This is a genomic window from Vibrio sp. SALL6 (assembly GCF_002002385.1).
In the GTDB taxonomy this organism is placed as follows: domain Bacteria; phylum Pseudomonadota; class Gammaproteobacteria; order Enterobacterales; family Vibrionaceae; genus Vibrio; species Vibrio parahaemolyticus.
Genome location: NZ_MQVK01000014.1, coordinates 1 through 115,343 on the forward strand (window position 1 = coordinate 1; position 115,343 = coordinate 115,343).

Below are 115,343 nucleotides of genomic sequence, written 5' to 3' on the forward strand. Positions count from 1 at the left end.
CATCAACCACTAATGGCATAGGTCCTACAACTTGAAAATAGTTACCTTTATAATTTTCATTTTTGGTCTGAGAAAAAGCCGAGCCAATTGACATAAATAACATTAAAAACAGAGTTATTGTTTTGAATTTAATCATTTTTAGTATTTGTTTAAAAACGGGGCATGGATGTTAGCTTATTAAGTTTTATAAAGTCAATTGATGGTTGGGTTTTATTTATAGATATTGTGGATAAATACAACGCGCTGAGAATAATTTCTTTCTATTAATGCTAGTCCAACAAGATATTCTTATTGATAGAATTAACCATTTAGATTAAGAAACGTTCAAAAATCTTCTTACTTAAGTATAGAATTTAATCACAACTGGATTGATTGTGGTCTTTGATGGGGTAAGTCATGATTTTAATAGATATGGCATCTAGATATCAGATTTACCGAAATATAATGTTGCCTATATTTTGCCTGATTATTCACCAAAGCTAGCTCTAGGCGTTATTTTCCTGATGTTGTGATGTAGAAATTACGGCCTATTAACCTTCCTTAAGGTTTCTGCTCTTTCCTTTCTTAACTATTGGTTATTCTTTAGTTGTGGCACTGAAAAAAGCACATCTTAGAAATTCTTTTTAAGAGGATTGGCTGGTAATACCAGAGTCGTTGCAAAGCACCTTAAAAACCAAAGCAACGTAAAAATATTGAGAGTTGTTAAGGCCTCTCAAACGTATTACTAGGCACATGGGCTATCTGAAATGATACCTAACTCAACTAATGAATCTGCACTGGTAATCGTCCGCTCCAACAAAAAAGAATCTTGTTCGATGCGTTTGAATATTTCGTAGTCATTTAACCCTTGCTCTGAGTAAAGGTATACTTCTCTGACTTTTTCGTAAAAATCATCGTCCGACAACGTATGAATCGCAAGTCTATTTACCCAGGATTTACTATCAGAAAATTTATATACATAACGCCAAAACTCTCGCACATCATTATTGTTAGCGTCAAGAATTCCAGCGTATGTTAGAGCCCCAATAGAATGCTGTATGTGGTATGACACAAACTCCGGATAGGTTTTAAATGCGGCTTCCAAGGCAAGAATGGCAGCTCGTGTTAAAGGAACATATTCTTCAAAGTCACCGACCTCTCGAATTACCAAATCGACTCTTTCTACAACCCATACTCCAACTTGAAATATTGGATGATAGTCAATTTCAAAATTTATAAACGACCCGGACTCTAAGCTGCTAGTGATATCATTAAAGTAGTTCTCATTCCAAAAATCCTTTTCACTCCAATTCATAGTCATCTCCCTACAATTTTCACATATGGATTTTGCTCAGGCCATTTCAAAAATTATTTACATTATTACTTCTAAAACACGCTCAGCAGCTCTTCTTCAAATCGGAGTCCACGCAAGTCATAGTGGTCACATAAGCGTTTAAAAGATTCAGTGGCATACAGTCTTTGACAACCTTCAAGTCGTGATTTAAATAGATATCGCTTCTTGATATCAGATTCTTCGAAATAAAGTGTTTCGTAACCATCTTCGATGCCATCAAGATATTTCTTCACGCAAACAGATTCGTCTTCTTGGCCAAAGGAGAGGCAGTTAAATACATAAACTTGTTCCTCTCCGACAGTTACCAATAGAAACTCACCTTCATTTTCTAAGGTGGGTTTTAATATTTCGTAAGCACGACGGGACAGTACTAGGTATGTCATAGACCACAGCGACACATCAGGGATGTCAGCGTTAGTTCCTAAAACGTCATCGAATGAGGCGGATACATTTTTCCAAATATCTAGTAATGACGTGTTCTGAGAGCGCTGGCGGTGTATGGTCATTAGATGTTGTTTGCCTATGGCACCGAAGAGTTCCGTTGGACCTAATTGCAAAGCCTTGTAATCATGCGGCATCTCTTTCAATTGGTAGACGTTCATTATTCACCATTCCAGTTCGGGTTTTTGCTAGAAATCATACCTTCGGGGTAAGTAGAAGTTTTCAGTTTAATTTTGATATTACGAAGACGGTTAATGAACACATCTTTTTTAAGAGAGTCACTGCTTAAATTTGTAACTATCCATGTTTCATAGTTATAGCGATGAACTTTTTTATGTGCTTCAGCATCTGGAGAACTCCAATGTCCTTTGTCTTTCACATTTCGAGGTAACCAAACACCATTAGATGGGTCATTGATTCCAAGACCAAACGTATGAAGGTTGAGTCTTGCAAGCATCATTTCCATTTTTCGGAATTGCCCAGCTCCCATAATAATATGGTGAGGATCATGTCGTTTAGTTGGCTTGATTTCACCGATACTGGTTAGGTTTCTTGCCAAAATACGGGTAGGGTGATGAGGTTCATCCATTAAATCGTCTGGCGAAGTAGCTGCGCTTCGCTCTTGATATTCTGTAAGTTGTTTTTGTAATGATACCTGTGCGCTTAAGCTACGTCTCAAGGTTTTGAGGTGTTTCAAATCTTCTTGAGAAGCTTTTAAAGATTTAGGGTCGCTCTCATCCAAACTTTGATTATAAAGTTTAATAGCCGAAACCTCATATCGGTGTACGGCTAGTTCAAGTGCCGTTGGATTTTTGGGACGTAGTGGTACAGAAAGTGGTTTGCCTCTAGGTTGCACAACATAATCTCCATTTACGATTGTGCGCTTACCATATGCACAACTACAGATAGCTTCAACGCGAATTAATTGATATTGAAATTAGCTCTCAAAAATGTCCTTGGTTGTTTATAACTCTATAGATGGCGGCTACCTGTGAGTGCATTAAGTTCTTTGAGAGCACACCTAAAGAAGCGAGAGCACATTACTCATTCAACATAATTGAAAGTTTTGAAAAATTGATTATGTTTTATATGGTCGGATGTGCATACGTCTATGTCTTTAATGGTTGATTTGTCAATAATATTGTGGGGCTTCTATGTCTGGAAAATTTGAACTTTATAAAGATACAGCGGGAGAATATCGCTTTCGTTTAAAAGCAGGAAATGGACAAAATATCTTAGCTAGTGAGGGTTACACAACAAAATCAAGTTGTGAAAATGGCATTGATTCAGTGAAAAAGAATGCGCCTGACGATTCAAAATATGAAAGGAAACAAACTGTAGCTGGGAAATACATGTTCAACCTAAAAGCTGGTAACCATCAAGTGATAGGTACAAGCCAATCTTATGAAAGCGCAGCGTCTCGAGATAACGGTATTGAATCGGTAAAAACCAACGCACCAAACGCACCAATTGAAGACCTTACACAATAGTTCTTTAATTAGTCGGTCGCGATGAGTTCCTTTTAATTATGTGAAAAGGGTATTCGTTACGAATTTTTCAGTCTATTGTGACAGCATGAGACTTCGCGACTCACTGTTGCAACATCTAAATTATTTTATAACCGCCCATTGTGGCGGTTTTTTTATGTCTAAATAGAGTGTTCTTATGTTGAAATTTTTCTCGTCCCAAGCGGTATCGACGCGCATAAATGCAGTTTTGTTTCGGGGTGAAATGACAAAGGAGCAGTCATTGGGTTGTGAGCGCTATATGCTTGCTTACTTTTTACTGCGCTCTAAACGAATGCGTATTCCACTGAGTTACTTAGCCTACTCACTAGCTACTGTGTATCACGAAACCGCATACAACATGCAGCCTGTCGAGGAGTATGCTAAAGGCGTTGGCCATGAGTATGGGATACCAGATCCAATAACAGGGCAAACCTATTACGGGCGAGGTGATGTTCAGGTCACATGGAAATACAACTACGAACGTTTAAGCCGATTGCTATTTAATATTTATACGTTAGAGCAGGGTGTCGACTTGGTGAATAACCCTAACTTACTTCTTACTCCAATCTACTCTGCACAAGCCACTTTAATTGGCATGGCCACCGGCTTGTTTACCGGCTCAAAGTATTCAGATTATTTAGACCAAGAAACTCCCGATTATGTAAACGCTCGTCGAATCATCAACGGAACTGACAGAGCTGAAACTATTGCCGGATACGCACACGATTTTGAGCGTGCCCTAAAACTCGCTTTTGGATTTTCACTGGATAGAACAACGGTAAGAAATGGTTCTCGCGGCGTGGATGTGCGAGAGCTACAACTAAACCTTGGCTTAAATGCTGACGGCATTTTCGGTAATGGTACCGAAGCAAGCGTTAAAGCGTTTCAAGACAAGTACGGCCTTTCCAATGATGGAATTGTCGGAAAAAACACATGGAAGAAAATTGAAGCAGTATTTTATTGGGGCGAAGCATGAAAACTTTAGCAGTGGTTGTGTTTGTACTACTCATCAATGGTTGCACATCGGTAGCCTATGTCGAGAACGGGGCAGTAAGTGGCTCGCAGTGCAAGAACACGGTAAAAATTGACGATAGTGGTTTGCGAGCTGTCAGTATGTGCTCGGGAGACAGTGAAGAGAAATGAGAGCGTTATTAATGTTAAGTGTTTTGTTAGCTGGTGGGTGTACTAGTTACCACGTAGAACAAAACAGTCGTAATGGAATGGCTTCATGTGGAGAGAAAGGGTCATCTGGAAACATCATTCTAAAGAAAGAGTGCAAAATTGAAGTTGATCCAAAAGCAGGGAAATAGCGGTTTTTGAGGAGTACTTGTGCGTACTCAATAACTCCCCAAAAGCTTATAGAAAGTAGTATCTAATTGTTTATTTCTATGCGCTTTTAGTTCAAAACGAATATCAAGCCCAAACGAAAAGCATCAAAAGTGCACTTTTCGGAAATCACGATTTTAGAAAAGCCGTTTTGCTACTCCCACATCATGGGAGCGGCAGCGGTTTTTTTAATTTCTAATTCGGGCATTTCAGACACGACAGACTTACAGGCTTTACCAAAACGGGAGGTATAAATGTCTCGCAAGACAAAAAGAACGCGAGCGCGAGACAATAAGTTTTTTGAAACTTTAGAAAATGGCGGTCTTATTATGACCGTATCAAACGCGGCTAAAATAGCCGGATATTCTCGTTCTAGCGTTTATGACTACAAAAACTCAGATCCAGTATTTGCTAAGCGTTTTAACGAAATCATGGAAGAACGTTATGACGAGTTAGAGGCCACCGCTTATGACATGGCCGTAAATGGAGATATTGATTACAAGATTATTGTTGATAAAAACGGGAAAAAGAAAACTGTTCCTATAAGAAAGCGACATGCAGGAATCGTTACTTTTTTAATGTCAGCAAATCGACCTGAAAAGTATCGTTCTAACTACAAGCCTCCAGTCATTGATGAAGACCTGCCTGAAGGTGAGATAGAAAGCAGACTAGAAGAAAAACTCGCAGCACTTCTTGAGGTGGATTTAAATGAAACCGATGACCAAGAGTGACAAGCTGTTAGATGTAGTCCTGAATCTCACTCCTGAAGATATTCAGAAGATACTTTCAAAATTAAATACTGAGGAAGAAAAACGAGAATTTGATTTTCTCATTAGTCAGTATGCGAAAAACACACTTCGTAAAATAAAGCAAAAATTTAGTATCCCGAAAATCTACCGCGACATTTTTGGCGATGAGGCTGCTAAGTACATAGTCTTAAAGGGCGGTCGTGGTTCAGGTAAAACCTTTGCGATTATCTGTTACATGCTTGAACAATCGTTTGAGGAAAAATACCGCGATTCGCTTTTTTTGGTTTTACGTGAAATCCAGACTTCAATTGAAGATTCCGTTCACTCAGTCGTTAGTGACTTAATCAAACAGGCTGGTCTTGAACAATATTTCAAAATTACCCATAGCAAAATCATCAACAAACTAACGAATGTTGAATTTGCATTTACTGGCTTGCGCTCCACAGCCGGCAAAACAGCATTTAGCCAAGTAAACAAAATTAAGGGTAAGCATAAAGTGCGCATGGTCTTCATGGACGAAGCGCAGGATGCTTCACAAGACTCTCTTGATGTGCTTTTCCCTACAGTAAACCGTTCAGGCAATGTTTCGTTTACGTCTGAATATGAGCGCCTGTTGAGGTTGGCATTTGGTGCGGAAGAGGTTGACTTAACAGAAGCTCGTTTCTTCTTCGCAATGAACCCTAACTTTGCAGAAGATCCGGTAATCACGAAAGTGCGAGCATTTGGTGACCAAGCTGTCATTAAGCATATCAACATTTTCGATTTACCTAATCGCTATCAAGACACCCAATTACTTGAACAAGCAAAAAGGGAGAGAGGCGAGGTTACTTGGCCACACGTTTGGCTTGGTGAGCCTTCACCGAAAATTTCCGGCTACCCATTTGCAGAAACGCCGGTGGTTACAGCTGAAGAAAACGAAGAGCTGTTGCCGTGTGTTGCCTTTTTGGACCCTTCCTACAAAGGCGGCGACTTTACGGCTTTATCCTTCGTTTCCCAGACTCGCGGATACGTATTCGCGTGGGGATATTGCTTTCCTCATTCTTGGAACTCAGCGATTGACCAAATTGCCGAAAAAATCAATTTGTTTCCGGTTGTTGAGTTTTATTACGAGGACAACGGAGTCGGGACAGCTCCTCAGGATTATTTCTCCGTTCGTGGCATTGATGCCATACCACGTACAACGCTAGGTAATAAGCACGACAGGATATTTCGTGTCGGAGCGTTTTTGAACTTAATGCGTTTGCGACTTGTTGAAAACTGGTCAAATCAAGAATGGCTCACCCAACACAAGAAATTTAATAAAGACGCTGAGCACGATGATGCACCGGACGCTACAACAAACTGCGCCGTAAGAAGCGGTATTGTTTCAGACAAGATCAAAATAAGAGGTAGACACTAATGGGCATATTTGACGAGCCAGAAGATAAAGCTGGTGGTTCCGAGTCGCCTCCTGACAAAAAACAGGATTTTGAAAAATATTACCAGTTCCTTCGCGCCAAAGACCCACGATTGCTTCCGGTTATTACTGAATTTGACCCGTTCTCATTGGCAAGAGAGCGATATATTGAAATCGCTATTCGAGAGCTCTATTCGCGCATTATGTATGTGACGCTAGAAATTGTCGCAATACCAGATGAGATAGGAAGCTCGGATTTTTCAAAAACGATTTACGATTCTCACTCTCCAAAACTACAGCGTGGTTTGATGTATTACGTCATTGAGGCCTTGTCGGAGGAGAGTAAGATTGTGCTTCGTAAGCGGCCAATCCACGGTCGTGAGCACGCTTTCTATTTCGAAGAGCGCACGTATACCGTTTTCGCTAAAAAAGTAAATAAGCTCGATTTTGTTGAGTTGGATTTTGAAGAATTCCATCGGACAGAATTGTTAGAGGCCTATTTCGGAATGGTGTTTGATGCCATCGTTGGCGCAGCAAAGCTAATACGTGTTGGCGGGGCTGTACTTCTGAAGATTAGTGATTTAAGTGAGCTCATTTCAGACAAAGAGGTGCTAACGGCTGTCGAAACGCAAATCAATAAAATCAACGATGCGCTCAAGAAAAGCAGTGTGGCGTACATTGATGCTCAATCGGCTTTAGAAATGCCAAAGGTCGATGTTAAGCCCGTCAAGGAGCAGCTTGAGTACGCTTACTCTCTAATCTGTAACGCAACAGGCCGTCCAATGTCATTTATTAACGGTCAGTTGGTCGGTTCCCTTAATTCAACGGGTGACGGTGACCGCAAGCAAAACCGCTTGGCTTCAGTACGTGATTTTAACGAGGTACTAAGGGGCGTATTTGAATCGGTCTTTGGCGCCGACTTTATGATTAAGCCCGACATTGAACAGTTGCCAGAAATATCCAACTTCTTAAATTCAATCGAAATGAGCTCGCTTTTCACTGACGACGAAAAGCGAAAAATGGTTGAAACCGTTCTACCCATTGCCGAGCTAGGAATTAGCAAAAATTAGTAAGGGGGCAGCATGTATCTGTATCCCTACACAATGGCTGAAAACCTACTTGATTGGTTTGGGATCAATTTTGAGCGTATTTACAACGAGCATGGAGGAATGCAGCGTGAACAGCTAAAACTCATCAATAAATATTCAATTCTCATGGACGCCAAGTCCAACGCCTACATGACGATCAAAAGGCTGGAAAAATCCAAAAACAAATCAAACTTGGATTTCGCAGCAAACATCAAAAACACAATGACTGGCACGCTCAGCAGCGAGATTGTTCAAACCCTCTCAAGCTCAGAACACGCCGACGAAATCATCATTGAGTGGCAACCATCTTCAGCAGAAGAGGAACGCGCCACGCACGCTCTGCACTACGGTAAACGCATGACCATTAAACAGGCTGAAAAATTAGGGCTTGGGGCTGAGTACAACTGTCAGTGCGGAATGAAGATTACATCTGGGCAATCTCACGCTCAGCAAATTGTTAATAAAATCAATCGAGGTAAAGCAGCATGAATTTACATCAATTACTTGCACTACTATTGGCTGGCGGTAATCAAAACCAATTTAGCAACGAACAACAAAACCCACTAATCGCGCTTTTGAGTGGTAATCAACAACAGGATCCAACGCAGCAATTAATTGCGTTATTAAGTGGTGCTACTGGTCAGCAGCAAAATGCGATTAATCCGAAACTGTTACAGCTCTTGAGCGGTGGTCAGCAACCAAATGACGCGAATGCGCAATTATTGCAGTTATTGGCTGGTGGTAAGTCACAACAGCCTAAAGATGATGCATCAGAGTTGCTTTTGCAATTATTGACCGGAGGTCAACAGCAGCAGCCTAATGCTACGCCTGATGTCAATAAACTGCTTGAACTGTTAGGTGGCAAGCCAACGGCTGGGAACGAAGATGATGACATTCTTGCAAAACTTCAGCAACGCCTAGAAAAGCAGAATGAAGAAGAGAACACAGAGGCGGACTTAACTGACGCTATCAAGTTCAACCTTGAATTCGACAAGTTCATGGAGGACAACTCTGAAATGTTTCCTGATTGGTTTGATATTAAGGAAGTCAAAGAAGACGTTGAAAAATGGGCTAAGACACCGGCTGAACGCGCTCAGGGTCTTGCGGCTGCCACGGTTCGCGCCTTTTTCAAAAATGAAAAAATGCTCGATTTATTAGAAGAGCGTGACCGCAATACGGTTAAAGAAAAAATCATCAAAGACGGCATTAAGTCTCACGAAATTGATCGCAAGCTTGCATGGCCTTTGATTGAACGATCAATGTTTAATAAAGGCAAGCTGGAAGAAGGTGGTCGTGAAGTCTCTGTCACAAAAGATAGTGAAGCCATGAAGGACTACGGCTCCATTTTCGAAATGGGCCAACAGGCAAACAACGCTGAATCTGCGTAAACGAAAACTCAATTCGTACATTTAAAGCAAAATAATCAATTCTAGAAATAAGGAGAGCATCATGGCTCGTGAAATTCCGTTAGGTGCAACTCGTTACGCTGGTAATAGTGACGTCGTTTCCCCTTGTGCGTTTGAAGGTGATTTGGTTGCTGGCGTTGCGGTTTCCTCTGTAGCCGTTAGTGGTGAACAACCTAAAGTAGCTCTGTTTAATGGATCTGCGTTTGCTGGGTTCGCAGTCCACGACCTTTGTAACATCCGTAAGGTAACGGGTGTTGTTGAACAAGGTAAGGGCATTCCTGTTCGTGTAAAAGATGGTGTAACGCTAGCGGCTGGTAATGGCTTTGCCGTTGATAATGCCACAGGCGAAGTGGTACCGATCGGCACCGCTGACTCGACAGCCATCATGGGCAAAATTGACGAACTAGACATTAACGGTTTGGATGAAAATTGCGAAATCGTTGAGGGCTGCGTTTTAGTGACACTTTATGGTGGCTCTGCTCCTGCGGGTTCTGATGGCGCAGCTGGCGTAACGAGTGTAAATGGCAAAACGGGTGACGTAACACTAGTTCCTGCTGATATTGGTGGTGTGGAAGAAGCACCTGCGGATGGCACGCCTTACGACCGCCAAGACGCGGGCTGGGTTGCGGCTTCGGCTCCAGCCGGTGCGCCAACGCCAGAAAGTGCGGATTCTAAAACAGCCTCTCGCTCTACAGCGAAAAAATAACTGATGCCAAACTCACACTATGCAGAGTAAGGCCAACATTAATTTGATACCAAAAGGGCTTAGCCAGGATGACCGGCAAGCCCTTTTTTGATACCAGAAGGAAATCAAGATATGGCAACTAACGTTGTATGTAAATCAAAGGTCGAGCGTCGCTACAATGCAAAAATCATGGGTAGCAACAAGCGCACATACGTACCTTACACCGCCAATCTCGCAGGCACTGATGAAGATTACTCAGACGGTAAATTACAACAGGCAACAGTAATTCATATTAACTATGATGTGACTGGTAAGTTCCCAGACGATAAGTTTGCTGAGGCGTTAACGCCATCAACCACTGAGCTGGCTCAAGCGCATGCAAAAGAGGTTGAGTTCTCTTACCATCGTCAACCTACTCACATTGAATTTCGCTTGTCTAGCATGCAGAACGTCAATGACGTAAACATCAATGCGGGTCTTTTAAACCGCCTATTGATGCAATATGACTATGAGCACTTCCATGGCAAACACGGTAACAGTGGCATGATGCAAAATAAAAATGCCATTGAGTATGATGAAACAGTGGTAACCGTATCGGATATTTCTGGCGTACTAACGGTGATTAACGCCATTTACGAAGAGCAAGCCAAAGCTCTTGGCCTAGGCGAAGCCGATCACGTGAACATGACTTTAAGTTACACATCAGATATTGCAGCAATTATGCGCAAGCCGATCACGTCGTCTGGTGGTGACGTGGTGACGGGCAAGTCTGCGGTGCAACGAGCTTATGAGAACGTGAAAATGTTAGAGGTTCCATCCATTCTAGGGACTAGCTCTCATATTTCATTGACTTACCGACCTGCGGTAAATAACCACCATGGTTCAGTACCCGGTATTTACTCAAAAGAATCGGGCGATCACGGTTTGGTTCAAAAAAGCTTATTTACTTATGAAAGTGCAGCTAACGAGCTTGAGGCCAAAGGTTCTTACGTTTACCAACTCACTGAAACTGCAGCGTCTCGCGCTTTGAAAGAGCGTGCGAAAGAAGCAAATAAATAACCGGTCAAAGTAGGGGCTCATTGTTGAGTCCCTTTTCTTTTGGAGAGAATGATGATTTCCGAAGATTCACAAATTCTCATCGACACAATACTTCGAAACTGCGGATCAGAAGCAATGCTTCAGGATGAGATTGATTTTGCCAACGCTGTCAATGCAAATCCAGAAAGTGAATGTGAGTGCTATCAGTTTTCACAAAAGGTGCTAATTGAACGAGTTTCTCAAGATAGCAATAAACGTTTCACTCTGGTTCGCTTAAAGGCGCTGGCAGAGGCTAACGGGTGCTCTCTTTCTGATAAACAGCCTGTTGTGAAACCTGCCCGAATTCCAATCATTGGCGGAGGCTTTTAATGTTCACGTTGGACATTGAACTGGATTTCACCAATTTAGAAAAAGAGGTGAAAGACTTTAATTCCCACCATATTCGAATTGGCGTTTTAGACAAAAGCAAAACGGCAAGAATGGCTGACCACGAAAAACCACTTAAATCGTTTCAAGGAAAGCAAGCGTCTCGGGTTAAGACTGGTACCCAAGGTAAGACCAACCTAAAAATGACCAAACTTGCCGAATACATGGACACCCGATACGGGGTTTTCTCAAAAGCGGAAAGTCATTTTCAAAACCAAGATGTTATCCGAGTCACCAACGAACTGATAAGGCTATTCAATGCTGGCTCAGTAAGCCCTGAAATGATTCGTCGTATTGAGAGCGCAGCCCGCGCTTTAGTGCGCAACCCGATCATGCGAAAAGACTATGGCAGCAACGCTCGAACAACGATTAAGGGCGGGACCGGTTACAACGGATACAACGTTCAAGGTAAAGGTTTTGACTGGCCTATGGTCGATACTGGCTCATTCTTTAACTCGATAAAGGCTCAGTATGTTTAGAAAAGCTCTACATGATGAGATCCGCAATATTTTCGGTCTGAAGGCGGTTGATTGGGCTGGGGCGTTACATGACGGTGCTGACATTGTTTATGTCGAATACCTAAGTGTGCGTGAGCAGTACTTCTCTGAATCACACATTCGCTTTTTTGGGATCATTCGATTGTCGCTCGCTGATATGGGGCGAGATAAGCCTGTTTTTGGCGTCCTAGGTAGCAAGTTTGATCGCTATAAAAAGCGCAGTGGCAGTAAAACCTCACTGGCTTCAGTAAATATGGAAGCCTCATCCGATTGGCTCTCTGTTGGCGTCCTTTCAGTGGCTAAAGAATTTCACTTTGCGTGCGAAATCGAGTTCGACAAAACACGCGAAAAAATCAAACATTTTAAGTGGATAGACTATGAGTAATACACTTGTTTTCGATTATGCGGTGAGCATCAGTGAAGCTCAATCCGCTACAGAGGCCGACTACAGTTTTTTGTATAAATGCCTAGTTATGGTTACTGGTAGTTACACGCCACCAGCGGAAGAGGGCGAGGAAGCCCCAGTAAAAACCAGTAAAAAATCAGCCAAGGCAACACGCGATATTATTGACCCTGCGTTGTACAAAGTAGTGCCAATTTATGATCCGACGCTTATTGCCAATTACACGGAAAATACAGAAGTTCAATACTTGATGACTGGTGGCTTGGAGAAATTCTATTTGCTAATTCTTGCAGATGAAGTTGATCCAGAAAGCACAGATGCAATCGACTTTGATCCGACCGATTACTTTACGCTTTGCTTTTCTAAAGAGATTGATATTGCAACGGCGCAAACTATCGACTTTACGGATTTTGACGGCGTGAGAGCTTACGCTACCAGCGACGAAGCATTGGCTGAACAAATCGCGATGAAAGATACCGTCTTTCTTGATGATTCGGGTTCATACACTGGATGCTATGAAGCGTTTGGTCGATTACTGTCACAAGCTTACTGGCGAAATTGCCAATACTACGTGCTTGATTCATCCAATCCTGCGTCAGTAGTGTTTACTGTAGGCAAAGCCGACGATTTGTTTAACAAGCGTATTTCTTTCTTCTTGAATGGCTCTGATGGGCCGACTTTAGGCTTCTTTGGTAATGGTGGTTCCGCAATTACTAAAGCTTACATCGACCGTCAAGCACAGCTAAAAACACAAGAGGCGATCACCTCTTACATTCAAACCAACGAACCGAACAATACAGCCGTTCAGCGAGTAAACATTGAAGAGGCCGCGTCCGAAGTTATCGAGACTTACGAAGGCTTCCCATATTTCTACTTAGATCCTGATGCAAATAACTACATTTCCATCGTCAAATCTGATGAGCAATATGTGGTTGGCGGTAAAGCAGAAGTGAAAGACGCTGAACCTATTTGGCGTGCAAGAATTGAAGTAACGGAGGCTCAATAATGGCTGGCAGCAATTTTCGAATTGGGGAAATGGAAACTACCGTTGTTTATGACGGTGAGGAATACAGCTATATCTCGGTGATTGAGCTTGGACGAAACAACCAAAAGGTAGTGCAGATGTTTTGCGATCCTAATGGTTATGGTGACGGTGAAATTGTCGGTACCGGATTAACTCAGCCTATCGAGCTATCAGTAAAGCTTCGAAACGTATCTCAACAGCATTTGGAGCTTTACGTAAAATTGTTCTTAGGCGAAGAGCGTTTTCAGTTCACATCGTACAACAAGAAAAACGGACGAACTCTTGTTTCCAAGCAATGTATTTTGAAAAACGATCCTCGCAATGGCACTGCGAATGAATCCGAATCTACGTTAGACGTTGAATTGACTATTCAAGTCGCGCCTAAAAACTTCAAAGATGAATTTAAAGCGGTGGCGTAATGATAGCTAAATTTAAAGGGTCAAAAGCATGGAATGCTTATATGGCTTATTTAGGGTTCATTCTTCACCTTCCACGCGCTAGAACCATGCGCATTCAAGGGCTTGTCGATCACGACCAAGCAAAACAGTATTTCACTTCGCTGGATGCGGAAAACAAGAAAACGGTCATCATGGATTTAATGGAATTTCAGCGAATTGACTATTACGACATGATGGCGCTGGTGGCTGTCCATGAAAATAAACATGGTATGTCAATCGACGCTTCTAGCATTGACAACTACGAGTTGCCAGAACTTGCAGAAATGGTGTTGGAAACTTTGGTTAAGTGCTCGACGCTAAAAGACGCAGGGCTTTTTTTCTAAGCCCTACCGAACTTGAGGAACTTGCTAAGTTCCGAGTCGCTGGTGATGGGTTTGCCGCTGACATTATTGAGAATAGTCCCGATATCGACGGCGGCGATCTTATTGGCCTGATTTTGCGAAGAGCTTATCGACAGTTAAAACAACAGGAGGAGATGGCTAATGGCGGCTAGTTCAGAATTTATCCTCGCTCCTAGGCTCGATGAACGCAAAATGAAAGAAGAGTCGAAGAAAATGGAAGTGCAGCTTCGACGCGCTTCAAAACAGGCAGCAGATGACTTTGAGTTTTGGTTCGGTAAAGGCTTCGAGAAGGGAGCTGAAAAGGGCAGTCAAAAAGTAAAATCTAAACTTGGTAAGTTACAAGGCTTCATGATCCTTACTGGTGCCAATCTTGCCAGTGAAGCGATTGCAACGGCGGCTGGTGTGGCAAAGGATATTGCCACTAAAGCTTTTCAAGACGCAGAGGAATACACCCAAATAGCCAGAGAGCGCTTAAATGAAATGTCGGACATTAGCGATACGGCTGATGCTTTAGGCATCAACAGAGGGCGCTACGCTGCTCTTAGTGCGGTTGGCATATCTGCTCGTCTAGATCAATCTGACATTCGAGGTATTTTGTCTGGTTTTGTTGGTGCCCTAGAGCGTCCAGAAATGGCATCGTACAAAGAGGCAGCAAACCAAAACGGTATTGAGAATGCGTTTCTGGATTTTGCCGGAACAATGGCAAAGCTTAAACCGGAAGTTGCAGCCCAATACATGAATGATGTTTTCGGTGATGAAGATGCATTGCTGGCCTCAAGATTCATGAAACCTTTCAAAGCATTACTCGCTGAAAATAAAGACCTCACCTTTCAGAACATCATGGACACAATGCTTGGCTCAAAAGTAAGGACAGAGGAACTAGACAAAGCGCTAAATCGCTCTGACAAATCATCAAACATTTTGGCAATCGGTGACGCCAAGGCTTTTGAAAAGAAAATCATAGACGGTGTGACGCAAGGCCAAGCCCAAGCGGTGGTTTCTTCCGACGCTTCCGAGGCTAAACGCATTCAAGCAAACTTGGATGTTTTGGATCTCAAAGTAAAAGGCAAGATCATTGCCGACGAAGCAGAAATAGCCGCTGTTAAAGTAGAAAACTCTTTTGTCAAAAGCACCATATCTTACGCTAGCGAGTTAGCCAAGCGAGGCAGCGATCTAATCAAAGCTGGACAGCAGCCAATCAATAGCATGGAAACTTGGGAGGCGTTTTTCGACAAACTCATTCAGTTTGGTACCTATACGCCAATTGAGGCTGCAACAGGTAAAACCCCAATGCAAATGTTTGGTGATTACGTTGAAAAACGTGGGGGCGAGATTAACCAAATGATGGTTGATATTGCTGAGAAAGAGTCACGTAACAACAAAACCAGAACAGACGTAGGACCGTTGAAATGATTTCAGAGAAAGCACCTCCGCTGTTCCTCATTTATCTCGATGATACGTTGTCGAGCGAAGAGCAAAAGGAACTACTTGAACTAGACGCCAAGGCTGATTTAACGAAAGACGATCAGGCGCGCATTAAGGTTCTGACCGAAGAATATCAAGACTTGCGAAAAACTACGCCAATTCCCATTCCAATAATTGGAGATTTAATCGGCATGATACCGGACGGATACAAACAGTCCGTCGTTAAAAGTATCGACGTTGCTGGTGGTACGCCAGTGTTAAAGGGGAACATCAACACTTCGACTATAACGCTCCGAAGCAGTAGTAGTGACTTTATAAACGCCATGATTGGTTTAGCTAGTTGGCTTTTCCAAAAGCAAGATTCGTTACCGCGAGTTTCCTTTTTCAGTCCAGAAATGGTGATTATTGGTGGCACGCTATTAAACATGACGTTGGCGACCAAATCGGATACGACAGAAAAAGTCTTAACTTTCGAAATGCAAAAAGGTGACACATCAATTATTGGTAGTTCGTCATCGCAAAACCAAGTAACCAATATTCCCAAAACAGTTGAGGTTTTAACATGAGCAAAAATCTCGTCCTAATGGGGATTGCAGTTGATGATTTCACTTGGTACGAAGTGGGAAAGGTAGAGTCATTTATTGCTCGAAGTCTTCCTCAAATCGTTAACGAGCTGGCGGTCGACGGTGAGCCACTAACGGTCGTCACGGTAAACCAAACAGAGGTGACAGGATACGAAGAAATGCAAGTTGCCTTGATATTCGAAAACCTGTTTTTGCCTGTTTATGAAAATGGCGATTTCTACATCAAACCTAATGGTAAATATGCCACCAGAAAACGCGGTGACGGGTACGCGCTGCTAGGGATTAGAAATGAGAGTTAGAGCTACGTTAAACAGTGACTATCTCCTCTCGATGGAATATTGGGAGAGAAACCACTTTTACGCTTCCTCTTTGCCTGAACTCGTACCCACAACGCTAGGCTACACGTTCGCCAAATATGACGAAGTGCCCAAACAGATGATCCAAGGCGCAGAGTTTCTAGAAGAGCCCCAACCAAGGTCGAGGGCAATTAGCTGCGCAACAGATTTTCTCGAAGAGCTTGGTTTTACACTGGATGTTAACGCTGGTGATTTTGTGAAAACGGAAAACATCCTAGAAAGAGCAAATCGAACAATTGTCACTGACGCTTATCGTTTTGTCTGCAACCACATTCCCCAACTCAACTATCCATACAACGGCAAACGTATCGTTGCCATCGACGGCGACTACGATCTAGCTACCCAAACTTTCAAGGGATCGCTTTCGTTTCAATAGCCTCAACTGAGGTTTTAAAAAGGAAGCAATACCCAAACAAGCTGCGCTGGTTACTGCAGTGATGTCAGTTTGATACCAAATTGGCGTATTCGCGCAATCTGGCCAAGCGCTTAAATACCAAAGGTGAATTATGACGACTTTAGCTAACCAAGCATCGGTGTTTGGTGAATGGACCGATGCTGGCGTTCCTGATGGCTCAGCTGTACTTGTGCAAAACCAAAGTTCCGATGGCATTGGTATTTACATTTATACCGGGACTGATGCGCCAGCTGAGTTTGAAGGGATTTTAGTGAGAGACTGGATTTCTTTTACGATGAAAGCTGGCGAAAAGCTTTTCCACACACCAGCACAAAAACCACACGAAGCATTTAACCAAACATCAATTAGAGTCGATGCATCATGAGCTATTTCGTGCACATCCCATTTCAACGCGGAATGGTGGCACCACCTACGGGAAGTGGATCCAGCGTGATCTCACCCGTAAGTGTGACTATTAACGAAACCATTAGTTCGCTTAACGTAGGGGATTCTGGGTTGTTAACGGCTACCGTGTATTACAGTGACAGCTCACAGGTAAATTCTTCAGATGCACCAAATGTTGTCAACTGGTCTTCATCTGATGCGACGGTAATGTCGATAGATACAACCGGAAATTACGAGGCTGTTTCGCCTGGTACCGCAAGTATCATCGTTCAAGTTTCAAGCGACAGTTCAATACAAACATCGACTTCGATTGAGGTAAGTTCAGCAAAGTTGGTTGAGCTGTACAATTTTGGCATTTTTGATGAGCCAGAATCGGACGGCGGTAACTTAGTTTATGACACTGGATATTCCAATAAGCAGCCTTGGCTAACCGTCGAAGAATACGAAAACAACATGTCAGACTTGGGCAACAAGCTTATTGCTCAGGCTGGCGACGTTGTGTATGGCGGTGTGATGATTTTTAGCTCAGAGCTAGAAAGGGCAATCGTCTCTCTCTACAAGCGAGTCGAAGGTGGTTATGAGCTTGTGCTTGATAGTGGCGAATTATCCGGTGTGGTTGGTATTAACGAATTTCACTTAGTCGAGTTCTCGGTGCCAGAAACAGTGCTAGAAGAAGGCGAACAATACTTTTTAGGCGTAATGAATACGTCATCGTCAGAGGAAGGGGCCGCTGTGGTTTCATCACGCAACGAGCTATCAAATAAATATCCACCAGCAATAGCCGATGAATCTCCTGCGCTGTTACTCGACTCCGAAGTCGATTCTACGTCGCTATGGTCAAGAGCCGCGATATTCAAAATCTCTCGAGATGTTACTGACTGGCACAGCATGACTGCCGCGAGAATTGTTGATGGTGAAGTCAATGGTTTTAACTCCTCCCATGGCAGCATTGTGCCTAGCGATGTAAATGGTGGCACTATCATTGCTCTGGAAGCGTCGACAACCAGTAATTGGATTCGAGTAACTGTAGATACCGCCGCTTTAGGTAAACCATTCGCTGCGATTTACCTTGAGTACAAGGGTAAGCAGTACGTGGCACCATTCACTACTGGGTTCCGATATGAACTGCACGATACAGCGAAAACGTCGGATCTATTTAACGCCCTTGAACAAAACATAGGCGTAGAAAGCAAAATGCAGATTATTGGCCTAGCTTCCGAGTCTTACGACTTTTCGCTTGGGATCGGCACACACAGCACTGCGTCAACGGAAAATTCTGGCTTTAAGTCTTCTTGGGCTATGGGTAGCTGCAATGGCGAGTTCCCTGTTACAAAAACTCAAGTTGATATGCTCTATGCCTCAAGTGGTCTTGATGCTGATAGTAATCCGCAGTTTAAGATTTTCTTTGGAACGGCAAATTCCGAAAAGTGGTTTAGCGCAAACGCAGTAATTCTCAAGATTACTTTTGAGGATTCAACAGAAATTACCACGCCAAGCCTTCCTTGGGTTTCAAGTAAATATCAGATTATTGATGCGTCGGCTCAGGCGGTTTTTGATGCCCTCACAGCAAAAGATGGTCAATCGGTGGTTGTGCATGTTGAAGCTGACCTAAGCCTACGAACGAAGGATTTCTGATGAAACTACTAAAAGCAATAATTTCAGATGGAAAGCTTGAGGTCGAAATTGACGGTAAAACCTACCAGCCAAACGATGTAATCAACGTATCCGCAGGGGAAGCTGACAGTGAAGGTTTTCTCATTATGGGCGAAGAGTTTTCAATCTACATTACAAATACTCAGTTAGACGCTCAGGCAATCATAGACAAGGCGATTGGTATTGCTGAACAGGCTATCTCAATTGCAGGTCAAAACGTTGTGGTGTCCGTTACGGGCGGCTCTGGTTCACCAGCAGTTGGAGAGGTAAGAGTGCTTGATGAAGGTGCCAAGAGCCAACTTGAACAACTCAAATCAGATCTCGAAGATTTAAAACTGAGGTAATTATGGCATCGCTAAGTGGATATTTAGGGAAAGGGAGAAACGTTGCTCGCTTCGAGAACAACTTTCAAACCAATCAAGGCAGTTTGTACTACGCGCCTAGTATTGGTTTTGATTTTGATTACTGGTACATGCCAGAGGTTAACTTTAACGCAGCAGCTTTTAACACATGGATTATTAACGAATCAGTGAAACGTTCGATTATGGTTCTTAACAGTAAAGTCGAGGTTGAAGGCTTTACGTTAAAAATGAGTTACACGTTAGCTGGCACCGCAGACACTCAATATGTTACAGGTTCATACACATGATATGGGATTCATCTACGGGTCTAACTCCTGATGACTTTGACACGATAATTGAAGCGTACTTTGAGGCGTTTAAAGAGTCAGATGATAAATTCTCTGGCTTGGCGTTTAACACCTTTGTCGCTAGTGATGAATACAAAGTGTTTTATGCTAGTGCGCAAATCGATATGACCATCGAAACCATCATTGCATCTCTCTTCGTGAAAATGTCCGAGTTTATCCAAAACTCAAACTTAAAAATAAACAATCCAACAACAACCCCAAATGCCCTCATTGCCGGGCTTGAAGAAAACTTTGGGTTCAAGTCTTCCATTATGCAAATGACGGAAGAGAATTCAGGGAAAATGCACGTTGCCATTGATTACACTCCTTCGGCTAACATCAACTACCAAATCGCGTCGTATATGGAAAAAACGGCTGTGGTTGCGAGTACCTACATGGTCGGTGATATCGAGCAAAACATTGTTCTAACCAAGGGTGGCGTTGAGACTTACCGATGGACCGCAAAAGAAGAAAAGCCGATTTTGTGGAAGCTCACTCTCACTAAATCAAGAAACACAAATGCAGTGGTCGATAACCAAGATGACATTGTGAGTAAGTTTCTTGCCAACTTTGATGCGTTTTTTTGGATCGGAATGGATATCGAACCAGAAAAGTATTTTGAAATAAACCGTGATGCTTTGTATGCGTCAAACATCAAAGCCGAGTATTCGTTAGATGATGGTACCAGTTGGTCGGAAGGCATTTATAAAACACCCTATAACGTAAAATTCATTCCGAACTTGCCAGTAGAGAATGTGATTATTACTGATGCTTAATTGGAGAGGAAATGACGCAGTTATTTCGAAACGATGAAGCGTGCGAGTTTTTCTACAATATAACCCTCACAGCTAAGCAGCGAGTGATCATTGATGAGTTAGTTCAGATGAACTCTGAAATGGTTGGTTCAAAACCATTTGGTTACTTGCTTTACGATAACAACACATTTCCGGTGCTTACCGGACTTAACCGCGATTTCTTTGCCGAAAACTACATGGCCATTTTGCAAGCAATGCAAACGGCAGGCACTTACGATTCATATACATTGGTCATTGAGCAAGTCGTAGGTAATGGAGTAGGGATACAGTATTCATCACCAAGGCCAAGACATTTAGTTATCAATATCTACAATGTCGAGTCGTACCAATCGAGACTGATCACTCCATCGAATCTATGGCTGGTTACGCCTTCTAATTTTGGATTGCTGGTACCGCAACCAGTATCGGAGTTTAAGTTGGCCCAACTTACCAAAATATTAGAAGTTCTCGCTAACCCATCTGGTACCTACTTAGAAATCACGTTTATTGAACCTATATTGCCAAACGCAGTGACAATATCTGGCGTTCCAGCTTCGGTATTTCGAGGTGATACTGGTACGTTGTCAGCGACAGTGATTTATAGCGACGGCAACTCATCAACTACAGCGGAAGATTCTGGAACAGTCACATGGTCATCTAGCGATGAGTCAATACTTACAATCGATAGCTTAGGCAATTTTAATGCCTTAGACGCTGGCTCGGTAACGGTAACGGCTTTAGCTACATCCACCGATCCTGCTTATGGCAATAATATAAGTGGCGATGCAACGTTTGACATTTCACCAGTCGTACCTTCATCAGTTATCGTGTCTTCATTTCCAGATACGGTTTTTTCTGGCGATACTGGAACACTTACCGCGACAGTAACGTATGTAGACGAGCACGTCATAAGTACGTCAGATAACCCTAGCGTTGTGCAGTGGACGTCAAGTAATGAGTCAATATTAACGATTGATTCTAATGGCGCCTATACAGCTATAGCTGGTGGTGACGTTACAGTTACTGCCTTAGCTGTATCGGAAGATGAAACTTACGACGACAGCGTTTTTCAAACCATCACAAAAACTATCACTGCGGTTGTTCCTACCGCTGTTTCTATTACAACGCCAGTTCCCGAGCTTGCAGTTGGCGACACTGGCAGAACTACAGCTAGTGTGACGTACAACAACGGGATTGCAGTCAGTTCTACAGATAACCCATCGGTTGTGAATTGGAGCTCAAGTGATAGTACGAAAGCGTCCATAGATGCCAACGGATATTACTCGGCCTTAGCGAAATCTGATGAAGTGACATTCACTGCTACATCATCCGAGGACGCCACTTTAAGCAATGGCGCAACTTTCAAAATTACGGATTTTGACTACACAAAAACAAAACTGGTAACACCAGCAAACCTATGGTTAATCACCCCAGCCAATGAGGGCATTGCCGTACCACTGGAGACTAAATAATGAGCGACGTTGAGAAGTTACAATCAGAATTAGAAGCTATGGCAAAGCGAGTTGTAATGCTTGAGCAATTTATAAATTCAGCAACAAGAAGTGAGCCGGCAGGAACAACGACGGTAGGTTCGCTAACTAATATTTCAGACACTCAGCTTGCAGATAACCCACTGTTTTATGTTGAGCATGCTGATGGTGGATTGAATGTTTATTTGAGTCAGATTGTGGCTCAAGCACAAAAAGATATAGATGCTGGATCTATTACCTCTGGTACGTTAAACACTGGTCGATTGCCAGTTATTCCAATAGCGAAAGTACCAGCAGCAAACAACTCTTCAGCGGCGGGATCTGGTTTCGGTGGTTTTCGTTATACCGTTTCTGGAAGCATGTTAAACCTGTATACGAGTTAATTTATGGCTATCTATTTTAATGGTGTAGAAATCGGAACGTTAAAGTTAAATGACGTTAATATTGATGAAGTTTACCTTGATGGTGAAAAGGTCGCGCGCAAACCGATGATAACCACTCAACCAGTGGGTGGTACAATTACGGACTCTCAAAACTTAACGCTGTCCGTTGTCGCTGATGGTCTAGGATCCACGTTGTCTTATCAGTGGTACAACGGAAGCACTCCAATCTCTGGCGCCACTGGATCTAGCTACGTGTTTACTCCGTCATCAACTGGCAACCATACGTTCTTTTGTCGTATATTTGGCTTTGGTGGATATACGGATACAAGCACGGTTACGATTGTTGTTGAACCGTCAATTGTGGCACCCACAATCACAACAAACCCATCGAGCGGAACAATTACAGAGGCACAAGACTACACTGCTTCAATTACCGTTGATTGGGGCGGGGAAACGGGAACAATCGTTTGGTTCTTGGATAATGTCGCACAACCTAGCAGCAACTCAACAACTTACACATTTGTTGAGCCAAGCTTGGGGACTCACACAATCAGAGCTGAAGCAACCAACTCAAAAGGTAATGCTGTTTCAAGCGATGCAACACTCACAGTTGATCAAGTTATTTCTGTGATGACTGTTACTGATAAAGGAGTTACCAAGCCAACAATGAGAGGCTATCAGCTCAACGTATTTGGCTCTTTGACTAATCCAGAATATACAATACGGCCACCAGTAGGAAAACTATACGACATCATTGCTAGGGATGGTTTGATTGATGGCGCATCAGGTGCGCATATCATGGATATTAAATTCTCAGCAGATACGACGACATATACAACCTTTGTTGTAAAAATGGGCGGTCTTAGCGTAACTTTTACTTACAACACAGATAATTGGTTTATTAATACAGAAGTTGATGCGGATGGTAATTACACATATACGGCATTGCTTTTAGATGATCTTGTGGTTGGTGATGTAAGAACACTTTGGGATCTTATCTGGAATGGAGTTGGAAACGATTATCCATTTGAAATCGATATTTCATAAATAAAAAACGCCGCTCGGTTTGAGCGGCTTTTTTTGTTTAAAATTTATATCCAACGCTTAGATTTAATCTAACGTCTCGATCATCAAAATAATCAACATCTGTTACACCAATACCATAAGCAAGGGAATTACTTATCATCATAAAATCAATGCCATATGAGATGCCGTAATTGTCTTTTCTGTCCGTATTGATGAAATCCTGACAACCTAACAAAACTGAACAATTTGTGTCTGCAAATTTGTTTTTGTATTTGCTATATGTAAAGCCAATTTTTGGCATAACATAAAATTCATCTATAACACCATAAGTTAAACCGCCCATGATGTTATAATGTTGAAATGATTCCGATTCTTTGCCTACGTTTTCTACAAAATTACCATCTTTATCAAAATTTTGTGCATCAGCAGAAAGAGTAAAGCCAACATTTCCAGCACCGCGAATATGAGAGAATCCAATGCCAAATAATGCTTGGTTTTCCCCAGCAAATTTAGTATCCGAATATCGCAATGATATTATCTCATTTCCATCTGGTTCAATTGTCGATGCATTAGCAAAGAATGGTATAAGTAAAGCGAATAAGACTTTTTTCATAACTTCTCCAATATCAATAAATTAAAGGTGTTTAGACTTAATGTAATAGGGCATTTCAGGCTCGTTAAGTTAGCGGGTTGTCAGTAGTTTTCTTTTTGAGTTCCCTAGTCACGTTTTTGAGTGCACGAAAGAAAAAGAGTGGGGGATTAGATTGGTTGAGAGGGTGAGTTTATGGTCGGTGTCTGCAAATAAAAAAGCCCTTGCAAAATAGAAAGGGCTTTTTTATTTATAATGTCTAACCGAGTTACCAAGCGAAACCAAATCGGAACCATAAAATGCTATGGGTATGCATCACTTTTAGGGAAGTTGTTAGTACCGTCCCATTCCATGGGAAATGCCACCAAAATCGCTTCTGGACAAAAACGATTTAGGGGATTGCCCTAATTCGTTTCTGTCAGATTAGAAAAAGTATTTTGAAACCTTGAACGTTTGTTATGAGCCACTTTCTACTAAAAGCAAATCTAATTCGTTGTGTGTTATTGCTTTTAGGTTTTTAGTTATTTTCTCTGCACTCCAATTCCACCATGCAACTTCTAACAACTTATCTATGACATTTTGCTCAAAACGATACTTCAAAATCTTAGCGGGATTCCCACCAACAATACTATAAGCAGGTATATCTTGTGTCACAACAGACTTACTCGCGACGATAGCACCATCACCGATCGTTATTCCGGGCATAATGGTTGAGTCATACCCTAACCAAACATCATTACCAATTACTGTATCACCCTTATAAGGAAGTTCACCAGATTCTGGGGTTGAGATTTCCCAACCATTACCAAAAATAAAAAAAGGATAAGTTGAAAAGCCTGACATATTGTGGTTTGCACCATTCATAATAAACTTAACGTCTTTAGCAATAGCACAAAATTTTCCAATTTTTAACTTATCACCAATAAAAGGAAAGTGATAAAGTACATTTCGTTCGAAGTTTTCAGCCCCATCAGGATCGTCATAGTACGTATAATCTCCAACTTCAATATTTGAAGACTTAATATAGTTTTTCAGATAACCAACTTGAGGAAAACCTTTCATTGGCTCTTTATCATTTGGGTTTGGACCGTACAAATTCATTTCTCCATATTCGCTCATGTAGCCGCGTTAAGAAGTGAGCAGCGCTACCATCTAATCTAACCTAAACCATAAACCCGATTAGGACTAAAACCGCCACGCGTTGCGAACCTACCTGAAAATGCTTGTTAAACATGACGTTGAACTTTGAAGCTCTAATAGCCCACGATACATGATTGCATTAAGATTAACTGTAATCCTTCAGGTGAACAATTCCACCATTCCAGTCGTAATAATTCACTGAAACTGATTAATCAAAACGTTGTTTAATGTAGATGGCGGTATTACTGCCTCAAACACTATAAGCCGCGACACCTTTGGTCATTTTCGAACTCAAGTCGAGTCCTGATTCGCTAGATCTCTTCTAGTTTGAATAGCCTTTTGATGCTTATTCAATGTACATATAACAAAACCTACAGATGTCACACCTAGAGCTAGTAGTTCACTGATTGTGATTGTTTGTTCGAACAAAACAATTGCGAGCGAGATTGATACTAAAGGTATTAGTGCAGGAAGAGTTGACGCGAGAGTTGCCCCTAAATACTTAACTGCATTAGCGAAAGTAAAAACTACGACAATTGAAGCGACCACACTCTGAACTACAATCTGCGTAACCCAATGCTCAATGGGCAGGCTAGACAGTCCAGAATGGGCATTGGTAATGTAAACTGGAAAATAGATTACACCCGACACAATGTTCATCATTAAAATTGTGGAAACAAGCTCAATCTTCCACCTCTTCAACAAAATTGTGAAGGAAGACCAAGCCAACCCTGCAAGTAAAAACGCTGCTACCCCTATATTGCTTTGATGCTCGCTACTCGAAGGGCTGTTAATCAAGGAATATAAACCGAATACAATGACTAGAGTACCAATCACCTGAGCCTTGCTAACTTTCTCCCCCATCCTAGATAGCAACAGCATGGTAATTACCATCGTAAATGTAGGAACCATAACACTTGCATAAGACAAAGGAGTGAGTTGCATTCCCTTATTTACTAACCAGCCATATAACGGTCCAGCTAACAGTGCGAATACTGTCGATCTCAGCCAAAATGATGATTTCGCAATTTTTCGATAGTTAATTATTACAAAAGGCAGACATATCATACCCGCGACACAATAACGAAGCATCGTTAGGTCATTGGGCAAAAAGCCATTTTGTAGTGCATTGTGCGTACTAACATTCAATGCTCCCCAGCAACTTACCGTCACGAGGCCATATCCAAGTCCTTTGACTAAATTCCCTTTTCCAGTCTTTTTCGAGTTATTAGTGTTCATTAATTCTTCTAGATTGTGTTTTTACGAAGAGTACGCCATGCACTTGATAAAAAATATTGATATATTCTTATGTATTGATGCCGAATAGTTAACAAAGTGGTCATGATGGAGCTTAGACAAATTAAGTATTTTCTCGCTGTTGCTAACTCTGGGGGGGTGAGAAAAGCATCGCAATTGTTAAGTGTCACCCAGCCAGCAATCTCACGCCAAATCAGTGATCTAGAAGAGGAACTCGGGGTTCTATTGTTTGACAGGGTATCAAGAAGACTCTCACTTACGTTGGCAGGCGAATACTATAGAGAGCAAATGATTGAAATTGTTGACAGTATCGAAAATGCAACCCAAACAGTCAAAAGAGTAGCTTCTGGTTCAATAGGGAATCTAAAGTTAGGCTCAGTGGAGTCTGTGTTGTGGGAAGGCATGGTTCCAAACTATCTAAGCAAGTTCAGAGAAGAAAACCCAGATATTGCGATGGAAATGGTGACAGACAACACTGTAAAACTACTAAAGCATATTGAGAAAGGGGCTTTGGACTGTGCGTTCGTGTACTTATTTCAAGATTTGGATGACTCATACGACTTTATTGAACTACGCAAAGATAAAATGACGCTCGCTTACCCTGCGTCATGGAGTGAACGTATTGGTGAGAGCGTTACAGTAGAACAGCTCAATTCATTGCCTTTCATTCGTTTTCCCAGAGTCTCGTATCCAGCCTTTTATGACTGGCAGGAACAGAAGTTCAAGTCTATTGGCCTATTTCCAAGTGTGTTGCACTGGGCGCATCATGAAAGCTCTATGCTCGCATTGGTTGCCGCAGGGCAAGGTGTCGCTATTGTAAATAGCAGACATGTTGCAAGGGCTTCTCCACTTATTCGGTTTATACCATTAAGCGAGGTAGAACTACATTTACCTCTTTGCTTTGTTTGGAAAAACGAAAAAATAAAACCCGTTGTAAAAAGGTTATCTAATCAATTGGTAGATAGTTTAAGCCTTCTAGACATTACGTAACCTAATCCAAGAGAGAAATTGGTCTTTAATCAAGCCTACTAGCACTAACAAGGAATGGGGCATAAGTGTGCCAGCAGTGATAGTTCTGGCACGTCTCTGGACAGAAATGCGTTAGCGCTTTTACTAGATTAGTAAAATTTAAATTAACTCAGGTATGGAAAGTTCCGATAGATAAAAGGCAATTATCTGATAATTCTCTGCTCTTTGAGCTAGACACAGTTCTGGACAACATAACCATGTTAGTATGCCTTTAATCCCATATTAACCTTGCACAAATAAGCGCAACTAACTGAAAAAATTAGAAATGCTAGAAAGAATAATAAAAATTGAAAACATCAAGCAATGGCAACACAAGCGAGCATTAACTCAAGGGTTTGATAAGCTAAACCTGATCTACGGCCGAAATGGCTCTGGTAAGTCTACGCTAAGTAAGATCTTCAATTTTATAAATGAAAGCGACAAAGCAGCGATAGAAGCGTTAAAGCCGCTAGAGTCTGATGGTGTACCAGCTCTCAATCTTCGAGTTGGCGGTAAAAACGTAACGCTAAATTCGCTTCAAACACCGTTTAGTTTCCAAGTATTCAATCAAGAGTTCATTGATACTAACCTTTATATTCCTAATGCTAAAGATCGTAGTCAACTCACTAACTATTATGAGTTTTCATTAGGTAAAGTATCAGTATTAAAGGAACAAGAGATTGATACACTTAAAGCAGAAATTGACGCTATCAACGTTCAGCTAAGCCCAATTGATACACGACTCACTACGAAATTTCCAGGAAAAACAGTTGCTAAAATCCGTGGTATAAAAGCTACTCCTAACGCTGATGCTGAGATTGCAAGTCTTGAAGCTCAAATCCAAGATTTGAAGAGTGTAGAACACTACAAAAACCGTAAAAAGCTTTCTCCCTTGGCTCTGACTAAGCCAGATTTAGATACAAGCGTCTTCACACTCAGCATCGAGAGTCTGTCAAAAGAAGCACAAGAAAAAGTTGAGCTGCACATAGCTAAGAATCTTAAAGAGCGGGATGTCATGTGGCTTGAAACTGGCACTCAACTGGTAAACGAATTAGATAATTGCCCTTTTTGCGCTCAACCTCTTGCAAACTCCAGTATCTTTAGGCTGTATCAGGATTTCATTAATGATTCATACACCAAAGCTAGTGATAAGTTCGAGCTTGATAGTGACCAGTTCGAATTAGATGTAAGAGACATTGGTTGTAAAATTGAAGACTTAGAAGCTTTAGTGAAATCCAATAGTGAGATTATCAAAACTTGGTCAGATCGCATCCAAGGCTTCAATCCTCAATATGATTTTAAAGACCTTGATTCTTTATCAACATCAATCGTATTTGAGTGTGTCAACCTGATCAAAGAGAAGAAAAAAGACTTATTGTTAGAAACTAATTTCACTAAGTTCAATCAACTATTTGACAGTATTTTCAATGGGTTTGACTTCTCGGCATACAACCGTGAAGTGCAAGAATTTAACGAGCAAGTTACTAAGTTTTTGAATCAACTAGCAACTGGTTCAACTCAAGCTCTCCAAGCCAAGATCGACGACATTGAAGAAACCAAGAAGCGTTTCGAAGCAGAAGTAGCTGACGATTTGGTTTATCACAAGTCTCTGTCTGATGATAAAAGAGACAAGACTAATAAAATCAAGGAGTTAAAAAATGAAATTGATAAAGATCAGGAAGATAGCATTAAAGAGCATAAAGATTCTATTAACCAGCTATTGAAAAACTTTCACTCAATGATACGAATCAAAGAGCTTGATAAGGACAATAAAGGTAAAGGTGGTTCAACTCGTCTTAAGTATGTAATAACCTTTATCGACAAAGAACTTTCAGTTGAAAATGTGGACGATAACAAACACATTTTTGAGCACGTTCTGAGTCTAGGTGATAGATCTGCTCTCGCTCTAGCATTCTTCTTATCTAAGTTTGCCAAGGCTAATAGTGACAACTCCATCATTGTTTTAGATGACCCTATGTCATCCTTAGATAACTACCGCAAAGACGCAACCATCGTTGAGATCGAAAAGCTGATTAACAACGGCTATCAAACCATCGTATTTAGTCACGATCCATTCTTTTTATCTGAGATTCAGAAATACTCGATATTATCCCAACATACCAAGTGCTTTGAGATTGATGTGTCATATAAAAAATCAGATCCTCTTAAGGCTGACAGTTCTCAATACATATCTAGTCAAATGGTAGAAAGAAGCGACTATGACGCTCACGTTCTTCACTCCTACCACAAAGAATATAATAAGCTCTATGATTTTGTTGCTGACGCCAAAGATGAATCAAAAGTTGAAGTAGCTCGTTCTATTCGCCCTATTTTAGAAGCACACCTACGCTTCTTATACCCTCGAGAGTTTAACGAAGGCGTTTGGTTAGGTAATATGATTACGAAAATTCGAGATGAGACAGATCCTAGTAGTCACTTCTTCGACACACACAATCAGATAAGCCAAATCACTAAAATTAATGAATTTTCTAAGGCGTTTCATCATGCAGATGGTTTTGATACTAAGATTCAAAGCTTAGATCTACAAACAGTTCAATCATACGCTCAAGAAACGCTACAATTCGTTACTGGTATTTAAAAAGACACCTCAAGAAGCTCTGCCTTATAGGTAGAGCTTTTCTGTATTAGGTTTTCACGTAGTACAGTACAGCGGCCGTAACAAGGTTTGGGGCAAAAGTGAGCTAGAGTAATAGGTCAGATCACGTCCTGACTAATCCACATAAAAACAACCATCGATACAAAAGGTATTTTTTATATCGACAACAGTGACCTCTTGTTTGTCATTTTCAGCGGACATATCACTTACCCTGTCGTTGATGATAAGTAGTTGGTTTAGTCTAGTAGGTTGCATGCCTCTTTGAGAGGAAGATTGTTTTTGAAGGCTCATACTCTAAGCAAGGCACACACTGATTCGAAGGAAAACAATATACACAACGCACGATAGGATAACACGCGTTGCGAATCACTCGCTGTTTGAATAGCGGTTTTACAACAACTCTACTCGTTCATCTAAACATTCATTAGAGCCCATTTCGAATTCGCGGCAAATCCAAGGTCCATTTTCATAAATAGTACACATTAACGTGTCTCTGTCTAAAGCTGAGCACCAACCATCATTTAGCCGCATCATGGTTTCGCTTCCGTGCTGGTCACGTGCAATAAATTCTTCAGGTACGCCAGTATCTGAAATAATCATAACCTCGAGACGGCAACAACAAGCCTTACAGTTGGAGCAAGATACATTTGAGGGAAGGGGAGAGGAAATTCTAGTTGGTATAATCATGAATAACTCAATTGGGTCAATTGTGCATGATACCGTAAATTCAGCGCGAACTATGTTTATTTCTGAAATGACTCATTTATGAACAGAAATCCATTCTTTAAGTTTTGCTGTGTCTTGCCATTCAGTTCGAAGGACTGCCAAATTACTGTATCCCACCACTGGCCTTTGAAAAAGCGATGCTCTCTAAAATGAGCTTCTTGACGCATACCTAAAGACTTACAGAGTTTAATTGCTGGTAGATTCCTACTAATGGTCTTCGCATAGATACGGTGAATTCCCAATTCCGAAAAACCAAAATCTGCGAGAGCTAAGGCGGCTTCATAGCTCAACTTATCACCCTGAGATGCTCTAGAGAACGCACACCCAATTGAAGCTTGCTGATTGCCCTCTAAACGTAAACAAATAGTCCCAACGAACTTTCCTGACACCTTACACTCAACAGCTAATTGATATGATTTTCTTGGATTTTCAGAGGCCTGAACAATGAATAAGTCTGTTAGTTCTCTGTATTTACTAGGGTCACAATCACTCTAATCATAAAAACGTTGATATTTAGCATCCTGAGACATAGCAACAAAAGCGCTTTTATCTTTTAGGCTCATGTCCCTAACAATCAATCGCTTAGTCTCAATCTTAAACATAATCAGTTCCTTTTTCTTTGCGAATCACTCTTGAATGCCTGTTAGTTTTGTGCAATGGATTGCACAAAAAAAGGGGTGTGCTATTCTGTTCTGCGTGTCTATTCGAGGGTTTACAATGTTAGTTTATGTTAACGATTTTGAGCTAAGTGGCAACAATGCTACAGAACGTGCACTTCAATCGGTATGTGGCTGGATTAAATTCAAAACAAAGGAAGAGTTTGATGTTGAAACGCTAAAAAGCGGTTGCAACTACAAATTTGATAATATAACCGTGCGTACATTCTGTGCAGTCGCACTAGAACCTAAAATGTACTCTGTACTTCTTACTCACCCAGATCATGAAATTAAAGGTCGTCACTGGGAAACTGAAATCGGAATTAAAGAAGAGGACGGAATGACCAAGTTCTCGATTCAGTTGAAAGTAAACGATATTAGTACTCAGGTGCGAGGAACAGTCGTTACTACGCGACCTTTAATTGTTAAATACCTTTCTGATAGTCGACTGCTTAAACGTGATACCGTCGGACTAAAAGTAAACTTCTTAAATACTGAAGACGATATTCGCGCGCTAAAATGGGAAATTTTTCGGCCTGAGAGAGACTACCCACTAGTGCTTGTTAGTAAGAACAAATACATCCATAACATCGGACTACAGCAACAATTACTTGGTCTTGCGCAAGTGGTGGTTTTTCCAGAAGATACAGATGATGGCTTTATGGAAAGCGTATTGACTAAACGCTATTCAGCTTGGGATGGAGCCGTTAATATTGTTCAACCACTTTTTGGTGGAGATGTTCCGCGCAATTCATTAGTTCTTAGCGATCAAATCGAATCGTGGAAGCAAGAAAATATACACGTGTTACATGAGTTGCTGTCTCTCGTAACACACACAACAAACGGGAGATATCGTAAAGAGCACTTTTCACCGACAGATGTTCGAGCTAAGCGGCAAAAAGATCAGCGAATTGCTTTAACTAGAAAAGTTTCTTCATTAACAGAAGACTCAGATTACAAGCAGTTGCTAGAAGAAGCGATGGAAGAGCTTGATCGCCAACAAGAAACGTCTAATGCAGAGATTGAAAAGCTAACCACTAACCTTACAGATACAGAAAGTATGTATTATGATTCCGAATCAGATAAGGAAGAGCTGGAAAACAATTTGTTGATCCTAAGAGCTAAAATTGAACACCTTGAAACGCGTTTTGAAGGACAACACTTTGGTGTGCCTGCATTGAATATGGGTAAAGAGCGTGAGCTTTATGAAGGTGAGATCCTAAACATTTTAGTCGATAGTCTCAAACTGGCCTATGAGTCAGCAAAACAATATTCACGCCGTAAGGATGTCCTTCTAGATATCATCCAGAACAATGAGACATCCGAATTGAAAACGAAGTTTTTTGAAGAACTTAAGAAAGAACTGAGGGATTATCGCTCTTTGACACCAAAGCTTCGAGAAATTTTTGCCATGGCGAATATAGAAGTTATAACTGAAGGTAGCCACAACAAAGCCAAGTTTATTGGTGATGAGCGATATGGTGTTACATTTGCTAAAACGGCTAGCGATTCGCATGCTGGCAAAAACAATGTAGCCATTATTCGAGACAACTTATTCTAAGCCTTCATTTAATTCCCGTATTCTATTAGAGCACGGGAAAACTTACGCCTTGTTAAGGTGTGAGGCACGCAATACCGAAGCTTCTGCATACCACCTTAACCACTAAAAACAATGCATAATGAAAATGCCACGCGTTGCGAATCCCTCTTGAACAGTTTGTTATATGCCCGAACTCATTGTGTATTCGGAATGTCCAGTGAATGTCCAGTGTGCTCATCCAATTGCTCACTCACGACTTTGAAGCCTTGAGACAAATAGAATTGATAACTAGCCTGATTTTCCTTGTATACAGAAAGACTCAATACCGCCCTCTGAGTTTTAGCATGACTCAATAGTTGCTTACCAATGCCTTTACCTTGAAGTTCAGGAGAGACAAATATAGCAGCTAGGCTATTTTCATACAGTGCGTAAAAGCCGACTACTTTCGACTCAGCTTCGTAAACGTAAGTTTCTGAAGCTGGAATGTAGATGCTACGCATGTTTTCTACTTGAGATTCCCAGAACTCAGCCGAAATGAAATCGTGAGCTTTAACTGACGCTTTAAGCCAAATTTCAAGAACTGAATCCATGTCATTTTCGTTGTACTTTCTTATCATTTTAAAGCTCTAAATAGCCGAATTTATCGGGGCAATATAACGCCTTGCTAAGGTGTGAGTAACGCAATACAAAAGCTACCGCACAGCGCCTTAATCACCATAAGCCACCGCAAAGTAAAAATGCCACGCGTTACGAATCACTCTTAAGCAATTTGTTAGTACATGCGCTACTTCTATTTATGTGCTCCAAGATATTGAAAATTCAGATGATATGAAAGGCTTTGAACACTGAAGTGAGACGGGCAGCTACAAAACTTTACCGCCACTGAGAGACAAAAGTGAGCTAGAAGAAAAACACACTGAGCTGCCCTACTTTCACCGGCTTCAAATTTGAAAAGGATTCAATCCTCGCACTCCGACGGCAGCGCCAATAGCAACAAAGATTCACTCAGAAGCCGCCACAAAAATGAAGAAGCGCCAAAGAAATAGGCTAAGAGTTAGAAACCGTAAACGGTGAAATCAAAGCGAACACTCAGCATATAGTGCCACCGGAAAGAACGTGAAAGGTACAAACTGAAAGGTGTAAAGACGAGCGCCGAAACAGATAAACACCAAAACTTATGACCTTTGATGTCAAACCCGTACTAACGCTTGTTAAACAGCTACAAGCCGTCTTTGATTTTTAATCATGCAGTTTTTTACATGTACCTTCAAAGATAAATTAGAAAGTTAGTGATTGTGGTGGTTAATTAGATTGCAAAAAGCAGCTTGATACATTGCTTAAACTTTGTGCCATCTCGTTGGCAAGGTTAGGGCTCGTTAGGGTGGTAAAATACAGTAGTTTCATTTCAGTAAGTGGTTGATTTTTAAGTGTGCACATTTTGCAAACTAGCGCTTTTTTGAGTGATAAAATACGTGGAGAATTATGCGTAACCTTATGAAAATAAAATGAAAAAGTATAATTTCTATCCTATCTTGACATGGTAGGGGTCGGCGATTCGAGTTCGCCCGGACCCACCAAATTTTAGAAGAAGCCCACCTTTCTGGTGGGCTTTTTTGTGTCTGTAATTCATTGATATTCAAGTAAAATTCCTTCTTTGTCCTTTTTTCTCCCCTTGTTATTACTCTGCGTTAGTACTGAGTAAAGTTCGAGGGGGTGGTAAAAGGGTGGCAAAATACAGTAGTTTGTACAGCGCTTGAGATGGGCTATATTGCGACGCTTATGGCTGGTACTTCATGCCATTCTACGTCGTGACTATCAGTGTAAATCTGAGTGGTTTTATCACTGGCATGTGCCATGCGTTGGCGAGGATTTACACCCATTTCATCAATGAGATTTGTTGACTGATGTGAATGAGCTAACGTCAGTAACCGATGTCTAGAATCAAAAATAATGTAAGCAAAAAAGGAGACCAGTACCACATACTCGCATGCCATTGACGGACAATGAACACTTGATAGAGCAAAGCTGCAAACAAAACCAATTCAAAAAATAATTGAAAAGGAAATATCAGCAGCGCATAAACTATTCCATACCCAGGAGCTTGACCTGCTGTGCTCGCATTATTCATTACACCTTCGATAAAATTCTCAAAATACAAGTAAATAAAATGGTTCAGCGTCAATGCGACTAAAACAACCCTCACGATACTTATGCTCCAAATATTCCGTTTGAAGCAGTATTTGGATTAGGTCTGCTACTGTCGAGCATCAAATATTAATAAAATCGACGCTAATCTCAGTTTGGTTTATTTAACGCCGTATTAGGTTGTGAGTAACGCTACCGACAAATTGTGCCATAAATACGAAGCTCAACTTTGGAACTAAAATGCAAAGTGTTAGGAATCCATCTTGAATGTTGTGTTATGCGCCGCAATCGTTATTTAGTTCTGTCTTCTATTTCGTCGAATGCTTCAACCGAAACACGTTTTGCAATTTTACGCATCTGTTGCATCTTTTCTGGGTTACGATTTCCCCAAAATAACTCCCAGTCTTCACGTGTGTTCCACTTAGCAATGGTCAGAACTTTTTCAGGTGTATCATAGGAGCGCAACATAAAGCTACCGAGCGCACCTTCAACTGAATGATGAATTGATTCTGTCGCCGAGCGCCAGACATTTTGAAACTCATCCATTTTCTCAACCGGCACATGCCATTCATAGACAACTCTAAACATAAAACTCCCTTTATTTTTGGTCTGAAAATGTATCTAATTTTCAGGTTAGTGCTTTTTGACCAATTTGAATTTTTGGCTCTATACCGGCTTTACGGTACAAACCCAAAGCGGATTTATTAAAGGAATATACCTCTAACCACAACTCTTCTCCGCCGTCATAAATGGCATTTGCCTCGAACGCCTTTATTAGCGCTAATCCAACCCCTTGATTTCTATAGCATGAGTCCACTACAATCTGTTCAACGCTTGCGATTTTTCGCTGTTTTAACGTCCAAGACTTACGCACCCATAGCTCACCAAAAACAAAACCAATTACCTTCCCTTCGCTTTCAGCAACGAGAAAAATTGAGCTATCACTTTCGATAATTTTGTGTAAATCGATTTTATGTTCAATTTCTTCCGGTGTTAGGAAGTCATCTGGAAGATTAGCTTGATGGTATTCATTAAGTTGAAACTGCAGCCTCTTCAGAGTCGTTATATCTTCTATACAAGCTTGACGAATATTTAGCATATAAATCCTTTTAACTTACCGTTGCTGCCTGGCCGCCTATCCAACAGTTGTCAGCAATGGTTATTGGCTTCGCAAATTCTAAACCGCAATTCCTTTCCTGCAGGTTTAGCAGATGTGCTGCGGTATAAATTCCAACTTGAGCAGTTATGACCAAATTTGATTTTCGCATCCAAAATCACACAGCCGAAGTTAGCGATCACTGATAGCGACTTTACCTGCTAGCCCAATAAGCAAAACGCCCGATACACCTTCTAGCGCACGCGAATAGCGTTGAGAATTTGAACGACTAAATACCCAACTCCCGACTGAAGCATACAAGACGTTACACATTGTCGCTAATGCACTGAATAGCAAGCCAAGGACTAATAGTTGTGTTGATGCGGAGCCTGTCGAAGTGTCGATAAATTGAGGTAGGAAAGAAAGGAAGAATAGCGCTACTTTCGGATTCAAAACACTAACAATGACACCTTGTGCAAATACGTTTTTGTTGCTTCCAATGCTTTCGTTGACCACGAGTTTGCTCTCACCACGCCACATGGAAAGTAGCGCTTGGACACCTAAATAGACCAAGTAGGCTGCTCCTAGCCATTTTACTGCTGTAAAAGCTACCGCAGAGCTGAGAATTATTGCGGATAAACCCAAACACGCTGCTAATGTATGAATAAAGTAACCAATGCCGAGCCCAATCGCTGCCTTCATTCCACTGGCCAGTTTACCTTTCATTGTGTTTGAAACAATGTAGATTACATCTGGTCCGGGTATCATATTGATGGCTAGGCAAGCGATGACAAACAACACTAGTGAATTTAAATCCATTTGTTTTCCTCCATATTGAATACACTATTATGAGATTTTCAAAGGCTTAGCTAGTAAGCCATAGATTGCGGAATCCGACACAACGCCATTAACTTCCCATTGTTGTCTCAGAAAACCTTCTTTTACAAACCCTAATCTCTCCAAAGCCTTGCCTGAAGCGATGTTGTCTGGATCTATTTCAGCTTCGATACGGCGCAATTTTAGAGTATGAAATGCGTGCTCAATTAGTGCTGAACCAGCCTCAAGAACAATACCTTTTCCCCAGAAATCGCAGCTGACGCCAAAACCGATTTCCGCACGTCTAGACTCTTTGGCAAAGCTAAATAGCATTATCTTACCTAGAAGTTGCCCTGTGCTTTTTAAGTAGATACCTAGAATCACTTCTGTATTGCTATCCATAGATCGAGCACTATCAGTTATAAATGTTTTTGCCTCATCAACAGACACCCAAGGTTCAGTATTCCAATATTTCATGACTTCATTGTCTGAGAATATACTAAACAAGTCTCCCGCATCTTCTGCGACTAAAGCTCGTAATATTAATCGTTCTGTTTCAATTTTTGTGGTTAACATCGAAAGGTCTACTTCTTCATTTACTATTGACGAATAACGCCTTGCTGAGGGGAGAGGGGGTAAGCAATACTATTGCTATTACATGCCTCTTCAATCACCAGAGCCATTTGTTAAAAATCCCAAGCCTGGGAAGTTACTCTTAAACGCTTTGTTGTATGCGTACTAAAGGTACACCACGGATTCCACATTATTACCCTCGGGATCAATCAAAAACGCTGCGTAGTAATTTGGAGCGTAGTGACTTCGTAAACCAGGTTTCCCGTTACATTTGCCTCCAGCAGACAAACCCGCTTCGTGAAATGCTGTAACTTGTCGTTTGTCTAATGCAGAAAAAGCGATGTGGCATGTTGAATTGCTGACACCTTTTTCAATGAGAAATCTTACATTTGGCTCGCGCGAAAGCCCGAAACCAGCAGCATTTTCATCTGACCATTTGAGTTCAATGCCCAATGGCTCAAGCACATTCATGTAAAACGCACGACATTCTTCGAATGCCGCTACCTTAATTTCAAAATGATCTATCACTCTTTGTCCTTTAGAGTCAGTTACAATTTCCCTTGAAGTGCACAACTCCAATGATGGGGTGAGGCATGTCATATCGGTGCTTTTATACAATTTAGCTATTTAACCAGCGCATAGCTCACGTAAGATCTGCTTCTGTAAAGTTAGTTTTAAATGTGAAAGCAAAGGGCGTATCTCCGTTATCGCGCAAATGTTGAAGGCGGAATAAAGCTTCTTGTGGTGTTGGTATATGGCCATCTTCAACCCACCATAGAACATAGCTATCTTCTGTTAATCGATGAAACCATTCGCTTTTTCGGCGTATGAAATCTCTATGGTCAGTACGGAACATAAAGTTTTTGAGTGCGTCAGTACTTTCCCAGACAGACATGTTTACAATCATGTTTGGGTCTTCAAACAATTTAATGCTGGTGGCATCACCGGAGTCGTCTTTTAAACGCCAAACAAAGCCTTCACTCTCTTCAGCAATACCATTAACTAAGTCTAAATTGTCTACAAATTCTTTAATTTCAGGCGCATCCAAAGGATATTTGGCAAGCGCAATATTTAACTGTGCTAATTTCATTTCAGACCCTCCTTGGTCGGTAATTTAGTGCTATAGCGGTAAGCGGTTTCTTATAATGCAATGTATTGCTTATCCCTTCAAAGATAAATTAGAAAGTTAGTGATTTTGACTGCCAATTACGTTGTAAAAATCGGTTTGGTACATTGGTCTTGTTGAATTCAAGACGGTACTGATAACGAGAGATTTCTTAGAGACAAACCATCCCATTTGTGCGAGAGTATTTTTAGTCGATTTGACTATCTATTTGATTTTTAATTTATATTTCGAGTTGCTATGAATTAATTGCGCAAGTATCACTCGGCGTGTTCAGTTCAAGACGAGCAATACTTAAAGGAGTCGCTATGTATTTTTGGGATGTACAAAGTCTGAAGAACGATATTCGAGCCAACAAACTGTCGGAAAAAGATAAGTTCTTGTATATGTTTTTAAGCATAGCGTTTGTGACTATTGGTATTGAGCTTATTTCCATCTCGCCACTCGAACCACAAAATGTATGGGATGCTGTCGAATCTGTGTCTTATATTCTGATTGTCTTGTTTGGTACGTACTGGGCGTATAAGGCCAATGGTTCCGAACATGGTACGGATTTCCTTGGGCGATACTTTAGTATCAGCTTTGTTGTGTCAGTGCGGTTTTGTACGTTATTGATTCCGATATCTGTATTTTTGCTTGCCTACTACATGACGGTGATGCCTGAGGATGGCATTGTGGTGAGCTCGTCCGTCGATGTTCTGCCATTCATCGTTTGGTATGCCTTACTTTATGCCAGTATCATCAAGCATATTAAAGCGGTGCAGGTTTAGTTGAGGTTCTGTCTATTTCCGCTTTGGATGTTTCGCCAAACTAAAAAGCCCTGCTCATTGGTGAGCAGGGCTTTTGCTTTTAGGGCTAATCTTAACCGATGATGAAGAAGAAAATCGCGGTTGCAACAATACCAATCAGCGCATAAGGGAACTGTGTCGTCGCGTGTTGCATGGACGTACAACCAGAGCCTTGTGCAGACAACACGGTAGAGTCACTAAAGAAACAAGAGTGGCTACCGGCCGCTGATGCCGAAAGTAGAGCCGCAACGGTTAAGTGTAGTGGCACGCCAAGCTGTTCACCCAAAGGCAGAACGATTGGCATCGCTACCGCGAATGTTCCCCAAGAAGATGCAGTAGCAAAGACCAACGCACCAGTAATCATAAAGATAATCGCAGGGAAGTAAGACGCCGATAAGTACGGGCTTACGGTCTCAATCACGTATTGAGTGACACCTAGCGAGTCATTGACGGATTTCAGCATGAAGCCGCCAATTACGGTTGCAAGCGGCAGTAGCATGACTTTAATGCCATCATAAACAGCTTCGAACATATCGTTCATCGAAATCAGTTTTTGTGCACCGTAGAAGCTAATGGTGAAGATCAGCGCGACGAAAACCCCCGCCAGTAGGTCGATACCAAAGTACCAGCTGGCAGCAACGAGGACGAGCATCGGTAAAAGGAAGTTGATCAGACCCATTGTCGGATTGGTGTGCGCGGAAACTTCAGAACCAAAGTCCACATCGGTTGCGCCGTCTGGACGAACTTGACCATTCTTCGCACGCTCTTCTGCTTTTTTCATTGCGCCGAGGTCAGGGATTTTTTCCATCGCAACGAGTAAAACAATGACCAAGGTTACCCAGCCGTAAGCCATGTAAGGAATTGCTTGCATGTACGTCTGAATACCTTGGCCTGCTTCAGCGACGCCGTTTGCTTCTAGCAGTGAGCTAAAGAAGATGGCCCAAGTTGAAATTGGCACCAGAATACAGATAGGTGCTGCGGTTGAATCCACTAGATAAGAGAGCTTTTCACGAGAGATCTTGTAGCCGTCAGTGACTTTTTTCATTGATGATGAAATCGCAATTGCGTTTAAGTAGTCATCAATAAAGATCAGGATACCCAGAGCAAATGTCATCAACATCGATTGCTTGCGGCTTTTGACCTTGGTGACAAGCATATCGGAGAAGCTCAAAATACTGCCGCCTTTCTCCAACACGGCAATTAGACCGCCCATCAAACCACATACGAGGATGATCCATGCGATGGTTTCATCCATCATCACACTCATCGAAATATCGACAATTTGCTCGACCGCTTCGGTTGGATTGAGCAAAAGTACCCCAGCAATTGCGCCACTAAAAAGGGCTTCCACAGTTCGGTGTGTCGTGAGGGCAAAGACCAAAACCAACGCGGTTGGCAGAAGACTCATCCATCCGTAGGCTTCGCCTTCCTCATGATTTAATCCGATAGTGGTAAAAAAGATAAACGTCGCAACTGAGATTAAAGAAACAATAATATGTTGAGTATTGATTTTAAGCGGCGCATCCAGCGCCTTGGTTTGCGTTGTCATAAAGTGCATTTCCTTTGTTTATGCCGAGTGCAACATCCAGTCGATTTCCAATGGAGTAATCGCTCGCTCAAATTCTGCGAGTTCACTCCGCTTGCAAGCTAGATACAAGTCAATAAAGTCTTGTGAGATGTATTGAGCCAACTCGCTGTGCTCCAGTCGCTCTAGCGCTTCTGACATACGCAGCGGCAGTTCAACAGCATCGTCACTTAAGGTTGGCGGACATTGGTCTTTGGTGTAGTTATCACTCGCTAATACTGCGGAAAGTACTACTGCAGCGAGAATGTAAGGGTTAACGTCAGCACCAGCGATACGATGCTCAATACGACGGTTTTTACTGTCGCTAATCGGCACACGCAGCGCCACGCCTCGGTGGTTTTCTCCCCAGTCAGCTTTTGTTGGCACATACGCACCCGGTAAAAAGCGGCGGAAGGAGTTAACGTTCGGACAAATCAAACCCATGGCATCGGAGGTTTGTGACAACATGGCTGCCATGGTTTGATAGAAGAAGGGGCTAGCTTGACCATCGGTTTGACTAAAGTGGTTGTTACCATCTTTATCAACCAAGCTGAGGTGAATGTGCATGCCATTACCCGCTTGTTCACCAAAAGGTTTCGCCATAAATGTCGCATCAAACCCGTGCTGGTGAGCCACTTGGCGAATCAAACGTTTTGCAATGATGATTTCATCACACGCTCGCAGTACGTCTTTGGAATGGTTGAAGTTGATTTCGAACTGTCCCGGTGCAGACTCAGAAAGAGCGCCGGACGTATTCAACCCTTGCTCTAATGCGATTCGATTAAGATCGGTCAAGAAATCCGCGTAGTCATCTAATCCATCAAGGTCGTAAACCTCGGTGTCTTTTTCTCGTGTTTTCTTCGTTGGATTAATTGCCGTTAATGGTTCGCCATTTTCCCCGCGAGTTTTGTCGATTAAATAGAACTCTAACTCTAGCGCGACACATGGGTACTGATCTTTGGCATGCAGCGTTTGCAACATAGACGCGAGAATGTTGCGGATGAACAGTGGGTTAGGGTGTTGCCCGGTTTCATCCATCATACTAAGCAGTAGTTGGCCAACTTGTTCCTTTGCCGTTGGCATCAAGGTACCGCTGATTGGGTAACAGAGGTGATCTGGCTCTCCGAGATCTTCGCCCAAGCCTGCAGTTTCAACGACGTTACCTTTAGTATCGAGGGTGATGGTCGAGAGGGGGAGTGCTACCCCTTTATCAAGCTTCTCTAGTGCGTCTATCGGGATGCGCTTTCCTCTTGGAGTGGCATTGATATCGGTAAAGATAAGGTCGATAAACTCTATATCGGGCCATTTTTGTTTAAAATTTTGTACTTCCTGTAGATACGATTCCATTTTCTTCTCCAAATAGCCTGACGAGTAGAAATTAGAAATAACCAAATTAACAAATAAATTACAGCGTTTTAATTAAATCGTTTGTTTTTCAGGTTATTTTTAATTTAAACATGCACTTATACTGTGCTTTTGGTGTTTAACGGCTGGTTTTTATGTCTTCCTGTTAACTATTTTGTAACAGTTGGTTTTGTTTTGTTCAATATAATGAGCATAAATATTCAATTTAGTGGCCTAAATAGTGCGTTAGATCACGTTGTGACGATAATAACGAATATCCGTGTTGATAATTTTGTACATGGTTTGTAGGGTAAATGTTAAATAAATCGAACACGGAAATGTCATGTCAGGAACACGCAAACCCATCATTGGTGTGGTTAGCTGCACTAAAGAGTTAGGTGGCTATCAGATACAAGCGGTCAACGACTTTTACTTACGCGCCGTTAAGGATTTTGGAGGGCTACCGATTATGTTAGCTCCAGAAATGTCGGGAGACGACGTAGCCACCATATTAGACATGTGTGATGGCTTCCTATTTCCTGGTAGTCATTCGAATGTTGCTCCGCATCGATACAATGCAACACATGAAGAAAGCCATAAAGATGAAGCGCGTGATGAACTATCACTGACGTTAATTCGTCACGCGGTAGACCAAAACATTCCGTGCCTTGGTATCTGTCGCGGTTTCCAAGAGATGAATGTTGCACTAGGCGGCTCATTAAACCCAGCCGTTCACGACTCAGGCTTTAATGATCATCGCGAAGCGACTGTTGAAGATTTCGAACAAAAATACGCGCCCGCTCATGCGGTATTAGTGCAAAAGCAGAGTTTGTTTGAACAATGGTTGGTACAAAATCACTGGGAAAATACCACCTTTTTTGAAGTGAACACGCTGCACAATCAAGGCGTCGATCAGCTTGCTCCTCAACTGCAAGTTGAAGCTAAAGCCCCGGATGGCCTAGTAGAAGCATTTAGTCTTCCGCAACAAAAATTTTTCGTTGGCGTGCAGTGGCACCCAGAATGGAAAGCAAAAAACAATCATTTCTCTCAAATTTTATTCAATGAATTTATGATGGCAGCCTCTCGTTAAACGTTTGGAGCTGCATGAATGGACAATCATGAGATTGGTAAAAATATTGTTCAGTTACGTAAAAAACATGGATTGTCACAAAGGGAATTAGCCGAACGCGCTGGTATTACCCACAGTGCAATCTCGTCCATTGAAAATGGCAAAGTGAGCCCGTCGGTCAGCTCACTACAAAAAATCGTCAACGTATTTTCTTTATCACTGTCGGAGTTTTTCATTTTTGAACAATCTTCGAATGATGAAGTGAAAGTGGTCTTCAAACCGTCAGATCTCGTGGAAATTGGGAGCGAGACGGTATCCATGAAACTAGTGACGAATGGCGACAAAGATCAAGTTATTGGATTCTTGATCGAAGAATACGCACCACATGGAACAACAGGTGCGGCGGAAATCAGACACGAAGGCGAAGAGGTCGGCACGATTTTAGAGGGAGAAATCACTCTAGAGTACAAAGGCCAATCCTACGTCCTTACAGCCGGCGAGTCGTACATTATTGATACGACGAAGCCACATCGATTTACGAATCACACAGACAAGGCTTGTCGATTGATAAGTGCGCATACGCCAACCACATTTTAGTGGGGGCTTGCCTTGTGTGATCACAAGGAGAGCGTATGAAAACCCAAGAGCAATGGATTGAGCTAAAAAACAATCTAAACATCGAAAACAGGGCGTACATTAACGGTGAATACAGTGCCGCTTTAACAGGGCAAACCATCCCGGTAGTTAACCCAGCAACAGACGAGATATTCACCGAAATCGCCCGTTGCCAAAGTGAAGATGTCGACCTCGCGGTATCATACGCTCGCCAAGCATTTCAATCTGGTATCTGGAGTGAAAGCAGCCCAGCTCATCGCAAAGCAGTGCTTAAACAGTTTGCTGACCTGATTGATCAACACCAAGAAGAGTTAGCACTATTAGAAACTCTCGATACTGGTAAACCTATCTCTCACAGCTTCTCTACCGACATTCCTGGCGCGGCGAGTTCTTTGCGCTGGTACGCCGAAGCGATCGACAAAGTGTACGGTGAAGTTGCCCCAACAGAAAAAGACGTACACGCTTTTATTTCTCATCAGCCAATTGGCGTGGTTGCCGCGGTTGTGCCGTGGAACTTCCCACTTTGGCTCGCGTGTTGGAAGCTTGGCCCTGCTTTAGCAGCTGGTAACAGCGTGATCTTAAAACCTTCAGAGAAGTCATCACTGACCGCGATATTCTTAGGCCAGCTTGCATCTCAAGCGGGCTTGCCAACAGGCGTTTTCCAAGTCGTGACGGGTTTTGGTCATGAAGCTGGCGACGCGCTGGCGAAACACCAAGATGTAGACTGCATCGCCTTCACTGGCTCAACGCGCATTGCAGGTCAACTGATGGTCAGCTCGGGTGAGAGCAACCTAAAGCGTGTGTTTGCAGAAGCGGGCGGCAAGAACGCGAATATCGTGTTTGAAGATTGTGATGATTTAGACCGCGCAGCAGCAGAAACCGCTGCAGGGTGTTTCTACAATCAAGGTGAGGTGTGCGTCGCGGCAACCCGCTTGCTTGTTCACGAAAGCATCAAAGATCAGTTCATAGAAAAAGTTATTCAAGCGTCGAAAGCGTTCACGCCAAAAGACCCAATGGACCCAAGTTCATCCATGGGCGCGCTTATCGACCAAGATCATAAATCAAAAGTGTTGGAATACATCTCGTTAGGTGAATCAGAAGGTGCAAACGTACGTTGTGGCGGCGATGTCGATGGGCAGGGCGCATTTGTCTCCCCAACCATTTTAGACAACGTCGACAACAAGATGCGTGTCGCCCAAGAGGAAATTTTTGGTCCGGTGCTGTGTGTCATTCCATTCAAAGATGAAGCGCAAGCAATTGAGATCGCTAACGATTCGAAGTACGGCCTAGGTGCCGCACTTTGGAGTAGCAATATCAACCGCGTTCATCGTGTAGCAAAACGACTGCAAGCCGGCTCGGTTTGGGTCAACAACTACAACGAAGGTGACATGACGGTCCCATTTGGTGGATTCAAAATGAGCGGAAATGGTCGAGATAAGTCTCTCCACGCGATTGAAAAATTCACCGAAACCAAAACCACTTGGATTCGCCTACATCCTTAAGCCTGCTGACGATTACGATAAATAAAGGAATAGTTCTATGAACAAGCATACGGATTCGTTTTACGCGCACTCTGTGCCAAACATGCCGGAATACCCACAACTGCAAGACAACATCGAGTGCGATGTGTGTGTAGTCGGTGCGGGATTCTCTGGTCTTTCTTCTGCGCTGCACCTTGCAGAAAAAGGTTTTAAAGTCGTTGTGTTAGAGAGCGCAAAAGTGGGCTTTGGAGCAACTGGTCGTAACGGTGGCCAAATCGTTAACAGCTACAGCCGAGATGTTGACGTGATTGAAAGCCGTTACGACCAAAACCAAGCTAAAGCTCTGTGCGATATGATTTTTGAAGGCGGCGATATCATCCGTGGCCTGATTGACAAATACGACATCAACTGCGATTACAAGCAAGGCGGCTTGTTCACGGCACTGAACAGTAAACAACTCAAAGGGCTAGAAGAACATAAGAAGAACTGGGAGCGTTACGGCAACGACCAACTGACTCTGCTTGATGCAGGAGAAGTAGAACAAGCTGTAGGCACGAAAGTATACTCTGGCGGTTTGCTGGATATGCGCGGTGGTCATATTCACCCGCTTAAACTGGCATTAGGTGAAGCCGCTGCGTTCATTTCTCTAGGTGGTCAAATCTTTGAGCAGTCGGCGGTCGTGTCGATTGATAAAGGGATTAACCCAGTAGTGAAAACAGCGCAAGGCAGCGTGAAGAGCAAGTACGTGGTACTGGCAGGTAACGCCTACCTTGGTGGTTTGGCACCAAACATCAGCAACAAAGCGATTCCGTGTGGCACGCAAGTGGTAGCGACTCAGCCTTTGAGTGATGAGCAGTTAAAACAAGTGCTAACCAGTGACTACTGCGTTGAAGACTGTAACTACTTGCTTGACTACTTCCGCTTAACCGCCGACAAGCGTTTGTTATTCGGAGGTGGCGTGGTTTACGGCGCACGTGACCCAGAAAACATTGAAGCACTGATCCGTCCGAAGATGGAGAAAGTCTTCCCACAATTGAAAGGCATCAAGATTGATTACACCTGGACGGGTAACTTCTTGCTGACTTACTCACGCATGCCGCAATTTGGCTCGTTTGCAGACAACATTTACTACCTACAAGGCTACAGCGGTCACGGTGTAACGTGTACTCACCTAGCAGGCAAGTTGCTGGCTGAAACCTTGACTGGACACGCAGAACGCTTTGACGCGTTTGCCGCTCTGAAACATTACTCCTTCCCGGGTGGCCGCCACTTCCAAATTCCGTTTACGGCAATGGGCGCGGCTTACTACAACCTACGTGACAAACTGGCGATTTAAGAGATAAGGAATATCCAATGAGCAAAGTAGTGAAATTTGCAGCCCTTCAACTGACGAAAAGCTGGGATCTGGAAGATAACTTAGCCAAAGCAAAAAATGCGATTCGTGAAGCAGCACAAAACGGTGCGAATGTGATTCTTCCTCAAGAGCTGTTCGCTGCTCCTTACTTCTGCAAAAAACAAGAAGCGAAGTATTTCGAGCTCGCAGAAGAGACGGCAAATAGCCACCTTATTCAGGAAATGAGCGCACTGGCGAAAGAACTCGGCGTGGTTATTCCTGTCAGCTACTTTGAAAAAGCGGGCAACACGTTTTTTAACTCGCTAGTGATGATAGATGCCGATGGCACGGTACTAGATAACTACCGCAAGTCACACATTCCTGACGGTCCGGGCTACAGTGAAAAGTACTACTTTAGCCCTGGCGATACCGGTTTCAAAGTGTGGCAAACCAAGTTCGGTAAGTTCGGTGCTGGCATTTGCTGGGACCAATGGTTTCCAGAGCTTGCTCGCAGTTTGGCTCTACACGGCGCGGAAGCGATTTTCTATCCAACTGCAATCGGTTCTGAGCCTCAAGATCCAACACTGGACTCGCGTGATCACTGGCAACGTACAATGCAAGGTCACTCGGCAGCAAACCTCGTTCCAGTGATTGCGTCAAACCGAGTCGGCACTGAAGTCGATGATGGTATCGAGACCACGTTCTACGGCTCATCTTTTATCACTGACCACACCGGTGCAAAAATTGCCGAAGCACCACGTGAAGGTGAAACCATCATTTACGCAGAAATCGATCTCGCTGCGACAGCGAAAGCGCGTCACGCATGGGGCTTGTTCCGCGACCGTCGTCCAGACCTTTACACCAGCGTTGGTAAACTAGCTGTTTAAAGAGGCGTTAATATGAAGTTATCGACAACACCAGCGCAAGATGGCTTCTATTTTCCGGCTGAGTTTCAGCCGGTTAGTGAAGTTTGGCTAGCGTGGCCAGAAAGGAAAGACAACTGGCGTGATGACGCATTACCCGCGCAAGAAACCTTTGCCAGAATCGCGAACTTAATCGCGGAAGTGACCAAGGTGTGCGTGGCGGTATGCTCGCACAACTTTGACCGAGCGCGTCAAATGCTCCATTCAGACGTACGTTTGGTGGAAATCCCATTTAACGATGCGTGGATGCGCGATATTGGACCGACCGTGCTCGTGAATCAGGCGGGCGAGCGCCGTGGGATTAGTTGGCAATTTAACGCGTGGGGCGGCGAATACAACGGGCTTTACGATAACTGGCAGCAGGACGATCTTGTCGCTGGCTCGGTGTGCGACATCATCGGTATAGATTATTACCGCGCTCCGTTTGTACTTGAAGGTGGGGCGATTCACACCGATGGTGAAGGCACCCTTTACACCACAGAAGAGTGCTTACTTAGTCCGGGGCGAAATCCGCAATTGAGCAAAGCGCAAATCGAAGAGCAGTTAAAGGCGTATCTCGGCATCGAAAAAATCATTTGGTTGCCAAATGGTTTATTCAATGACGAAACAGACGGCCATGTTGACAACCTGATGCACGTCATCGCACCGGGTAAGGTGGTACTGAGTTGGACCGATGACCCAAGCGATCCGCAATACGCGTTGTCTCGTCAAGCGGAACAAGTACTGAAATCTCAGCACGATGCGAAAGGGCGCGAGATTGAAATTGTCCGTTTGCCATTACCGGGTCCGTTGCATTATAGCGAGCGCGAAGCCAATGGCATTGACGCCAGTTCAGGAATGAGTCGACAAGCTGGCGAACGCCTAAGTGCCTCTTATGCGAACTTTCTTATCGTCAACGGCCATGTGTTCTTACCGATGTTGGATGAAGACACCGACGCCATTGCGATCGATATTTTGCAAAACGCGATGCCGGAATACCAAATCATCGCGATACCGTCGAGAGAGGTTCTACTGGGCGGAGGGAACATTCACTGCATTACGCAGCAGATCCCTGCTTAAACATATGCTCGCCGCTGACTTTGCGGCGATGATGAGTTGTCAAAAGGAATGACCATGCAACAGATACAAAACCAAAGCCTTGTTTCGTTTATGGTAGCGAACCCACAACAGGGCATTGCAGTGACTAATCCAGCGACCGGAGAGCTTCTCGGGTACGCACCTGTCTCAACCGAGAATGACATTTTAAATGGCATTGAACGTGCCAGTGTCGCGCAGAAAGAATGGGCGGCACTGCCAGCAAAAACGCGCGCTGGTATGCTCAATCGTTGGTTCCAACTCCTGTTAGAAAACAAAGCCGACCTTGGCCGTTTGATGACGTTGGAGCAAGGTAAGCCGCTAGCGGAAGCTCAAGGTGAAGTGCTTTACGGCGCGAGTTTTATCGAATGGTTTGCTGAAGAAGCGAAACGTACCTACGGTGAGACGATTCCTGCGCCGAGTGCAGACAAGCGTTTGGTGACCATCAAACAGCCAATTGGTGTTGCCTGTGCGATTACACCTTGGAACTTCCCAATTGCGATGATCACGCGCAAAGCAGCGCCAGCTTTAGCGGCAGGCTGTAGCTTTGTCGTAAAGCCATCTGAATCTACGCCGCTGTCTGCGTTTGCGGTTGCAGAGCTCGCCTACCAAGCAGGCGTCCCGCGCGATGTACTGCAAGTGGTTCTGGGTGAAAATTCCCGTCAGGTAGGTGCTATCTTCACTTCGCATCCGTTGATTCGTAAGTTGTCTTTCACTGGCTCTACTCAAGTCGGTAGCGTGCTGATGCAGCAAAGCGCGGCTGACATCAAACGTACCTCAATGGAGTTAGGTGGCAACGCGCCATTTATCGTATTCGATGATGCGGATATTGATGCAGCTGTGGCGGGCGCGATGGCGTCGAAATTCCGTAACGCAGGTCAAACGTGTGTGTGTGCGAACCGTTTCTACGTACACAGCAAAGTGTATGACGAGTTCATTGCTAAGTTCGACGCAGCGGTTCAGCAGCTCAACGTCGGTAACGGCTTAGAAGAGGGCGTAAACATCGGCCCTGTGATCAGCGAGTCAGCGAAGCAAGGCATTCAAGCGCTTATCGACGGCGCTATTGAGCAAGGCGCGAAGCCGGTTTCAGCACTCAAAAAGCTCGATGGTCTATTTATGCAGCCAGTGGTTCTCAAAGACGTTACTCACGACATGAAGATTGTCTCTGAGGAAATCTTTGGCCCTGTCGCGCCAGTGATTCGCTTTGACAGTGACGCACAGCTGATCGAAATGGCGAACGACACCATTTACGGTCTTGCGTCGTACTTCTACAGCCAAAACATCCACCGTGTTTGGAAAATCGCAGAAGCGCTCGAATACGGCATGGTCGGCATTAACGAAGGCATGATTTCTACTGAAGTCGCTCCTTTCGGTGGTGTTAAGCAGTCCGGCATCGGACGTGAAGGAGCAAAACAAGGTATCGATGAATACATGGACGTGAAATATCTCTGCTTTGGCGGCAACTAATTAAGGACAAAACAATGACAAACCAACAACTACACGACAGAAGAAGCCAAGTTATCGCTCAAGGCATGGGCGCACTGTACCCACTTTACGTCGAGAAAGCAGAAAACGCTTACGTATGGGATATCGAAGGCAACAAATACATCGACTTTGCAGCGGGCATCGCGGTAACTAACACCGGGCATTCTCACAAACGTATCAGTGAAGCGGTAAAAGCTCAGCTGGACAACTTTTCGCACACGTGTGCGATGGTTACGCCGTATGCGTCATTCGTTGAGCTGGCAGAAAAGCTGACAGAACTTGTACCAGGTGAGACTAAGAAGAAAGCGATTTTTCTAACCACTGGCGCCGAGGCGGTCGAAAACGCTGTGAAAGTAGCGCGCGCTCATACTGGTCGTAGCGGCGTGATAGCGTTCAAAGGCGGCTTTCACGGTCGCACAAATATGACGATGGGGTTAACCGGTAAAGTTGCCCCATATAAAGCAGGCTTTGGTCCTTTCCCGAATGAAATCTACCACGCGCCATACCCAAATGCGTTCCACGGCATCAGTGTGGAGCAAAGCTTACAAGCGATCGACGATCTATTTGCTTGCGATATCGAACCGTCACGCGTTGCGGCGATCATCTTCGAGCCAGTGCAAGGCGAGGGCGGCTTCTACAAAGCACCTGAAGCGTTTGCACAAGGCTTGCGTCAGCTGTGTGATAAGCACGGTATCATGCTGATTGCCGATGAAATCCAAACAGGGTTTGCTCGTACCGGTAAAATGTTTGCCACAGAATACCTAGGCATTGAACCAGACCTAATGACAATGGCGAAAGGCATTGCTGGTGGCTTCCCAATCTCAGCGGTAGTTGGGAAAGCGGATGTGATGGACTCTGCACTGCCTGGTGGTTTAGGTGGTACTTATGCAGGCTCGCCACTTGGTTGTGTTGCTGGTCTTGAAGTGCTGAAAATCATCGAAGAAGAAGATTTGTGTGCTAAAGCGATGGGCATCGGTGAAGTGGTCAATGCTCGCATGACGAAACTGCAACAGTCAGTACCTGCTATCGGTGAAATCCGCACTACTGGTGCAATGATGGCGATTGAGTTTACTGATCCAGAATCAGGCAAACCACTGCAAGAGATGACCAAAGCGGTGATTTCTAAAGCGCAAGAAAACGGCCTTATCCTGCTTTCTTGTGGAGTAAAAGCGAACGTGATTCGCTTGTTGCCGCCGCTAACCATTGAGCCTGAAGTGCTTAGTGAAGGCTTAGATAAGTTGGAAAAAGTGATTCTTGAAGTGGCGTAATTCACGCGCTTTTAAATAGCAATAACAAGTAAAGGAAACGGTTGGCACCAATCGTTTCCTTTTTGTTTTTGGAAAATCGCCTTTCGCTTGTCTAAATGTCCTGTTTAAGTTGTAAGCGGATTCGATAAAAAAGTGTGTATCGACTCGAAAAACGTTTGCGATTCCAAGAATATCGGGTGAATTGGCAACTCGAAAAAATTACATTTGAATCAATGGTCTATGCAGTACCAATAGTAACTTACCACTCACCACTAAGGACTCAAATGAAACGTTCACTACTTGGATTAACCATGATTGCCTCTTTCAGCTGTTTGGCTGAGGGCGCTTTGGATCTCACCACGCTTTCAAACAATAATACCGACAACCTCGTATGGGTTGGACATTTGAGCCCAGACACCGATAGTGCCGTTTCCGTTATCCTTGCGTCACACATCTACGGCGGTGAAGCAGCGTTAACTGGCGAAGCGAACCCAGAAAGTAAGTTTGTGTTTGAATTTTGTGGCATGGACGCGCCAAAAGTGAAGGCGGATTTCTCTTCTCACCACATTGGTTTGGTGGATTTCAACCAATCGACTCAACTTGCAAAATCGGTTGATCCAACTTCCATCGTGGCAATCATCGACCACCACGCGATGGGCAGTTCGCCAATCAGCATGCCGCAAATCGTAACGATGGACATTCGTGCTTGGGGTTCTGCAGCAACAATTCTTACGGCAAATGCCGAGAAGTTAAACGTTAAACTGCCTAAGAATATTGCGTGTGCAGGTTTAGGGGCTATTTTGTCGGACACGGTTGTGTTCCAATCTTCGACTACCACTGAATATGACAAACAGTACGCGCAAAAGCTGGCGGACATTGCAGGCATCAAAGACATCAAAGGTTTTGGTGAACAAATGTTGTTGGCGAAATCGGATCTGAGCCATTTCTCAGCAGAGACGATTTTGACGATGGACTACAAGAACTTTGAATTCGCAGGTAAAAAGGTAGGCATCGGCGTAGCTGAAACGCTCAACGCGCAGCAGTTGATTGACCGAAAACAGGACTTCAACGAAGCCATTCAAGCGTATAAGAAAGCTCAGAATCTTGATTACTTGTTCTTCTCGATCACAGATACCAAGCACAAACGTGCAAACATGCTTTGGGCGGATGATGCAGATAAGAAAGTGCTATCAAAAGCCTTTGATGTGAAAATCGACAATGACATGTTGGTATTGGATGGCGTGACGTCTCGCAAGCGTCAAATTGGTCCTGCAATTCAACAAGCGATTGAATCACTCTAGTGACTAAGCCACACTGAAAATAATGAAAAAACCACCGTTAAAGGTGGTTTTTTCGTTTTTGGCAAGACAGAGTCGGAAATTTAGATTCAACGCAAAAGAGCAGAAGAAAACAGTCTCCCGCTTGCGATAAGCCATTGCGTATATAATAAAGGTCAATTGTTATCATTATTAGCTCATAATCTCATGCGAGAGAGTTGTAAAAGCCAATGTGCAGCAGTAGTCTCAGCAAATAATTGCCGCTCAATCACTTATTCTTTGCGATTGAGAGTCCATCCCCACTTTTCCACTTATTAAAGTGAGATAGTGAACCTGCTTACTGAAAATTGTTCGTGGCAGAACATTAGGAGGAGTTTTGGCTAATAAGACAATAAGAAATGCCATCTTAATAGGGCTAGTCCCCATCATTATTTTTGCTGTCGCTTTTAATGCCTTGTCAAATTTATATGTTGGGCATATCAAAGAGGCGAAAATCGAAACGTTGGTTAAATACTTAAATCAAAGATCCACGTTTTTAGAGAGTGCCATTACCAAACAGATCGCCCAGCTCGACTTCAACTGTCAATCTGATGATATGAAAGTGCTGCGTGACCCTCGTTACTACAACCGCTACATTCGGTTTATTGGCATGACCACGGAAGATGGCGACTCGTGTTCAAGCATAGGGATGCCTGTCTCCAAAATTACGTCATCCAAACGGGTTCCAGTAGATACCAACTTCTATGTTTCCTTGATCTTGCCGGAATACAAAGACCAAGCAGAATGGATGGTAATTTATGACAATCAGCACGTTGAGGTGTTTTGGGTTCTCGATAACAGTTGGGTAAAACAGCTTATTGCTGAGCCGTGTGAAGAATGCTTATTCGTAAAATTTGAATATCACGAGCCTATGTTTGGTGACCTTTCAATCAGTCGCGGCATGCCAAGCATTATTGATGAAGACAATGCGCTGTCGAGCGAGTTTTTCTTCTCTGACGAATCTCAGGCCAACATGCTCATCAAGATTTACAGTGGTGAAGCCTTGGCTGCATACGCGAATCAGCGTCTTTTCGTTTGGGGTGTGCCTGCTACTTTGATTCTTGGGATTGTGTTTGCGCTGTTTTATATCTCAAGTAAAAGCCTAAGAAAGTCTATCAAAGGGCTGATTCAAAACGGCATCAACAACGGCGAATTTATCCCTTACTATCAAGCTATTGTGGATAGCAGAGATGGCCAAACTGTAGGTTATGAAGCGTTGGTGCGTTGGTCAAGACGCGATGGTTTGGTGCCACCTAATATGTTTATTGGCGCCGCAGAAGAGAGCGGATTGATTGTTCCGATGACGAACCAGATGATTCGCAAAATCATCCAAGATCTTGAGTCACTGCCTGAGTCGATTTGGGTGAGTGTCAATATTGTCTCTTCTCATTTAGAAACCGGTTCGTTGACCAAACTGTTGGCAGATTTGAATTGGCCGTGTGCAAACCGAATTCATTTTGAGCTAACAGAAAGAATTCCGGTTAAAGACGTAGAAGCCGCGAAAAAAGAGATTCTCTACCTCACCAACAAAGGTTACAAGTTCAAAATTGATGACTTTGGAACTGGGTATGGTGGCTTTTCTTATTTGCAGGACTTGGGTATTCGCTGCTTGAAAGTGGACAAAATGTTCGTTGATCCAATTGGCTCAGACGACCAAAAACTCAAAGTGTTGGATTCTATTGTGTCTGCGGCGATGAAAGCGGAATGTGAAATGATTGCTGAAGGTGTAGAAAACAGAAAACAGATTGAGTATTTGGCTACGCACAATATCTATTTGATTCAAGGCTATGTGTACGCAAAACCAGAGCCAATCGAGAATATTGCTGAACCAAATCTGGAGGCGTAACTTCTGTTCGTTGATTTTAAAGGTGTCCAATGTGGCACCTTTTTTCTTGCCTATTGTTTACCAGAATATAGGGAAGTCATTAGAGTTGACTCCCAACTCTAAACCGAAAACTTGAGCTGATTTTTATATCACGATGAGACGATCTTGATATTCGGCATATTGTCGAACTGAGCACTTCCCATTACATTTTTTTGCCATCTCATAGATGGTCGTCGAAGTAAATAAACAGAATGTAATTTCTAAATTTATGTATTGTGAGAATCACGATGAGTGAACATGAGTTCGTGTGCTCGTTTGACGAGCAATTAGCGATGGCCAAAAGTGAATTAATTTCAGCGATTACCCGTTATCGAGAAAACATATTGATGAGAGATACTAAAAACAGAGCTGAGTTGGAGGTTGAATTAGAGAAAAAGTTTCATACATACGAAGCGCTAACCAGTCAGCGGTATTGCTGAGTTGTTTGTATTCATAATTTGAATTTTTAATGTTGTCTAATAATAAAAGTTTGAATGTTTGACTCTATGATAAGCAAAAATACTTTTAATAAGATCGCAATGCTATTACTCGTCACGAGTTTGTTTGGTTGTAATAGCGACAGTGGAAGCAGCACTAGCCAACCACCAATGAGCTTGCCAGAAGAAGTATTACCTGACGAGCCAGAAATTGAAGCGCCAATACCGGAGCTGCCAGTGCCTGAGTTTCCTGATATTTCCAAACCGGAAGTTCCTGAAACGCCAGAGGTGACGCCGCCGGAGCCTTCTGAACCCGTTATTCCAGAGCTGCCAGTACCAGACAAAGTGGTGTCTCGTATTGCACTAAACCAAAGCCGTGTGTCGCTTGCAGAGGGTGAGCTGGCGCAGGTGAAAGTCATCGGCTTTTATAACGATGGCACTCAAGACGACCTTACATCACAAGTTGTTTGGAACGTTGAAAATGCTGACATTGTTAACATCGACGAACGCGGTGTGATTACAGCGCTTAAAACAGGTGTTTCGGTCATTCGCGCAGACCTAGATGAGTTCAGTAGCGAAATGACCGTACAGGTTGTGGACGCGAAGTTGACCAACATTTACTTCGATCTGCCACATAAGGCGATTGCCAAAGGGCTAAGCTTTCAAGCGAAAGCTTACGGTGAATATACTGACAAACAAACCCGTGATATTAGCCATCTCGTAGAGTGGGACTCCACAGATTGTAGCGTTGTCATGCCAGGCACAAATGGCATTTTCACCGCACAAGATGAGGGTGACGCGGATATCTATGCCGAGCTTGATGGCTTAACCAGTACGCATGGTTCTATTACTGTCACGCCTGCGGTATTAGTGAGTATGGACATTTCGTCAACCGCACTGGAAATGCCGTTGGGCACACATAAGCCTTTGGTGGTCATGGGAACGTTGAGCGATGGTGAACAAGTCGACCTCACCCGAGGCATCACTTGGCACGCCGATAACGATGTGGTTGAGATTGTCGACAACGTTGTGAAAGCCAAACATAAAGGAACAGCGTTGGTGACGGCTGCGTTAGATGGTGTGCAAAGCGAGCCAATACAAGTGCAGGTGACCGATGCAATCCTAACAAATATTGAAGTGACAACGAATGCGTCGAGCGTGGCAAAAGGCAACTCGACCCAGCTGTCTGCACAAGGAGTTTATAGCGATGAAAGCCGCGTTGAGTTGACCGAACAGGTTGCTTGGTGGGTTGATAATCAAGATGTTCTACAACTAGAAGGCGCTCGCGTTAAAGGTCTTGCGGTAGGGCAGGCAATGGTTTACGCCACCAAAGATGCGATCACCAGTGCACCATTGCAAATTCAAGTAACGAATGCGGTATTAGAAAAAATCCATGTTCATCCTAGTGAAATCACTCTAGAGGAAAAGAACGTCCAGCGATTTTATGCCTACGGTGAATATAGCGATGAAACCACTCAGGATGTAACGCATCGAGTGACATGGCGAAGCAGTAATAAAGCGGTTTTAGATTTGATTGCTGGTGGGCTCTCAAATAGTGCTCAGCTTGGTTCGGTCACCATTTCAGCTTCCCTCGGGGAGTTAAAAGGCATCTCTGAGGTCAAGGTTGTTGAGGCGGAAGAAAAAGAGTCTGCCATCTCTATTTGCCCACAGCCTCGTTCAGGAGAAGGAAGCGCGGAAGCGTGTTTGATGGTAGCGAGTGATGAAGATGGTCGCCTATTTACCGCACCACCATCAGTGAAGCTCATGAACAAACTAGGCTATGAGCTTGTTAAACCTTTGAGCTACGACGCGACAAAACCAAAAACTTACGTTGGCATCAAAACAGAAGACGGTACACGCGGCCCTGTGGGTGACTTTGCGATGTTCAACCAATACGGACGTGATCGCGCAGGCTTAACCAGCCAATACGCAAACTGGTGTCATGATTTGTCTGCAAGAAACTTTGCTGGTCGTGACAACTGGCGTCGTGCCACTCGCAATGAGTTGTTTAGCTTGTATCGTGCATCACGAGGCAGTGTTTGGGACGGGACTGAAAGCATCTATGAAGAAGACAAAGATGGCGGAGGTTTTGGTTGGCCAGCAAACTCGGAATATTGGTCTACTTCGCTAATGGATTTACCGCATCATGAGGGCGTCGTGTATGACATCATTAACCTGCATCGAGGTCGAGCGCAGTTGGTGATGGATGCTCGAGACCCGGCTTATGCTTCCTGCGTGTCTGACGCGCCTGGCGTTCCTCTTAAGTAATTGAAAGTTAGTGAAAGTAAGTGAATAGGCTCCTTCGGGAGCTTATTTTTTATCTCATCAGCATCGCTTGACTTCACTTATTAGCCGCGTAGCATCGATGTACGTCAATATTATGTGCAAAGGAAGGCCATATGACCGTCAAGGTATTTTGGAAAAACCCTTACCAAACAGAACTCACCTCCACGGTAACTCGAATTTCGGACAAAGAAGTCGAGTTATCCCACACTATTTTTTATGCTGAATCCGGCGGACAAGAGAGCGATGCAGGTACGATCGACGGGATTCCTGTCGTCGGTGCAATTAAGTCTGGCTCACGCATTGTTTACACTCTAGAACGTCAACCCACGTTTCGAGTTGGCGACCAAGTGATCACTCAAATTGACTGGCAAAGGCGTTATGCGTTGATGAAGCTCCACTTTGCGGCGGAAGTTATACTTGAACTGTTCACGCAAAAATTTGCAAACATTCAGAAGGTTGGCGCACATATCTCCGCAGATAAAAGCCGAATTGATTTTGAATGGCCTGAAAGCATCACGCCACTGCTGGCGGAGTTTCAACAACGAGCTCAGGCAGTCATTGATTCGGACGCTGAGATTGAGAGCGCATTCTCTGACGAAGGCCAAGAAAGGCGCTATTGGAAAGTGGAAGGCTTCGCTCAAGTGCCTTGCGGTGGTACACATCTTAAACGCACCTCTGAAGTCGGCCGCATTGCCTTAAAACGTAAAAACGTTGGTAAAGGAAAAGAAAGAGTCGAAATTACTCTGGTTAGCTAACCGATTTCAGCGTTCAGTATTTCTGAACGCTGATTAAAAAATATCAAATTGACTCTCTGACCGCGAGAACTAACATTCACGCACTTTGTTCATATCGTTTCAAGATAGCGTTGACACTCATTTTGGAAATGTAAATGAAGGCTTTGATTGAGGTTCTTGACGGGCAGGTGCAACACTGTCCGATAAATCAAAAGTTTGATATTAGCTCGACGGATTTTTACATTGTCTTAAACCATAACTGTGCTTTGGAGTTATGTGATTCTAAAGGCATTAAACAGCTTATCGACCCACCTTGTTTGGTCGCTATTGGCGCGGATTTCAAAGGGCAAATCGCCATCAATTCGTTCGTAGAAAATGCCAATATTTCGGGTTTCAGACTGGCTGCGTGTTTCATCGAGAAACTCAATCAACAGTTGAACTTCCGCGATCTTTGCGATGGCGTGTTCTCGGGGAATGTGGCGGTGAGTTTCACTTTACGTCCGGGAATCGTGGATATCTACTCGGCATTAAAAGCAATGGTGAAAAAGGGCTGTGGTAACCGTTCAAACGATGAATTGCTCGATATCAACAGCATGCTTTTGTATTTGTTGATGCACTTTGAGCAGAGCGCCAGTCAGGCAGAAACTCGTTCATATTCTTCGTTGTCTTCACGTATTCGCGCGCTGATTTCTAAAGATCTAACGAAGCCGTGGACGCTCAAAGAAATTGCGAAACTGGTTTACATGAGTGAGTCGACGGTAAAAAGAAAGTTGAACAAGGAAGGGACGACGTTTACTGACGTGCTGCAGGCTGCACGACTAGATACAGCACAAAAAATGGTGTGCGATAGCGACGCGAGTGTCAGTGCAATAGCTGAGCTATGTGGTTTTAAGCATGCCTCTTATTTTGGTGCCTGTTTCAGAAAAGAATATGGTGCCACACCGCTTGCTTATCGAAAACAAGCCCAGCTCAGAGCGAGTTGATCGTATTGAATAACAAAACGCCCGATACAAAATCGGGCGTTCTCTTGAATATGATGGGGATGATTACTTAAACCGTTATTACTTCTTTTCTTGCGCGCAACGACGTTAGAATTTGAGGCAGTAAAGACATCACAATCATGCCCACCATCAAGCTGTATTGGAGTGGGGTAAAGGTTTCACCCAACAGCAATAACCCAGAGACGATCCCTGCAATCGGGTTGGCAATGCCACCAAACGTAAAGTCGACCACAGACATGCGTTGCAACAACCACACATACATGCCGTAGCCTAGCGCGGTGTTGAGCACAATGACCCACAGCAGCCCTAGTGTGTTGGTCATATCGATATTCTGTACGGCATGCACATAAGGCTGCGGATTGATGGTAGCTAACACAGCCGCGGCGATAGACAGCAATACACCACCCAAAATCAACTGCCACGTGAGTACCGTCCACCAATGCATTTTTGTGCCGAGTGATTTGGTTACGCTACTGCCAATCACGATACACATGATGGCCGCCAGCATCGCCCCTAAGCCGATAGGGTTGAGCGAGATTGAGCTTGGATCGAACAAGAACCACGCTAACGCAATCAACACTGCGCCGCTAATACCTTGTATTGCGCTAGGCTGACGTTTGTAAACCGCCCAACCAAACAGCATGGCAAAGACGGGGACAGAAATCATGCCGACACCGGAAATTGCAGAAGGTAGGGTCAACGCCATCACAAAAATGAGGCCAAAGAAGAAGGCGATGTTAATCGTGCCCAATACCAATAACACTTTCCATTCGTGCTTTTTAGGCAGCGAAGGTTTGATTGCCAGTAGCAGTAGTCCGGCTGGCAGTGCCCGCAGTGCTCCCAGCAACACAGGCGGCCAGTCTGGAAGAGTGAACTGCGTAACGGCATAAGTAGTGCCCCAGAAAAATGCGGGGATCATTGCGAGTAATATGTTCATGTAAAATATCTTCACATTGAGATAATTAATTGTAAAGGTACGCGCTAGATTGCTTTTTGTAAAGTATCTTTATGTTAAAGTAAATCGTCAGACCGAATTCGTATTGGAGAAAGAAAACTCGTGGACGCAATTGATAGAGTAGTAACGCAGTGGGCGAAGGAAAAACCAGATCTTGATACCGAACCAATGGCTATTATGGGTAGGCTAATGCGCATTGCTAAACATATGGAGTGTCGAGTCGCTGATCTGCACAAACAATATGACCTGAAAATGGGCGAATTTGATGTGTTAGCCACGCTGCGCCGTGCCGGAGCGCCTTACCGTCTCACCCCATCAGAGTTGATTGCGTCGATGATGCTCACGTCCGGAGCGATGACCAACCGCTTAGACAAGCTAGAAAAGAAAGGCTTTATTGCCAGAGAGCACAGTAAAGAAGACCGACGCAGTGTTACTGTTGAGCTAACGACTGAAGGCTTGGCATTGATTGAGTCGTTGATCCAAGAGCATGTGGATGTACAACATAGTTTGATTAGTGGATTGTCGGCGGATGAAAAGTCACAAGTGAATCAGGCGTTAAAGTTACTACTGCCTCAATTTGAATAGCGAATCTCGTTGCAAAAAAAACAAGGAATGAGCATGAATATCAAAGAATTGGAATCCTTTTTAGAGACATTTATGTGCGCCGAAAGTGACTTCCCCTTTGGCCCTGACGCACTTGTGTTCAAAGTAAAAGGCAAAATGTTCGCGATAATCGCGGAGCGTGGTGGTCGAGAATACGTCAGTGTTAAAGTGAAACCGGAAGATGGAGAAGTGCTAACGTCCCAGTTTACCGACATCACACCGGGCTACCACCTTAACAAACGCCATTGGGTCACAGTGTATTTCAATGGTGATGCCGAAGATGGTCTCATTCAAGATTTGTGCGAGCGCTCCTACGATTTGGTTGTAGCGAAACTGCCCAAAGCGCAACGTACATTGCTTGGACACTGAAGCCAAATAGCATTTCAGGAAAGCGTTTAGGCAATAACGAAAACCATCAATTGCTCGCTGAAAAACTCGCACCTTTTTTGAGCTCGGACTATATAAAAAGAAGTTGCGTAAAAAGGGAAGTGATATGCGAGCACTATCTGACTGGTTAGAAGCCTATGGTGAAAGCCATCAAAACCCAATCAATCAAAAAATTCACAAAATTGCCGTTCCGGGTATTTATCTTTCTGTGGTTGGGCTTATTTGGTCCATTCCTCAACTTTCAATCTTAGGTTTTCAGCTCAACTGGGTTTGGTTCGCTGTCATTCCGGTTTGGGTCTTTTACTTCCGTTTATCTCTCAGTGTGTTCATGATGATGCTCGGTTACACGTTAGCGTGTATTGGTTTGATTTGGTCGTTGGAGATTCTACAGCTACCCGTCTTACACATTTCTATGCTGTTGTTTGGCGCTTTGTGGATTCTTCAGTTCATTGGGCACAAAATCGAGGGCAAAAAGCCATCCTTTTTTGAGGACCTACAGTTCTTATTAATCGGCCCAATCTGGGTGTTTCGAAAGCACTAAATGCGCAAGCTGAGTGTATTGCCACAACACGATTAAGATTTTGAGTGTAGTATTCGGCTCCTTTCGAAGTTTATGTTGTAGAGGCGAGTGGTGAGTGACGTGCATTTCCAAGGGCAGTTTGAAGTCGAGTTAAAGTATCGAGTAAAAAATCATGATGCATTTTTAAACATGCTCAAACAGATTGAGCATGAAGTCATGTTCGAAAACAACCAAGAGTCAGATTGGTTTTACGATACCCCACAACGCACGCTTACTCAGCAGGGCAAGAGTTTAGTGCTCAGAGAAATTCAGCCTGCCGGCATCAAACTGTGGATTGTAAAAGGGCCAGAAGCTGACCGTTGTGAAGCAACAAATATCACTAAGTTAGATTCTGCTCAAAGTATGCTCGAAAATATGGGTTACGAAGTGATTCAGCACAGCAAGAAAATCAGAAGTATCTTCTTTGTCGGCGAGTTCCATATCACCTTAGATTTTCTCGATGGTTTTGGTCACTTTGCGGAGTTCGCTATTATGACCGACGACGAAACTGCTTTGGCTCGCTATCGCGAGCAGTTAGTCGCACTTGCGCAGCAGTTTCATCTGAGCGAAGCGGATAGAGAGCATCGCTCATACAAAGAGATTTTATCAGCTTAGTCGCTATTTCTTTCCTTTCTAAAACGCGAAGCGAATTCTTCCCAAAACACAATGTCATTTTTGTGTTCTTCTCATTGGTTTGACAGGCAACTCCTAGTAAACAGCACTATGATTACCATAGTGCTGATGCACTGAACCCACACTATCATTTAATGAGTGACGCCGTCACTTTGTGGAGGAGTAATGTATAACCGAGAACATAAGTATGTTTATTGGCGAGAGGAGAGAAAGAAAGGAAAATGGCACTACATCATGAAATCGTTTTTTATGATTTGTTGTGCGTTGTTGGTGGGTAAAATTATCGGTTTGTTCATCTTTGGAGAGCTTCACACTTTTCAGGACGTGACGGAGCAGTTTCCGGCAGATTTTTTCATCATGATGTTAGTTGGTTTCCCGATTAGTGTTGTGGGCTGGTATCACGAAGAGTCCAAGTTCTTCCGTGCTCTAAAACGTAAAGATAAGCAGCTAAAGATGAAGCGAGAAAAAGCAAAGCAAAACAATTCATCAGTGAGTTAATTTCATTTTGTGCGATGGCGCAACTTCCTGTTTTTTCGTGCAGTAATCCGCAAGGTTTCCATGATTTTTTGCAAATTTTGTTCGTGCAAGGTCTGCTAGTTTCTACAAGACATACTCCGGTCTGTCACTGTGATTGGTTATTGTAAGACCGAAGGTAATAGAACGTTAAATGAGATGGATACATGGACCGACAATCAATGCTGCATAGTCAGAAGATTTATTTTTGTACTGACGAAGAACTCGCAAAACAGCAAACGCAATGCCTAGAGATTCTCTATGACTACAACCAAACGCGACCTTCAGAGGGCGAAAAACGTGGTGAAATTCTTCAGCGTTTACTTGGGGCTGTGGGCGATAACTGTTATTTAGAGCCACCGCTTCGAGCAAACTGGGGGCGTCACACTTATCTGGGTGATAATGTGTACGCCAACTTCAATCTTACACTTGTCGATGACACCTATATTTATATCGGCAATTCCGTGATGATTGGCCCGAATGTGACGATTGCGACAGCAGGACATCCTATAGAGCCAGGTTTACGTCGGGAAGTTGCTCAGTTCAATATTCCTGTTCACATCGAAGACAATGTTTGGATTGGCGCAAATTCCGTGGTGTTACCGGGTGTGACGATTGGTGAAAACTCGGTTATTGGTGCAGGGAGCGTTGTGACCAAAGATATTCCAAGTAATGTCGTTGCGGTGGGAAACCCTTGTCGTGTGCTACGTGAAATCGGCGAGCATGACCGAGAGTTTTACTTCAAGGAGCGTAAAGTCGAGGGCAATGTCTATAGCGACCAAGAAGAGGCTTAACGCTGGGCACATGAAGCGATAGAAACAAGAAAAGGCAGATGGACCATCCAATCTGCCTTTGTTCGTATTGAGTAGCTAAAAGACGAAATTCAACATCACCGTGTAGAGGTTGGCATTGGTATCGACTGGTGGGAGAGAAAACGCGCCGGAGTCGTTGTTGAAAGCTTTAAAGTGTTGCCATTCGGCATTCACTGACACGTTGTAATCCACGTCAAACCTTAACCCTGTCAGGAGGCTGTCACCGGTCTTCTTTTCGTTGTCGTCAAACTGCTGGCCATAAACCACGTAAGGGGTGAACTTGTTTAGGTTGTAGCTGGTAGCGGCGTACCACGAGGTCGAGATATCGCTGGTTTGTCCTTCGGCTGTGACGGTTATACGGTCAAACTCATATTTTGCACCCAGTGAAAACAGCTGGATGTGTTGGTCTTCATCTTTCAGCCGTATTGTTCCCGCCGCGCTGCCTTGGCCAGGTATGGGCTGCATGGCGTTAGAAAGTACGGTGGTTTGATCGTACTCGGCATTCAAATACGCAAAGTTCCAACGATAGTTATCACCGCTTAACGTCAAGTTAAGCCCTGCTGAGTAGTTGGTGTCTATACTAATGTCCGTATCTTCACTGATGGTAACGTCGCTGCTGTAACCGTAGCCCACAAACGGCATTGCAGTGATCATCACATTCTCATTAAGGTCGTAATTCCATCTAACGGATAGGCCATCATACGCCGTAATCCCGAGAATGCTGTCATACACTTCGTTCGGCGGTCTGGCGGTGGTAAACGCTTGTCCCACATAGTTGTATTCAGAAATAAGGAATACAGGCAAACGCAATCGACCACCACGAATTTCGACGTTGTTATAGGTGTAAGCGAGGTAAGCCCATTCTACTTTGGGTTCACTCCAATGATCTTGCGGTCGCTTGACGACTTGAACAGAAGCACGAAAAGCTTGATAGAAGTAATCAAGTTGGAGGCCGAATGTGGTGTCGCAATCGAAACAGCTATCATCATCAATAAATCGGTTCACGAGCAATGAGGTTTCGTTGTCGGACTGCGCCCAGGCAATGGAGCCAAACCCGCTAAGCGATAAGTTATCGGTCAGTTCTACTGTTGCTAAGCTCGGAAAAGCGACACTGCTAATAAGTACTGCGAGGAGCGATCTCTTCATTTCATTTCTCCGAACTGACGACATAAAGAACATGAGCATCCGACGGCAACGAGTCGACGGGGGCATAGCCAATGCGATTAGGTTGTTCTCGCATCCACGCTAACAAGATTTCAATACTGGGTTGATCAATTACTTTGGGTGGACGCGCCTTGCCTGAAAACGAAAGGCTGGCCCAATGCGCATTCATTTGAGCCAAGTTTTTATTAAGCAGGTAGCGATAGAACTCCGTTCGTTCAACGGACGTCTCTGGCCAATCAGAGAGTTCAATTCGTTGGCCTTGTAATAGTCTGGTTTTGCCTCGGTAGAGCTTCCTCGCTTTATTAATGGTCAACGCGTCAAACTGAGCGTTAAGTGAAAAAATGGCGTAACTTTCTGCGGCAAATGCCTGATGGCTCCAAGGCAACAAAAATATAAGCAGCAAACAAGCGGAGACCAGTAGTCGCAGCGCTCGTTGATTATGAGGGGGGAGAATCATGCTCATGTGTGGCTCGCCTACATTACGTTTTCGATTTGATGCAACAGTTTCTCCTTTCTCACTGGTTTAGGCACATAAGCGTCCATCCCGGAGTCAAAACAGCGTTGAATATCGTCGTCGACCACACTGGCTGTTAGCGCGATGATCGGCGTTTTTTCGAGTCCTAAGCTAGCTTCATAAGCGCGGATCTGTTTCGTTGCTTCGAACCCATCCATCACCGGCATCATGCAATCCATTAAAATGATGTCGAAGCCACCATCGCGCTGGAACATCTCCACTGCGATCTGGCCATTTTCCGCGACTTCAAACTGATAGCCAGCCTTGCTTAACAGTAAAGAAGCAACTTTTTGATTCACTCGGTTATCTTCCACCAATAAAATCCGTTCACGTCTCATTGGCGCAGCACTTAACGTCTCACCAACGCGTTGTTTAAATTCGGGTTCTTCAAAAGCGGGCAAGCTTGATTGGTTGAGCTTTGTCGATGCAGTTACGGGAAGTCGCAACCCAACGGCTTTATCAAGTTTCTCTTTGAGTAAATCCGCCTTAAACGGTTTTGGTACGTAGTCGTCCATGCCGACGTCAAAACACTTTTGAATATCGTCATCAACAACGCTTGCTGTTAACGCGATGATAGGAATGCGGAACGTTCGATTTTCTTTCAGCTCTATTTGTCGGATTTGTTTAGTTGCCTCAAACCCATCCATCACCGGCATCATGCAGTCCATCAAAATCAGACAGTATTGGGATGTTCTGAACATGTCGATCGCTTCCTCACCATTAGCAGCGAGATCAAAACTAAAACCTGCTTTGGTGACATGCAACCCTGCAATTTTTTGGTTCACAGTATTGTCGTCTACAACGAGCACTTTGGGTAATTTTTCAAGTCGGGTTGCAGGCTGAACGACGGAAATAGATTGAGTAAATCGTTCAGCACAGCTTTCAAGCGCTTTGAGTAGACGTTGTCCTAGCAAAGGTTGAGTAATGATCGCTGCGACACGGTGACCGAAATCAAGCTGTTGGCTGTGTAGATGTTTGATTAGGCAAACTTGCACATGTTGATGTTCCAAATTTCGCATCAAATCTGTGTTCTTCACTGCGGCATCTGGCGTCGTTTCAACATAAAGAATGATGATGCGTTCTTTGTCGTTAATCCATGTCGGAAGAGCACTAAGATCATGAACAGATTGATGCACTTGAATTTGATAGAAGCTCAACTCATTGCGCAGTTTTGTTTCTAGGTCACTGTCGTCACAGACGAGCCAGATTTGGTTATTCACGGTATGTCGAGCACGAAAATGGGCTTGAGAAATCGGCGCGGTGAGTTGGAAGTAGAAACGGCTTCCGCGGCCTTTTTCAGATTCAAGTTGTATGCTTCCGCCCATGAGTTCGACAAGTTGCGTACTGATGGCAAGACCTAAACCTGTTCCTCCAAATTGGCGGGTGGTGGAATCGTCCTCCTGAGCGAATGGTGCGAAGATTCGTTTCTGTTGCTGCTCATCGATGCCGATACCTGAGTCTTGCACGGAAAACTCGATGACGGCTTCCGATTCATTACTTTCAAGCGTGGTAATCGAAAGCTCTACACTGCCTCGTTCCGTAAATTTAACGGCATTGGACATGAAGTTCATGATCACCTGACGCAAGCGGTGATCGTCAATGACGATGTGGTAAGGCGTGTTCGGGCTAATGCTGACGGTTAATTCGATGCCTTTCTCTTTTGCTTTTGGGGACACGATTGAGGCGATGTCATAAATTGATTCTCGCACGCAGGTTGAATGAGGACTTATCAGCAACATGCCGGACTCAATTTTGGAAAAATCCAACACGTCGTTAATCAGGCTGAGCAGCAATTGGGAAGACGTCTCTATTGTGTCGACGTAATCTCGCTGTGTAGCCGTCAACGGGGTGTCTGCCAGCACTTCAGAAATACCTATCACACCGTTGAGCGGAGTACGAATCTCGTGCGACATGTTCGCTAGGAAGCTACTTTTCGCTTTGCTGGCTTCAATCGCGTCGTCTTTGGCGCGCTCGGCATCTTCTTTGGCTTTGGTGAGTTTCTGCTTTGCTTGTTCTCTCTCATGACTGAGTTTTTCCACTTCTTGAGCAAACTTGCTTAACTCATCTTTGCCTTTGATGAGCTCAGAAAGTGGTGAGTCTTCGCTGTAATTTTCGCGGCTTAAAAATTCAAGAACAAGATGCAGGTTGTTGGTCACTTTACGCACCAAGCGAATGGTTAAACTGATAACAAGAATCGTCACCAACGACATGATAACAATGAATACCAACCGCTGTTGCGTGGTTGCTTTAATGGTTTGTGCGAGCTTCGTTTGCAGCTCATGTTCCATCGTGTCGTCGATGTCATGAAGTAGCGCCAGTCGCGTGTTCAGCGCAGCAAGTCCAGCTCCCGTTTTAAGAGGAGATAACGCTTGTAGTTCCTCTTGGTTAAGTAACTGATCACGAAATTCTTGGCTAGTTTGAAATACCTTGTTGCTAAAGGTATCTATCAGCAATTGGACTTGGTTCTGGTTAGCATTGAGCGCGACGAAGCGCTCTACAAGCAGCTGTTGGTTTTGAATCAGAGACTGAATCTCATCACGAACAGCGTCGTCGTAATGAAGACGCTTATTGGCTGAATAAATGAGATATTCACTCAATCGACGCTCTTCCGTCGACCAAAACATTAACCATTCCAATTGCATTAAGGAGGAAAGATGGCGATCGGTTTCGTAACTGACGTTACTAAAATAGACCTTGTCGAGATTAAGTAGGATTTGCTCAAAAGTATCTGCTCGCCATTCTGCAATATCCAGTTTTTCTTCGATATCGATTGCTGTAAACATCGAGAGGCTGGCTTCTTCAAAACTCGCAAGGAGAGGCAAAACCTCAGAATTGTCGCCAAAAACGCGGGGGGTCGTTTCTTTTAGTTCTTGAATGAGCAGCGCTGTTTTGTCAGCTTTATTCGGGATGGATGGGTTATTGGGTAAATTAAACAGGTAAGAGACTTTGTCGATGTAAACAGAGAATAATTGAGCTTTTTGTAAATCTTGAGCTTGAGTCGAAAGATTATGAACGTGTTGTCCCGCCAGAAAAAACAACAAAATGATTGGCAGTAAGACAAGGCCAAACAGTTTGTGTTTAACTGATAGGTTATTCCACGAAAAAATTCCGACCACAGCGCATTTCCATATCCAAAGGGTTGATATGAAAAGTGTAGTTTATCTATTTAGGTTGTTAGCGCTATGAGTGCAATCGGGTTTAAAAGGGGATAAAAATGTGACGTGTTTTGCAGAAAGCTTCTCATAACGCCAAGCGAGAAGCAGAGCGTTATGAGCTTTTCATGCCAGTTTTTAACTTACGATGGAAGAGGCATTGTGCTTCATTGCTTGGCAGGTGTTTTCCAGTTCTAGGAGCTGCGCCGCTGGAACAGGCTTGCCTAAGAAAAAGCCTTGTGCCACATCGCAATTTAGACGCTCGATCAGCGCCAGTTGTTTTTGGGTTTCTATACCTTCTGCCACAACTTTCATTCCGAGGTTGTGAGCCATTGAAATGATGGCGCGTACCAGAGAGTCATCTTTGTTGTCTTGCTGGGTTTGTGCGATAAACGAGCGATCGATTTTAAGCCCATCAAAGTTAACTTGTTGAAGATAGGACAGGGCAGAATAGCCAGTACCAAAATCATCTAACCAGACTTCAATACCAGTGGCTTGCAGTTTGCGCAAAACGAAGTGGGCTTTTTCTATGTCGTCCATCAAAAGTGACTCCGTCACTTCTACGTGAATGTCTTTGGCGGATACATTGTATTGCGATAAAAAGTGCTCAAATATGAGGCTAAGATCCTGACGGTAGATTTGTCGTGGGGACAAGTTCAACGCGATATGAAAATCATGGTCAAATGCTTCTGCCCATTCCGATCTTTGCTTGATCGCGGTTTCGATCAAATGCTCACCAAGATCGAGAATCAAGTCGTTTTGTTCTGCAATCGGAATAAACTGTTCAGGGCCAATGTAACCTTTCTCGGGATGATTCCATCGCACTAATGCTTCAACCCCAACCAACTGGTAGGTCTTAAGGTCAAATTTAGGTTGATACCAAAGCTCAAACTGAGATAAGTCGTGGATGGAGCGACTCAGTTCTCTTTCGATATAGAGTCGTTGTTTCACCGTCGCATCGAATGCGGGATCGTAAACGGACATAATGTCTTTGCCGCGACGTTTTGATTCTTGTGCGGCAAGGGATGAAAGTTGCAGCAGCGAATCTGCGTTACAACCAAACTCTGGATATACCGCGACACCAAGGCTGGTGGTTAAGCGGATATTGTGACTGTCGAGCCTCAATGGCGATAGCACTTGTCTATGAATTTGGTTGGCAATCTCGCGCGCTTCTAAGCTGTTGTTGCAAGGGAATACAACGACAAACTCATCCGCCCCAACGCGGCTTGCGAGTATCCATGGTCGATAATCTGGTTCGATATAAATTGGCAGTTCATTCCTTAATAACGCGGAAAGGTGCACCAGTAATTTGTCTCCAATATTGTGGCCGTAGTTATCGTTGATGTGCTTAAAATCATCCAAATCGACAAACAGGACGGCAAGCGCTGGCGCTCTCTTGGTGCTGATTTGTTCTTGAAGATCAATCAGCAACTTTTCACGATTAGAAAGCGAAGTCAGAATGTCGTGATAGGCCATGAACTCAACACGGGTTGTGTAGGTGTTTACCTTGTTAGACATCTTGTTATAGGCAGTAATCAGCTCACCAATTTCATCTTTGCGTTGAATATCGGTAACTGGAAGTGCTTGGGTATCAAATTCCGAAAACTGTTCACTCAACTGTTTGATTGGTTTCACCAACGATCGACCTACGGCAAACGCGAATAAGCTACCCATGAAGATAGAAATAATGCTGATTGCCAGCAACAAAATAAACATGTTGTGTTTATCTTTAGACGTTATCGCTGCAACTTGTGCAATGTTTTGCTCTTTTTCTTCTAATAAATGGGCAAGGTTAAGCTCCAAATATACGGCTCCAAGCGTCACATCTGATTGGTGAATAGGCGCGGCAATTTCCAGTTGTTCTCTAGATAGAGCGACTTGGACACGTTCTTGTTCAATTGCCTTAAGAATAAAGTCTGAGCGGTAGTGGGGCTGAGCAAACATGGCAAGCTGAGGTGTACCGTCGTGGAATACAAGTCCATCGTTATCTACAACATGGATTTTTGATACGTCCGGTTGGCTTAAGGTTGCCGTAATCTGTCCATAGACTTGGCTGATGTTATCGTTGTAAAGCGGATCAAACAGCTGCTTAGACAACAACTCCGCGTACACTAATCCTTTTTGTTTGACGTAGGATTCCGTCTTATCTTGAGAATTTTGCGTAATCTGCTGCGCGAGATTGTTTGAGTATGTGTCGTAGCCATGCATGTAAAGTACAAGGTTGACCACAACCACCAAAACAACGACGGAGATGGTCGCGAAAATGTATTTGGTTTCTAGCGAAAGTTTGTTCAGCATCAGTTTGCCTTTGGTAGCAAGTTAACAGACTTTCGAACCGTGTCGAGAGACGTTGCCATATCTGGCGTGAGTGCTGATATGCGCTTGGTATTTTGGAATACATCCAAGGCATGCAAACCTTCTGGTGAGGCATCCATTTTCAATAAAATCGATGTAATTTCATTTTTGGTCGATTGGCTCAAAGTTGGTGACGCTAAAACCAAATCACGCGGGATCTCAACCGAGTTATGGAAAATGGTCAGTTTTTCCTTCATGTTTTCTGGCAAATCTTTTGGGTTGTTCCAGTTGAAATTACTGAACGCCCCGGCGGCAACGCGCTGTTTATACACCCAAACGGATAGGTTGATTTCGTTGGATTGTTCCAAATGTTCATCCAAAAACAAATAGCCGATACGGCCTTTCGTTGGGTGATCATCTATAGAACGAAGGTATTCTAATTTTTCGCCTTGGTTGAGCAATGTAATGGCAGGTAAGTAAAAGCTGCTGGTGGAGTTGCGACTCTCGAAAATGAGCGTTTTGCCGCGCAGATCGGCCAAGGAATGAATGCCACTGTCTTGATGGGTGAAAAATACAGAGTGGTATTTTTCGAGTCCCTTTTTCCACCTTACGGCGAGCACTTGGCTGTTAGATTCTCGTTCTAGGGTTACGGCGTTAAACGGTGTAGCTGTTGCAATTTGAACGCTGCCATTTTTGAGAGCAACTGCAAGTTGTCCATAGTTGTTGAAGACTTGTACCGACCCAGAGGTATAACCGAGGTGATTCAGCCTTCCGGACACATATTGAGCAAAGGGTGTTGCTTTTTTGATTTTACTTTTTGCTTTGTCGGAAACGATACCTACGGTAAATACGAGGTCATTGACGGGTTGAGCGCTAGCAAGAAAGGGGGAGCTTAAAGAAGCAAGCAGTAAGAGTGTGCAGGCAGGTTTCATCCGGCGTCAACATCCTTGGGTATATGTTCTTGAACGACAAGATTCAAAATAAAAGCAAATTGCACTTCAACGAAGCGCACAATCATTCAGTAATTATTGAGTTAGAACTCAAAAAGTGACTCGGTCACGTATCTTTCAAATAGTACCGATTTTGAATGTTAAGTACAGGAGTAATGTCGCTCTTTCAGTGACTGAAACACAAGTGAAACAGGGGATTTGTCGGCGTTCTGAGAAACAAGGCTCACTTAACTTGAACGGTGTAAGTGAGCCTGAAAATAAAATGAGAGGTTAAGCAAAGACTTATGCTGTTTGGGTTATTAGTGTGGCTCGTTAAGACATGTGTTCTAACTGTTTTACGTATTTTTGCTCTAGCGCTTCATTACCTGCCGCACGTTCTAACTCGATCATAAGTTGCAGTGACGGTTTTTTCACACCGTACATTTGATTAAATCGCATCAGTCGAATTCTTGCATCGGTAAAGTTGCCACTTTCTATTTCGAGTTTAGCCAGTTGGAGAATCGATTTTGGGCGGTGTGGGTCGTGATCGATAGCTCGCGTAAAGTAGTATTTTGCTTTGTCTTTATCTTGTGATTTTAATGCGCAGAAAGCGGCGTTTTCGTAGCTTGCAGGGATGAGGTAGTAATAAGGTTGTTCAATTGCGCGGTTAAACATTTGGTCGGCTTGTTGGAAATCACCTCGTTTACATAGAAATGTTCCGTAGTTATTGAGCACGTTGCCGTTTTTGGTGTGTTGGCGTAAAGAGCGTTTGTACATGTCTTCTGCTTTCGCATCTTCACCAACGGTTTCGTAGTAGTGTGCCATAGAAAGCTGTGCGCGATAGTACTGTGGGGCGTGGCTCAAGGCTTGTTGCAAATTGTCGTGCGCTCGGATCATATTGCCACCTTCGAGATAACCAAGCCCAAGAGCGATGCGAGATTCTGCCATAGCAACAGGATCGGCCTTCACGATAGGAGCGCCGTTTTCTTTTACGGTAACACAGCCTACGAGTGCAAACTGCGTCATCAACATTAGTGCACTGAGCGTTACGGTTTTCATTCTTCTTCCCCACATCCCTGAATCTGACAGCATGATATGAATTACGTAGCAAAAGCCCATTGAGGAAAAAGCACTATGCGATCAGGTTTGCAAACTGATATGAAAAAGCCGCCAGATGGCGGCTCGGTTCACAAACTTAATTCGTTGATTTAATCGTCTTTAGTGAAAGCATCTTCGCTGAAGTGATCCAGATCGTAAGGCGTTTGTTGGTATACGCAGTAGTTGAGCCAGTTCAAGAACAGCAAGTGTCCGTGGCTTCGCCAACTCGCAATGGGAGAGTTGTCAGGGTTGTTGTTCGGGTAGTAATTGACCGGAATTGCTGGCTCCATCCCTTCACCCAAATCCCGAATGTACTCATTGTGAAGAGTGTGTGAGTCATATTCTGGATGGCCGGTAACAAACACGTTTCGCTTGTCTTTGGTCGTTGCCAGATATACGCCCGCCACATCGGATGTGGCGAGAATATCTAAGTCAGTATGTTCTTCTAAAAAGTGTGGCGAAAAATCGGCATAACGCGAATGGGGCGCTAAAAACGTATCATCAAACCCGCGCAAAATAGGGTGGAATGGATTATGAATTTGGTGATGATATACACCGGAAAGCTTTTCTTTACGCGTTTTTTTCGGCAAGTCATACAACAACTTTAAGCCAGCTTGCGCCGCCCAACACACATACAACGTCGAGGTAACATGGTCTTTTGCCCATTCCATGATGGTTTTTAAATGATCCCAATAGATCACATCTTCAAATTGCACCAGACCAAGTGGCGCACCAGTGATGATAAGACCGTCGAAATTCTTCCCTTTTACCATCTCAAACTGACGGTAAAACGTATCTAAATGCTCGGTTGGTGTGTTTTTGCTTGGTCGATTATCGATGCGCAGTAGCTCGACGTTTACTTGCAATGGACTGTTTGAAAGGAGGCGAAGAAACTGCGTTTCTGTTTCGATTTTCTTGGGCATCAAATTCAGAATCAGTACTCGCAAAGGACGTATTTCTTGACTCGCGGCACGAGTTTCGCTCATTACAAAGATGTTCTCTGTCCTTAGTACATCTGAAGCAGGTAGTTGATCTGGAATTCTAATTGGCACGACTTTCTCTCCCTAAGCTTAGTCAATCTAGACGTCTATACTTCTAAAGCTAACTTAAATTAAAATGGATGTCGATACGAAATGTGACTTTAGCCAAGGTTATTTCAAAACGCTGATAGCAGAAGATGGCGACACCTATTAGATAGTATGGGAAAGGCACAGCAAAGCAGCCAGCAATTGTGATTAAAACAGGGTTTCTGATGAGACGAGGTTGAAACGAGGTGACTATTATTTGATGCGCATTATGCGATCAAGTTAGTATACAAACGTGACTTGAATGTAACTTAGTCTCTAAATCGTGAGCCATACTAAAAACTATTCGCTCGCTCAACCCACGTTGTGTGCGGTATTTGGAGACATCGTCAGTGGAGGACATTATGTTCGGTATTTTTAAGAAAAAAACGAAAATTCAGAGCATTGCTCAAGAGGTTCCAAGCGTGTTGTTGCGTTCGTTTGGCGATAAAAACACTTACGTTCCCGATGAAATTGATCAGGCACTTCAAGAGCTTGGCTATGACAAACAAAAAGATCTAAATCATCATTATTACGCGTATGGCATGTTCGCAAGCGAATCATGTTACGAGCAACTAGGCCTAACCGATGAGCTTGGGAACTACGGCCATTTTCAGCGCGAAGTCGGCAAAATGCTTTTGAATACACCTGAGCCAATAGACATGCATATCTACTTCGAAATTTCTCAGCAATACCAAAGAGAAGGCAAACGAAATACTCACTAGAGCGCGTGGGATTGCAAGCATGCTTTGCATGATTTTTAGACAAAATATGTAAAAACAAAAAGCCGCGACAGGTAACTGCCGCGGCTTTATTCTATTGCGTATTTCGGAAAAATTAGCTTGCTAATGCTTCGATTAGTTGAGCTTGAGAGCGAACTTTTCGATTGCGATACATCACCGCCGCGATAGCTGGCAAACTGAATGCGATGAACCCCAATACGAGTGCATACGCGCCCGTTTCTGCGCTGATACCTGCTGGTACGTCGAACGACACCACGATAGTGATCATACAGCTAATTAATCCTAAACCTGCCACTAAGCTCATTCCCACTTTGCCGCCAGGGACTCTAAATGGTCGTTCGATGTTTGCGTGTTTGCGTCGTGACACCAAAAAACTAATAAAGATACACACGTACATCACCATGTATAGCTGAGTCATTAAGATGTTCAGCAGCCACATACCTTGGTTAACGTTTGGAACCAAAATAAACACTAAGGACAACACGCTAACGATAGCCCCTTGCAATAAGAGTAGGGCGACAGGTGCTTGGTTTTGATTTTCTTTCGACAGTGCGAGTGGCATAAACTGGTCTTTCGCCGCCACATGCAAACTCTTCGTAGGTGCAATAATCCAGTTATTCAAGCTTGCTAGCGTGCCAAACACAATCGCCAAAGCTATCACAGGCAGCATGAACGAGAGGTTCAAATCATCAAAGAAGGTTTTGAACGCCAAGATCACACCTTCGCTTAAGCTGGCGTGATCGCTTGATACCACCGATGAAATTGACAGCGAGCAAGCTGTTAAAGAAACCAAAATCAGCGCCGTAGAAGCTAAGAGTGCTTTTGGATACGCCTTTTGTGGATTTTCTACTTCACTTGCATATGAGGTGGTAATTTCTAAACCAGTCAATGAAAGCACGACTGCGGTGAAACCTGCCCCAATTCCATCTTGAGAGAAATCGGGTAGCCAGTCAGAGACATGACTAAGGGAGATATGAGACTCACCCGGATTGGTATATGCCCAGTAACCACCCAAGCCAATGATCAGCAAAATTGGGAAAATGAGCCCTAGAGTGCCAAACACGTTTGTGATCATCGATGACAAACGTAAGCCGAATATATTTACCAATGTTAGCGCCCAAAAAATCACGTTAATCATGATTAACATGAAAATATTATTCTGCGCTAGTTCAGGAAAAAATGGGTAGGCACCTGTAGCGACAATGAAAGAGATCAGCGGCGGGTAATAAACGATATTTTCCGCATATTGATACCAAACGGTCGCAAAGCCGAAGTTAGGTCCAATCGTTTCTTTTCCCCAAAGATAGACGCCACCCTGTTGAGGGTAAGTCGTGCTTAGCTCGGCACACACTAAAGCTGTGGGAATGAAAAAGCATAAACCAGCAAGTAAAAAGAAAGAGATGGCATGACTACCAAATAAGGCGGCACCCGGTATGTTTCTGATGCTATCAACGGATGTAACCGTAATCATGATCACAGAGAAAACACTGAGTTTAACAGCGGACTTAGCGATATTGCTCATTCGATACCTTTAATAAACGAGCCACGAATTCATGGTTGGAAAACCCGCGTGCTACAAGTAAGACGCGCGTATTGTAGGGTTGTTATAAACGGCGGGTATATAGCGAAAAATGGTATGTATTTACCCAAAAATGAACCGAAAACTCAGTGATTTATTTGTAAGCAATATAAACGTTTGCGTTGGTGTATTGGCGCGAAAAAAGTAAAAGAGACACACAACAAACTGCCTCAGGTTGACCTTCACCCAAGGGTAAGCGTTAAGTTAAAGGGAACGAAAATCGTTAAGGAGAAGTCAAATGGGATGTTGTAATCAAGCGCCAAAAGGTGGAACAGGCAAGCTATCATACTTAATGTTAGTTATCGCTGGATTGTTTGCGGCTATTTTTTTGATCGCCGTTCTTTGGGGGTAATACGCAATCCAAGGTATTGTAAATACACGGTTATGTTTATCCAAACTTTATGAAAGGCGGGTGGAATCATTTCACCAGTAGATGTTAATGTCCGAGCGCGTCTTTGGTGTTTTTGCACGCCCAACATATTCTTGTAAAGTTCTTATTGTGTAGTGTGTCGAAGAACCATAGAATCCGCGCGCTTTAATTTATGTTATTAGCGTTATCAATGATAAAAGTGCTTTTTATTATCATTGTTTCTCCCACTTATAGATGCTCGCATCTGACATTTCATACATGAATAAATACAAAAAGCCTGAATTTAAGGCTAAATTTCTTTTACCTCGTTATTGGGGTACGTTAATTCTCATCGGCGTGATGTACTCATTGAGCCTTCTTCCTTTTAATATTCAATTAGCGCTAGGACGCGGTATTGGCCGTTTAGCCATGCGAATAATGAAAAAGCGTCAAGTGACGATACGGCGCAATCTTGAGCTTTGTTTTCCTCACATGGGCGAATCTCAACGCGAGGCAATTTTAAAAGATAATATCGACAACTCCGGTATTGCACTCTTTGAAACAGCGATGGCATGGTTTTGGTCAGATAAAAGAGTCAGTAAGCACGTTACGATTAAAGGAATGGAGCATTTAGAAGCGTTAGAAAAGTCCGGTAAAGGTGCCTTAATGTTGGCCGTCCATTCAATGAACTTGGAATTAGGTGCTCGCGCATTTGGCATTCAAAAATCTGGGACGGGTGTCTATCGACCAAACAACAATCCGTGTTTCGACTATTTCCAATACAAAGGTCGTTCTCGTTCTAACCGTACGTTGATCGATCGTAAAAATGTCAAAGCCATGCTTGAAGCACTCAACTCTGGCGAGCGTGTTTGGTATGCGCCGGATCATGATTACGGAAACAGACGTTCGACGTTTGCTCCGTTGTTCGCGGTTAAAAATGCCTGTACAACAACGGGCACTAGCTTGCTAGTCGATAATACAAATTGCGCAATTGTCCCATTTACGATGGTCAGAGGCGAAGATGGGCATTATACCTTGACGATTGATGCGCCAGTGGATGGTTTTCCAAAAGACGATCCCGATAGTGCTGCGGCTTTCGTTAATAAAATCGTTGAAACATCTATCATGGCAAGCCCAAGCCAATACATGTGGCTCCACCGACGTTTTAAAACCAGGCCAGAAGGTGAAGACTGCTTGTATAAACCAAGACTTGTCCCTGCAATGGATATCAGTATTTAAAAAGAAAAATGCCCAAGGAGCTACGTTCCTTGGGCATTGACTTTCTAGAGTCTAAGCTCAGCAGTTATAGGTAACGACTTTTTAAGTGGGCTTGGAAGTGTTGAGCATTAAGTGTTTCACCTGTTGCTTGTTTTACGAGCTCATCGGTTGTTAACAAGCTACCTTTGCTCCAGATATTGTCTGATAACCAAGTAAAGATAGGTGAAAGGTCACCACTTTGAATTACACCATCAACGTCGATCGTCTTCTTCATCGCTGCCATAAATTGTGCCGCGTACATGGCTCCTAGTGTGTACGATGGGAAATAACCAAAAGAGCCGTCTGTCCAATGGATGTCTTGCATACAACCATTTTTGAAGTTGCCCTCTGTAGATAGACCCAGATACGCTTTCATTTTCTCGTTCCACAATTCAGGGACGTCAGTGTGTTTAATCACACCGTTCATGAGATCTCGTTCAATTTCGTAGCGAAGGATAACGTGCGCAGGGTAGGTCAGTTCATCTGCATCAACTCGGATGAAGCCTTTTTCTACTCGCGTGTATATCTTCGCTAGATTGTCCTTCGCGAACTCGTTACCAGAGAAATGATTTGAAGCCAAGCGAGCAAGATGATCGATAAAGGCGTTGTTGCGGCCAATTTGCATCTCGAAGAATAGAGATTGTGATTCATGAATGCCCATCGATCGCGCTTCACCCGCTGGTGTGCCAGCCAATTCCTTAGGTAAGCCTTGTTCATAACGAGCGTGGCCAGTTTCGTGCACGATTCCCATTAATGATTGCATAAACTCACTCTCGTCGTAACGAGTCGTGATACGCACATCGGTAGGAACGCCGCCACAGAACGGATGGACACTCTCATCGAGTCGACCATGCTCGAAATCGAACTGAAGCAGCTTCATCACTTGCAAGCCCAGTGCTTTTTGTTTTTCAGCAGGGTAATGGCCGTTAGGAAGCAGAATGTTATTTGATTTTTGCTTTTCTATTGCTTCGTCAATTAAAGAAGGCAACCATGTTTTGACGTCAGAAAACAGTGTATCTAAAGAAGCCGACGTCGTGCCTGGCTCGTAAACATTTAGCATCGCATCGTATGGCGTTGTGCCATTTGCGTCTGCACGAATTTGAGCCTCTTCTTGGGATAGCTTTACAACTTCTGCCCAGTTCTTCTCAAAACCGGCCCAGTCATTATTAGCACGCTGTGTGCGCCAAGCGTGCTCACACTTCGAACCGGCAAGAGAACTTGCTTGAACTAATGATTCTGGAAGAAGGTTTGCAAGCTGCCATTCGCGTTTCATTTCACGTAACATGGCTCGCTCTTGCGTGGCGAGGGTTTCTTCTTCTGCTTGTGCAAATAGATCCTCAAGATGCGGCTGAGTCATGAGCGAGTGGATGTGTACTTCAAGTTCAGCCATTGCGTTGGAGCGTGCTTCAGCACCGCCTGATGGCATCACAGCAGCTTGATCCCAGCCTACAATTTCTAACAAATGGCCAAAGTTGGCGACTTTTTTTGAATGTTCGACGAGTTTTGTAAATGCATTCATTGTGACTACTCTTATTTTTGTTCTTTCCCTAAACACCCGAAAAGGGTCCTTCATATCAAGTCGCGCTAAGCAACTGAAGTTAATTTACTAATAATTAACATTTAATGACGTCTCATTGTCCACAAATTCATCCGGTTGTATAGCGCTCTTAAAAAAGAAGCTTGCGAATCGAGTTGATTGGCGGTATTGATGACGCATTACCCATTAATTCTCACAACAATATGGACATACTAAATTTTGAAGCGTTTCTTATCGCTATCACGATTTTAACGCTGACGCCGGGGCTGGATACCGCATTAGTTCTTCGTAATACAAGTCGTTCGGGCTTAAAAGATGGGTGTACAACAAGTTTAGGCATTTGTTTTGGCTTGTTTGTACATGCGTTTTTCTCTGCCGTGGGCATTTCTGCCATCCTTGCACAATCCGCTGAGCTATTCCAAATCGTTAAAATGATTGGAGCCGCGTACCTCATTTGGCTTGGTATCAGCAGTTTGAAAGCGCTAATGGCTTCAGACGGAGGCATTACTGTCGCTGAACAAATTCAGCAGGTATACAGTGGAAAACGTTCGTTTAGAGAGGGCTTTCTCTCAAATGTACTAAACCCAAAAACGGCAGTGTTTTACTTGGCATTTTTACCGCAATTCGTTAACCCGGAAGGCTCACCATTGTTGCAATCTATGACGATGGCCGCTATCCATTTTGTTATCGCAATGGTTTGGCAATGTGGCTTGGCGGGGGCTTTAAACTCAGCAAAGAACTTGCTCAAAAATGCCAGCTTTATGAAATGGATGGAAGGAGTAACAGGTGCTGTGCTTGTTGCGCTAGGAATTAAGTTACTGATTGAAGAACCACTTTAAATGCGCAATTTATACCGACTTGCTTTAATGCTGACGCTGTTTTTGTTGGGGTTTGCGAGTGCTGTTGCTTGGATGACATTACCACAAATCAAGTTTTCACCTCGGGGGATGGAGTGGGGGTGGCACTGGGCGCACTTTGAGCCGTTTTCTAATGGTATCCAAAAGGCGCGAACGCACGACACCAAACAGCTCTTGTTAAGACGAGTTTACCTTGACGATGCGATCGTCGTTTTTGTATCTACGACGTTAGACAACAAGTTTGAAATCGATGTTGTGCAGGAGAAAACTTGCAAACCGAACGCCACAACTTGGGCATCCGTATCAGTGAATCGCCAGCGAATGGCGCATGTGCCAATGGTGTGTGATAGCGTCGGACAGAGTTATTTTTACCGTTACATAGGTAAGCATTTGGATTCGCTAGAATTTGGCGTTGATGAGTCTTTCATTACGGAAGATTTTGCCCATTGGCCAATCGCGGATATTAAAGTTGATCAGTTCAAACAGCAAAATGCTAAGTTTTTTGAACAGCGTGGGGAGAAGGTTGAACATCAGTGGTTACGTGATTAACGCTGTCATCTGAATCTAGATAAAAATAAAGCCCGCTAAAAATGAGCGGGCTTTGTGTTTTAAGGTTTCTAACTCGTTTAAGTGCAGGCTTAACGGTTCTTTGTAGAGCTATGCTTTTACCGCATCAAGATCATCAGATTGAACTGAAGGGTTAAAGAACAATTTAGTTTCTGCCAGTACAACATGACGAAGCGCAATCAAACCAATAAGGTTAGGGATCGCCATCAAACCGTTTACGATATCTGCCAGAATCCAAATCATGTCTAGATGCAGGAACGCGCCTGAAGCCACTAGAGCAAGGAAGATAATCTTGTAAGGCAGAACCGCTTTTGTGCCCATTAGGAACACCACACAACGCTCACCGTAGTAGTTCCAACCAAGGATCGTTGTAAACGCAAAGAACATCAGACCGATAGACACCAGCATTGGGCCAAATGTTTCTGCGTTGAGACCAACAGCAAAGGCATGTGTTGTCATCGCGGCACCTGACAAGTCACTTTGCCAAGCGCCAGTTAGGATCAGGGCTAGACCTGTCATGGTACAAATGATGATGGTATCGAAGAAGGTACCTGTCATCGAAATCAAACCTTGTTTAACACAAGAGTCTGTTTTCGCTGCTGCTGCGGCCATTGGCGCGCTACCCAAACCCGATTCGTTTGAGAATACACCACGCGCAATACCAGATTGGATTGCCAACATGATGCTAGCACCTAGGAAACCGCCCGTTGCTGCGGTAGACGTGAAAGCAGATACCAACACAAGTTCAACAGCATTTAGTAGTTGATCTGCGTTCATGATGATCACGCTAAGACACGCCAACACATAAAACAGCGCCATTGCTGGAACCACTTTACCTGCGACACTTGCGATAGATTTGATGCCACCTAGAGTTACAAATGCAACCAAAAGCGTCAGGATGAAAGCTGCAAGCTCACGGTTTACACCTAGAGAGATTTCACTTGCATCAAGAATCGCATTTACTTGCGGGAACGTACCGATACCAAAACAAGCAACCCCAAGTGAGAATACCGCAAACATGATGGCTAGTGCTTTAGAGCCAACACCATATTGTAGGTAGTACATTGGGCCACCAATCATTTGGCCATTGTCGTCAACGCGTCGGTATTTAACAGCAAGCAGACACTCAGCGTATTTCGTCGCCATTCCGAATAGGGCAGCAAGCCACATCCAGAATAGGGCGCCAGGGCCACCAAGTTTGATTGCGGTTGCAACGCCGACAATGTTACCAGTACCGATAGTTGCAGAAAGTGCAGTACAAAGTGCTGCGAAGCTAGAAACGTCACCCTGTTTATCAGATGACTTATCTTTACTGAATACCATCGCTAACGCGGTTGGTAGGTGTTTAAACTGGATCAAGCCTAAGCTAAAAGTGAAGTAAACACCGGTTCCCACAAGCAAAATAAGCAGTGGTGGACCCCAGACAAAGTTATCAATGGTTTGTAGTAAAGATTGTAGGTCGTTCATGATTTCCCCTTAATAAAACAACTAATAAGGAGAAGAGGGAAAGGACGAGATCAAGGATCTCTAATAGAACTAAGCTATTTAAAGAAGGCGGGAACGCCAAATAGTTAGGTTGTAACTTTCCACTCCTCTGTCCTTTTGCCTGAGAGTTTCACCCCGCACACATGTGCAGGACTTGCTCCTTCGGCGACCGATTTAACGGTTCTCTCCAGAGGTTCCTCCAACTACAGTCCCCGCTACCAAGGTAGCACCTGAAATAGTTAATTCTTCGGCGAGTTAATCTAACCAAATGTTAAGGTTTGGTTAATAACCACTCTCCTGCAGTCTTCATCGGAACATTTACTCAATCAAATGAGTAAAGGTTAGTTAATGATGCTGGTCACCATTAACGTGTGAACTCTATCATGTTTCTTGACCATTTCAACACCCTTGGACGATTTATTTTCAACACATTTTTGAACAAAAGGTATTTTTATGACGTACTGGATAGAGGTTTGTTGAGTAGAGTAGGGAATCGATACTATTTCTATTGGTAATATTCTCACTTACCAACATAATCTTTGGTAATGCATCGCCAGTGGGCCTTAGGTAAGTTATTCAATTAAGAGCACAAAATTGATCCAATCTAGCGCACGCGGATGAAAATCTACGCTAAGTTGACCTTGCGTAACGTAGAAATGAGTTACAATAAACTTTTGTGAAACTGTCTCAGGAGTTAGTCAGTTTTACGCGATTGGACAAGGAGGCTGTATGACCAGATTGTTAGCCATTGCGGTATTGATAGTTGTAGCGTTTGTGCTATTCCGTTATCGAACCAATGAAAAAGTCCAAAAAGCGACTGTCATAACATTGATCGGCGCATTCCTGATTTATACCGCATCCATTGTGATTGCGGAACTGATTCGCTAGCAAGATAGAAGAGTCCTTGGAGTAATATACGGTGACTTCTCAAAAAAATATTGAAGAACAAGATGAAGTGGTTGTCATTGAGGAACGTGACAAACGCACACACATATATATCGCAATTGCAGCGGTACTAGGCCTGGCATTTGGGGGCTTGGTTGGCTCCGTTTTGACGGCTAATAAATGGGAATCTACTTACCAAGTTTTAGAAGATAAATATCAAGCGCTTGCGCAAGATAAAACCGCGTTAGTTTCTCAAGTTAAAACTCGTGAAGAGTCGCTAGACAAAGAAATCCAAGAGAAAGTGGATGCACTGCTCGCAGAAAAGGACGCTGCACATCAGAAAGCGCTGAAAAAACTACAAACTCAGCTTACCGAGGTCGAGAAGGTTAACTTGTCGTTGGAATCTCAAGTGAAGCAACAGAATGACAAGTTGAGCTCGAGCAAGACAGAGAATGAAAAGCTAACTCGCCAAGCGGATATGCAAGCAACCATGTTTGAACGCTCTCGTGAAGTGTTCCAGAAAGAACTCAAAATCTCGCAAGATCTAGAAGCGTTAGAGAAAGAGCGCGAGAAGCTACTGCCGAAAATCGACAAGCTGAAGAAAGAATGTGATGTGTTCTTAGAAGGGAAGTCGTGGGATGTAAAATCCGATGCTTGCGATAAGCACGATGAAGCAAATTCTCGACTTAGCCAAATCGATCAACTAATTGAAGTCTACAAAATGGATCTCAAACAGATCAAAGAAATTACATCGGATATGGGTTTATAAGCTCAACAATACACTCGATTGTTCATATAAAAAGGAGCTCACTGAGCTCCTTTCCTTTTACCTATGTTAAGCTAAAACTCGTTAGATACGAGAGGCATCATAACCTGATGCAAGCAAAAGTTCTCGTTCATACCTAATGAGTTGAGCACGATCTTCAATTAATTCGTTCAAAGCTTGAGATGGCTTTCCTGCGAGAGTTTTGAAAGCAGCAAACGTTTCTGCACTGTCGATCTCATCAATCATACTGCTAATGACATTGCGCGCTTCACACGGATTGTTATCTGTAGTGAAGTATTCTACTTGTTTAGCTGCAGCTTTCATTTCTGTTAATAGCTCAAGCGGGCTTGTGTCTCTTGCTACCGCCATGTAGTTGTCTAACACGCGCTTAGCATAAAGCAGTTCTTTTAGTGGGATATCACGTCCACTTTCAATTAGGGATTCGCTAAGGATCATACTTGAGCTCATGGGCATTCCTTTAGTTATATACAACGCAGCTTATAAGTGTCCCATGAGTCTAATTTATTGAAGTCTAGTTGGGAATGGTAAAAAGCATTTTTAACGCATTTTTATTCACTGATGAACACACGAATGCGGTGCTTATCAGGATCGGTAGCTACAAAATTTAACCCATACACCGAGGTTATTGGTGGCTGAATAAAGTCTACGCCCATCTCTTTCCACTTGTTGTAAACCAGTTCCAGTTGATGGCCGTCTGCTACAGACAGCGATAACTCGGTTCCTCCACCTTTCACCATGCTGACTGGAGTGAGCGCGTTACTTTGTTTGAGCGTAAGTTTGACGCCATGGGAAACTGGCATAGAAGCAAATGTAGGAGATAAAAGCGTGACCTCACAATCAAACAGTCTCGAGTAAAATGTTTGGCTTACGTGGATGTTTTCTACATAGAGAACGAATGAATTGATAGTCAGCATGGATTATTCCTCAACTTTGTTAAATAGATGAGGCTGAATTTACCGAAAGAGCATGACAGGTGTTGTCAGTAGTGAATTTTCACGTTAAAAATCTAGTCGCTCTAAAACAAAGAAAAGGAGCCATTTGGCTCCTTTTTTCCTAACTGAATCAGCGGATATTAGTTGGTACGTTTCGAAGAGTACCAGTTGTTTTGATACGCTTTAGATGCAAACAGCGCGTTTGCTTTTGCTCGGTCAATAACGGATTCATCGACCTCTAGCGGTTTCATCGTTTGGCTTTCAAAGTCGTATTCCATGGTCGACACTTTTTCGCCAGGAGAAAGTACAACCAAGTTATCTCGGGTTAAGTAACCGAAGTTTTTGTCGTACTGCATCATTGCGCGTTCATCTTCGCGAGCCAGTGGCTTAGTTAAGTCACGGCCAATCATCGGTGTTTTTGCGTCCACACCAATAAGAGACAGCAGCGTTGGCGGCATATCAATGTTGTTGGCGATGCGGTCATCTTTACGTGGTTGAATGTCTTTACCAATGATCAAAGCAGGGATGTGGAAGTGCTTAACAGGAACAAGGTTTGCACCAAATACACGAGCATCGTGGTCCGCAATTACGATGAAAATCGTGTCATCCCAGTATGATGATTTTTTCGCTTTGTCGAAGAACGTTCCCAAAGCGTAATCTGAGTATTTCACCGCGTTGTTTCGCGTCATGTGCTCAGAATCGTATTGTTCGATTTTACCTTCTGGGTACTCATAAGGACTGTGGTTGCTTGATGTGAACACAAGGCTGAAGAAAGGTTTGTCGCCTTTTGAAAGACGCTCAAACTCTTCATCTGCTTTATTGTAAAGATCTTCGTCACTCACTCCCCAAGAGCCAACAAAGCCTGGGTTCGTATAGTTTTTCTCTTCAACAATTTGGTCGAAGCCATTGCCGAAGAAGAAGGTCTTCATGTTATCGAAGTTTGCTTCACCGCCGTAAATGAACTGTGTGTGGTAGCCTTGTTCTTTCAGCAAATCAGCAATAGTAAAGAAACCCGTTTGGCTCTTACTCAGTTTAACAACCGCGCGAGAAGGCGATGGCGGGAAGCCTGTTGTTACCGCTTCGATACCACGAACTGAACGAGTGCCCGTTGCGTACATTTGTGTGAACTGCCAGCCTTCTTGCATTAGTTCATCAAGGTTTGGTGTAAGAGGCAGACCACCCAAAGAGCCCACAAACTGTGCGCCCAAGCTCTCTTGTAACAAGATAACCAAGTTTTTACGCTTGCCTTGGTACGTCGCTGGGTTGCTGTTCATGGTTGGTAGCAATGTAGGATCAAAGTCGACCTTCGTTGATGAAGCGCGAACGAGATCCAACATTTTTTGATTGTCCATCTTGCCGTAGAACTGCTCTGCGCTCTTTTCTGACTTCATATTGTTGACAGCAAATAGCAATGAGTAAGACGAATTCAGTGCTAAGTCGTTAAGCAGTGGATCGTTCGAAAACGCCACCATAGCAGGGTTGAGCGGACGGTGACCCAAAGACGAACGAGCGCCTGCAACACAAAGAAGCACAACGAAAATCGCCAAAAGAGGGCGCCATTTCCAATTGATTTGTTGCGCGCTATCGGTCAGTTTTTTGCTCCATTTCCAGCCTAAAACTAGCGTCAAAGCGGTGCCGATTGCACCAATAAACAGTTCTAGTTTGTAGCCAGTCCAAAGCATGCTCATCACTTCTTTCGGGTAGATGAGGTATTCAACAAACAGGCGGTTTGGACGCAGGTCATATTCTTGAATGAATGGCGCCGTTGCCAATTCCATGTACACAAGAATCCATAGCCCAGCGACCATCCACAAGCGCAATACCCATTTCCAGCATTCTCCGACCTTGCCTTTTAGTGGCATGAAAGAAGAAAGCAGAGCAGGGAGGATGAACAACCAGCATAACGTTGCGATATCAACACGCACGCCTTGGCCTAGGATGTAAAGGAAGTCGTTGAAGGATTCAATACGATCAAACTGCCAAAAGGCGAGTAAAATGCGTGATATGGACAAAAATGCAAGTGAAAACAAAGAAAAAACAGCGAGAGGCTGCAATGGCCCAAACATGGGGCTCTTAGACGAACTTTTCATATTTATTTTGTGATGGACTTAGTCGTGATGTTGTGTCGTTTCTAGCAAAGCGAGCGTGAAATAAACGTGAATTATAATGAAAATCTATGGACTGAATTGTAAGTATTCGTATGTCTATGTAAGAGTGGGAGGCGTCTCATGCTTGGTGCGAAACAAGGCGATAGAAGTGTGCTCCATATCGCCTTTTTAGTCGTCTTTTTTTTGCTAGTGCTTTGGGAATGCGACGACAAACGTGTTCTTGCCATTTTCTCTCGTAATCAGCTCTATCGTTGCGCTGTGTAGCGTGGCGATATCTTTGCAAATAGACATGCCCAACCCCGCACCATCGCCTTTTTCTGAGTGACCTCGGTAGAATTGTTCAAAGATCCTTTCTCGCGTTTCTTGTGGAATCTCCGGGCCAGTGTCGGAAACCAAGATTTTGATGGCATTTCTATTTTCTTGCACACTAACTTGGATTTCGTTGTGTGCGCCTGAATAGCGAATGGCGTTGTCTACAAGGTTACGGAACAACACTTCTAACAACATTTTGTCGCCAGAAAGCGCGACTTCCGCTGGTGAGAGGCTGATGTCTTGATCTTGTCTTAAAGCAAGTGGCGCTAAATCGGCGACGACGGTTTGCAGCAATGGGGTTAGTTCGACGTTGTCAAAGACACGTTCAGATAAACTGTCTACTTTAGCAAGTGTAAGCAGTTGGTGGATGAGACGGTCAGTTCTTTCAATGCCTTGAAGGATGTTGTGTAAGTCTCCGCGTAACTGCTCTGGGTCATTACTTTCAAGAGCGTTTTCTACGTTTAGGCGCAGGATTGTCAGCGGCGTTTTGAGCTCGTGTGCGGCGGCTCGCGTAAAGCGCTTCTCTCTCTGCCACGCTTGTTCAAGTTCAGAAAGCAATGAATTGAGTGCTTCCACCAACGGAGCAAGCTCGGTTGTATTGTCGGTAACATGAATGCGGTCTAAGCGGTGCACGTTTCGTTGCGTGATAGCCGTGCGTAGATCGTTAATCGGTCTGAAATACCTGTCTATCAGCCAGAACAGCAACAGCAGCAAAGTCGGCAATAGTAGTAACTGTTCGATGGACGTCGACAGAGCGATTTCGTGGATGATCTCTTTCCGTATCTTTTGCTTTTCAGCAACGACCACGTATTCGTTCTCATGCTCAGTTTGTGGTAATGAGAGTTGGAAAGTGCGCCACTGCACGCCGTCTTTGGTAATGTCGTCGTAGCCGTTGTTGTCAAAAGAAGAAGAAAGAGAGCGCAGATTCGGAGTGGAACTCCAGATCAACTTGTTGTCACGGTAGAATTGAAAAACGAGATTCTGTTCGTAGGGGTGACCAAATTTGGTGGCTTTGTCTTCGTCGCTTTTTGCCAAAGAATCGATGTTCTTCATCCACTGGTCGAATAGCTCTCTGTGGTTGGCGAGAGTGTCCGTTTCGGTTGAAATGGACAGCGTCAGCAGCATCAGCTTAGCGGATTGCCCAAGCCTAGCGTCATAAACTTCTTCGACTTCGTGTTTGGCTGACTGAAAGCTGAAGTACAAAGAAATAAGCAAAAGCGCGCTGACTAACAAGCCAACCGAGAGCGTCAGTTGGCGTTTAATGGAGTAAGGTTTTTTATTTTTCAAGAATGTACCCCACACCACGAATGTTTTTGATGGCGACGTTGGGGGCTTTTTTACGTAGGTTATGAATGTGAACTTCTATCGCGTTGTCGCTTGAACCTTCATCCCAGCCGTGTAGCGATTGTTGCAATTGCTCCTTACTTTGTACGCGTCCGGCGTTCGTCATCAAGCTGGTGAGGATTTTAAATTCGTTGCGCGTGAGTTTAAGCGGCGCGTCATCGTAGCGAATGCTTTGTTCCGATAAGGATAAAGACAACTGCCCAACCTGAATGATTTCTTCTGCACTGCCAGATTGACGGCGAATCAACACACGCAAGCGAGCGAGCAACTCTTCGAGTGCAAACGGTTTTCCGAGGTAATCATCTGCGCCGCCATCAAGGCCTTGAACGCGATCGCGAATGTCGTCTCGTGCGGTAAGTATCATCACTGGGAGCTTAAATCCGCCTTTGCGAATATTACGCAGAACTTCCAATCCATCGATATCGGGTAGAGTGAGATCCAAAATTACGGCAGTGAACGCTTCTGTTTTGAGTGCGCTAGTCACGCCAGACCCTTTTTCCACCCAATCCACGGTGTATCCATGGCGACTTAATGAAGTCACCATGGATTGACCGAGTAGTTTGTCATCTTCTACGAGTAATAAGCGCATAGATTATTTCAATCTCCCAAGAGTCACTTCAATTTCCAGTTTTCGGCCTTTATCCGCCAAAGGTCGGTCAGGGCGAGGTGATGCTTGCATTGCGCGAGTCAAATACACTTTCGCTTCTTTGTCTCGACCTTCTTCTGCAAGGAAGTCTCCATAAAAATAGTTCGGATCGATGCCTTTTGGATTGATCTCTAACGCTTTTTTCAACATTTCTTCGGCTTTATCGTCATCACCAAAGCCAATTGGCCACCCCGGGACTTTGTAATACAAAGAACCTAAACTGGTGTATGCAGAGCCATCAAGCGTTTGCGGTGACGTTGCAATTACCCCTTCGAGTAAAGATTTGGCTTCTTTGGCGAGTGATAGTGCACCTAAGCCACCTTGAGCACCAGCCAGCGATGCTTTATTGATTGCCAGCCAAACAGTGAGTTCGGGATTACCGGGTTCTCTGTCGAGATAAATACTGGTTTTGGCAATCGCACGATGGAAGCATTGTTCCTTTTCGTCACCATCGGGCGTGCTGTACTGACATTCCGCCCATTTCTTTTGAACCTGTTGCAGTGGAGCATTACCTGCCAACGCAGCGGTCGAAGCTAACGTTGAACAAACCGTTAAAGCGCAAAGTAGTTGTTTGGTATTCATCGTCCATGTCCTCTTCAATGACTGACTCGGTTTACGTATTGGTGAATGGTTTCTTGTTGCTTACGAATCGCAGAAGAAACCACGTTTGGAAGCAGTTGATTGATGCGTGCAAAAAGTTTTTCTGGCCAACCAATCCATTTCGCGGAAATTTCTTTTTCCAACATGGTGACAACGTGATCGGCTACAACTTGCGGCGAGTCCGTTTTGTTACCCAGTTGTCGATTCATTTCATTGACGGCATCGCTATTGAGTGAGGTTTCTGTCGCTCTTGGTGCTAAATACAGCGCACGGATTCCGGTTGCGAACAGCTCTCTGTCGAGCGATTCGGTAAACCGGTGCAATCCCGCTTTTGCCGCGCAATAGGAGGTATAGCCAGGGTAGCCAATTGAGCCGAATGTTGAACCAATATTGAGAATCACCCCAGGCTGTTTTAACCATGTCAATGCCGACTGGCACAGCAGCATCGGCGCGACGAGATTGAGTTGGATTTCGTCTGCAATCTGCGTTGGTCGTTTGTGGCTTAACAATGAGAAATCGTTGCTGCCCGCATTGTTAATCAGTGCGTCCACTTTTTGATGTTGACGCGCTCGATCTTTAATCGCTGTTAATCCTTCTGATGAGGTGATGTCTGCAACGACTACATCATGACGTTCTGGATTTGACAGTTCACGCTGTAGTGTTTGCAAGCTCTCTTCGTTTCGCCCAACAAGAATGAGGCTAGCACCGCGTTTTGCTAACTCTTGCGCGATGGCTCGCCCAATTCCGCCCGTTGCGCCTGTCAGGAGAATGGTGCTGTTGTTAATGTTCATGCCTCACCTCACGCCGCTTGTTGGGTTGAGAAGGAAGGCAAAGAGCGCAGCATTTGTCCGTACAGTGCAAACACCATTTTTGCGGAGTCGATGATGACTTGTTGATCTTCCACTTTGGTGATTTTGTTCATCAGTGATTCAAAAAATTGCAGATGATCTTGGTCTAACACGCTGTGTGAAATTAGGTAAGTCATTGCTGAAGGCGGTAGGCTTAGCGTTGACTGGATTTTTTCTGCCATTTGGCCACCAATGCCGACGCTGGTGCCTTCTAATACCCACACCATGCCAAACAGCGCGAGTGGGTTGTGGCGGTCAATGTTGTGGTAAAGGTAGGAAACCATTAATTCAATCGGCGCACCGACTTGACCTACATCTTTGTTATTGCGCACTGCTTCGGCATCGCCGCCGCACGCTTTGATGTCATTTAAAATCCATTCTTGATGGCCTTTCTCTTCCTCGATGTATTCGGCAATGGCGTCTCGTACCCATTCGTATTCGCCAGATAGTCGGCCCCCACACGCCATCAGCAAGGGAACGGTGTGCTTAACGTGATGGTAAGCTTGGGTGAGAAAGGCGATATACATATCTTTGGAAATGTTACCTTGTTGAACGTCTGCGATGACTGGCGCAGTTAACATTGCTTGTTGAGCAGCGGCAGTGCTTTGTTTGAGTTGTTCGAAAAATAAAGTCATAACCTTCTCCTTAAGAAGCCGTTAACTAAGATGCAGTTTGGAAAGACGTAATGTGTTGCTGAAAGGGCAAATCGATGCGTTGGATCTTTTGCGCTTGCAGCGTTAATTCAGGCGTTGTGCACGCTAATAACTGAGCCACATCATGTTCAATTTGATTTCGTTTGAGCTTGCCGTTATCCGTGTACCAACCACAGATGGCTCGTGGGTTGTCCAGCATCAATAAGGTTCGGATTTGAGCGTAATCGGGTAGGGTTCGGTTTAATGCATGAACCTTTGCTTCGACGTCTTCGCTATTGATAATGACAGCGCATAATGTTTGTTGGCTATCGCCTGTAACGATCAGCGGCGTCATCGGCAAAAACGCCAACGCTTCTGATTCAATCCATTCCGGTGAGACATTTCTGCCATACGCGGTGACGATAAGGTTTTTCTTGCGTCCTGAGAGAGTGACAAAACCTTGCGCGTCAATTTGGGCTAAGTCGCCAGTCGCTAACCATTCTTGAGTAAACGGCTCATTCAAATAACCAAGAGCAACGTTGCCTTTGACGAGCAGTTCACCATCTTCCGCGATACGAATCTGAGTGTGCGGAAGTGGTTTGCCACACGTTCCTGCTTTAAATGTGGCTGGTGTATTCAAACAAACGACGGAGCCACATTCAGACAAGCCATAACCTTCAAACGCAGGGATGTTCAGCGCATGCGCGGTGTTAATCAGTTGCGACGACACTCTTGCGCCGCCAACGGCGACAAATTTTAGAGAATCCACAAGAGAGGGCTGCTGTTTCGCGATGTGAATGAGCGCAAGCAATAAAGCCGGTGTTAGCACTAAGCTTTCTGGTTTGATGGTCGCTAATGCTTGTGCAAACAAACCCGGCTCGAATTGGCTTGAACCGAGTAGGCCGGTTTGCGCTCCGGGTAAAATATATGACGTCACGCCCAACATGAGTGGAACATAAACGCCGGTTATGTTCTCGAGAAGTGTCGATAACGGAAGCAGCACTAAGTGTGAGTGTGCCGCGCTATTTACTGCGTCGGCGAGCGATTTTGCCACCAAACACAAATGATCATTGCTTAAACAAACGCCTTTAGGCTGACCAGTCGAGCCCGACGTAAATGTGATTTTTCCGGTTTCTGGTAGATAAGCTACCTGTGTATCTTCATCTCCAAACTGGTTACGACGCAGCAAAGGCAAATTTGCAATGGAAAACGAATGGTCTTGCTGGTTAAAGCTTTGCTTAGGATGAGAAGCCAACCATGCTTGCCAATCGCCAACTAAAGCATCGACGCCTGATTGCTCTATTGTGTGTTCAACTTGTGCATCAGAGAAAAAAGTCGGAATAGGTACAACGACTATGTCTGCCGCCATCGCCGCCAAATCAACAATGGCCCAATCGATGCTGTTTTCTGCGCGTAGCGCGAGTGCTTTGATGTTCTGTGCAATAAGCTCGGCGGCAACGAGTTCGATCTTGTTTAACAATTCAGAGTAAGTCAGTTCAACCGTTTGATTCTCTTCGTAGCCGACAAGTGCTACTCGATCTGGTGTCGTTTTTGCCCATTTTGTAATGGCATCGAGGAGAATATTCATACATCACCTATATTCTGCGTTGTGTTTAACCAAGTTGTTGTGGTTGTGTTTGCGTTTTTAACGACGTTTACTTTTCTATCTAGGCTTGTTTGCGTTTTCTTTCTTGGACTAATCGCAGACGCTCTAGTCCTTTTTGCAAATTGCCAGCTAACACACGCGGTTGATGTTCGTAGTACGACCCCCAAGTGGACTCGGCATCGGGGACTTTGTTTTGATCGGCCTGCGCGATGATATGAGGCTCCAATCCTAAGCGCGCCATCATGGCGTGAAGTGGGTCTGTCGCGGTGAAGATGCACCATTCAAAACCGAGGTTGACCAGCATTTCTGCGATGAGGTAGAAGTGAAGAGATGACATGCCCTTAGCGAAAGATGCCAAGTGACCGAATTCCACTAAGTTCGAACGTTTTACGTCGCAGTTAAATACGTTAGAAACCAGCTTTTGGGCGTCGTCTTCTAAATACTGTTCAAGGAACAAGGGCTCATCTTCGGCGATGCGAAAGCCGCATACGGAAATAATTTGGCCGCCTTCAATGAGGGTTAAATACGCCGGCATAAATTGTTTTAGCTCGGCAAAGAATGCTTCTTGATAACGCTGAGAAACATGCTCGATAACTTGGCTCCAAAGCGGATGCATTGGATAAACGATGTCTAAAGTAAAGCCATCTGCAGAAGTTTGTGCATGGTGTTTCATGAGCGCTTCCTTTGTTTGAGTAGTTATCAACAAAATAAAACGCGAAACTTAAGAAATTCTTAAGGAATGAAATTTTGATAAATTATTTAACGACAGGAAGGCTTAAATGGCAGTGCCTTTTGGGGTTTTGTGCTGGTATGTAATTGATATTAATACGATGTTTTTTGAGTGATCTAAATAAAAAAGCCAGTCTAAATAATCGACTGGCTTTTCATTTTCTCACTGAGGAACTAAAGATACGCTAAAGCTTTAGCGGTTTCTTAAGGTTTTTGGGCGTTACATTGCCGCTTTCTTCGCTTCTTCAATCCAACCATCAAAGGTTGTTTGGTTGGCTTTAATCCAGCCATTTACGTGCGCTTCGATGTCTGCCGCGCTATTTTTACCTTGGCTCATCATCATGTTTTGAGCGCTGACATCATTGATATTCAGTTTGATGATTTCGAACAGTTTCGCTGCCGATGGGTTCTTCTCTGTGAACTCTTTGTTCGCGACGATGCGCATAGAGTTCATTTCAAAACCGTAGTTTTTGCCGTTTTTCAGTGTGGTGTCGATGTCTTTACGTTCACCAGGAAGAGACGAGAATGGCACCTCTAGCCAAACGACGTCTTTACCCGGAACAAGTACGCCACTTACCCAATACGGCGTCCATGTGTAGTAAAGAATTGGGTCACCTTTTTTGTAGCGGGAGATTGTATCAGCAATGATTGCGGCGTAATTACCTTGGTTGTGAGTGACGGTGTCACGAAGTTTGAACGCGTCCAACTGATGCTCAACCACCATTTCACAACCCCAACCTGGGTTACAGCCGGTAAGATCGGCTTTGCCATCGCCATTTGCGTCGAATAGTTTCGCCAATTTTGGATCTTTTAACTGACCAATGTTCGTAATGCCGTATTTCTCGGCGGTTTTCTTATCGATGAGGTAGCCTTGCGCTGCGCCACTGACGTATTGGCCTTCTCGGAAAAACTTATCATCACCACCTGACATGGTGTATTTGTCTGCATGGAGCGGAAACCAGCCAACCGCTAAGAACGTCGCGTCACCTTTTGCTATCGAGGTGTACCCGACGTTGTAATCCACTTCTTTGGTTGGTTGGACATCGTAACCCAAAGCTTCCAGAGCACGGTTTACAATCAACGTTTGGAACGTCTCTTCAGCGACAGTGGACTGTACAGGTTGAACCGTGACACCTTCACCCGGTAACTCTCCGGCAAAGCCGTAAGTCGAAAATGCGATTGTGTTTAGCGCGCCGACAGACAGCGCTTTCTTCCATGAATTATTCATTCGTATTTCTCCTAAGTTTTAGGTCGTTTTGGTTCTTGTTGCTTTTAAATTTGAGCAGATAAGAGATAGGGCCGGTATGGTACCAGCGAAGTTTGGTATTGCCGGCGTTGATGCCAAGCTCTTGTGTAATGCGATCCAACAAAATAGCGAGGATCACAATGCCTAAACCGCCGACAGCGGCCAGACCCATGTCCAGTCGTCCGATGCCTCGTAACACCATCTGACCCAAACCGCCCACGGCGATCATCGAGGCGATAACCACCATCGATAGAGAAAGCATCAAGGTTTGGTTGACGCCCGCCATGATCGTTGGCAGCGCAAGTGGCAATTGAATGCGATACAGCATTTGCTTTTTGTTTGCGCCAAAAGAGTGACCCGCTTCGATAAGCTCTTCCGGTACTTGTTGAATTCCAAGAATGGTCAATCGAACCACTGGCGGTAGCGCGAAAATGATCGTCACGACGACGCCCGGTACGTTACCAATACCAAACAGCATCACGATCGGAACAAGGTAGACGAACGCCGGGGTGGTCTGCATCGCATCCAATATTGGTCTTACAAACTTGGCGGCGGTTTGGCTTCTGGCTAGCCAGATCCCCATCGGTAAGCCAATCAACAAGCAGAAAAACACCGAAGTGAGCACCAAGGCGAGCGTGGTCATGGCTTGAGACCAAGCGCCGATCAAGCCAATGAACACTAACGATACTAGCGTTGATAAACCAAGTTTGAAGTTAGAAAACTGCCACGCGAGTAAAAATAGGATCAGCACCATAATCGGTGACGGCGTAGAGACTAACGCGGTTTCGAATGAGGACAAGATAAAATCGATCGGAACTCGTATGGCTTGAAAAACAGGGCGACCATGTTCAACGAGCCAATTCAACCCAGATTCTACCCAATTATCGAGTGGGAGAACGGCATCTTGAAATGGGTTCATGATATCGAAAGGTGTCTCTTGCACGGCTTCGCTGTTCAACCAATCGTTGTTAGTTGCGGCCTCACTACCTTGTGACCACGGGTCTTCTTGTGTTGGTGCGGTTTGCGACCAAGGATCGTTATTTGTTTGCTCTGTAGACATCGTTTAATCCTTATCGAGTGTTTGCAGAAGACGCGACTTCGTCACGACACCAAAATAGGTTCCTTGCTCATCGACTACTGGCACAGCATAAGGAACGCTCGCCACGATGCCGAGAATGTCATTCACAGACTGGTCGGGCTGAAGGGTCACGTCATCTTCTAATTGTGCGCTGGCCAAGGAGCGATTTTCCTTGTGGGCTAAGCGTAAGGAGTCGAGAGAAACGATGCCGGAATATCGGCTAGATTTATCTACGACGATGCCGTAATCACGGTCGTGATCCATCAAGATTTGCATGGCAGAGCCTGGGCCGTCGTGTTCCGATTTCTTGAATACCGCAGCGGGCTTCTTGCGCGCAATATCTTTGACGGTTAGCACGCTGGCGACATTAACGCCGCGGAAAAACGCCTCGACATAATCATTGGCGGGGTTATGAAGAATTTCATCTGGTGTGCCGACTTGCACAACTTCGCCGTTTTGCATGATGGCAATTCGGTCACCGATGCGCATGGCTTCGTCCAAGTCGTGCGAAATGAACACGATGGTGCGTTTATCATCATTTTGCAGACGAATCAATTCATCCTGCATTTCAGAACGAATCAAAGGATCGAGCGCGGAGAACGCTTCATCCATCAGCAAAATATCGGGGTCGCAAGCTAGGGCGCGGGCAAGACCGACACGCTGCTTCATACCACCTGATAGTTCATCAGGAAACGATTCAGCGTAGGTGTCTAATCCAACTCTCTGCAACGCTGATAATGCACTTTCGTGGCGAGCAGTCACATCGACGCCTGCGAGTTCTAGGCCAAAAGCGGCATTTTCTATCACCGACATGTGGGGCATGAGCGCAAAATTTTGAAAAACCATTGAAATGTTGTTACGACGAACTTCGCGCAGTTCTTCTTCGGAGATATGAGCGATGTCTTTCCCTTTGAGGTAAACACTGCCTTTGGTGGGTTCAATGAGTCGATTGAGAAGTCGAACGAGAGTGGATTTTCCTGAGCCAGAGAGACCCATAATGACAAAAATCTCGCCTTCATTGATGGTCAGAGATACATCGTTGACGCCAACGGTTAAGCCAGTTTGTTCAAAAATATCGTCTTTATCAACGCCTTTTTCGATGAGTGAGAATGCTCGCTCCGGAGCTTCTCCAAACACTTTATAAAGTCCCTTAACTTCCAGTATGGGATCCATGTTAATTGTCCTTTGTTATGTGTTTATCACGAGTTAATGTTTTGTACTCTAATTAAATTGATGGCAATTTTCAAACAATTGACTTGGGTTATTGGTATTCTATGGTCATATTTTTCGTGGAAATGAACTTTCATTGTTTTATTGATAAGTCATTTTAAAACATTTAGTTATGAATCTTTTTGTTTGTGCTTTTAGGCGATAAATACGACGTTGAATTTATTTTTAAGTTTTTAATACATATCGGCACAGTAGGGCTGCATATTTGTTGTTCAGTATTTAGAGGAGGGAAGAATAGTAAAATGGTTAGAGTTCAAACTTATTTTTGGAAGAAACAAACATAACATGATGAGGTAAGCAGAAGTCTTAGCGTTATCTGTTGCTTATGCTAAATCGAGATGATATTGATCTGGTTACTTTAGGCAACGCATGGAATAAAGAATGGAAGCCGAGCAGTTAGAAGTACTCAATTTCATTAGCCAACATCCTCCTTTCGATGAACTGCCAGAAGAGCAGTTAAAAAAAATCGCCATTCATGCAGAAGTGGCGTATTTCCGTCAAGGTACCGACATCCTCAAATTTGGCGATACGATTCGCGATTTGTATATGGTGCGCAGTGGTGCAGTAGAGATTTATCGACGCAAAGGTGAACTTTATAACCGTATTGATGCTGGTGGCCTGTTCGGGCAAATGGGGTTGCTCATGAACAACCGCGTTCGTATGCCAGCAAAAGCGATTGAAGACACCTTGGTGTATTGCATTCCTGAGAACATCTTCAACGAGCTTTGCGACGAGTTTGAAAACTTCGCGGATTTTATGGAGCTCGAAGATAGCGCTCGGCTTCGCAATGCGATCTCTAGTCGCTCCGATGGCAATGATTTAACAACCGCAAAAGCGCGTAAAATCCTGACTCGTGACCCTGTGACACTCGAAGCGACCGCTTCTATTCAAGAAGCTGCAAGCCTAATGGCAGAAGAGAACGTCACCGCTTTGCTCATCGTCCGCCCAACCGAAGAACTGACCGAAGAGGATGATGACCAACTGCTTGGCATTCTTACTGATCGCGATTTATGTATACGGGTTTTGGCGCAGGGGATTGATACCAATATCTCGGTGAGCGAGGTCATGAGTTACGACGTGGTATCGCTTGATTACAACGCGTATGTGTTTGAAGCGATGCTGACCATGCTTCGCTACAACGTGCATCATCTGCCGATTCTCAAAGACAAAAAGCCAATAGGCATCATCGGTATGACGGACATTGTCCGTTACGAATCTCAAAACAGCTTGTTGCTGGTGAGCTCGATTTTCCAACAGACCAGTGTGGAGGATCTCAAACAAGTTTCCCTGCAAGTGAAAGATTGTTTTGTTCGCATGGTCAATGAAGACGCCAACGCACACATGATTGGACGAGCGATGTCGGTGATTGGCAGCAGCTTTAAGCAACGATTAGCGGAACTCGCCGAGCAAGAGCTTGGTCCTGCTCCAATTCCATACTGTCTGGTTGCGATGGGATCGATGGCGCGAGATGAGCAGCTCATTGTCACTGACCAAGATAACGCGCTGATTCTTGATGACAGTTACGATCCTGACAAGCACGGCGAATATTTCGCGCAGTTTGCGAAATTTGTATGTGATGGATTGGCGGCATGCGGCTATACCTATTGTACGGGCGACATTATGGCTACCAATCCTGAATGGCGAAAAACCAAATCGCAATGGGAAGAGTGCTTTGGCGATTGGATCGATCATCCGACCCCAGAGAGGTTGCTCAACAGCAATATTTTCTTCGATTTGCTAGGGATTCATGGCCGGGTGAAATGGGCTGAGCAACTGAGTAGTTTTATCGTCAGACGAGCCAAAAAGAACAATCGATTTTTGGCTTGTATGGCTTACAACGCCATTCGAAGAACGCCGCCGTTAGGATTTTTTAAAGATTTCGTGATGGAGAAAGATGGGCGTCATCGCAACTCTATCAACCTTAAACGACGCGGTACCGCGCCGCTGGCAGATTTGATTCGAGTGCATGCCTTGGCGATTGGTTCGCGCTCGCAAAACTCGTTTGATCGATTAGACGACATTAATGACGCAGGGATTCTGCCAAAAGGGCGAGGAATGGACTTGCGAGATGCGATGGAACTTATCTATATGGTTCGAATCCGTCACCAAGCCTTGGATATTGAAAATGGCGACGAGCCGGATAACAACATCGAGCCAGAAAACATGTCCGATTTCGAACGTCGTAATCTGAAAGCGGCATTCCAAATTCTAAGCAATGCGCAGAACTTCATTAAGTTCCGCTACCAAAGAAGCAGTAAATGATGTGGTTGGCAAAAAGTAAGGCGAGTACACCGCTGCTCGATACTTCGCAAACGCCGGAGTGGTCAGTATTGTTTGAGCAGTTGGCAGAGCAAGCGCAAGATCAACGGTTGAAGCGATACTATTCGACTCCTATGGTGAATGGGGATACGCCATTAAAAGAGGTGCCGTTTGTCTCGGTAGATTTTGAAACGACGGGCTTAAATGCAGAAGACGATGCCATTCTTACCATTGGTCTTGTGCCGTTTACGATTGACCGAGTGCAGTGCCGTGGTTCAGCGCATTGGATTGTAAATCCGAACCGAGAGCTTAATGAGGAGTCTGTCGTTATTCATGGCATTACGGATTCTGAAGTGAAAAACGCGCCCCAATTAACGCAAATACTAGGTGAGATTTTGGATGCACTCGCTGGCAAGGTGGTGCTGGTGCACTACAAGAATATCGAGCGGCAGTTTTTTTATAATGCGCTTTTAAACACCATTGGCGAAGGGATTCAGTTTCCCGTCGTCGATACATTGGATATCGAGTACGCACTTCAACGCCGAGAATGTTCAGGCATTTGGAATAAGTTAAAAGGTAAGAAGCCAGGGTCGGTGAGGTTGGGGCATGCTCGGGAACGATATGGTCTGCCTGCTTATCAACCGCATCACGCTTTAACGGATGCATTGGCGACGGCAGAGTTGTTTCAAGCTCAGTTGCAATATCACTTTAACCGAGACATGCCAATTTCTGCTATTTGGCAATAAAGGTTATTTACCTTAAACACAAAAACATCAAATGATCGATGGAGGTGTTTCCTTTTAAGATGCTAATGAGAGCAACTACTTTAAGAAAATACATATACTTAAACTTGTGCTTGGTGATGTGAACTAATCATCACTCAAACTCCTACAAAGTATTTAAATTTGGTCACGTATTGTTAAGGAGATTATTCGTGAGCACCGACAATAATGGTGGGATTAAACGTCCCGATGGAAAGGTAAACGCGATAGATACTGACTATCAGATTGGTCAGGATAACGTTGCGTTAAAAGTCGGCCCATTCGGCTTAGACATTCACAACCGAGTTTTCGCAATTTCTGGGATGGCTATCGTCCTCTTTGTTGTGGCAACGCTAACTTTTCGCCAACAAGTTGAACCCTTTTTCGCTGGCTTACGTGCTTGGCTAGTATCCAATCTTGACTGGTTCTTTCTTGCTTCTGGCAACGTATTTGTCATTGTCTGCTTGGTCTTGATTGTGACACCGCTTGGCCGAGTTCGAATTGGTGGTACTGAAGCGACACCAGATTACTCTTATGCAGGCTGGCTAGCGATGTTGTTCGCAGCCGGTATGGGCATCGGATTAGTGTTTTTTGGTGTGTCTGAGCCAATGTCGCACTTCAGCTCTGCACTTGGCGGCGTGAACATTGAAAATGGTGTGCGCACCGACTGGGCACCACTTGGTGGTGCGGTTGGTGATACAGATGCTGCATCTGCACTTGGTATGGCTGCGACCATTTACCACTGGGCACTTCACCCTTGGTCTATTTATGCGTTGTTGGCCCTTGGCTTAGCGATTTTTTCGTTCAACAAAGGGTTGCCACTGACCATGCGTTCCATCTTCTACCCGCTGTTTGGCGAACGAGTTTGGGGCTGGGTAGGGCACATTATCGACATTCTTGCGGTTGTTGCGACGGTATTTGGTCTGGCGACATCGCTCGGCTATGGCGCTTCACAAGCAGCAACAGGTTTGAACTTTTTGTTTGGTGTGCCAATGACCGACACAACTCAAGTCGTGTTGATTGTTGTGATCACGGCATTGGCGCTGATCTCGGTGGTTGCAGGCCTTGATAGTGGGGTAAAACGTCTGTCTGAAATCAACATGATTCTGGCGGCGATGTTGCTGTTCTTTGTGATCATCGTTGGCCCAACAATGGCGATTCTGACTGGCTTTTTCGACAACATTGCGTCGTACATCACTAACATTCCCGCATTGTCTATGCCGTTTGAACGTGAAGACGTGAACTATTCGCAAGGTTGGACGGCGTTCTACTGGGCTTGGTGGATTTCTTGGTCACCATTCGTGGGCATGTTTATCGCTCGTGTTTCACGTGGACGTTCGGTTCGTGAATTTATCATCTGCGTTATTTTGATTCCTTCGACGGTTTGTGTGCTTTGGATGACCGCTTTTGGTGGCACAGCGATCAGCCAGTACGTGAATGACGGTTACGAAGCTGTATTCAATGCTGAGCTTCCGCTTAAACTGTTCGCCATGTTAGACGTAATGCCGTTTGCAGAAATCACATCGGTAGTAGGTATCGTTCTGGTGGTTGTGTTCTTTATCACGTCGTCGGATTCAGGCTCTCTTGTGATCGATACGATCGCAGCTGGTGGTAAAGTCGATGCGCCAACACCACAACGTGTTTTCTGGTGTACGTTTGAAGGCTTGGTCGCCATCGCACTGATGCTCGGTGGCGGGCTGGCAGCGGCTCAAGCGATGGCAGTAACTACAGGCTTACCATTTACCATCGTATTGCTTGTTGCGACAGTTTCTTTGATTAAAGGTCTAATGGATGAGCCTCGTCCAAGTACCAAGGCAGTCAAAAAAGATAAATAGCCACGACGACAAAACTAACCTTAAAACGGCATGCGAAAGTGTGCCGTTTTTTTATGTAAAAAACCTTAAGTCCTCTCTTTGAAACCCCGCAGCATTCTGACTCATGTTGAGTTGTTTCGTATTAAATGATGCTTTAATAAATTAGAGTTCAAACTATTTTAATTTTAGGTTAAATGTTGCATTGGTGTGATTTGAGTCACATTAATCTAGATTAAAACGCTGATTATTTGATTTTTAACCGTAAAGAATGTCCATAATAAATGCGAAATTTAATTAGACGTCAAAGGATATGTATTTCAAAATGATCACATCAGCACCTTGGGTTCTTTATCCTGAAATTGGAGAAGACCCAAGCAAAAAATGGATTTTTCGTGAACCTAAAATCTCTGATGGTGACGGCATTTACAGCTTAATTGCAGATTGTCCTCCGTTGGACATGAACTCTTCTTACTGCAATTTTCTACAGTCAACGCATTTCAGCAAAACCAGCATTTTGGTTGAGCACAAAGGCGACATCGCTGGCTTCATCTCGGGTTATCAGAAGCCTGACGAACAAGACGTATTATTCATTTGGCAAGTTGCTGTTTCACCTCGATTCAGAGGTAACGGTTTAGCATTTCGTATGCTCAAGGAGCTTCTCGAAAGGGAAGCGCTGAGCGAGGTTAAATCGGTAGAAACGACCATCACGGAAGATAACCAAGCCTCTTGGGCGTTGTTCAAAAAGTTAGATGCGATGAACGGCAATCATGGCCAAGTCAGCACCTTTTTGGATGAAAAAGCCCATTTTAAAGGCAAGCACGATACAGAGTTTTTGTATCGCATTCCTCTCAAATAATCCTCAAACAATAGGAATCAAAAACGGTCTCATCATGGATATTTTCAAAAAGCAGGAATCCAACGTACGCTCATATTCAAACAATTTTCCAGTGGTATTTCGCAAAGCGAAAGGTTGTTGGCTAGAAACAGAACAAGGTGAACGCTACTTAGACTTCCTCGCTGGAGCGGGATCCCTAAATTATGGCCATAACAACCCTGTATTGAAGCAAGCACTGCTTGAATACATTGAAATGGATGGCATCACTCACGGTTTGGATATGCATTCAGAAGCGAAAGCGGGCTTTCTCGCCGCACTGGATAACTACATCTTAAAACCAAGAAAACTGGACTATAAAGTTCAATTCACCGGTCCAACTGGTACGAATGCGGTGGAAGCAGCACTTAAGTTGGCGAAAAAAGTGAAAGGCAGAAGCAGCGTTGTTGCATTCACTAACGGTTTCCACGGTTGTACCGCAGGTGCGTTGGCGGCTACAGGTAATCAGCATCATCGACAAGGTAACGGCTCAAGCCTTACAAACGTAACGCGCATTCCGTTCGAAGGCTACGCTGGCGTTGATGGTTTGGCGCTGTTCGAAACTATGCTGAATGACAACTCTGCAGGTATGGACAAACCAGCAGCCGTATTGCTGGAAACAGTACAAGGCGAGGGTGGTTTAAACGCCGCCTCTAATGAGTGGCTACAGCGCTTGAGTAAAATATGTAAAGCAAACGACATTCTATTGATTGTCGATGACATTCAAGCTGGTTGTGGCCGAACTGGGACATTCTTCAGTTTTGAGCCATCAGGTATTGAACCCGATATTGTGACGCTATCGAAATCGATCGGTGGTTACGGTCTGCCAATGGCGGTTGTACTGCTGAAACCAGAACTTGACCAATGGAAACCAGGCGAGCACAACGGCACGTTCCGTGGTAACAACCACGCATTTATCACTGCGGCAAAAGCACTAGAAATCTACTGGTCAAATGACGATTTCGAAACGCACATTAAGCAATGTTCGCAAAATGTGAGTGAGGTAATTGATCGCTGCGTACGTCGTTTCCCGCAAATGTTCGTTCAGAAAAAGGGACGCGGCATGATGATTGGCATCGAGTGTATTCACGGTGACTTGGCAGCAGAAATCGCCAAAGCATGTTTTGACGACGGCATGGTGATTGAAACCGCAGGCCCAGACGATGAGGTGGTGAAGTTCTTCTGTCCATTGACCATCAGTGAATCTGAGCTGAACCAAGGATTAAGCATCTTTGAACGTGCAGTAGAAACGATTGCTGCAAAACACTTCAAACAAGCATCTTAATAAGGATTATTAATTATGATCGTAAGAACACTTGACGAGTGTCGAAATAGTGAGCGTCGCGTAGTCGCGGATAACTGGGAAAGCGTACGTATGTTGTTGAAAGATGACAACATGGGATTTTCTTTCCACATCACCACGATTTATGAAGGAACGGAAACGCACATCCATTACCAAAATCACCTAGAGTCCGTTTTCTGCATGAGCGGTGAAGGTGAAATCGAAGTGGTGGGGGGCGAAACTTACCCAATCAAACCGGGCACATTGTACATTCTGGACAAGCACGACGAGCATTACCTAAGAGCATACAAAAACAAAGAAATGGTCATGGCGTGCGTTTTCAATCCCCCAATTACAGGTGCCGAAGTGCACGATGAAAACGGCGTTTACCCGCTCGTTGACTAAAAGCTAAGTGTGAGGCGCACGTCGCCTCACACCTCTAAGCGCTTTCTCTTTCTCTGTTTCACTTAACGTTACCAATCAAAAAGGCTTATCATGACTTTTACCGTAGAAAAAATCGGCGGTACTTCAATGACAGCATTTGATGCTGTTCTCGACAACATTATTCTTCGTCCCAAAACGCCATATAACCGCATTTTTGTTGTGTCGGCATACGGTGGCATGACCGATGCGTTATTAGAATGTAAAAAAACCAGCAAAGCAGGCGTCTATCAGTTAATTGCGAAACGTGACGATCAATGGCAAGACGCCCTAGCGTATGTGGAAAGCCGCATGCTACTTACTAACGAAAACATCTTTGCGGATCCAATGAATCGCATTCGAGCGGATAAGTTCATTCGTTCACGCATTGCAGAGGCGAAAAATTGTATCGCTAATATTCTAGAAACCTGTCAATACGGACAGTTTTCTCTGCGTCACTATCTGCCACAAATTCGCGAGTTTCTATCGTCGATTGGTGAAGCGCACAGTGCGTACAATACAGCGCTTAAGCTGAAAAACATGGGCATCAATGCGAGGTTTGTGGATCTCTCTGGTTGGGATAACCAGGAACCAAGAAGTCTCGATGATTCCATTCGCGACGCGTTTGCTGATATCGATGTGACCAAAGAACTGCCTATTGTCACGGGTTATGCATACTGCAAAGAAGGTTTGATGCACACTTATGACCGGGGCTACAGTGAAATGACGTTCAGTCGTATTGCAGCTATCACCAAAGCAGACTTAGCCATCATCCATAAAGAATACCATTTAAGTTCCGCGGACCCACGCGTGGTCGGCCCAGAGAAAGTGTTGCCAATTGGAAGCACGAATTACGATGTAGCGGATCAACTCGCTAATTTAGGCATGGAGGCGATTCATCCTAATGCTGCCGCTGGTTTGCGCGAAAGTGGGATTGAGCTGCAAATCAAAAACACGTTTGAGCCAGAACATAAAGGTACGTTGATATCTTCAGGGTATCGCCCAGAAGAAGACAAAGTGGAAATCATCGCCGGTAAAGAAAAGGTCTTCGCACTGCACTTGTTCGATCAAGCGATAGTCGGCAAGGTTGACAACGTGAGCTACGAATTGATGGAAATCATCTCTGATGCACGCGTCAGCTTGATCGGTAAAGAGATGAACGCTAACTCGATTACGTATTACCTTGGCGGTAGCTCGGACAGCTTAAACAAAGTGTTATACAAGGCCGAAAAACGTTACCCGAATGCTTCCATTAAAGGGCGAATGGTTGCGCTAATTTCAGCCATCGGTTCTCACATCGACACTAACAAAACGTTAGCGAAAGGCGTACTTTCTCTCATGAACAGTGGTGTCACACCGGTGGCGTTGCACTCTTCGTTGCGTAATGTAAACGTGCAATTTGTCGTCAGTGACAAAGAATATCAACGCGCCATTTGTGCATTACACGATGAGTTTTTTGCGCCTGTCGAAGGCTCGAACGCAATGGAGCATGTGGCTTAATTGATTCATCGATTTAGACGTTACAAAAGGAGCCCTTCGGCTCCTTTGTTCTGTTTAGTGCCAACTAAATTTTAAATATTTGGCCTTGCGGTTTCATGAGTTGATGGTGGTAAGTGAGGCAAGGTGACTTGTGGTTGCTCACCTGTCAGAGAACGTAAGAATTCAGTGATTTTGGTGGACTCTTCTTTTGTTAGCTTTTGACCAAGTTGCAGATCGGCCATCATTTCTACCGCTTCTTGAAGATCCCAAACAGACCCGTCATGGAAGTACGGGTAGGTCAATTCTACGTTACGTAGGGTTGGGACTTTGAAGACGAACTTATCGAAATCACTTCCGGTAATGGCTTTGCGGCCAACATCTGGGTTGTCTGTCGCAAATGGCTTCACTAACCCCATTTTTTGATACATTTGTCCGCCCGCTAATGGCCCGCTGTGACAAGCAGTACAGCCTTTGTCTTTAAACAGTTGATAGCCTTCCACTTGTGCAGTAGTGAGTGCGTCGTCGTTACCTTTCAACCATAAATCGAATGGAGAGTTTGGCGTACGCAGCGTTTGTTCAAATGTTGCGATAGCATCGGTCACGTTATCAATGGTGATGTTGTCGCTGCCATAAGCTTGTTGAAACCACTCGCGGTATTGAGGGATAGATTGAAGAGTGTCGACCGCGAGTTGGTGGGTAAATGCCATTTCCAATGGGTTTTCTATAGGGCCTGCGGCTTGCTCTTGCAGATCTTTCGCTCGCCCATTCCAAAATTGAACGAAATTCAAATCTGAATTAAACACCGTAGGTGAGTTGATTGGGCCAATTGACCATTTGTGACCAATTGAGCTTGGTAAGTTATCAACGCCACCTTTAGCGATGTTATGGCAAGAGTTGCAAGAAATGGTGTTCGACGCCGACAGTCTCGGTTCAAACCACAGCGTTTTACCCAATTCAATCTTTTTACTGTCGAGCCCAGAAATGGGTTCGATGACCTTGATGGGTTCGTTGGATTGACGTTCAGCATGGGCACCGAAAGACAATATAGATAAAACACTCACTGCGATAAGAGTTTTCATAATAACTTCCTTTTGACGTGATTTTCGACTCTCACTAGAGCGGCGCACTTCTTGTGAAACCGCTGATAAAACAGTCGTTGGTGCGCTCGAAAATTACGGTATAGGAAAGGTGTTATTCGATAAAATGCAAAAATTCGATGGTTTTTATGGCAAAAAACGATGTTAAAAGTGATGGATTTTTGTACGTCAAGCTGGAGCAGGCCATTGTGAGTGTTGGTTACAAATTTGTCACAAATGTTTAAAGTTATTTATCGGACGAATCCTTGATTAAAGTCAATTTCAATCTGAGGTTGTGAGGCGTTCAAATACAACAAAGGGGGCGATAGTTCGCCCCCTTTGTTGTTCATCTGGTCATGGAATTGTGATTTCTGTCAACTTATCTCTTTGAGCTGCAGAGAAAAATTAACTTAGGCTTTCGGTAACAACGGGTTTGTTGTTACGTTTTGCTATCCAATACGCCACGCCACCCCATAGCGCAACAAGCAACCACAATGCTGTCCAATGTTTGGCAACTTGCTGCCATGTCGCGCCCATTTGGTTGAGCGCCAAGAAGCCTTTTATTGCCCAAGTACTCGGGCTCAAATCGGCTATCCAAAGCAGTGGTTCAGGTATTGATTCAACTGGCCAAATGAAGCCCGCTAAAAAGATGAGAGGCATTGAACTGACTAGAACCACTAAGGTGACCAGTTCTCTTCTTGGTAGTAGATAGCCAAGCCAAAAGCCTAACCCACAACAACCCAGCAAGAACGGGAAAAGCATGGTTAAGAGCTCACCTGCTTTGGCAATGTGATTCACACTCAGACGTTCGAAGCTAAAACCAAAGTAATACGCGCTCAGTAAGTAATAAATGGCAATAAACACCAACGTTCTTACCAATAACAATGACCCGGTTGATACCTGAGACCAGTAGCCTCGACCATGACGCTGTGAACCGGTTTGCAAGCCAACTGCCATAATAAGTGTCTGCTGCAAAATCAGCACAAAGACAGCAGGAACCACGTATTCGATATAGCCCATCGTTGGGTTGAAGGTCGGTTTCATGTTCAGCTTGATAGCAGAGTAATTGTGGCTCGCCAAACTAAGGGGTACGCCTTCAATCACCATTTTACTGACTTTAACTTGTGCGCCTAATGTACCGCCTGCTTGAGCTAAACCTTCAACGACCGTGCCGTAAACTAAGAAGTAAGAGGCATCTGCGGCGTACGCAAGAGTCGGGCTTTTACCTAACATTACGTCTTTGTAGAAGTGCTCAGGGATCACTAAGAAACCCGTAACTTCGCGATTTAAAAACGCTTGTTTTGCATCCTCAACTGTATGTAAACGCGAGACGATTTTGACTTGAGGTGTCGTATCGACCATACGCTCTAGCTTTAGGCTGGTTTGGCTTCCGTCTAGGTTTACGACCGCAATTGGCTGCTCTCTAGGGGTTTGTTGTGCGTATGGCAGCGGATACAAAAACGAATAAAAAACCACGCCACCAAAAACAGTTAATGTGACGACGGGGTTGGTCAGCACAGAGCGAATCTCTGCTTTAATCAGTTGCCAGAGTGTCATGCTGCCTCCCTTTGCTGAGTCGACAGTGCTGCCGCTCGGTATTTATGAATGAATGCGGCTGTCAGTAAGAGTGGCACCACATACCAGATCATTGGCCACAAAGCACTAAACGATTGAGCGGCTGAGGCTCCGTAGCTTGCCTGACCAACCTGAACTTCGATGTAATGGGTGATAGGTAATAGTGAGCGCCAAGCATGAGCGAGCGTGTTCATGTCGGAAACTGGAAACGTAATCCCCATAAAAGCAAAACTTGGCGCAGTAAACGCACCAGCAAAACTCATTGCGCGGGCAGGGTCCATCGATAAAAAGAAAAACAGTGCGCCCATAATGATACAGGCAACAACGGTGACAAATTGAGCCAGTAACATGACTACGAGACTGCCTTCCATCGGCCATTCCAATAACACATAAAACCAGTAGAGGAACAAGGCACCTTGCAACATAAACACTGGGATGTATTGGCTCAAAATTGCGCTGAGTTTTGTGTATGGTTTATTACCCAAAAACTCAAAGCCATTTTTGCCCCCATAAATGCGAAAGTGCGCCGCAAGGATCAAAATCGTACTCACGACGATACAAATTTGCCAAATCGCAGGCACGATAGCGGTGACCAAAAAATGCGCGTAGTTAGTGTTGCGATTAAACAGCGCGGTGATTTGGGTCGACACTGGCACAGCTTGGCCGAGCGCGGACAACGTCGTTGTATTGCCTTTGGCGAGATTGCCCATCACTTGCACCTGAGCATCAAAGTACCCTTGAGCTTGTGCCACGGCTGAATTAATTAACTTTGCCACCAAAATATATTGGCTGTTAAAAAAAACTGAAAGCTGTGGTTGGCGATGCAGCAAAATGTCTTGGTCAAACTTAGATGGAATGACGGCAAAAGCGTAAATATCGCCTTCAATCATGGCATTCTTGGCTTCATTCGCACTGGTGTAGTGATAATCCACAGAAAGCGTTGAAGAGGCGTCTAACGTTTGGATCAACTTACGAGAGAGTTGCGAATGTTGTAAATCGACCACGCCAATCGGCAGGTCTCTCGCGATTCCCGCAGAAAACACGCCCCAAATGGTAAGCGAAAGCAAAATAGGCACCCAAGTTAAGCACGACAGTAGCCACTTGTCGCGCCGTAACACATGCCGTTGTGAAATCTTAATCGTCATAGATTTTTTACCTTGAGCGATTACAGCTCAACCACAACGCTCATACCAATGCGCAGTTCTGGTTCTGGTTGAGTAGGGCGAGCTTCTACTTCAAAGGTACGCAGATCGAAACCTTGTGCTGCATCGGTCGCTCGCCAAGTTGCGAAATCGCCCATTACTGCAACGTGCGTGACTTTAAACTCGACACTTTTATCTAATGCTGGCAGGTATGCGTTAAATGTGGTGTCTTTAGTGAAGTGTTTAAGCAGATCCTCGCGCACGTTCAGTGTTGCCCACGCATCTTCAGTGTCGATGACGGTCACGACTGGGAAGCCCTGCGGTGCAAGCTCGCCGCTTTGTAAAAGTACTTGAGATACTTCACCGTCAAACCAACTGTAGATTTGAGTGTCTTTCGCATAGGCTTCCACTTCAGCAACTGCGCCAGACGCCATGCGAGCTTTCTCAGCCGCGGCCACTTTGGTTTCGCTACGAGCCCCTTCTTTCGCCATCTCATACATCTGGAAAGCGGCACTTTCGGTGTATTTAGAGGCTTGCCATTGGGTTAGCGCTTCATCACGTTTTTGTTCGGCAACCACACCATCTTTATACAGGTTGTTCACACGGTTATAGGTTTTTTCCATCAAATCCGCTGCGGCTTTCGCTTTTAGCCATTGGTCTTTCGCGGCTTGAATTTGTTGCTCACGTACACCTTTCTCTGCTTCTTGCGCTAGTGCATCTGCCGCTTTTTCACCAGCTTTTGCTTGTTCCAGTTTCGCTTCGATTTCTGGGCTGTGAAGCGTAAAAATTAACTGGCCTTTTTCAACATTATCGCCTTTGCGAACCATCACTTCGTCAATGCGACCTGAGACTTTTGATGAAATGCTGTATTGCTGAGCTTCAATCAAACCTTGCAAGCGAACTGGTTCTGGCTGATAAACTTGGTAAAACTGATAGCCAACCCAAGAAGCTACACCCAAGGCGCAAAGTGAAAGTAGAACGGGTTTTAAAGATTTTGCTGCCATGACTTATTTAACCTCTTTGGATATTTTCGCTGGGGCGCAAGCGGTATTTTGATATTGTTCGAAGCTGTTCATTTCACTGCTTAATGCTAATAGTTTGGTTAGTGAAATCAGATAGCGGAAGCGCGCCGCCGAACGTTGAGTTTCGATACTGGCGACATAAAGCTGAGCGTCAACCACATCAAGAGAAGAAGAAAGACCTTGAGTGAATGCCTTCTCTCGCAGAAGCAGGTTTTCATTGGCTAGTGCGATGCTGGATTCTAAGCCTTGCACTTCATCAATCGCTTGCTGCGCTTCTAGATACGTTTTCTGCACAAGTAAAGACAAGTCTTGTTTGGCTTGAGATTTAAGAGCATCAACTTGAGATACAACGCTTTGTGCAGCTTTGACTTTTTCGCTTCGACCTGTGGATTCAATCAATGGAATGTTAACGCCAACCCCTACGAGCCAATCCGGTTTCATTTGGCTCGCCAACGAATCGTCTTCGTACAGGCTGTAATCGCCATATAAGTAAACTTCTGGGTAGTATTTTCCTTTCTCAGCTTTAATTAAGCTCGATGCCTGTTTGTGCTTGGCATCCAAAATGTCGAGCCCAGGGTAGGTGAGCAAGGTCTGATCGATAAATGCGCTCAGTGGTGGCAGGTTATCGTTAATGAACAAGGTTTCTGCTGGTTCAACAGAATCCTCTTGCGCGAGAAGTTTTCCAAGAGCAGCTTGTGCAATACTCAAGTCACTGGCGGCTTTGCGTGTTTCTACTTTGGCTTTGTCTAATGAGGCTTCAGCTTGTAGGCGTTCAACGCGAGCGATCTGTCCTTGCTCTTCCAGCTTGATGGCAAAATCTCGGTGCTTTTTCAAACCTTGTTCTACAGCTTGGCGCGTAGCGAGCACTTCTTTGGCAAGTACAACTGAGAAGTAGTATTTAGAAAGGTCTTCAAAGCGAGCCTGTTGCTCCATGGCTAACTGACTTTTCGCTTCATCGGTTTTACCCGCCGCGGCAGATTGCGCAGCTGAGATTCGGCCACCAGTAAAAATAGGCCAAATCGCACGGATAGAAGAAGAGAAAATATCGCGCTCAGTAATGGTTGAGGTGGTGTTCGCTAAGGCACCAAAAATGGGTTGAAAAGCAGGTGGCACATTAATGTGTGTTCCAGTGCTATCTAGGATCTGCTTTCCTGAAAGAGTAACGTCGGTGTCCAAGCGTGTGTAGTTAGCACCAATGCTTACTTGAGGCAGATTAAGGTTGCTGGTTGCGCTTTCTTGATATTGATAGTTCTCAACATTTGCACGTTGAGCTTTAAGAGAATAGTTGTTTTCTAGTAACAACTGCCACGCAGTGTCAAACGTGATCGGTGCTGAATGGCAGGCAAGAGAAATGGAGCTACTAATAAGGCCCAATACCCAAAACTTTCCAGTTTGTTTCATAATGGCTACTTTGTTGTAGAGTATTGGCTCTAATATAAAGTAATCAACTCACGCTGTTAAGTGGTTGAAAGGAAGAATTAAGGGTAAATCAGCGCTCAGCATCGCCAATCACTGAGCGCGAGGTTGTTAAGAGTTTATTTCATACGAGGGCAGTGGAATTCCGCTCGCCATTCTAGTTGGCGAGAACCACGCATCGTGTTCAACAAATCTTTACCGCTCATTTGAGGAAACGAGAGTAACACCTTGAGATCCGAAGCATTACCTCCGTTTTTTTCATAAGCCCTGACGTGTGTAAAAGTTGAATACATATTCTCTGACAGCATAGCCTTATTCAGGCAAATTCCAAATGTATCGCGTTCCATGTTTGGTGTTCCTTCTAAACTATAAATTCACCTCTGTTTATAGTTTTCCAGTTTGCAGATGGTGTCTAAGTGTTTGTCATATAGTCAGTATTTGTATTTTTATTAAGTTATTTCCAAATTGCCTGACTTCAATGTTGAGCTAATAATAGACTTCCAGCTTCACTGCTTTCTTATAAGATGCTCTTTGTGGCTTCTTGACTAAAAATTATACGATGGAAAGTCTCAATGTGCCTCAAAAACCGCTAAATTTGGTGTGATCGCAATCATGCTTTAAAGGGCAATTTATGTATACCATTGAATATCAGCAAGGAATATTGTGCCTGATGAATGGATGTAATTTTATGTTTCACGCCGCCTATTAATTCACCATAAAAGTCACGCTTTGTTTGCCGTGTTCACAGATTTATCATCTGATCTAAGCCTTGCTGTTAACTCGATGTTAACTTAGAACAACACCACAGTGACGTGGAAGTGGGTTAACGGTAAGGATGTACCATGAGTTGGAGAACCATCAGCTTTAGAAAGCGCATGCTGGTCATTATGACGCTCTCGGGTTTGATCGAGTTACTTCTGCTAGTCGCCGCAGGTTTTACCTACCTTAAAGTCAATCAAGAACACGAAATGGGTGAAAAGGCACTCGGTGTTGCCCGTTTCCTTGCAGAGTCTGAAATCGTCATTGAGATGGTGGAAGCTCAGCAGCCAGAACCTTATCAAGAGTCCTTTCGCGCACTCACTAAAGCGATTGGTGCGGCCTTTATTGTGATTGGGGATAACCAAGGCGTGCGCTTAATTCATCCGGTAGATGAGCGAATTGGTAAGCCTATGAAAGGGGGCGACAACCAACGAGCTCTGGTCGAAGGTCAATCCTATGTGTCTACAGCTCGCGGTTCTTTGGGTTATTCCGTCCGCGGTAAAGCGGCGATATTCGACGCACAAGGTAACATCATTGGTGTGGTGTCGGTGGGGTATTTGCTCGACAGGCTCCAAGATCGCATTGAGCCATTCCTCGCTTTTTTAATTTTGATGGTTGTCGTCGTAGTGGTGGCAAATGCCGTGGTGTCCAATTACGCGTCTCGAAAATTCCAGCGCGCGATTTTAGGCTTCGAACCAGAAGAGATCGGCCGTCTGTATGGTGAACTGGAAGTCACCATGAGCACTATCAAAGAAGGTGTACTCAGCATTGACGCACAAGGTGTGCTTCGTTCCATCAACCGCAGTGCTTGCCAGATTCTCGGCATTGATAGAGATAAGGCGCTCAACAAACCGCTTACGGATACATTACGCGACAGCGACTTATATACCGTTCTTGAAACGGGTCAAGAAGATCACGACATTGAAATTTTCCTTAATCATAAGCGGTTAATTGCGAACCGCTCACCCATCTTTGTGGAAGGAAAGATTGTCGGGGCAGTATCAAGTTTTCGTTTGCGCGACGAGATCAATGAGCTTACGGAGCAGCTCTCGCAAACCAAAGAATATGCAGACTTGTTGCGTTCTCAAACTCACGAGCATAGAAACAAGCTCAATACGATCAGTGGCTTAGTACAAATGGGTGAGCTTGAGGCTGTGCAAAAGCTCATCGGGCAAGAAACCGCCCATTATCAAGCCATGATTGAGTTTTTGCGAGATACCATAAAAGATCCGCTTATTGCGGGTATGTTGTTGGGCAAAACAGAGCGAGCACGAGAACTGGGTTTGCAGCTGGTGGTCGAGGAGGGCAGTCGCTTGGATCCGCTTTCTGAATGGTTAAATTCGGAAGATCTGGTCACCATTTTGGGTAACTTAATCGACAATGCGTTTGATGCGACTTTGAGCGTTATTCGCAATGAATCCAACGTTGCATCAGAGCGCCGAAACATCGAAGTCTCGGTTAGCGATTACGGCAACGAAGTGATTTTAGAGGTCAGCGATCGCGGATGTGGGTTGCCAGAGAACATTGAACCTCAAACCCTTTTCAAAAAAGGCATTTCGACAAAATCTCGACAAAATAGAGGGGTAGGTTTGCACCTAGTGAACCAATTAGCGACCCGCTATCACGGGCATGTTGAAATGCTACCAAACACAGGACATGGAACGCGAATAACCGTGTATTTGCCAAAGGAAGAACAAGTATGAACATGGCAACGCGAGTGATGATCATTGAAGATGACATTGCCATTGCTGAATTACACCACAAATACCTGAGCCAATTGGCAGGGTTGGATGTGGTTGGCATTGCAACGACGCGATTAGAAGCGGAAATGCAGCTCGAAGTGCTCAAGCCAGATCTGCTTTTGATGGATGTTTATCTGCCGGATGGTACAGGGTTGGAGATACTAAATACGCTGCGCTCAAACAATCAAACTTGTGATGTGATTTTGATTACCGCGGCTCGGGATGTCGACACACTACAGCAAGCGATGCGCGGAGGTGTGGTGGATTATCTGTTAAAACCCGTCATGTTCCCACGCTTGGAAGCGGCACTTAAAAAATACATCACTCAGCGCCAACAGCTGGATGTCGCGAAAAGCCTCGATCAAGGTTTGGTTGACCGCATGTTGCAATCAAATACAGGGACGGACAGTTGCCCTAAACGCTTGCCTAAAGGGATAGATAGCGTAACGCTCGATAAAATTCGCGACTTGTTTGTTGGGGAAGCCGCGCTAACGGCTGATGAAGCGGGAGAAAAGATTGGCGCTAG

112 protein-coding genes, 2 pseudogenes and 1 riboswitch (1 of these 115 running past the window's edge) are annotated in these 115,343 nt (G+C 44.2%); of the genes and pseudogenes, 66 read left to right on the top strand and 48 right to left on the bottom strand.

Annotated features, from left to right (window positions below; genetic code table 11):
* Nucleotides 1–724: 724 nt before the first annotated feature.
* From BIW15_RS07925 to BIW15_RS07935, 3 genes are all read right to left on the bottom strand, one after another.
* Nucleotides 725–1,294: a hypothetical protein gene (locus BIW15_RS07925; protein WP_077280773.1), complete on the bottom strand. Its 570-nt coding sequence runs from the start codon at nt 1,292–1,294 to the stop codon at nt 725–727.
* Nucleotides 1,295–1,365: 71 nt separating this feature from the next.
* Complete coding sequence (locus tag BIW15_RS07930; protein WP_077280774.1) at nt 1,366–1,935, bottom strand: hypothetical protein; 570 nt, start codon at nt 1,933–1,935, stop codon at nt 1,366–1,368.
* Complete coding sequence (locus BIW15_RS07935; RefSeq protein ID WP_025501167.1) at nt 1,935–2,630, bottom strand: AHH domain-containing protein; 696 nt, start codon at nt 2,628–2,630, stop codon at nt 1,935–1,937. Before BIW15_RS07935 ends, BIW15_RS07930 begins: the two co-directional genes overlap by 1 nt.
* 298 nt (nt 2,631–2,928) lie before the next feature.
* Here BIW15_RS07935 and BIW15_RS07940 point away from each other — a divergent pair, with 298 nt between their 5' ends.
* The 28 genes from BIW15_RS07940 to BIW15_RS08070 all read left to right on the top strand — a co-directional run bounded on the left by BIW15_RS07940 (nt 2,929) and on the right by BIW15_RS08070 (nt 23,338).
* A complete protein-coding gene (locus BIW15_RS07940) occupies nt 2,929–3,264 on the top strand; it encodes a YegP family protein (protein ID WP_005495385.1) in 336 nt (111 codons plus the stop codon).
* 241 nt (nt 3,265–3,505) lie between these two features.
* Entirely contained in the window at nt 3,506–4,258 is a 753-nt protein-coding gene (locus tag BIW15_RS07945; protein WP_179115246.1) for a peptidoglycan-binding protein, read from the top strand.
* A complete protein-coding gene (locus tag BIW15_RS25075) occupies nt 4,255–4,425 on the top strand; it encodes a hypothetical protein (protein ID WP_153644856.1) in 171 nt (56 codons plus the stop codon). The genes BIW15_RS07945 and BIW15_RS25075 overlap by 4 nt, the downstream gene beginning before the upstream one ends.
* A 437-nt stretch (nt 4,426–4,862) precedes the next feature.
* The gene (locus BIW15_RS07950) at nt 4,863–5,339 is read left to right on the top strand and encodes a hypothetical protein (RefSeq protein ID WP_025557487.1); all 477 of its coding nucleotides are present in this window, start codon (nt 4,863–4,865) and stop codon (nt 5,337–5,339) included.
* On the top strand, nt 5,317–6,756 hold the full coding sequence (locus tag BIW15_RS07955; protein ID WP_077280775.1) for a phage terminase large subunit: 1,440 nt from the start codon (nt 5,317–5,319) through the stop codon (nt 6,754–6,756). Before BIW15_RS07950 ends, BIW15_RS07955 begins: the two co-directional genes overlap by 23 nt.
* Nucleotides 6,756–7,823, top strand: coding sequence for a hypothetical protein (locus BIW15_RS07960; protein ID WP_077280776.1), 1,068 nt, complete (start codon nt 6,756–6,758; stop codon nt 7,821–7,823). Before BIW15_RS07955 ends, BIW15_RS07960 begins: the two co-directional genes overlap by 1 nt.
* Before the next feature lie 12 nt (nt 7,824–7,835).
* A complete protein-coding gene (locus tag BIW15_RS07965) occupies nt 7,836–8,330 on the top strand; it encodes a hypothetical protein (protein ID WP_140270984.1) in 495 nt (164 codons plus the stop codon).
* Nucleotides 8,327–9,229, top strand: a complete 903-nt coding sequence (locus BIW15_RS07970; protein ID WP_024702639.1) for a hypothetical protein — start codon at nt 8,327–8,329, stop codon at nt 9,227–9,229. The genes BIW15_RS07965 and BIW15_RS07970 overlap by 4 nt, the downstream gene beginning before the upstream one ends.
* 61 nt (nt 9,230–9,290) lie before the next feature.
* Nucleotides 9,291–9,953: a hypothetical protein gene (locus BIW15_RS07975; RefSeq protein WP_069498028.1), complete on the top strand. Its 663-nt coding sequence runs from the start codon at nt 9,291–9,293 to the stop codon at nt 9,951–9,953.
* 111 nt (nt 9,954–10,064) lie between these two features.
* Entirely contained in the window at nt 10,065–10,991 is a 927-nt protein-coding gene (locus BIW15_RS07980) for a hypothetical protein (RefSeq protein WP_021454014.1), read from the top strand.
* A gap of 48 nt (nt 10,992–11,039) precedes the next feature.
* Entirely contained in the window at nt 11,040–11,339 is a 300-nt protein-coding gene (locus BIW15_RS07985) for a hypothetical protein (RefSeq protein WP_139103770.1), read from the top strand.
* Entirely contained in the window at nt 11,339–11,875 is a 537-nt protein-coding gene (locus BIW15_RS07990) for a hypothetical protein (RefSeq protein WP_021453462.1), read from the top strand. Before BIW15_RS07985 ends, BIW15_RS07990 begins: the two co-directional genes overlap by 1 nt.
* A complete protein-coding gene (locus BIW15_RS07995; RefSeq protein ID WP_021454039.1) occupies nt 11,868–12,278 on the top strand; it encodes a hypothetical protein in 411 nt (136 codons plus the stop codon). The genes BIW15_RS07990 and BIW15_RS07995 overlap by 8 nt, the downstream gene beginning before the upstream one ends.
* Nucleotides 12,271–13,302 carry a hypothetical protein gene (locus BIW15_RS08000; protein ID WP_077280778.1) on the top strand — a complete coding sequence of 344 codons (1,032 nt, stop codon included), beginning with the start codon at nt 12,271–12,273 and terminating at the stop codon, nt 13,300–13,302. The genes BIW15_RS07995 and BIW15_RS08000 overlap by 8 nt, the downstream gene beginning before the upstream one ends.
* Nucleotides 13,302–13,739, top strand: a complete 438-nt coding sequence (locus BIW15_RS08005; protein ID WP_005495347.1) for a hypothetical protein — start codon at nt 13,302–13,304, stop codon at nt 13,737–13,739. Before BIW15_RS08000 ends, BIW15_RS08005 begins: the two co-directional genes overlap by 1 nt.
* The gene (locus tag BIW15_RS08010; protein WP_031819766.1) at nt 13,739–14,101 is read left to right on the top strand and encodes a hypothetical protein; all 363 of its coding nucleotides are present in this window, start codon (nt 13,739–13,741) and stop codon (nt 14,099–14,101) included. The genes BIW15_RS08005 and BIW15_RS08010 overlap by 1 nt, the downstream gene beginning before the upstream one ends.
* A 159-nt stretch (nt 14,102–14,260) precedes the next feature.
* The gene (locus BIW15_RS08015; protein WP_077280779.1) at nt 14,261–15,532 is read left to right on the top strand and encodes a hypothetical protein; all 1,272 of its coding nucleotides are present in this window, start codon (nt 14,261–14,263) and stop codon (nt 15,530–15,532) included.
* Nucleotides 15,529–16,110 carry a hypothetical protein gene (locus tag BIW15_RS08020; RefSeq protein WP_005495342.1) on the top strand — a complete coding sequence of 194 codons (582 nt, stop codon included), beginning with the start codon at nt 15,529–15,531 and terminating at the stop codon, nt 16,108–16,110. The genes BIW15_RS08015 and BIW15_RS08020 overlap by 4 nt, the downstream gene beginning before the upstream one ends.
* Nucleotides 16,107–16,427, top strand: coding sequence for a hypothetical protein (locus tag BIW15_RS08025; protein ID WP_005495340.1), 321 nt, complete (start codon nt 16,107–16,109; stop codon nt 16,425–16,427). The genes BIW15_RS08020 and BIW15_RS08025 overlap by 4 nt, the downstream gene beginning before the upstream one ends.
* Nucleotides 16,417–16,860 carry a hypothetical protein gene (locus tag BIW15_RS08030; protein ID WP_005495338.1) on the top strand — a complete coding sequence of 148 codons (444 nt, stop codon included), beginning with the start codon at nt 16,417–16,419 and terminating at the stop codon, nt 16,858–16,860. Before BIW15_RS08025 ends, BIW15_RS08030 begins: the two co-directional genes overlap by 11 nt.
* A 130-nt stretch (nt 16,861–16,990) precedes the next feature.
* Nucleotides 16,991–17,263 (top strand): hypothetical protein, encoded by a 273-nt coding sequence (locus BIW15_RS08035; protein ID WP_021454060.1) that lies wholly within the window; start codon nt 16,991–16,993, stop codon nt 17,261–17,263.
* Nucleotides 17,260–18,918 carry an Ig-like domain-containing protein gene (locus BIW15_RS08040; RefSeq protein WP_077280780.1) on the top strand — a complete coding sequence of 553 codons (1,659 nt, stop codon included), beginning with the start codon at nt 17,260–17,262 and terminating at the stop codon, nt 18,916–18,918. The genes BIW15_RS08035 and BIW15_RS08040 overlap by 4 nt, the downstream gene beginning before the upstream one ends.
* Nucleotides 18,918–19,280 carry a hypothetical protein gene (locus BIW15_RS08045; RefSeq protein ID WP_021454295.1) on the top strand — a complete coding sequence of 121 codons (363 nt, stop codon included), beginning with the start codon at nt 18,918–18,920 and terminating at the stop codon, nt 19,278–19,280. The genes BIW15_RS08040 and BIW15_RS08045 overlap by 1 nt, the downstream gene beginning before the upstream one ends.
* Before the next feature lie 2 nt (nt 19,281–19,282).
* Nucleotides 19,283–19,585, top strand: a complete 303-nt coding sequence (locus BIW15_RS08050) for a hypothetical protein (protein ID WP_021453695.1) — start codon at nt 19,283–19,285, stop codon at nt 19,583–19,585.
* Entirely contained in the window at nt 19,582–20,400 is an 819-nt protein-coding gene (locus tag BIW15_RS08055) for a hypothetical protein (protein ID WP_077280781.1), read from the top strand. Before BIW15_RS08050 ends, BIW15_RS08055 begins: the two co-directional genes overlap by 4 nt.
* An 11-nt stretch (nt 20,401–20,411) precedes the next feature.
* A complete protein-coding gene (locus BIW15_RS08060) occupies nt 20,412–21,890 on the top strand; it encodes an Ig-like domain-containing protein (protein ID WP_077280782.1) in 1,479 nt (492 codons plus the stop codon).
* On the top strand, nt 21,890–22,291 hold the full coding sequence (locus BIW15_RS08065) for a hypothetical protein (protein WP_005495325.1): 402 nt from the start codon (nt 21,890–21,892) through the stop codon (nt 22,289–22,291). The genes BIW15_RS08060 and BIW15_RS08065 overlap by 1 nt, the downstream gene beginning before the upstream one ends.
* A gap of 3 nt (nt 22,292–22,294) precedes the next feature.
* Entirely contained in the window at nt 22,295–23,338 is a 1,044-nt protein-coding gene (locus BIW15_RS08070) for a hypothetical protein (RefSeq protein WP_025633802.1), read from the top strand.
* A gap of 37 nt (nt 23,339–23,375) precedes the next feature.
* On the opposite strand, the gene BIW15_RS08075 is transcribed toward BIW15_RS08070, so the two are convergent.
* From BIW15_RS08075 to BIW15_RS08085, 3 genes are all read right to left on the bottom strand, one after another.
* Nucleotides 23,376–23,930 carry an outer membrane beta-barrel protein gene (locus BIW15_RS08075; RefSeq protein ID WP_077280783.1) on the bottom strand — a complete coding sequence of 185 codons (555 nt, stop codon included), beginning with the start codon at nt 23,928–23,930 and terminating at the stop codon, nt 23,376–23,378.
* 432 nt (nt 23,931–24,362) lie between these two features.
* Nucleotides 24,363–25,007, bottom strand: coding sequence for a Vat family streptogramin A O-acetyltransferase (locus BIW15_RS08080; protein ID WP_373270264.1), 645 nt, complete (start codon nt 25,005–25,007; stop codon nt 24,363–24,365).
* A 330-nt stretch (nt 25,008–25,337) separates the two neighbouring features.
* Nucleotides 25,338–26,285 (bottom strand): DMT family transporter, encoded by a 948-nt coding sequence (locus BIW15_RS08085; protein WP_077280787.1) that lies wholly within the window; start codon nt 26,283–26,285, stop codon nt 25,338–25,340.
* A 102-nt stretch (nt 26,286–26,387) separates the two neighbouring features.
* On the opposite strand from BIW15_RS08085, the gene BIW15_RS08090 reads away from it, so the two are divergent.
* Nucleotides 26,388–27,293: a LysR family transcriptional regulator gene (locus BIW15_RS08090; RefSeq protein WP_077280789.1), complete on the top strand. Its 906-nt coding sequence runs from the start codon at nt 26,388–26,390 to the stop codon at nt 27,291–27,293.
* A 304-nt stretch (nt 27,294–27,597) separates the two neighbouring features.
* Nucleotides 27,598–29,910, top strand: a complete 2,313-nt coding sequence (locus BIW15_RS08095; RefSeq protein WP_077280791.1) for an AAA family ATPase — start codon at nt 27,598–27,600, stop codon at nt 29,908–29,910.
* A gap of 408 nt (nt 29,911–30,318) precedes the next feature.
* Here BIW15_RS08095 and BIW15_RS08100 read toward each other — a convergent pair whose 3' ends face one another.
* Both BIW15_RS08100 and BIW15_RS08105 read right to left on the bottom strand, forming a co-directional pair.
* The gene (locus BIW15_RS08100) at nt 30,319–30,615 is read right to left on the bottom strand and encodes a YkgJ family cysteine cluster protein (RefSeq protein ID WP_077280792.1); all 297 of its coding nucleotides are present in this window, start codon (nt 30,613–30,615) and stop codon (nt 30,319–30,321) included.
* Between the two features lie 72 nt (nt 30,616–30,687).
* Nucleotides 30,688–31,256, bottom strand: a pseudogene (locus BIW15_RS08105) (GNAT family N-acetyltransferase).
* 115 nt (nt 31,257–31,371) lie between these two features.
* On the opposite strand from BIW15_RS08105, the gene BIW15_RS08110 reads away from it, so the two are divergent.
* Nucleotides 31,372–32,871 (top strand): hypothetical protein, encoded by a 1,500-nt coding sequence (locus tag BIW15_RS08110; protein WP_077280794.1) that lies wholly within the window; start codon nt 31,372–31,374, stop codon nt 32,869–32,871.
* A gap of 173 nt (nt 32,872–33,044) precedes the next feature.
* Here the strand turns inward: BIW15_RS08110 and BIW15_RS08120 are convergent, their stop codons facing one another.
* From BIW15_RS08120 to BIW15_RS08160, 8 genes and pseudogenes are all read right to left on the bottom strand, one after another.
* Nucleotides 33,045–33,467, bottom strand: coding sequence for an N-acetyltransferase (locus BIW15_RS08120; RefSeq protein ID WP_077280797.1), 423 nt, complete (start codon nt 33,465–33,467; stop codon nt 33,045–33,047).
* 1,819 nt (nt 33,468–35,286) lie between these two features.
* Complete coding sequence (locus tag BIW15_RS08130) at nt 35,287–35,583, bottom strand: antibiotic biosynthesis monooxygenase (RefSeq protein ID WP_021486460.1); 297 nt, start codon at nt 35,581–35,583, stop codon at nt 35,287–35,289.
* Nucleotides 35,584–35,623: 40 nt separating this feature from the next.
* Nucleotides 35,624–36,094 carry a GNAT family N-acetyltransferase gene (locus BIW15_RS08135; protein ID WP_025526901.1) on the bottom strand — a complete coding sequence of 157 codons (471 nt, stop codon included), beginning with the start codon at nt 36,092–36,094 and terminating at the stop codon, nt 35,624–35,626.
* Between the two features lie 25 nt (nt 36,095–36,119).
* Nucleotides 36,120–36,288 (bottom strand): annotated as a pseudogene (locus BIW15_RS25290) (maltose O-acetyltransferase); the annotation flags it as partial.
* Nucleotides 36,284–36,910 carry a LysE family translocator gene (locus BIW15_RS08145; protein ID WP_025506426.1) on the bottom strand — a complete coding sequence of 209 codons (627 nt, stop codon included), beginning with the start codon at nt 36,908–36,910 and terminating at the stop codon, nt 36,284–36,286. The pseudogene BIW15_RS25290 and the gene BIW15_RS08145, both read right to left, overlap by 5 nt.
* A gap of 27 nt (nt 36,911–36,937) precedes the next feature.
* Complete coding sequence (locus tag BIW15_RS08150; RefSeq protein ID WP_077280800.1) at nt 36,938–37,483, bottom strand: GNAT family N-acetyltransferase; 546 nt, start codon at nt 37,481–37,483, stop codon at nt 36,938–36,940.
* A 162-nt stretch (nt 37,484–37,645) separates the two neighbouring features.
* Nucleotides 37,646–38,008, bottom strand: a complete 363-nt coding sequence (locus BIW15_RS08155; RefSeq protein WP_077280801.1) for a VOC family protein — start codon at nt 38,006–38,008, stop codon at nt 37,646–37,648.
* 115 nt (nt 38,009–38,123) lie between these two features.
* Nucleotides 38,124–38,570 carry a DUF3291 domain-containing protein gene (locus tag BIW15_RS08160; RefSeq protein WP_077280802.1) on the bottom strand — a complete coding sequence of 149 codons (447 nt, stop codon included), beginning with the start codon at nt 38,568–38,570 and terminating at the stop codon, nt 38,124–38,126.
* Between the two features lie 341 nt (nt 38,571–38,911).
* Between BIW15_RS08160 and BIW15_RS08165 the strand changes: the two genes are divergently transcribed.
* Nucleotides 38,912–39,373 (top strand): hypothetical protein, encoded by a 462-nt coding sequence (locus BIW15_RS08165; protein WP_005500350.1) that lies wholly within the window; start codon nt 38,912–38,914, stop codon nt 39,371–39,373.
* A gap of 91 nt (nt 39,374–39,464) precedes the next feature.
* Here the strand turns inward: BIW15_RS08165 and BIW15_RS08170 are convergent, their stop codons facing one another.
* Both BIW15_RS08170 and BIW15_RS08175 read right to left on the bottom strand, forming a co-directional pair.
* Nucleotides 39,465–40,940 (bottom strand): Na+/H+ antiporter NhaC family protein, encoded by a 1,476-nt coding sequence (locus tag BIW15_RS08170; RefSeq protein WP_179115247.1) that lies wholly within the window; start codon nt 40,938–40,940, stop codon nt 39,465–39,467.
* An 18-nt stretch (nt 40,941–40,958) separates the two neighbouring features.
* Entirely contained in the window at nt 40,959–42,302 is a 1,344-nt protein-coding gene (locus tag BIW15_RS08175; protein WP_005500353.1) for a glutamine synthetase family protein, read from the bottom strand.
* A gap of 340 nt (nt 42,303–42,642) precedes the next feature.
* Here BIW15_RS08175 and BIW15_RS08185 point away from each other — a divergent pair, with 340 nt between their 5' ends.
* The 13 genes from BIW15_RS08185 (at nt 42,643) to BIW15_RS08250 (ending at nt 59,146) form a co-directional block, all read left to right on the top strand.
* Nucleotides 42,643–43,389, top strand: a complete 747-nt coding sequence (locus tag BIW15_RS08185; protein WP_005464627.1) for a gamma-glutamyl-gamma-aminobutyrate hydrolase family protein — start codon at nt 42,643–42,645, stop codon at nt 43,387–43,389.
* A gap of 18 nt (nt 43,390–43,407) precedes the next feature.
* Entirely contained in the window at nt 43,408–43,965 is a 558-nt protein-coding gene (gene puuR / locus BIW15_RS08190; RefSeq protein WP_015296870.1) for an HTH-type transcriptional regulator PuuR, read from the top strand.
* A 35-nt stretch (nt 43,966–44,000) separates the two neighbouring features.
* Entirely contained in the window at nt 44,001–45,485 is a 1,485-nt protein-coding gene (locus tag BIW15_RS08195; RefSeq protein WP_005500355.1) for an aldehyde dehydrogenase, read from the top strand.
* A 37-nt stretch (nt 45,486–45,522) separates the two neighbouring features.
* Nucleotides 45,523–46,800 carry an FAD-binding oxidoreductase gene (locus BIW15_RS08200; protein WP_077280807.1) on the top strand — a complete coding sequence of 426 codons (1,278 nt, stop codon included), beginning with the start codon at nt 45,523–45,525 and terminating at the stop codon, nt 46,798–46,800.
* 17 nt (nt 46,801–46,817) lie between these two features.
* Nucleotides 46,818–47,684, top strand: a complete 867-nt coding sequence (gene aguB / locus BIW15_RS08205) for an N-carbamoylputrescine amidase (protein WP_024700978.1) — start codon at nt 46,818–46,820, stop codon at nt 47,682–47,684.
* 12 nt (nt 47,685–47,696) lie between these two features.
* Complete coding sequence (aguA, locus tag BIW15_RS08210) at nt 47,697–48,779, top strand: agmatine deiminase (RefSeq protein ID WP_023623462.1); 1,083 nt, start codon at nt 47,697–47,699, stop codon at nt 48,777–48,779.
* A gap of 54 nt (nt 48,780–48,833) precedes the next feature.
* Nucleotides 48,834–50,261, top strand: a complete 1,428-nt coding sequence (locus BIW15_RS08215; RefSeq protein ID WP_179115248.1) for an NAD-dependent succinate-semialdehyde dehydrogenase — start codon at nt 48,834–48,836, stop codon at nt 50,259–50,261.
* 14 nt (nt 50,262–50,275) lie between these two features.
* Nucleotides 50,276–51,547 carry a 4-aminobutyrate--2-oxoglutarate transaminase gene (gene gabT / locus BIW15_RS08220; RefSeq protein ID WP_029846328.1) on the top strand — a complete coding sequence of 424 codons (1,272 nt, stop codon included), beginning with the start codon at nt 50,276–50,278 and terminating at the stop codon, nt 51,545–51,547.
* A 263-nt stretch (nt 51,548–51,810) separates the two neighbouring features.
* On the top strand, nt 51,811–52,827 hold the full coding sequence (locus BIW15_RS08225) for a manganese-dependent inorganic pyrophosphatase (protein ID WP_005477846.1): 1,017 nt from the start codon (nt 51,811–51,813) through the stop codon (nt 52,825–52,827).
* Nucleotides 52,828–53,179: 352 nt separating this feature from the next.
* The gene (locus BIW15_RS08230) at nt 53,180–54,688 is read left to right on the top strand and encodes an EAL domain-containing protein (protein WP_077280811.1); all 1,509 of its coding nucleotides are present in this window, start codon (nt 53,180–53,182) and stop codon (nt 54,686–54,688) included.
* A 557-nt stretch (nt 54,689–55,245) separates the two neighbouring features.
* A complete protein-coding gene (locus BIW15_RS08240) occupies nt 55,246–57,411 on the top strand; it encodes an Ig-like domain-containing protein (RefSeq protein ID WP_256856980.1) in 2,166 nt (721 codons plus the stop codon).
* Between the two features lie 131 nt (nt 57,412–57,542).
* Nucleotides 57,543–58,184 carry an alanyl-tRNA editing protein gene (locus tag BIW15_RS08245; RefSeq protein ID WP_020838923.1) on the top strand — a complete coding sequence of 214 codons (642 nt, stop codon included), beginning with the start codon at nt 57,543–57,545 and terminating at the stop codon, nt 58,182–58,184.
* A gap of 134 nt (nt 58,185–58,318) precedes the next feature.
* Nucleotides 58,319–59,146 (top strand): AraC family transcriptional regulator, encoded by an 828-nt coding sequence (locus BIW15_RS08250; RefSeq protein WP_077280815.1) that lies wholly within the window; start codon nt 58,319–58,321, stop codon nt 59,144–59,146.
* Nucleotides 59,147–59,213: 67 nt separating this feature from the next.
* Here BIW15_RS08250 and BIW15_RS08255 read toward each other — a convergent pair whose 3' ends face one another.
* Complete coding sequence (locus BIW15_RS08255) at nt 59,214–60,101, bottom strand: DMT family transporter (protein ID WP_025504718.1); 888 nt, start codon at nt 60,099–60,101, stop codon at nt 59,214–59,216.
* Between the two features lie 120 nt (nt 60,102–60,221).
* Between BIW15_RS08255 and BIW15_RS08260 the strand changes: the two genes are divergently transcribed.
* The 6 genes from BIW15_RS08260 (at nt 60,222) to BIW15_RS08285 (ending at nt 63,608) form a co-directional block, all read left to right on the top strand.
* Nucleotides 60,222–60,704: a MarR family winged helix-turn-helix transcriptional regulator gene (locus BIW15_RS08260; protein WP_005464470.1), complete on the top strand. Its 483-nt coding sequence runs from the start codon at nt 60,222–60,224 to the stop codon at nt 60,702–60,704.
* A gap of 33 nt (nt 60,705–60,737) precedes the next feature.
* The gene (locus tag BIW15_RS08265; protein WP_015296857.1) at nt 60,738–61,091 is read left to right on the top strand and encodes an MmcQ/YjbR family DNA-binding protein; all 354 of its coding nucleotides are present in this window, start codon (nt 60,738–60,740) and stop codon (nt 61,089–61,091) included.
* Nucleotides 61,092–61,215: 124 nt separating this feature from the next.
* Nucleotides 61,216–61,650 carry a DUF962 domain-containing protein gene (locus tag BIW15_RS08270; protein WP_021449138.1) on the top strand — a complete coding sequence of 145 codons (435 nt, stop codon included), beginning with the start codon at nt 61,216–61,218 and terminating at the stop codon, nt 61,648–61,650.
* 87 nt (nt 61,651–61,737) lie between these two features.
* Nucleotides 61,738–62,283 (top strand): class IV adenylate cyclase, encoded by a 546-nt coding sequence (cyaB, locus tag BIW15_RS08275; protein ID WP_077280818.1) that lies wholly within the window; start codon nt 61,738–61,740, stop codon nt 62,281–62,283.
* Nucleotides 62,284–62,466: 183 nt separating this feature from the next.
* Complete coding sequence (locus tag BIW15_RS08280) at nt 62,467–62,799, top strand: hypothetical protein (RefSeq protein ID WP_005464576.1); 333 nt, start codon at nt 62,467–62,469, stop codon at nt 62,797–62,799.
* Nucleotides 62,800–62,981: 182 nt separating this feature from the next.
* The gene (locus BIW15_RS08285) at nt 62,982–63,608 is read left to right on the top strand and encodes a sugar O-acetyltransferase (RefSeq protein WP_021823415.1); all 627 of its coding nucleotides are present in this window, start codon (nt 62,982–62,984) and stop codon (nt 63,606–63,608) included.
* Nucleotides 63,609–63,683: 75 nt separating this feature from the next.
* Here BIW15_RS08285 and BIW15_RS08290 read toward each other — a convergent pair whose 3' ends face one another.
* The 7 genes from BIW15_RS08290 to metA all read right to left on the bottom strand — a co-directional run bounded on the left by BIW15_RS08290 (nt 63,684) and on the right by metA (nt 73,830).
* Nucleotides 63,684–64,772, bottom strand: coding sequence for a sulfate ABC transporter permease (locus tag BIW15_RS08290; protein WP_179115249.1), 1,089 nt, complete (start codon nt 64,770–64,772; stop codon nt 63,684–63,686).
* A gap of 1 nt (nt 64,773) precedes the next feature.
* Nucleotides 64,774–65,253 carry a hypothetical protein gene (locus tag BIW15_RS08295; RefSeq protein ID WP_005485695.1) on the bottom strand — a complete coding sequence of 160 codons (480 nt, stop codon included), beginning with the start codon at nt 65,251–65,253 and terminating at the stop codon, nt 64,774–64,776.
* A gap of 11 nt (nt 65,254–65,264) precedes the next feature.
* Entirely contained in the window at nt 65,265–68,420 is a 3,156-nt protein-coding gene (locus BIW15_RS08300) for a response regulator (protein ID WP_077280820.1), read from the bottom strand.
* A 174-nt stretch (nt 68,421–68,594) separates the two neighbouring features.
* Nucleotides 68,595–70,754, bottom strand: a complete 2,160-nt coding sequence (locus BIW15_RS08305) for a GGDEF domain-containing phosphodiesterase (RefSeq protein ID WP_077280822.1) — start codon at nt 70,752–70,754, stop codon at nt 68,595–68,597.
* The gene (locus BIW15_RS08310) at nt 70,754–71,683 is read right to left on the bottom strand and encodes a phosphate/phosphite/phosphonate ABC transporter substrate-binding protein (protein WP_021486610.1); all 930 of its coding nucleotides are present in this window, start codon (nt 71,681–71,683) and stop codon (nt 70,754–70,756) included. The genes BIW15_RS08305 and BIW15_RS08310 overlap by 1 nt, the downstream gene beginning before the upstream one ends.
* A gap of 330 nt (nt 71,684–72,013) precedes the next feature.
* On the bottom strand, nt 72,014–72,739 hold the full coding sequence (gene pilW / locus BIW15_RS08315) for a type IV pilus biogenesis/stability protein PilW (protein WP_042780523.1): 726 nt from the start codon (nt 72,737–72,739) through the stop codon (nt 72,014–72,016).
* Nucleotides 72,740–72,888: 149 nt separating this feature from the next.
* Nucleotides 72,889–73,830, bottom strand: a complete 942-nt coding sequence (gene metA / locus BIW15_RS08320) for a homoserine O-succinyltransferase (protein WP_023623471.1) — start codon at nt 73,828–73,830, stop codon at nt 72,889–72,891.
* Nucleotides 73,831–74,207: 377 nt separating this feature from the next.
* Between metA and BIW15_RS25080 the strand changes: the two genes are divergently transcribed.
* Nucleotides 74,208–74,567: a hypothetical protein gene (locus BIW15_RS25080; protein WP_005477703.1), complete on the top strand. Its 360-nt coding sequence runs from the start codon at nt 74,208–74,210 to the stop codon at nt 74,565–74,567.
* Nucleotides 74,568–74,679: 112 nt separating this feature from the next.
* Here the strand turns inward: BIW15_RS25080 and BIW15_RS08330 are convergent, their stop codons facing one another.
* Complete coding sequence (locus BIW15_RS08330) at nt 74,680–76,107, bottom strand: APC family permease (protein WP_025587532.1); 1,428 nt, start codon at nt 76,105–76,107, stop codon at nt 74,680–74,682.
* Between the two features lie 685 nt (nt 76,108–76,792).
* Here BIW15_RS08330 and BIW15_RS08335 point away from each other — a divergent pair.
* Nucleotides 76,793–77,752: an LpxL/LpxP family Kdo(2)-lipid IV(A) lauroyl/palmitoleoyl acyltransferase gene (locus BIW15_RS08335; protein ID WP_005500398.1), complete on the top strand. Its 960-nt coding sequence runs from the start codon at nt 76,793–76,795 to the stop codon at nt 77,750–77,752.
* Nucleotides 77,753–77,816: 64 nt separating this feature from the next.
* On the opposite strand, the gene BIW15_RS08340 is transcribed toward BIW15_RS08335, so the two are convergent.
* The gene (locus BIW15_RS08340) at nt 77,817–79,289 is read right to left on the bottom strand and encodes a carboxypeptidase M32 (protein WP_021486516.1); all 1,473 of its coding nucleotides are present in this window, start codon (nt 79,287–79,289) and stop codon (nt 77,817–77,819) included.
* Between the two features lie 221 nt (nt 79,290–79,510).
* Between BIW15_RS08340 and BIW15_RS08345 the strand changes: the two genes are divergently transcribed.
* Nucleotides 79,511–80,146, top strand: coding sequence for a LysE family translocator (locus BIW15_RS08345; protein ID WP_005464660.1), 636 nt, complete (start codon nt 79,511–79,513; stop codon nt 80,144–80,146).
* The gene (locus BIW15_RS08350; protein ID WP_005477711.1) at nt 80,147–80,713 is read left to right on the top strand and encodes a hypothetical protein; all 567 of its coding nucleotides are present in this window, start codon (nt 80,147–80,149) and stop codon (nt 80,711–80,713) included.
* Between the two features lie 108 nt (nt 80,714–80,821).
* Here the strand turns inward: BIW15_RS08350 and BIW15_RS08355 are convergent, their stop codons facing one another.
* The gene (locus tag BIW15_RS08355; RefSeq protein WP_005464704.1) at nt 80,822–82,198 is read right to left on the bottom strand and encodes a sodium:alanine symporter family protein; all 1,377 of its coding nucleotides are present in this window, start codon (nt 82,196–82,198) and stop codon (nt 80,822–80,824) included.
* Between the two features lie 117 nt (nt 82,199–82,315).
* A riboswitch (glycine riboswitch) is annotated at nt 82,316–82,417 on the bottom strand.
* A 528-nt stretch (nt 82,418–82,945) separates the two neighbouring features.
* On the opposite strand from BIW15_RS08355, the gene BIW15_RS08360 reads away from it, so the two are divergent.
* Together BIW15_RS08360 and BIW15_RS08365 are read left to right on the top strand one after the other, a co-directional pair.
* Nucleotides 82,946–83,104 (top strand): hypothetical protein, encoded by a 159-nt coding sequence (locus tag BIW15_RS08360; protein WP_005477734.1) that lies wholly within the window; start codon nt 82,946–82,948, stop codon nt 83,102–83,104.
* 31 nt (nt 83,105–83,135) lie between these two features.
* A complete protein-coding gene (locus BIW15_RS08365) occupies nt 83,136–83,870 on the top strand; it encodes a hypothetical protein (RefSeq protein WP_062853899.1) in 735 nt (244 codons plus the stop codon).
* A gap of 81 nt (nt 83,871–83,951) precedes the next feature.
* Here BIW15_RS08365 and BIW15_RS08370 read toward each other — a convergent pair whose 3' ends face one another.
* The 13 genes from BIW15_RS08370 to proV form a co-directional block, all read right to left on the bottom strand.
* A complete protein-coding gene (locus BIW15_RS08370) occupies nt 83,952–84,335 on the bottom strand; it encodes a hypothetical protein (protein ID WP_025521641.1) in 384 nt (127 codons plus the stop codon).
* 101 nt (nt 84,336–84,436) lie between these two features.
* Nucleotides 84,437–84,802, bottom strand: coding sequence for a VOC family protein (locus tag BIW15_RS08375; RefSeq protein ID WP_029856628.1), 366 nt, complete (start codon nt 84,800–84,802; stop codon nt 84,437–84,439).
* A gap of 158 nt (nt 84,803–84,960) precedes the next feature.
* The gene (locus BIW15_RS08380) at nt 84,961–86,910 is read right to left on the bottom strand and encodes an LTA synthase family protein (RefSeq protein WP_060657624.1); all 1,950 of its coding nucleotides are present in this window, start codon (nt 86,908–86,910) and stop codon (nt 84,961–84,963) included.
* 204 nt (nt 86,911–87,114) lie between these two features.
* Nucleotides 87,115–88,527: an ATP-binding protein gene (locus BIW15_RS08385; RefSeq protein WP_179115250.1), complete on the bottom strand. Its 1,413-nt coding sequence runs from the start codon at nt 88,525–88,527 to the stop codon at nt 87,115–87,117.
* Nucleotides 88,517–89,173: a response regulator gene (locus BIW15_RS08390; RefSeq protein WP_005464355.1), complete on the bottom strand. Its 657-nt coding sequence runs from the start codon at nt 89,171–89,173 to the stop codon at nt 88,517–88,519. Before BIW15_RS08390 ends, BIW15_RS08385 begins: the two co-directional genes overlap by 11 nt.
* Nucleotides 89,174–89,176: 3 nt before the next feature.
* A complete protein-coding gene (locus BIW15_RS08395) occupies nt 89,177–89,812 on the bottom strand; it encodes a hypothetical protein (RefSeq protein WP_143694958.1) in 636 nt (211 codons plus the stop codon).
* 14 nt (nt 89,813–89,826) lie between these two features.
* The gene (locus tag BIW15_RS08400) at nt 89,827–90,621 is read right to left on the bottom strand and encodes an SDR family oxidoreductase (protein WP_069488589.1); all 795 of its coding nucleotides are present in this window, start codon (nt 90,619–90,621) and stop codon (nt 89,827–89,829) included.
* Nucleotides 90,622–90,629: 8 nt separating this feature from the next.
* Nucleotides 90,630–91,313 carry a TenA family transcriptional regulator gene (locus BIW15_RS08405; protein ID WP_005500425.1) on the bottom strand — a complete coding sequence of 228 codons (684 nt, stop codon included), beginning with the start codon at nt 91,311–91,313 and terminating at the stop codon, nt 90,630–90,632.
* 25 nt (nt 91,314–91,338) lie between these two features.
* Entirely contained in the window at nt 91,339–92,898 is a 1,560-nt protein-coding gene (locus tag BIW15_RS08410) for an AMP-binding protein (protein ID WP_077280828.1), read from the bottom strand.
* A gap of 79 nt (nt 92,899–92,977) precedes the next feature.
* A complete protein-coding gene (locus tag BIW15_RS08415; protein WP_015296838.1) occupies nt 92,978–93,589 on the bottom strand; it encodes a thermostable hemolysin in 612 nt (203 codons plus the stop codon).
* 276 nt (nt 93,590–93,865) lie between these two features.
* A complete protein-coding gene (proX, locus tag BIW15_RS08420; RefSeq protein ID WP_077280830.1) occupies nt 93,866–94,873 on the bottom strand; it encodes a glycine betaine/L-proline ABC transporter substrate-binding protein ProX in 1,008 nt (335 codons plus the stop codon).
* Nucleotides 94,866–95,951: a glycine betaine/L-proline ABC transporter permease ProW gene (gene proW / locus BIW15_RS08425; protein ID WP_077280832.1), complete on the bottom strand. Its 1,086-nt coding sequence runs from the start codon at nt 95,949–95,951 to the stop codon at nt 94,866–94,868. Before proW ends, proX begins: the two co-directional genes overlap by 8 nt.
* A 3-nt stretch (nt 95,952–95,954) precedes the next feature.
* The gene (proV, locus tag BIW15_RS08430) at nt 95,955–97,142 is read right to left on the bottom strand and encodes a glycine betaine/L-proline ABC transporter ATP-binding protein ProV (RefSeq protein ID WP_025521681.1); all 1,188 of its coding nucleotides are present in this window, start codon (nt 97,140–97,142) and stop codon (nt 95,955–95,957) included.
* Between the two features lie 438 nt (nt 97,143–97,580).
* On the opposite strand from proV, the gene BIW15_RS08435 reads away from it, so the two are divergent.
* The 7 genes from BIW15_RS08435 to BIW15_RS08465 all read left to right on the top strand — a co-directional run bounded on the left by BIW15_RS08435 (nt 97,581) and on the right by BIW15_RS08465 (nt 106,106).
* Complete coding sequence (locus BIW15_RS08435; protein WP_005485718.1) at nt 97,581–99,461, top strand: DUF294 nucleotidyltransferase-like domain-containing protein; 1,881 nt, start codon at nt 97,581–97,583, stop codon at nt 99,459–99,461.
* Entirely contained in the window at nt 99,458–100,204 is a 747-nt protein-coding gene (locus tag BIW15_RS08440; RefSeq protein WP_029815053.1) for a 3'-5' exonuclease, read from the top strand. Before BIW15_RS08435 ends, BIW15_RS08440 begins: the two co-directional genes overlap by 4 nt.
* Nucleotides 100,205–100,392: 188 nt before the next feature.
* Nucleotides 100,393–102,054: a BCCT family transporter gene (locus BIW15_RS08445; RefSeq protein ID WP_025498992.1), complete on the top strand. Its 1,662-nt coding sequence runs from the start codon at nt 100,393–100,395 to the stop codon at nt 102,052–102,054.
* 301 nt (nt 102,055–102,355) lie between these two features.
* Entirely contained in the window at nt 102,356–102,889 is a 534-nt protein-coding gene (gene ectA, locus BIW15_RS08450) for a diaminobutyrate acetyltransferase (protein WP_005477699.1), read from the top strand.
* A 34-nt stretch (nt 102,890–102,923) separates the two neighbouring features.
* Nucleotides 102,924–104,189: a diaminobutyrate--2-oxoglutarate transaminase gene (gene ectB, locus BIW15_RS08455; RefSeq protein ID WP_005464458.1), complete on the top strand. Its 1,266-nt coding sequence runs from the start codon at nt 102,924–102,926 to the stop codon at nt 104,187–104,189.
* 15 nt (nt 104,190–104,204) lie between these two features.
* Nucleotides 104,205–104,591 carry an ectoine synthase gene (locus BIW15_RS08460; protein WP_005464385.1) on the top strand — a complete coding sequence of 129 codons (387 nt, stop codon included), beginning with the start codon at nt 104,205–104,207 and terminating at the stop codon, nt 104,589–104,591.
* 90 nt (nt 104,592–104,681) lie between these two features.
* Nucleotides 104,682–106,106, top strand: coding sequence for an aspartate kinase (locus tag BIW15_RS08465; RefSeq protein WP_077280833.1), 1,425 nt, complete (start codon nt 104,682–104,684; stop codon nt 106,104–106,106).
* 71 nt (nt 106,107–106,177) lie between these two features.
* Here BIW15_RS08465 and BIW15_RS08470 read toward each other — a convergent pair whose 3' ends face one another.
* From BIW15_RS08470 to BIW15_RS08495, 6 genes are all read right to left on the bottom strand, one after another.
* Nucleotides 106,178–107,164 carry a cytochrome-c peroxidase gene (locus BIW15_RS08470; protein ID WP_020838951.1) on the bottom strand — a complete coding sequence of 329 codons (987 nt, stop codon included), beginning with the start codon at nt 107,162–107,164 and terminating at the stop codon, nt 106,178–106,180.
* A gap of 402 nt (nt 107,165–107,566) precedes the next feature.
* Nucleotides 107,567–108,718, bottom strand: coding sequence for an ABC transporter permease (locus BIW15_RS08475; RefSeq protein WP_015296830.1), 1,152 nt, complete (start codon nt 108,716–108,718; stop codon nt 107,567–107,569).
* The gene (locus BIW15_RS08480) at nt 108,715–109,881 is read right to left on the bottom strand and encodes an ABC transporter permease (protein WP_077280835.1); all 1,167 of its coding nucleotides are present in this window, start codon (nt 109,879–109,881) and stop codon (nt 108,715–108,717) included. Before BIW15_RS08480 ends, BIW15_RS08475 begins: the two co-directional genes overlap by 4 nt.
* Before the next feature lie 20 nt (nt 109,882–109,901).
* On the bottom strand, nt 109,902–110,882 hold the full coding sequence (locus BIW15_RS08485) for an HlyD family secretion protein (protein ID WP_077280836.1): 981 nt from the start codon (nt 110,880–110,882) through the stop codon (nt 109,902–109,904).
* Nucleotides 110,883–110,885: 3 nt separating this feature from the next.
* Nucleotides 110,886–112,301 (bottom strand): TolC family protein, encoded by a 1,416-nt coding sequence (locus BIW15_RS08490; RefSeq protein ID WP_077280837.1) that lies wholly within the window; start codon nt 112,299–112,301, stop codon nt 110,886–110,888.
* A gap of 134 nt (nt 112,302–112,435) precedes the next feature.
* Nucleotides 112,436–112,663 carry a hypothetical protein gene (locus BIW15_RS08495; RefSeq protein ID WP_005500455.1) on the bottom strand — a complete coding sequence of 76 codons (228 nt, stop codon included), beginning with the start codon at nt 112,661–112,663 and terminating at the stop codon, nt 112,436–112,438.
* A gap of 495 nt (nt 112,664–113,158) precedes the next feature.
* Here BIW15_RS08495 and BIW15_RS08500 point away from each other — a divergent pair, with 495 nt between their 5' ends.
* Complete coding sequence (locus BIW15_RS08500; protein WP_077280838.1) at nt 113,159–114,778, top strand: sensor histidine kinase; 1,620 nt, start codon at nt 113,159–113,161, stop codon at nt 114,776–114,778.
* Nucleotides 114,775–115,343, top strand: the 5' portion of a protein-coding gene (locus tag BIW15_RS08505) for a response regulator (protein ID WP_017448947.1). Its footprint extends 118 nt past the window's final position; the window shows 569 of its 687 coding nt (coding positions 1–569); the start codon lies at nt 114,775–114,777; the stop codon falls past the right edge of the window. Before BIW15_RS08500 ends, BIW15_RS08505 begins: the two co-directional genes overlap by 4 nt.

Bases quoted from the DNA above. Each gene is read 5' to 3' on its own strand.
- BIW15_RS07925 (WP_077280773.1), bottom strand. From the start codon at position 1,294: ATGAATTGGAGTGAAAAGGATTTTTGGAATGAGAACTACTTTAATGAT.
- BIW15_RS07930 (WP_077280774.1), bottom strand. From the start codon at position 1,935: ATGAACGTCTACCAATTGAAAGAGATGCCGCATGATTACAAGGCTTTG.
- BIW15_RS07940 (WP_005495385.1), top strand. From the start codon at position 2,929: ATGTCTGGAAAATTTGAACTTTATAAAGATACAGCGGGAGAATATCGC.
- BIW15_RS07945 (WP_179115246.1), top strand. From the start codon at position 3,506: ATGACAAAGGAGCAGTCATTGGGTTGTGAGCGCTATATGCTTGCTTAC.
- BIW15_RS25075 (WP_153644856.1), top strand. From the start codon at position 4,255: ATGAAAACTTTAGCAGTGGTTGTGTTTGTACTACTCATCAATGGTTGC.
- BIW15_RS07950 (WP_025557487.1), top strand. From the start codon at position 4,863: ATGTCTCGCAAGACAAAAAGAACGCGAGCGCGAGACAATAAGTTTTTT.
- BIW15_RS07955 (WP_077280775.1), top strand. From the start codon at position 5,317: ATGAAACCGATGACCAAGAGTGACAAGCTGTTAGATGTAGTCCTGAAT.
- BIW15_RS07960 (WP_077280776.1), top strand. From the start codon at position 6,756: ATGGGCATATTTGACGAGCCAGAAGATAAAGCTGGTGGTTCCGAGTCG.
- BIW15_RS07965 (WP_140270984.1), top strand. From the start codon at position 7,836: ATGTATCTGTATCCCTACACAATGGCTGAAAACCTACTTGATTGGTTT.
- BIW15_RS07970 (WP_024702639.1), top strand. From the start codon at position 8,327: ATGAATTTACATCAATTACTTGCACTACTATTGGCTGGCGGTAATCAA.
- BIW15_RS07975 (WP_069498028.1), top strand. From the start codon at position 9,291: ATGGCTCGTGAAATTCCGTTAGGTGCAACTCGTTACGCTGGTAATAGT.
- BIW15_RS07980 (WP_021454014.1), top strand. From the start codon at position 10,065: ATGGCAACTAACGTTGTATGTAAATCAAAGGTCGAGCGTCGCTACAAT.
- BIW15_RS07985 (WP_139103770.1), top strand. From the start codon at position 11,040: ATGATGATTTCCGAAGATTCACAAATTCTCATCGACACAATACTTCGA.
- BIW15_RS07990 (WP_021453462.1), top strand. From the start codon at position 11,339: ATGTTCACGTTGGACATTGAACTGGATTTCACCAATTTAGAAAAAGAG.
- BIW15_RS07995 (WP_021454039.1), top strand. From the start codon at position 11,868: ATGTTTAGAAAAGCTCTACATGATGAGATCCGCAATATTTTCGGTCTG.
- BIW15_RS08000 (WP_077280778.1), top strand. From the start codon at position 12,271: ATGAGTAATACACTTGTTTTCGATTATGCGGTGAGCATCAGTGAAGCT.
- BIW15_RS08005 (WP_005495347.1), top strand. From the start codon at position 13,302: ATGGCTGGCAGCAATTTTCGAATTGGGGAAATGGAAACTACCGTTGTT.
- BIW15_RS08010 (WP_031819766.1), top strand. From the start codon at position 13,739: ATGATAGCTAAATTTAAAGGGTCAAAAGCATGGAATGCTTATATGGCT.
- BIW15_RS08015 (WP_077280779.1), top strand. From the start codon at position 14,261: ATGGCGGCTAGTTCAGAATTTATCCTCGCTCCTAGGCTCGATGAACGC.
- BIW15_RS08020 (WP_005495342.1), top strand. From the start codon at position 15,529: ATGATTTCAGAGAAAGCACCTCCGCTGTTCCTCATTTATCTCGATGAT.
- BIW15_RS08025 (WP_005495340.1), top strand. From the start codon at position 16,107: ATGAGCAAAAATCTCGTCCTAATGGGGATTGCAGTTGATGATTTCACT.
- BIW15_RS08030 (WP_005495338.1), top strand. From the start codon at position 16,417: ATGAGAGTTAGAGCTACGTTAAACAGTGACTATCTCCTCTCGATGGAA.
- BIW15_RS08035 (WP_021454060.1), top strand. From the start codon at position 16,991: ATGACGACTTTAGCTAACCAAGCATCGGTGTTTGGTGAATGGACCGAT.
- BIW15_RS08040 (WP_077280780.1), top strand. From the start codon at position 17,260: ATGAGCTATTTCGTGCACATCCCATTTCAACGCGGAATGGTGGCACCA.
- BIW15_RS08045 (WP_021454295.1), top strand. From the start codon at position 18,918: ATGAAACTACTAAAAGCAATAATTTCAGATGGAAAGCTTGAGGTCGAA.
- BIW15_RS08050 (WP_021453695.1), top strand. From the start codon at position 19,283: ATGGCATCGCTAAGTGGATATTTAGGGAAAGGGAGAAACGTTGCTCGC.
- BIW15_RS08055 (WP_077280781.1), top strand. From the start codon at position 19,582: ATGATATGGGATTCATCTACGGGTCTAACTCCTGATGACTTTGACACG.
- BIW15_RS08060 (WP_077280782.1), top strand. From the start codon at position 20,412: ATGACGCAGTTATTTCGAAACGATGAAGCGTGCGAGTTTTTCTACAAT.
- BIW15_RS08065 (WP_005495325.1), top strand. From the start codon at position 21,890: ATGAGCGACGTTGAGAAGTTACAATCAGAATTAGAAGCTATGGCAAAG.
- BIW15_RS08070 (WP_025633802.1), top strand. From the start codon at position 22,295: ATGGCTATCTATTTTAATGGTGTAGAAATCGGAACGTTAAAGTTAAAT.
- BIW15_RS08075 (WP_077280783.1), bottom strand. From the start codon at position 23,930: ATGAAAAAAGTCTTATTCGCTTTACTTATACCATTCTTTGCTAATGCA.
- BIW15_RS08080 (WP_373270264.1), bottom strand. From the start codon at position 25,007: ATGAATTTGTACGGTCCAAACCCAAATGATAAAGAGCCAATGAAAGGT.
- BIW15_RS08085 (WP_077280787.1), bottom strand. From the start codon at position 26,285: ATGAACACTAATAACTCGAAAAAGACTGGAAAAGGGAATTTAGTCAAA.
- BIW15_RS08090 (WP_077280789.1), top strand. From the start codon at position 26,388: ATGATGGAGCTTAGACAAATTAAGTATTTTCTCGCTGTTGCTAACTCT.
- BIW15_RS08095 (WP_077280791.1), top strand. From the start codon at position 27,598: ATGCTAGAAAGAATAATAAAAATTGAAAACATCAAGCAATGGCAACAC.
- BIW15_RS08100 (WP_077280792.1), bottom strand. From the start codon at position 30,615: ATGATTATACCAACTAGAATTTCCTCTCCCCTTCCCTCAAATGTATCT.
- BIW15_RS08110 (WP_077280794.1), top strand. From the start codon at position 31,372: ATGTTAGTTTATGTTAACGATTTTGAGCTAAGTGGCAACAATGCTACA.
- BIW15_RS08120 (WP_077280797.1), bottom strand. From the start codon at position 33,467: ATGATAAGAAAGTACAACGAAAATGACATGGATTCAGTTCTTGAAATT.
- BIW15_RS08130 (WP_021486460.1), bottom strand. From the start codon at position 35,583: ATGTTTAGAGTTGTCTATGAATGGCATGTGCCGGTTGAGAAAATGGAT.
- BIW15_RS08135 (WP_025526901.1), bottom strand. From the start codon at position 36,094: ATGCTAAATATTCGTCAAGCTTGTATAGAAGATATAACGACTCTGAAG.
- BIW15_RS08145 (WP_025506426.1), bottom strand. From the start codon at position 36,910: ATGGATTTAAATTCACTAGTGTTGTTTGTCATCGCTTGCCTAGCCATC.
- BIW15_RS08150 (WP_077280800.1), bottom strand. From the start codon at position 37,483: ATGTTAACCACAAAAATTGAAACAGAACGATTAATATTACGAGCTTTA.
- BIW15_RS08160 (WP_077280802.1), bottom strand. From the start codon at position 38,570: ATGAAATTAGCACAGTTAAATATTGCGCTTGCCAAATATCCTTTGGAT.
- BIW15_RS08165 (WP_005500350.1), top strand. From the start codon at position 38,912: ATGTATTTTTGGGATGTACAAAGTCTGAAGAACGATATTCGAGCCAAC.
- BIW15_RS08170 (WP_179115247.1), bottom strand. From the start codon at position 40,940: ATGACAACGCAAACCAAGGCGCTGGATGCGCCGCTTAAAATCAATACT.
- BIW15_RS08175 (WP_005500353.1), bottom strand. From the start codon at position 42,302: ATGGAATCGTATCTACAGGAAGTACAAAATTTTAAACAAAAATGGCCC.
- BIW15_RS08185 (WP_005464627.1), top strand. From the start codon at position 42,643: ATGTCAGGAACACGCAAACCCATCATTGGTGTGGTTAGCTGCACTAAA.
- puuR (WP_015296870.1), top strand. From the start codon at position 43,408: ATGGACAATCATGAGATTGGTAAAAATATTGTTCAGTTACGTAAAAAA.
- BIW15_RS08195 (WP_005500355.1), top strand. From the start codon at position 44,001: ATGAAAACCCAAGAGCAATGGATTGAGCTAAAAAACAATCTAAACATC.
- BIW15_RS08200 (WP_077280807.1), top strand. From the start codon at position 45,523: ATGAACAAGCATACGGATTCGTTTTACGCGCACTCTGTGCCAAACATG.
- aguB (WP_024700978.1), top strand. From the start codon at position 46,818: ATGAGCAAAGTAGTGAAATTTGCAGCCCTTCAACTGACGAAAAGCTGG.
- aguA (WP_023623462.1), top strand. From the start codon at position 47,697: ATGAAGTTATCGACAACACCAGCGCAAGATGGCTTCTATTTTCCGGCT.
- BIW15_RS08215 (WP_179115248.1), top strand. From the start codon at position 48,834: ATGCAACAGATACAAAACCAAAGCCTTGTTTCGTTTATGGTAGCGAAC.
- gabT (WP_029846328.1), top strand. From the start codon at position 50,276: ATGACAAACCAACAACTACACGACAGAAGAAGCCAAGTTATCGCTCAA.
- BIW15_RS08225 (WP_005477846.1), top strand. From the start codon at position 51,811: ATGAAACGTTCACTACTTGGATTAACCATGATTGCCTCTTTCAGCTGT.
- BIW15_RS08240 (WP_256856980.1), top strand. From the start codon at position 55,246: ATGCTATTACTCGTCACGAGTTTGTTTGGTTGTAATAGCGACAGTGGA.
- BIW15_RS08245 (WP_020838923.1), top strand. From the start codon at position 57,543: ATGACCGTCAAGGTATTTTGGAAAAACCCTTACCAAACAGAACTCACC.
- BIW15_RS08250 (WP_077280815.1), top strand. From the start codon at position 58,319: ATGAAGGCTTTGATTGAGGTTCTTGACGGGCAGGTGCAACACTGTCCG.
- BIW15_RS08255 (WP_025504718.1), bottom strand. From the start codon at position 60,101: ATGAACATATTACTCGCAATGATCCCCGCATTTTTCTGGGGCACTACT.
- BIW15_RS08265 (WP_015296857.1), top strand. From the start codon at position 60,738: ATGAATATCAAAGAATTGGAATCCTTTTTAGAGACATTTATGTGCGCC.
- BIW15_RS08270 (WP_021449138.1), top strand. From the start codon at position 61,216: ATGCGAGCACTATCTGACTGGTTAGAAGCCTATGGTGAAAGCCATCAA.
- BIW15_RS08280 (WP_005464576.1), top strand. From the start codon at position 62,467: ATGTATAACCGAGAACATAAGTATGTTTATTGGCGAGAGGAGAGAAAG.
- BIW15_RS08285 (WP_021823415.1), top strand. From the start codon at position 62,982: ATGGACCGACAATCAATGCTGCATAGTCAGAAGATTTATTTTTGTACT.
- BIW15_RS08290 (WP_179115249.1), bottom strand. From the start codon at position 64,772: ATGAAGAGATCGCTCCTCGCAGTACTTATTAGCAGTGTCGCTTTTCCG.
- BIW15_RS08295 (WP_005485695.1), bottom strand. From the start codon at position 65,253: ATGAGCATGATTCTCCCCCCTCATAATCAACGAGCGCTGCGACTACTG.
- BIW15_RS08305 (WP_077280822.1), bottom strand. From the start codon at position 70,754: ATGCTGAACAAACTTTCGCTAGAAACCAAATACATTTTCGCGACCATC.
- BIW15_RS08310 (WP_021486610.1), bottom strand. From the start codon at position 71,683: ATGAAACCTGCCTGCACACTCTTACTGCTTGCTTCTTTAAGCTCCCCC.
- pilW (WP_042780523.1), bottom strand. From the start codon at position 72,739: ATGAAAACCGTAACGCTCAGTGCACTAATGTTGATGACGCAGTTTGCA.
- BIW15_RS25080 (WP_005477703.1), top strand. From the start codon at position 74,208: ATGTTCGGTATTTTTAAGAAAAAAACGAAAATTCAGAGCATTGCTCAA.
- BIW15_RS08330 (WP_025587532.1), bottom strand. From the start codon at position 76,107: ATGAGCAATATCGCTAAGTCCGCTGTTAAACTCAGTGTTTTCTCTGTG.
- BIW15_RS08335 (WP_005500398.1), top strand. From the start codon at position 76,793: ATGAATAAATACAAAAAGCCTGAATTTAAGGCTAAATTTCTTTTACCT.
- BIW15_RS08340 (WP_021486516.1), bottom strand. From the start codon at position 79,289: ATGAATGCATTTACAAAACTCGTCGAACATTCAAAAAAAGTCGCCAAC.
- BIW15_RS08345 (WP_005464660.1), top strand. From the start codon at position 79,511: ATGGACATACTAAATTTTGAAGCGTTTCTTATCGCTATCACGATTTTA.
- BIW15_RS08350 (WP_005477711.1), top strand. From the start codon at position 80,147: ATGCGCAATTTATACCGACTTGCTTTAATGCTGACGCTGTTTTTGTTG.
- BIW15_RS08355 (WP_005464704.1), bottom strand. From the start codon at position 82,198: ATGAACGACCTACAATCTTTACTACAAACCATTGATAACTTTGTCTGG.
- BIW15_RS08360 (WP_005477734.1), top strand. From the start codon at position 82,946: ATGACCAGATTGTTAGCCATTGCGGTATTGATAGTTGTAGCGTTTGTG.
- BIW15_RS08370 (WP_025521641.1), bottom strand. From the start codon at position 84,335: ATGAGCTCAAGTATGATCCTTAGCGAATCCCTAATTGAAAGTGGACGT.
- BIW15_RS08375 (WP_029856628.1), bottom strand. From the start codon at position 84,802: ATGCTGACTATCAATTCATTCGTTCTCTATGTAGAAAACATCCACGTA.
- BIW15_RS08380 (WP_060657624.1), bottom strand. From the start codon at position 86,910: ATGAAAAGTTCGTCTAAGAGCCCCATGTTTGGGCCATTGCAGCCTCTC.
- BIW15_RS08390 (WP_005464355.1), bottom strand. From the start codon at position 89,173: ATGCGCTTATTACTCGTAGAAGATGACAAACTACTCGGTCAATCCATG.
- BIW15_RS08395 (WP_143694958.1), bottom strand. From the start codon at position 89,812: ATGAATACCAAACAACTACTTTGCGCTTTAACGGTTTGTTCAACGTTA.
- BIW15_RS08400 (WP_069488589.1), bottom strand. From the start codon at position 90,621: ATGAACATTAACAACAGCACCATTCTCCTGACAGGCGCAACGGGCGGA.
- BIW15_RS08405 (WP_005500425.1), bottom strand. From the start codon at position 91,313: ATGACTTTATTTTTCGAACAACTCAAACAAAGCACTGCCGCTGCTCAA.
- BIW15_RS08410 (WP_077280828.1), bottom strand. From the start codon at position 92,898: ATGAATATTCTCCTCGATGCCATTACAAAATGGGCAAAAACGACACCA.
- BIW15_RS08415 (WP_015296838.1), bottom strand. From the start codon at position 93,589: ATGAAACACCATGCACAAACTTCTGCAGATGGCTTTACTTTAGACATC.
- proX (WP_077280830.1), bottom strand. From the start codon at position 94,873: ATGAATAATTCATGGAAGAAAGCGCTGTCTGTCGGCGCGCTAAACACA.
- proW (WP_077280832.1), bottom strand. From the start codon at position 95,951: ATGTCTACAGAGCAAACAAATAACGATCCTTGGTCGCAAACCGCACCA.
- proV (WP_025521681.1), bottom strand. From the start codon at position 97,142: ATGGATCCCATACTGGAAGTTAAGGGACTTTATAAAGTGTTTGGAGAA.
- BIW15_RS08435 (WP_005485718.1), top strand. From the start codon at position 97,581: ATGGAAGCCGAGCAGTTAGAAGTACTCAATTTCATTAGCCAACATCCT.
- BIW15_RS08440 (WP_029815053.1), top strand. From the start codon at position 99,458: ATGATGTGGTTGGCAAAAAGTAAGGCGAGTACACCGCTGCTCGATACT.
- ectA (WP_005477699.1), top strand. From the start codon at position 102,356: ATGATCACATCAGCACCTTGGGTTCTTTATCCTGAAATTGGAGAAGAC.
- ectB (WP_005464458.1), top strand. From the start codon at position 102,924: ATGGATATTTTCAAAAAGCAGGAATCCAACGTACGCTCATATTCAAAC.
- BIW15_RS08460 (WP_005464385.1), top strand. From the start codon at position 104,205: ATGATCGTAAGAACACTTGACGAGTGTCGAAATAGTGAGCGTCGCGTA.
- BIW15_RS08465 (WP_077280833.1), top strand. From the start codon at position 104,682: ATGACTTTTACCGTAGAAAAAATCGGCGGTACTTCAATGACAGCATTT.
- BIW15_RS08470 (WP_020838951.1), bottom strand. From the start codon at position 107,164: ATGAAAACTCTTATCGCAGTGAGTGTTTTATCTATATTGTCTTTCGGT.
- BIW15_RS08475 (WP_015296830.1), bottom strand. From the start codon at position 108,718: ATGACACTCTGGCAACTGATTAAAGCAGAGATTCGCTCTGTGCTGACC.
- BIW15_RS08480 (WP_077280835.1), bottom strand. From the start codon at position 109,881: ATGACGATTAAGATTTCACAACGGCATGTGTTACGGCGCGACAAGTGG.
- BIW15_RS08485 (WP_077280836.1), bottom strand. From the start codon at position 110,882: ATGGCAGCAAAATCTTTAAAACCCGTTCTACTTTCACTTTGCGCCTTG.
- BIW15_RS08490 (WP_077280837.1), bottom strand. From the start codon at position 112,301: ATGAAACAAACTGGAAAGTTTTGGGTATTGGGCCTTATTAGTAGCTCC.
- BIW15_RS08495 (WP_005500455.1), bottom strand. From the start codon at position 112,663: ATGGAACGCGATACATTTGGAATTTGCCTGAATAAGGCTATGCTGTCA.
- BIW15_RS08500 (WP_077280838.1), top strand. From the start codon at position 113,159: ATGAGTTGGAGAACCATCAGCTTTAGAAAGCGCATGCTGGTCATTATG.